General features: G+C 67.1%; 110 protein-coding genes and 1 other RNA gene (2 of these 111 only partly in view). 69 read left to right on the forward strand and 42 right to left on the reverse strand.

Annotated elements, in window-relative coordinates:
• From B9A95_RS20110 to B9A95_RS20125, 4 genes are all read left to right on the forward strand, one after another.
• Positions 1 to 103, forward strand: the 3' portion of a protein-coding gene (locus B9A95_RS20110) for a DUF4259 domain-containing protein (RefSeq protein ID WP_084048904.1). The gene continues 296 nt to the left of window position 1, outside the view; only the last 103 of its 399 coding nucleotides appear in the window; its start codon lies beyond the left edge, outside the window; the stop codon is at positions 101 to 103.
• A gap of 27 nt (positions 104 to 130) precedes the next feature.
• On the forward strand, positions 131 to 550 hold the full coding sequence (locus tag B9A95_RS32550) for a hypothetical protein (protein WP_139806906.1): 420 nt from the start codon (positions 131 to 133) through the stop codon (positions 548 to 550).
• 220 nt (positions 551 to 770) lie between these two features.
• Complete coding sequence (locus B9A95_RS20120) at positions 771 to 1,418, forward strand: hypothetical protein (protein ID WP_084048906.1); 648 nt, start codon at positions 771 to 773, stop codon at positions 1,416 to 1,418.
• A 64-nt stretch (positions 1,419 to 1,482) separates the two neighbouring features.
• Entirely contained in the window at positions 1,483 to 2,838 is a 1,356-nt protein-coding gene (locus tag B9A95_RS20125; protein ID WP_139806908.1) for a flotillin family protein, read from the forward strand.
• A 21-nt stretch (positions 2,839 to 2,859) separates the two neighbouring features.
• Here B9A95_RS20125 and B9A95_RS20130 read toward each other — a convergent pair whose 3' ends face one another.
• Positions 2,860 to 3,711, reverse strand: a complete 852-nt coding sequence (locus B9A95_RS20130; protein ID WP_084048908.1) for a M55 family metallopeptidase — start codon at positions 3,709 to 3,711, stop codon at positions 2,860 to 2,862.
• A gap of 199 nt (positions 3,712 to 3,910) precedes the next feature.
• Here B9A95_RS20130 and map point away from each other — a divergent pair, with 199 nt between their 5' ends.
• The 8 genes from map to B9A95_RS32560 all read left to right on the forward strand — a co-directional run bounded on the left by map (position 3,911) and on the right by B9A95_RS32560 (position 10,424).
• Complete coding sequence (gene map / locus B9A95_RS20135) at positions 3,911 to 4,672, forward strand: type I methionyl aminopeptidase (protein WP_084048909.1); 762 nt, start codon at positions 3,911 to 3,913, stop codon at positions 4,670 to 4,672.
• On the forward strand, positions 4,669 to 5,319 hold the full coding sequence (locus tag B9A95_RS34010; protein ID WP_170928725.1) for a pentapeptide repeat-containing protein: 651 nt from the start codon (positions 4,669 to 4,671) through the stop codon (positions 5,317 to 5,319). The genes map and B9A95_RS34010 overlap by 4 nt, the downstream gene beginning before the upstream one ends.
• Positions 5,320 to 5,324: 5 nt before the next feature.
• On the forward strand, positions 5,325 to 5,984 hold the full coding sequence (locus tag B9A95_RS20145; RefSeq protein WP_170928726.1) for a metallophosphoesterase: 660 nt from the start codon (positions 5,325 to 5,327) through the stop codon (positions 5,982 to 5,984).
• Positions 5,985 to 6,171: 187 nt separating this feature from the next.
• On the forward strand, positions 6,172 to 7,197 hold the full coding sequence (locus B9A95_RS20150; RefSeq protein ID WP_212648356.1) for an ABC transporter ATP-binding protein: 1,026 nt from the start codon (positions 6,172 to 6,174) through the stop codon (positions 7,195 to 7,197).
• 121 nt (positions 7,198 to 7,318) lie between these two features.
• Positions 7,319 to 8,143: an ABC transporter permease gene (locus B9A95_RS20155; RefSeq protein WP_084048912.1), complete on the forward strand. Its 825-nt coding sequence runs from the start codon at positions 7,319 to 7,321 to the stop codon at positions 8,141 to 8,143.
• A gap of 103 nt (positions 8,144 to 8,246) precedes the next feature.
• The gene (locus tag B9A95_RS20160) at positions 8,247 to 9,071 is read left to right on the forward strand and encodes an ABC transporter permease (RefSeq protein ID WP_084050859.1); all 825 of its coding nucleotides are present in this window, start codon (positions 8,247 to 8,249) and stop codon (positions 9,069 to 9,071) included.
• Positions 9,068 to 10,174, forward strand: coding sequence for a polyamine ABC transporter substrate-binding protein (locus B9A95_RS20165; RefSeq protein ID WP_084048913.1), 1,107 nt, complete (start codon positions 9,068 to 9,070; stop codon positions 10,172 to 10,174). Before B9A95_RS20160 ends, B9A95_RS20165 begins: the two co-directional genes overlap by 4 nt.
• 46 nt (positions 10,175 to 10,220) lie before the next feature.
• Positions 10,221 to 10,424, forward strand: a complete 204-nt coding sequence (locus B9A95_RS32560; RefSeq protein WP_139806910.1) for a hypothetical protein — start codon at positions 10,221 to 10,223, stop codon at positions 10,422 to 10,424.
• Positions 10,425 to 10,526: 102 nt separating this feature from the next.
• On the opposite strand, the gene B9A95_RS20170 is transcribed toward B9A95_RS32560, so the two are convergent.
• The 3 genes from B9A95_RS20170 to B9A95_RS20180 all read right to left on the reverse strand — a co-directional run bounded on the left by B9A95_RS20170 (position 10,527) and on the right by B9A95_RS20180 (position 13,048).
• Positions 10,527 to 10,853 carry a hypothetical protein gene (locus B9A95_RS20170; protein ID WP_084050860.1) on the reverse strand — a complete coding sequence of 109 codons (327 nt, stop codon included), beginning with the start codon at positions 10,851 to 10,853 and terminating at the stop codon, positions 10,527 to 10,529.
• A complete protein-coding gene (locus B9A95_RS20175) occupies positions 10,850 to 12,544 on the reverse strand; it encodes a PhoX family protein (RefSeq protein WP_084050861.1) in 1,695 nt (564 codons plus the stop codon). Before B9A95_RS20175 ends, B9A95_RS20170 begins: the two co-directional genes overlap by 4 nt.
• Before the next feature lie 99 nt (positions 12,545 to 12,643).
• Positions 12,644 to 13,048: an ACT domain-containing protein gene (locus tag B9A95_RS20180; RefSeq protein ID WP_084050862.1), complete on the reverse strand. Its 405-nt coding sequence runs from the start codon at positions 13,046 to 13,048 to the stop codon at positions 12,644 to 12,646.
• A 79-nt stretch (positions 13,049 to 13,127) separates the two neighbouring features.
• Here B9A95_RS20180 and B9A95_RS20185 point away from each other — a divergent pair, with 79 nt between their 5' ends.
• Both B9A95_RS20185 and B9A95_RS20190 read left to right on the forward strand, forming a co-directional pair.
• Positions 13,128 to 13,415, forward strand: coding sequence for a stage V sporulation protein S (locus B9A95_RS20185; protein ID WP_084048914.1), 288 nt, complete (start codon positions 13,128 to 13,130; stop codon positions 13,413 to 13,415).
• An 82-nt stretch (positions 13,416 to 13,497) separates the two neighbouring features.
• A complete protein-coding gene (locus B9A95_RS20190) occupies positions 13,498 to 14,178 on the forward strand; it encodes a zinc metallopeptidase (protein ID WP_084048915.1) in 681 nt (226 codons plus the stop codon).
• A gap of 72 nt (positions 14,179 to 14,250) precedes the next feature.
• Here the strand turns inward: B9A95_RS20190 and B9A95_RS20195 are convergent, their stop codons facing one another.
• Both B9A95_RS20195 and B9A95_RS20200 read right to left on the reverse strand, forming a co-directional pair.
• Positions 14,251 to 14,613: a metal-sulfur cluster assembly factor gene (locus tag B9A95_RS20195; protein WP_170928727.1), complete on the reverse strand. Its 363-nt coding sequence runs from the start codon at positions 14,611 to 14,613 to the stop codon at positions 14,251 to 14,253.
• Entirely contained in the window at positions 14,613 to 14,942 is a 330-nt protein-coding gene (locus B9A95_RS20200; protein WP_084050863.1) for a rhodanese-like domain-containing protein, read from the reverse strand. The genes B9A95_RS20195 and B9A95_RS20200 overlap by 1 nt, the downstream gene beginning before the upstream one ends.
• A gap of 76 nt (positions 14,943 to 15,018) precedes the next feature.
• Here B9A95_RS20200 and B9A95_RS20205 point away from each other — a divergent pair, with 76 nt between their 5' ends.
• The 5 genes from B9A95_RS20205 (at position 15,019) to B9A95_RS20220 (ending at position 19,274) form a co-directional block, all read left to right on the forward strand.
• A complete protein-coding gene (locus tag B9A95_RS20205) occupies positions 15,019 to 15,300 on the forward strand; it encodes a rhodanese-like domain-containing protein (protein WP_084048917.1) in 282 nt (93 codons plus the stop codon).
• A gap of 58 nt (positions 15,301 to 15,358) precedes the next feature.
• Positions 15,359 to 17,932, forward strand: a complete 2,574-nt coding sequence (locus tag B9A95_RS20210) for a U32 family peptidase (RefSeq protein WP_425429963.1) — start codon at positions 15,359 to 15,361, stop codon at positions 17,930 to 17,932.
• A gap of 71 nt (positions 17,933 to 18,003) precedes the next feature.
• A complete protein-coding gene (locus tag B9A95_RS20215) occupies positions 18,004 to 18,525 on the forward strand; it encodes a DUF402 domain-containing protein (RefSeq protein WP_084048919.1) in 522 nt (173 codons plus the stop codon).
• Positions 18,526 to 18,582: 57 nt separating this feature from the next.
• Entirely contained in the window at positions 18,583 to 18,738 is a 156-nt protein-coding gene (locus B9A95_RS34015; protein ID WP_170928728.1) for a hypothetical protein, read from the forward strand.
• A 29-nt stretch (positions 18,739 to 18,767) separates the two neighbouring features.
• Positions 18,768 to 19,274: a hypothetical protein gene (locus tag B9A95_RS20220; protein WP_139806912.1), complete on the forward strand. Its 507-nt coding sequence runs from the start codon at positions 18,768 to 18,770 to the stop codon at positions 19,272 to 19,274.
• Positions 19,275 to 19,474: 200 nt separating this feature from the next.
• Here the strand turns inward: B9A95_RS20220 and B9A95_RS20225 are convergent, their stop codons facing one another.
• On the reverse strand, positions 19,475 to 20,374 hold the full coding sequence (locus B9A95_RS20225; protein ID WP_084048921.1) for an SMP-30/gluconolactonase/LRE family protein: 900 nt from the start codon (positions 20,372 to 20,374) through the stop codon (positions 19,475 to 19,477).
• Between the two features lie 144 nt (positions 20,375 to 20,518).
• On the opposite strand from B9A95_RS20225, the gene B9A95_RS20230 reads away from it, so the two are divergent.
• Genes B9A95_RS20230 through B9A95_RS20240 form a run of 3 tightly spaced genes read left to right on the forward strand, consistent with a single transcriptional unit; the run spans position 20,519 to position 23,954 of the window.
• Positions 20,519 to 21,433, forward strand: coding sequence for a LysR family transcriptional regulator (locus tag B9A95_RS20230; protein WP_084048922.1), 915 nt, complete (start codon positions 20,519 to 20,521; stop codon positions 21,431 to 21,433).
• A 38-nt stretch (positions 21,434 to 21,471) separates the two neighbouring features.
• A complete protein-coding gene (locus tag B9A95_RS20235; protein ID WP_084050864.1) occupies positions 21,472 to 22,248 on the forward strand; it encodes an ABC transporter ATP-binding protein in 777 nt (258 codons plus the stop codon).
• Positions 22,245 to 23,954, forward strand: a complete 1,710-nt coding sequence (locus tag B9A95_RS20240; RefSeq protein ID WP_245808407.1) for a putative ABC transporter permease subunit — start codon at positions 22,245 to 22,247, stop codon at positions 23,952 to 23,954. Before B9A95_RS20235 ends, B9A95_RS20240 begins: the two co-directional genes overlap by 4 nt.
• A gap of 42 nt (positions 23,955 to 23,996) precedes the next feature.
• Here B9A95_RS20240 and B9A95_RS20245 read toward each other — a convergent pair whose 3' ends face one another.
• The 3 genes from B9A95_RS20245 to B9A95_RS20255 form a co-directional block, all read right to left on the reverse strand.
• Positions 23,997 to 24,563: a hypothetical protein gene (locus B9A95_RS20245; protein ID WP_245808408.1), complete on the reverse strand. Its 567-nt coding sequence runs from the start codon at positions 24,561 to 24,563 to the stop codon at positions 23,997 to 23,999.
• 68 nt (positions 24,564 to 24,631) lie between these two features.
• The gene (gene bshC, locus B9A95_RS20250) at positions 24,632 to 26,188 is read right to left on the reverse strand and encodes a bacillithiol biosynthesis cysteine-adding enzyme BshC (protein WP_084048923.1); all 1,557 of its coding nucleotides are present in this window, start codon (positions 26,186 to 26,188) and stop codon (positions 24,632 to 24,634) included.
• 91 nt (positions 26,189 to 26,279) lie between these two features.
• A complete protein-coding gene (locus B9A95_RS20255) occupies positions 26,280 to 26,954 on the reverse strand; it encodes a Crp/Fnr family transcriptional regulator (protein ID WP_084048924.1) in 675 nt (224 codons plus the stop codon).
• Positions 26,955 to 27,068: 114 nt separating this feature from the next.
• On the opposite strand from B9A95_RS20255, the gene B9A95_RS20260 reads away from it, so the two are divergent.
• Positions 27,069 to 27,848, forward strand: coding sequence for a WecB/TagA/CpsF family glycosyltransferase (locus B9A95_RS20260; RefSeq protein ID WP_084048925.1), 780 nt, complete (start codon positions 27,069 to 27,071; stop codon positions 27,846 to 27,848).
• A 1,365-nt stretch (positions 27,849 to 29,213) separates the two neighbouring features.
• Here the strand turns inward: B9A95_RS20260 and pilC are convergent.
• Positions 29,214 to 30,434 carry a type IV pilus assembly protein PilC gene (pilC, locus tag B9A95_RS20270; RefSeq protein ID WP_084048926.1) on the reverse strand — a complete coding sequence of 407 codons (1,221 nt, stop codon included), beginning with the start codon at positions 30,432 to 30,434 and terminating at the stop codon, positions 29,214 to 29,216.
• A gap of 79 nt (positions 30,435 to 30,513) precedes the next feature.
• Here pilC and B9A95_RS20275 point away from each other — a divergent pair, with 79 nt between their 5' ends.
• The 3 genes from B9A95_RS20275 (at position 30,514) to gatA (ending at position 33,187) form a co-directional block, all read left to right on the forward strand.
• A complete protein-coding gene (locus tag B9A95_RS20275; RefSeq protein WP_245808409.1) occupies positions 30,514 to 31,137 on the forward strand; it encodes an L-threonylcarbamoyladenylate synthase in 624 nt (207 codons plus the stop codon).
• The gene (scpB, locus tag B9A95_RS20280) at positions 31,134 to 31,664 is read left to right on the forward strand and encodes an SMC-Scp complex subunit ScpB (protein WP_084048927.1); all 531 of its coding nucleotides are present in this window, start codon (positions 31,134 to 31,136) and stop codon (positions 31,662 to 31,664) included. Before B9A95_RS20275 ends, scpB begins: the two co-directional genes overlap by 4 nt.
• A 65-nt stretch (positions 31,665 to 31,729) precedes the next feature.
• On the forward strand, positions 31,730 to 33,187 hold the full coding sequence (gatA, locus tag B9A95_RS20285) for an Asp-tRNA(Asn)/Glu-tRNA(Gln) amidotransferase subunit GatA (RefSeq protein WP_084048928.1): 1,458 nt from the start codon (positions 31,730 to 31,732) through the stop codon (positions 33,185 to 33,187).
• Positions 33,188 to 33,200: 13 nt separating this feature from the next.
• On the opposite strand, the gene truB is transcribed toward gatA, so the two are convergent.
• Complete coding sequence (gene truB, locus B9A95_RS20290) at positions 33,201 to 34,133, reverse strand: tRNA pseudouridine(55) synthase TruB (protein WP_084048929.1); 933 nt, start codon at positions 34,131 to 34,133, stop codon at positions 33,201 to 33,203.
• A 92-nt stretch (positions 34,134 to 34,225) separates the two neighbouring features.
• Between truB and B9A95_RS20295 the strand changes: the two genes are divergently transcribed.
• The 3 genes from B9A95_RS20295 (at position 34,226) to rnpB (ending at position 35,885) form a co-directional block, all read left to right on the forward strand.
• Complete coding sequence (locus tag B9A95_RS20295; RefSeq protein WP_084048930.1) at positions 34,226 to 34,597, forward strand: hypothetical protein; 372 nt, start codon at positions 34,226 to 34,228, stop codon at positions 34,595 to 34,597.
• Positions 34,594 to 35,397, forward strand: coding sequence for a pseudouridine synthase (locus B9A95_RS20300; RefSeq protein WP_084048931.1), 804 nt, complete (start codon positions 34,594 to 34,596; stop codon positions 35,395 to 35,397). The genes B9A95_RS20295 and B9A95_RS20300 overlap by 4 nt, the downstream gene beginning before the upstream one ends.
• A 64-nt stretch (positions 35,398 to 35,461) precedes the next feature.
• Positions 35,462 to 35,885, forward strand: an RNA gene (rnpB, locus tag B9A95_RS20305) — RNase P RNA component class A.
• 74 nt (positions 35,886 to 35,959) lie between these two features.
• On the opposite strand, the gene B9A95_RS20310 is transcribed toward rnpB, so the two are convergent.
• On the reverse strand, positions 35,960 to 36,313 hold the full coding sequence (locus B9A95_RS20310) for a DUF423 domain-containing protein (RefSeq protein WP_084048932.1): 354 nt from the start codon (positions 36,311 to 36,313) through the stop codon (positions 35,960 to 35,962).
• Between the two features lie 371 nt (positions 36,314 to 36,684).
• On the opposite strand from B9A95_RS20310, the gene mraZ reads away from it, so the two are divergent.
• The 7 genes from mraZ (at position 36,685) to B9A95_RS20345 (ending at position 43,477) form a co-directional block, all read left to right on the forward strand.
• Positions 36,685 to 37,113: a division/cell wall cluster transcriptional repressor MraZ gene (mraZ, locus tag B9A95_RS20315; RefSeq protein WP_084048933.1), complete on the forward strand. Its 429-nt coding sequence runs from the start codon at positions 36,685 to 36,687 to the stop codon at positions 37,111 to 37,113.
• A gap of 4 nt (positions 37,114 to 37,117) precedes the next feature.
• The gene (rsmH, locus tag B9A95_RS20320) at positions 37,118 to 38,077 is read left to right on the forward strand and encodes a 16S rRNA (cytosine(1402)-N(4))-methyltransferase RsmH (protein ID WP_084048934.1); all 960 of its coding nucleotides are present in this window, start codon (positions 37,118 to 37,120) and stop codon (positions 38,075 to 38,077) included.
• Complete coding sequence (locus tag B9A95_RS20325) at positions 38,074 to 38,433, forward strand: hypothetical protein (RefSeq protein ID WP_084048935.1); 360 nt, start codon at positions 38,074 to 38,076, stop codon at positions 38,431 to 38,433. Before rsmH ends, B9A95_RS20325 begins: the two co-directional genes overlap by 4 nt.
• On the forward strand, positions 38,424 to 39,803 hold the full coding sequence (locus tag B9A95_RS20330; RefSeq protein WP_084048936.1) for a peptidoglycan D,D-transpeptidase FtsI family protein: 1,380 nt from the start codon (positions 38,424 to 38,426) through the stop codon (positions 39,801 to 39,803). Before B9A95_RS20325 ends, B9A95_RS20330 begins: the two co-directional genes overlap by 10 nt.
• A 424-nt stretch (positions 39,804 to 40,227) precedes the next feature.
• A complete protein-coding gene (locus B9A95_RS34020) occupies positions 40,228 to 40,965 on the forward strand; it encodes an RlpA-like double-psi beta-barrel domain-containing protein (protein WP_170928729.1) in 738 nt (245 codons plus the stop codon).
• Positions 40,966 to 41,133: 168 nt separating this feature from the next.
• The gene (locus tag B9A95_RS20340; RefSeq protein ID WP_084050869.1) at positions 41,134 to 42,276 is read left to right on the forward strand and encodes an ABC transporter permease; all 1,143 of its coding nucleotides are present in this window, start codon (positions 41,134 to 41,136) and stop codon (positions 42,274 to 42,276) included.
• Between the two features lie 178 nt (positions 42,277 to 42,454).
• Complete coding sequence (locus tag B9A95_RS20345) at positions 42,455 to 43,477, forward strand: PEGA domain-containing protein (protein WP_084048937.1); 1,023 nt, start codon at positions 42,455 to 42,457, stop codon at positions 43,475 to 43,477.
• Positions 43,478 to 43,693: 216 nt separating this feature from the next.
• Here B9A95_RS20345 and B9A95_RS20350 read toward each other — a convergent pair whose 3' ends face one another.
• Entirely contained in the window at positions 43,694 to 44,269 is a 576-nt protein-coding gene (locus B9A95_RS20350) for an NUDIX hydrolase (protein WP_084048938.1), read from the reverse strand.
• Positions 44,266 to 44,913, reverse strand: a complete 648-nt coding sequence (locus B9A95_RS20355; RefSeq protein WP_084048939.1) for a MazG family protein — start codon at positions 44,911 to 44,913, stop codon at positions 44,266 to 44,268. The genes B9A95_RS20350 and B9A95_RS20355 overlap by 4 nt, the downstream gene beginning before the upstream one ends.
• 117 nt (positions 44,914 to 45,030) lie before the next feature.
• Between B9A95_RS20355 and B9A95_RS20360 the strand changes: the two genes are divergently transcribed.
• Both B9A95_RS20360 and B9A95_RS20365 read left to right on the forward strand, forming a co-directional pair.
• Complete coding sequence (locus tag B9A95_RS20360; RefSeq protein ID WP_084048940.1) at positions 45,031 to 45,537, forward strand: hypothetical protein; 507 nt, start codon at positions 45,031 to 45,033, stop codon at positions 45,535 to 45,537.
• A 70-nt stretch (positions 45,538 to 45,607) separates the two neighbouring features.
• The gene (locus B9A95_RS20365) at positions 45,608 to 46,327 is read left to right on the forward strand and encodes an SDR family oxidoreductase (protein WP_084048941.1); all 720 of its coding nucleotides are present in this window, start codon (positions 45,608 to 45,610) and stop codon (positions 46,325 to 46,327) included.
• 727 nt (positions 46,328 to 47,054) lie between these two features.
• Here the strand turns inward: B9A95_RS20365 and B9A95_RS20370 are convergent.
• The gene (locus B9A95_RS20370; RefSeq protein WP_084048942.1) at positions 47,055 to 48,398 is read right to left on the reverse strand and encodes an alginate O-acetyltransferase AlgX-related protein; all 1,344 of its coding nucleotides are present in this window, start codon (positions 48,396 to 48,398) and stop codon (positions 47,055 to 47,057) included.
• A 441-nt stretch (positions 48,399 to 48,839) separates the two neighbouring features.
• Between B9A95_RS20370 and B9A95_RS20375 the strand changes: the two genes are divergently transcribed.
• Entirely contained in the window at positions 48,840 to 49,469 is a 630-nt protein-coding gene (locus B9A95_RS20375) for a TMEM175 family protein (RefSeq protein WP_170928730.1), read from the forward strand.
• Positions 49,470 to 49,516: 47 nt separating this feature from the next.
• Here the strand turns inward: B9A95_RS20375 and B9A95_RS20380 are convergent, their stop codons facing one another.
• The gene (locus B9A95_RS20380) at positions 49,517 to 49,834 is read right to left on the reverse strand and encodes a hypothetical protein (RefSeq protein ID WP_084048944.1); all 318 of its coding nucleotides are present in this window, start codon (positions 49,832 to 49,834) and stop codon (positions 49,517 to 49,519) included.
• A gap of 190 nt (positions 49,835 to 50,024) precedes the next feature.
• Between B9A95_RS20380 and smpB the strand changes: the two genes are divergently transcribed.
• The 4 genes from smpB to B9A95_RS20400 all read left to right on the forward strand — a co-directional run bounded on the left by smpB (position 50,025) and on the right by B9A95_RS20400 (position 55,776).
• Positions 50,025 to 50,456 (forward strand): SsrA-binding protein SmpB, encoded by a 432-nt coding sequence (gene smpB / locus B9A95_RS20385; RefSeq protein WP_084048945.1) that lies wholly within the window; start codon positions 50,025 to 50,027, stop codon positions 50,454 to 50,456.
• 11 nt (positions 50,457 to 50,467) lie between these two features.
• Positions 50,468 to 51,838: an N-acetylmuramoyl-L-alanine amidase gene (locus B9A95_RS20390; RefSeq protein WP_245808410.1), complete on the forward strand. Its 1,371-nt coding sequence runs from the start codon at positions 50,468 to 50,470 to the stop codon at positions 51,836 to 51,838.
• Positions 51,835 to 52,377, forward strand: coding sequence for a GerMN domain-containing protein (locus tag B9A95_RS20395; protein WP_084048947.1), 543 nt, complete (start codon positions 51,835 to 51,837; stop codon positions 52,375 to 52,377). Before B9A95_RS20390 ends, B9A95_RS20395 begins: the two co-directional genes overlap by 4 nt.
• A 99-nt stretch (positions 52,378 to 52,476) precedes the next feature.
• Positions 52,477 to 55,776 carry an AAA family ATPase gene (locus B9A95_RS20400; RefSeq protein WP_084048948.1) on the forward strand — a complete coding sequence of 1,100 codons (3,300 nt, stop codon included), beginning with the start codon at positions 52,477 to 52,479 and terminating at the stop codon, positions 55,774 to 55,776.
• 1,940 nt (positions 55,777 to 57,716) lie between these two features.
• Here B9A95_RS20400 and B9A95_RS20415 read toward each other — a convergent pair.
• Together B9A95_RS20415 and B9A95_RS20420 are read right to left on the reverse strand one after the other, a co-directional pair.
• Positions 57,717 to 60,449 (reverse strand): AAA family ATPase, encoded by a 2,733-nt coding sequence (locus tag B9A95_RS20415; protein ID WP_084048951.1) that lies wholly within the window; start codon positions 60,447 to 60,449, stop codon positions 57,717 to 57,719.
• A 115-nt stretch (positions 60,450 to 60,564) separates the two neighbouring features.
• Positions 60,565 to 61,740: a metallophosphoesterase family protein gene (locus B9A95_RS20420; protein ID WP_084048952.1), complete on the reverse strand. Its 1,176-nt coding sequence runs from the start codon at positions 61,738 to 61,740 to the stop codon at positions 60,565 to 60,567.
• Between the two features lie 50 nt (positions 61,741 to 61,790).
• On the opposite strand from B9A95_RS20420, the gene B9A95_RS34025 reads away from it, so the two are divergent.
• From B9A95_RS34025 to B9A95_RS20430, 3 genes are all read left to right on the forward strand, one after another.
• Positions 61,791 to 61,964, forward strand: a complete 174-nt coding sequence (locus B9A95_RS34025; RefSeq protein WP_170928731.1) for a hypothetical protein — start codon at positions 61,791 to 61,793, stop codon at positions 61,962 to 61,964.
• A 483-nt stretch (positions 61,965 to 62,447) separates the two neighbouring features.
• Positions 62,448 to 64,559 carry an SF1B family DNA helicase RecD2 gene (gene recD2 / locus B9A95_RS20425; protein WP_084048953.1) on the forward strand — a complete coding sequence of 704 codons (2,112 nt, stop codon included), beginning with the start codon at positions 62,448 to 62,450 and terminating at the stop codon, positions 64,557 to 64,559.
• A 478-nt stretch (positions 64,560 to 65,037) separates the two neighbouring features.
• Positions 65,038 to 65,826: an MFS transporter gene (locus tag B9A95_RS20430; RefSeq protein WP_245808411.1), complete on the forward strand. Its 789-nt coding sequence runs from the start codon at positions 65,038 to 65,040 to the stop codon at positions 65,824 to 65,826.
• Here the strand turns inward: B9A95_RS20430 and B9A95_RS20435 are convergent.
• From B9A95_RS20435 to gyrA, 4 genes are all read right to left on the reverse strand, one after another.
• Entirely contained in the window at positions 65,799 to 66,800 is a 1,002-nt protein-coding gene (locus B9A95_RS20435; RefSeq protein WP_084048954.1) for an NAD(P)/FAD-dependent oxidoreductase, read from the reverse strand. The two genes, B9A95_RS20430 and B9A95_RS20435, sit on opposite strands and share 28 nt — an antisense overlap.
• 62 nt (positions 66,801 to 66,862) lie before the next feature.
• Positions 66,863 to 68,245, reverse strand: coding sequence for an FAD-dependent oxidoreductase (locus B9A95_RS20440; RefSeq protein WP_084048955.1), 1,383 nt, complete (start codon positions 68,243 to 68,245; stop codon positions 66,863 to 66,865).
• A gap of 159 nt (positions 68,246 to 68,404) precedes the next feature.
• Entirely contained in the window at positions 68,405 to 69,019 is a 615-nt protein-coding gene (locus B9A95_RS20445; RefSeq protein ID WP_084048956.1) for a helix-turn-helix domain-containing protein, read from the reverse strand.
• A 463-nt stretch (positions 69,020 to 69,482) separates the two neighbouring features.
• Complete coding sequence (gene gyrA, locus B9A95_RS20450) at positions 69,483 to 71,912, reverse strand: DNA gyrase subunit A (RefSeq protein WP_084048957.1); 2,430 nt, start codon at positions 71,910 to 71,912, stop codon at positions 69,483 to 69,485.
• Positions 71,913 to 72,151: 239 nt separating this feature from the next.
• Here gyrA and B9A95_RS20455 point away from each other — a divergent pair, with 239 nt between their 5' ends.
• From B9A95_RS20455 to B9A95_RS20470, 4 genes are all read left to right on the forward strand, one after another.
• Positions 72,152 to 72,829, forward strand: coding sequence for a tyrosine-protein phosphatase (locus B9A95_RS20455; RefSeq protein WP_084048958.1), 678 nt, complete (start codon positions 72,152 to 72,154; stop codon positions 72,827 to 72,829).
• Positions 72,830 to 72,895: 66 nt separating this feature from the next.
• Complete coding sequence (locus tag B9A95_RS20460) at positions 72,896 to 73,246, forward strand: roadblock/LC7 domain-containing protein (protein ID WP_084048959.1); 351 nt, start codon at positions 72,896 to 72,898, stop codon at positions 73,244 to 73,246.
• A complete protein-coding gene (locus tag B9A95_RS20465) occupies positions 73,243 to 73,584 on the forward strand; it encodes a roadblock/LC7 domain-containing protein (protein WP_084048960.1) in 342 nt (113 codons plus the stop codon). The genes B9A95_RS20460 and B9A95_RS20465 overlap by 4 nt, the downstream gene beginning before the upstream one ends.
• Entirely contained in the window at positions 73,581 to 73,880 is a 300-nt protein-coding gene (locus B9A95_RS20470) for a roadblock/LC7 domain-containing protein (RefSeq protein ID WP_084048961.1), read from the forward strand. The genes B9A95_RS20465 and B9A95_RS20470 overlap by 4 nt, the downstream gene beginning before the upstream one ends.
• Before the next feature lie 1,144 nt (positions 73,881 to 75,024).
• On the opposite strand, the gene B9A95_RS20475 is transcribed toward B9A95_RS20470, so the two are convergent.
• Both B9A95_RS20475 and B9A95_RS20480 read right to left on the reverse strand, forming a co-directional pair.
• Positions 75,025 to 75,870 carry a PIG-L deacetylase family protein gene (locus tag B9A95_RS20475; protein WP_084048962.1) on the reverse strand — a complete coding sequence of 282 codons (846 nt, stop codon included), beginning with the start codon at positions 75,868 to 75,870 and terminating at the stop codon, positions 75,025 to 75,027.
• A gap of 182 nt (positions 75,871 to 76,052) precedes the next feature.
• Complete coding sequence (locus tag B9A95_RS20480; protein WP_084048963.1) at positions 76,053 to 76,280, reverse strand: hypothetical protein; 228 nt, start codon at positions 76,278 to 76,280, stop codon at positions 76,053 to 76,055.
• 102 nt (positions 76,281 to 76,382) lie between these two features.
• Here B9A95_RS20480 and gluQRS point away from each other — a divergent pair, with 102 nt between their 5' ends.
• From gluQRS to B9A95_RS20500, 4 genes are all read left to right on the forward strand, one after another.
• A complete protein-coding gene (gluQRS, locus tag B9A95_RS20485) occupies positions 76,383 to 77,303 on the forward strand; it encodes a tRNA glutamyl-Q(34) synthetase GluQRS (protein WP_084048964.1) in 921 nt (306 codons plus the stop codon).
• Positions 77,304 to 77,405: 102 nt separating this feature from the next.
• Positions 77,406 to 78,659, forward strand: coding sequence for a tryptophan synthase subunit beta (gene trpB, locus B9A95_RS20490; RefSeq protein ID WP_084048965.1), 1,254 nt, complete (start codon positions 77,406 to 77,408; stop codon positions 78,657 to 78,659).
• Positions 78,656 to 79,492: a tryptophan synthase subunit alpha gene (trpA, locus tag B9A95_RS20495; protein ID WP_084048966.1), complete on the forward strand. Its 837-nt coding sequence runs from the start codon at positions 78,656 to 78,658 to the stop codon at positions 79,490 to 79,492. The genes trpB and trpA overlap by 4 nt, the downstream gene beginning before the upstream one ends.
• 215 nt (positions 79,493 to 79,707) lie before the next feature.
• On the forward strand, positions 79,708 to 80,334 hold the full coding sequence (locus B9A95_RS20500; protein WP_139806914.1) for an aldo/keto reductase: 627 nt from the start codon (positions 79,708 to 79,710) through the stop codon (positions 80,332 to 80,334).
• Positions 80,335 to 80,803: 469 nt separating this feature from the next.
• Here the strand turns inward: B9A95_RS20500 and B9A95_RS20505 are convergent, their stop codons facing one another.
• The 4 genes from B9A95_RS20505 to B9A95_RS20520 form a co-directional block, all read right to left on the reverse strand.
• Positions 80,804 to 83,287, reverse strand: coding sequence for a phosphoenolpyruvate carboxylase (locus tag B9A95_RS20505; protein WP_084048967.1), 2,484 nt, complete (start codon positions 83,285 to 83,287; stop codon positions 80,804 to 80,806).
• 33 nt (positions 83,288 to 83,320) lie between these two features.
• Positions 83,321 to 84,124, reverse strand: a complete 804-nt coding sequence (locus B9A95_RS20510) for a TIGR00282 family metallophosphoesterase (protein WP_084050870.1) — start codon at positions 84,122 to 84,124, stop codon at positions 83,321 to 83,323.
• A gap of 205 nt (positions 84,125 to 84,329) precedes the next feature.
• Positions 84,330 to 85,250, reverse strand: coding sequence for a prohibitin family protein (locus B9A95_RS20515; protein WP_084048968.1), 921 nt, complete (start codon positions 85,248 to 85,250; stop codon positions 84,330 to 84,332).
• Between the two features lie 73 nt (positions 85,251 to 85,323).
• On the reverse strand, positions 85,324 to 85,947 hold the full coding sequence (locus tag B9A95_RS20520; RefSeq protein WP_084048969.1) for a hypothetical protein: 624 nt from the start codon (positions 85,945 to 85,947) through the stop codon (positions 85,324 to 85,326).
• 104 nt (positions 85,948 to 86,051) lie between these two features.
• On the opposite strand from B9A95_RS20520, the gene B9A95_RS20525 reads away from it, so the two are divergent.
• On the forward strand, positions 86,052 to 87,167 hold the full coding sequence (locus B9A95_RS20525; protein WP_245808412.1) for an N-acetylmuramoyl-L-alanine amidase family protein: 1,116 nt from the start codon (positions 86,052 to 86,054) through the stop codon (positions 87,165 to 87,167).
• A gap of 295 nt (positions 87,168 to 87,462) precedes the next feature.
• On the opposite strand, the gene B9A95_RS20530 is transcribed toward B9A95_RS20525, so the two are convergent.
• The 9 genes from B9A95_RS20530 to B9A95_RS20570 form a co-directional block, all read right to left on the reverse strand.
• Complete coding sequence (locus tag B9A95_RS20530; protein ID WP_084048970.1) at positions 87,463 to 88,026, reverse strand: cob(I)yrinic acid a,c-diamide adenosyltransferase; 564 nt, start codon at positions 88,024 to 88,026, stop codon at positions 87,463 to 87,465.
• Positions 88,027 to 88,086: 60 nt separating this feature from the next.
• Complete coding sequence (malQ, locus tag B9A95_RS20535; RefSeq protein ID WP_084048971.1) at positions 88,087 to 89,589, reverse strand: 4-alpha-glucanotransferase; 1,503 nt, start codon at positions 89,587 to 89,589, stop codon at positions 88,087 to 88,089.
• A 217-nt stretch (positions 89,590 to 89,806) separates the two neighbouring features.
• Positions 89,807 to 90,280, reverse strand: coding sequence for a transcription elongation factor GreA (locus B9A95_RS20540; RefSeq protein WP_084048972.1), 474 nt, complete (start codon positions 90,278 to 90,280; stop codon positions 89,807 to 89,809).
• 199 nt (positions 90,281 to 90,479) lie between these two features.
• Complete coding sequence (locus B9A95_RS20545; RefSeq protein WP_084048973.1) at positions 90,480 to 91,550, reverse strand: type IV pilus twitching motility protein PilT; 1,071 nt, start codon at positions 91,548 to 91,550, stop codon at positions 90,480 to 90,482.
• On the reverse strand, positions 91,547 to 92,425 hold the full coding sequence (gene panC, locus B9A95_RS20550) for a pantoate--beta-alanine ligase (protein WP_084048974.1): 879 nt from the start codon (positions 92,423 to 92,425) through the stop codon (positions 91,547 to 91,549). The genes B9A95_RS20545 and panC overlap by 4 nt, the downstream gene beginning before the upstream one ends.
• A complete protein-coding gene (locus tag B9A95_RS20555; RefSeq protein ID WP_084048975.1) occupies positions 92,422 to 92,790 on the reverse strand; it encodes a phage holin family protein in 369 nt (122 codons plus the stop codon). The genes panC and B9A95_RS20555 overlap by 4 nt, the downstream gene beginning before the upstream one ends.
• 25 nt (positions 92,791 to 92,815) lie before the next feature.
• Complete coding sequence (locus B9A95_RS20560; RefSeq protein WP_084048976.1) at positions 92,816 to 94,423, reverse strand: alpha-amylase family glycosyl hydrolase; 1,608 nt, start codon at positions 94,421 to 94,423, stop codon at positions 92,816 to 92,818.
• Positions 94,424 to 94,495: 72 nt separating this feature from the next.
• Positions 94,496 to 94,855: a hypothetical protein gene (locus B9A95_RS20565; protein WP_084048977.1), complete on the reverse strand. Its 360-nt coding sequence runs from the start codon at positions 94,853 to 94,855 to the stop codon at positions 94,496 to 94,498.
• A 41-nt stretch (positions 94,856 to 94,896) separates the two neighbouring features.
• On the reverse strand, positions 94,897 to 95,502 hold the full coding sequence (locus tag B9A95_RS20570; protein WP_084048978.1) for a septum site-determining protein MinC: 606 nt from the start codon (positions 95,500 to 95,502) through the stop codon (positions 94,897 to 94,899).
• A 124-nt stretch (positions 95,503 to 95,626) separates the two neighbouring features.
• On the opposite strand from B9A95_RS20570, the gene B9A95_RS20575 reads away from it, so the two are divergent.
• The 3 genes from B9A95_RS20575 to B9A95_RS20585 all read left to right on the forward strand — a co-directional run bounded on the left by B9A95_RS20575 (position 95,627) and on the right by B9A95_RS20585 (position 99,113).
• Positions 95,627 to 96,016, forward strand: coding sequence for a S1 RNA-binding domain-containing protein (locus B9A95_RS20575; protein WP_084048979.1), 390 nt, complete (start codon positions 95,627 to 95,629; stop codon positions 96,014 to 96,016).
• 84 nt (positions 96,017 to 96,100) lie between these two features.
• Positions 96,101 to 97,750, forward strand: coding sequence for an FAD-binding dehydrogenase (locus B9A95_RS20580; RefSeq protein WP_084048980.1), 1,650 nt, complete (start codon positions 96,101 to 96,103; stop codon positions 97,748 to 97,750).
• A gap of 82 nt (positions 97,751 to 97,832) precedes the next feature.
• Positions 97,833 to 99,113 (forward strand): S1C family serine protease, encoded by a 1,281-nt coding sequence (locus B9A95_RS20585; RefSeq protein ID WP_084048981.1) that lies wholly within the window; start codon positions 97,833 to 97,835, stop codon positions 99,111 to 99,113.
• A 118-nt stretch (positions 99,114 to 99,231) separates the two neighbouring features.
• Here B9A95_RS20585 and B9A95_RS20590 read toward each other — a convergent pair whose 3' ends face one another.
• From B9A95_RS20590 to B9A95_RS20605, 4 genes are read right to left on the reverse strand one after another with little or no spacing between them, the layout of a single operon-like run.
• Positions 99,232 to 99,615 (reverse strand): cupin domain-containing protein, encoded by a 384-nt coding sequence (locus tag B9A95_RS20590; protein ID WP_212648358.1) that lies wholly within the window; start codon positions 99,613 to 99,615, stop codon positions 99,232 to 99,234.
• A 15-nt stretch (positions 99,616 to 99,630) separates the two neighbouring features.
• Complete coding sequence (gene nadA / locus B9A95_RS20595) at positions 99,631 to 100,626, reverse strand: quinolinate synthase NadA (RefSeq protein ID WP_084048982.1); 996 nt, start codon at positions 100,624 to 100,626, stop codon at positions 99,631 to 99,633.
• Positions 100,623 to 101,465 carry a carboxylating nicotinate-nucleotide diphosphorylase gene (gene nadC / locus B9A95_RS20600; protein ID WP_084048983.1) on the reverse strand — a complete coding sequence of 281 codons (843 nt, stop codon included), beginning with the start codon at positions 101,463 to 101,465 and terminating at the stop codon, positions 100,623 to 100,625. The genes nadA and nadC overlap by 4 nt, the downstream gene beginning before the upstream one ends.
• A gap of 30 nt (positions 101,466 to 101,495) precedes the next feature.
• Complete coding sequence (locus tag B9A95_RS20605) at positions 101,496 to 103,040, reverse strand: L-aspartate oxidase (RefSeq protein ID WP_084048984.1); 1,545 nt, start codon at positions 103,038 to 103,040, stop codon at positions 101,496 to 101,498.
• 71 nt (positions 103,041 to 103,111) lie between these two features.
• Here B9A95_RS20605 and B9A95_RS20610 point away from each other — a divergent pair, with 71 nt between their 5' ends.
• From B9A95_RS20610 to B9A95_RS20660, 11 genes are all read left to right on the forward strand, one after another.
• Positions 103,112 to 103,339, forward strand: coding sequence for a hypothetical protein (locus B9A95_RS20610; protein WP_084048985.1), 228 nt, complete (start codon positions 103,112 to 103,114; stop codon positions 103,337 to 103,339).
• Between the two features lie 86 nt (positions 103,340 to 103,425).
• Positions 103,426 to 104,097, forward strand: a complete 672-nt coding sequence (locus tag B9A95_RS20615; protein ID WP_245808413.1) for a class I SAM-dependent methyltransferase — start codon at positions 103,426 to 103,428, stop codon at positions 104,095 to 104,097.
• A 126-nt stretch (positions 104,098 to 104,223) separates the two neighbouring features.
• Positions 104,224 to 105,756 (forward strand): B12-binding domain-containing radical SAM protein, encoded by a 1,533-nt coding sequence (locus B9A95_RS20620; RefSeq protein WP_084048987.1) that lies wholly within the window; start codon positions 104,224 to 104,226, stop codon positions 105,754 to 105,756.
• Between the two features lie 284 nt (positions 105,757 to 106,040).
• Positions 106,041 to 107,309, forward strand: a complete 1,269-nt coding sequence (locus tag B9A95_RS20625) for a homoaconitate hydratase family protein (RefSeq protein ID WP_084048988.1) — start codon at positions 106,041 to 106,043, stop codon at positions 107,307 to 107,309.
• Complete coding sequence (locus B9A95_RS20630; protein ID WP_084048989.1) at positions 107,306 to 107,602, forward strand: hypothetical protein; 297 nt, start codon at positions 107,306 to 107,308, stop codon at positions 107,600 to 107,602. The genes B9A95_RS20625 and B9A95_RS20630 overlap by 4 nt, the downstream gene beginning before the upstream one ends.
• A gap of 18 nt (positions 107,603 to 107,620) precedes the next feature.
• On the forward strand, positions 107,621 to 108,145 hold the full coding sequence (locus B9A95_RS20635) for a LeuD/DmdB family oxidoreductase small subunit (RefSeq protein ID WP_084048990.1): 525 nt from the start codon (positions 107,621 to 107,623) through the stop codon (positions 108,143 to 108,145).
• 9 nt (positions 108,146 to 108,154) lie between these two features.
• Positions 108,155 to 108,487, forward strand: coding sequence for a hypothetical protein (locus B9A95_RS20640; protein ID WP_084048991.1), 333 nt, complete (start codon positions 108,155 to 108,157; stop codon positions 108,485 to 108,487).
• 62 nt (positions 108,488 to 108,549) lie between these two features.
• A complete protein-coding gene (gene lysW / locus B9A95_RS20645; RefSeq protein ID WP_084048992.1) occupies positions 108,550 to 108,723 on the forward strand; it encodes a lysine biosynthesis protein LysW in 174 nt (57 codons plus the stop codon).
• 78 nt (positions 108,724 to 108,801) lie between these two features.
• Positions 108,802 to 109,653 carry a lysine biosynthesis protein LysX gene (gene lysX / locus B9A95_RS20650; protein WP_084048993.1) on the forward strand — a complete coding sequence of 284 codons (852 nt, stop codon included), beginning with the start codon at positions 108,802 to 108,804 and terminating at the stop codon, positions 109,651 to 109,653.
• Positions 109,654 to 109,924: 271 nt separating this feature from the next.
• Positions 109,925 to 110,428 carry a MarR family winged helix-turn-helix transcriptional regulator gene (locus tag B9A95_RS20655; protein WP_084048994.1) on the forward strand — a complete coding sequence of 168 codons (504 nt, stop codon included), beginning with the start codon at positions 109,925 to 109,927 and terminating at the stop codon, positions 110,426 to 110,428.
• Positions 110,425 to 112,026 carry the 5' portion of an MDR family MFS transporter gene (locus B9A95_RS20660; protein ID WP_084048995.1) on the forward strand. Its footprint extends 492 nt past the window's final position, so only the first 1,602 of its 2,094 coding nucleotides appear in the window; the start codon lies at positions 110,425 to 110,427; its stop codon lies off the right edge, out of view. Before B9A95_RS20655 ends, B9A95_RS20660 begins: the two co-directional genes overlap by 4 nt.

Genomic DNA, 112,026 nt, shown 5'->3' on the forward strand with positions numbered 1-112,026 from the left:
GCGGGCGCTCGGCCCGGAGAGCGAACTGCCCGAGTTGTGGGAGGGCGAGGACGCCGAAGCCTGGCGCGCGGATGTGGAGCGCCTGCGCGCCGAGCTGAAATAGGGGAGGGCGCGCGCGCGCGCGTCCTCCGTGGCGGCGGTGTGGCTGGCCGGAGCCTTGGCGCGGCTGACCGGCGATCCCTCTCCCTGGCTCCGGGCGGACCTCCGCCGCTGCCTGCGCGAGACGGGGTGGCATCTGGACGCTTTCGCCTTTTCTATGCCGGACGGCCCGACGCAGCCCTTTCACCCTGCGGCCTCCCACCGGTGGGGCCGGGTGGAGATGCGCGTTCACCGCCGGGTGCCTGTGATCGGCGTCATGGACGCCGGGGTGCCCTGCACCGACCTTGCCGCTACGGTCACATGCTGGAGTGCGAGGGGCCCACCCGCCACCGGTCCTCCCGCTCTGGCGAAGCGGTGGTGGGCGGGCTGGTGCCCGGTGTGGGCCGGCTGGGTGAGGTGTACTCGGCGCGTGAACTGGAAGGGTTGGCTCCGGAGGACGCCCGGGAGCTGAGGCGCTGGCACAACCTTTTGCGGGGGCGGCGCACTGTTTTTCGAGTGGTGAGCGCAACCCACTGGAGCTGGTGGCCGCTGCACCGTGGTGGCTGTTTGACCGTTTGACGCTGGACGGTTACACCAGGGCTGCAAGCGCGAAACTGTTCTCGCCAGGGTAACGGAACTTCGTTTTACATGCGCCGAAATCTGGCGCAGGGCCGGCGCATACTCGTGGGGTGATGAGCCTCGCGGTGGACGCGGTGATCCTCGGCCTCGCCGGATTGATCGGCATGGCAGCGCTGGGACACGGCCACAGTCACGCCCACTCTTCTGGACATGGACACGACCTGGGCCACGGGCACGGCGGGCACACCCCTGGCCACGATCCGGGGAGCCACCTGTCTCCCGAGCACGGTCTTCCCGGACATGGGCACGCCGCGCCCCACGCACCGCCCGGTTCTCCAGCCCTGGACCTGCTCGCCCTGGCCTCGCCGCGCGTGCTGTTCAGCGTGATCCTCGGCTTCGGCATGACCGGGCTGGTGGTTCCGCCCCACGGCCTCCTCGGCCTTCTGATCGCGCTGGTGGGCGGCGTGCTGTTCGAACTGCTGCTGATCCGGCCCTACTGGAGCTTTCTGCTGCGCTTCGCCTCGCGCCCCGCGCACACCCTCGACAGCGCCGTGATGACGCGCGGCGAGGCGGTGACCACCTTCAACGCGGCGGGCCAGGGCCTGATCACGCTGGAACTCGACGGGCAGGTGCGGCAGGTCCTCGCCACGCTCACGGTGGGCGAGCGCGATCAGGGTGTGCGGGTGCGCCGCGGAGACCGCGTGCTTGTGCGGGAAGTGCAGCCTGGCAGCGGCGCGTGCGTGGTGTCCAAAGTCAAGTGAGCTGGTGGGCAAACTGGCCTTTCCTTTCTCCCCGGCTTCAAACCGGAAAGCGGGGCTCTACAATATGGAACTGAACGGACTCGTCGGCATCGTGGTGATCCTCCTCGTGGTGCTCATCGTCATTCCGCTGCTCGTCAGCACCTTCTTGCGTAACGTGCAGGCGGGCACCATCCGCCTCGTGAGCTGGTTGCAGGGCGGCACCCGCATCTACCGTGGTCCCGGCAAATCGTTCGAGGTGCCGCTGCTCACCACTGGCACCACGCTCAGCAGCAAGGCGATCAACGTGGACCTCGATATCACGGACCAGACGGCGGACATCGACACCGCCGGAATTCCGCGGCCCATCAAGGTGCGCGTGCTGGCGAGCGCCATCGTGAGCGTGGGCGACACAGACGCCCTGATCAAGACGGCGGCCAACCGCTTTTTCAGCAAGCCGCAAGAGGAGCAGATGGCGATCTTGAACGACCTGCTCTCCTCGGCGGGGCGGCGCGCCATCAACCTGCTGACGCACGATCAATTGTTCTCGGCCAAGTCGGCGGCCGTGCTCCCAAAAGACGCCGTGGCGACGACGGCCATCGTCCACGCCGAGGAACCGGGCGTGCAGGCGGGGCGTCCGGTGCCTTCCTCGGTGGTGGAGGACGACGACGATCCCCTCGCCATCATCATCCGCAAGGCGTGTTCCAAGGAGCTGACGGACCTGGGCCTGATCTTCAACTCGCTGAACATCAAGGTGGTGCAGAGCGAGGTGGCCGAAGCCCGGCGGCGGCAGTCGGCGGCGGAAGCGAGCGCCAACGCCGAGATCGTCGCCACCCAGCAGGGCCGCCGTGCCCGGGAAGCACAGATCGAGGCCGAGCGCGCCATCAGCGACAAGAGCCGTGAGCTCTCGCAGACCCAGGCGTCCAACGCGGCCCTGGTTGCCGAGGCCGAGGCGCTGAAGCAAGACGCCCTCGCCACCCAGCGCGGGGCCGAGCTGCGCGCCACCCAGCTCGCCCAGGCCGAGGCAGACGCCCAGCGCGTCCGGATTCAGGCCCAGGCCGCTGCCGAGGCCGAGGCCATCCGCATCCTGCGCCTCGCGGAGGCCAACGCCGAGAGCATCCGGCAGGTCAACCGCGCCATCGTGGAGGGCGGCGAGGCGTACCTGCGCTACCGCCAGATCGAGATGCTGCCGGACCTCGTGCCCGAGATTGCCAGGGCGCTGGCGCAGGCCAAGCTCGTCACCATCAGTGGTGGGGCGGAGGGCGGGGCGGCGGGGCAGACCACCGGTCAGATCAGCGACGTGGTGCAGATGATCCTCGCGCTTCAGGCGGTGGGTCCGGCGGCCGCGGGCGCGGCCGCTCAGGGACTCCCCGCGCTGGGGAATAACCCGCCTGAAACGCTGGACAACCTGACCGTGCCCCTGGGGGAGAAGGTCCGGCGGTAAAGGGGGGGCGGTGCCGCGTCCTCAGGCGTTCACGTTGATATCGGCCGCCCGCGCCAGGGTGCGGAACGTGCCGAACAGGTGCAGGGCGTCGGGACTGTTCCAGGCCACCGTTACGCCGTCCACCCGCTCCACACCCGGCATCCGCTCACACTGGTCCGCCCGCGCCTGTCGGTCGAACGACAGCTCTGTGCGGGCGGGCCAGCGGGTTGTGTAGGGCCTGGCCTGATCCGCGGTCCTGACCGCCTGCTCGGCCCCCTCACGGATGCGGCGTTGAGCCTCTCGGGGGTGAAGGTGAACCGCGGCGTAGGTGCTCAGCCCTTCTTTCACCGGCACGCACACCACCCCTTCCCCCAGCTCGTCCCGAATCTCGGCCATCGCCACGTCGTCTCCGGCCGCGAAGACCACAGGCACGCCGTAGTGTCCCGCGATCAGGGCATTGAGGCCGTACTCGCCTGTGTCACGGCCACCGATACGGACGTTGCGAATAAAGCCGTTCCAGGTGTGGGCGAGGGGCCCGCGCACGCTTCCCGCCCGCGCGTGGTAGCCGAGGAACAGCAGCGCGCCCACGCCTGGTTCCTGCACGCCCTGCACCATGCTGAGGGGTTTGTCGTTGCCGGTGGTAAAGCGCACCTGTTCGGGCAGCAGCTCGGGCAGCAGGTTGCGCATGGTGTCGTGCGAATCGTTGACGAGCACGGCGCTGGCCCCACCCGCCAGCGCGCCCTCGGCAGCCGCCGCGGCCTCCAGCGTCATCCGTTCGCGTGCGGCCTGGTACTCGGTGCCGTTTACAAGACCGCCGAATTCGGGAGGGCTGACCTGCACCCAGCTCGAAACGCCGCACACGCCTTCCATATCCACACTGATGACGACTTTCATACCCGGTAGCCTACCGTGAGGCGCGCGGGCCACGGGCCAGGAGGGGCGTGCTAGCCTGTTCCGCTATGTCACGGCTTCCGCTCCGTTCCAGATCCCCCAGAAAAGCGCTGGAGGGTTCTCCATTTCGCAGAACCCCTCTCTGCTCCTGCGGTGTTGCGCCGCTCTGCGGGCCCTGCCGGGCGGGTCAACCGGAGGTCAAATGAGCCGTATCGCCCTGAAATCTGTCCGTGAGATCGAAGCCATGCGCCGCGCAGGAGCGCTCGTGGCCGAGACCTTCCGGGTGCTCGAGCCCTACGTCAAACCCGGCGTGACCCTCAAGGAACTCGACCGCCTCGCGGAAGAACATATCCGGGGCAAGGGGGCCATCCCCGCTTACGTCGGCTACGGCCCCAAGAACAACCCCTTTCCCGCCACGCTGTGCATCTCGGTCAACGAGGTGATCTGCCACGGCATCCCTACCGACCGCGCCCTCCTCGAGGGCGACATCGTGGGCGTGGACATCGGGGTGCTGATGGAGGGCGTGTACGGCGACGCGTGCTACACCTACACGGTCGGGAAGGTGACGGACGACGTGCAGAAGTTGGTGGACACCACCCACGAGTGTCTGACGGCAGGCCTCGAAACCGTTCGTCCCGGCGGCCGCACGGGAGACATCGGTCACGCCATCCAGACCCTCGCCGAGTCGCGGGGGCTGTCGGTGGTCCGCGAGTACACTGGCCACGGCATCGGCAAGCGGCTGCACGAGGAACCCACCATCTACCACTGGGGAGCGCGTTACACGGGCCTCAAATTGCAACCCGGCATGGTCTTTACCATCGAGCCGATGATCAACCTCGGGCGGCCCGAGACGCGCCTGATGCCCGACGGCTGGACGGTGGTGACTGCCGACAAGTCGCCCAGCGCCCAGTTCGAGCACACGGTGGTGGTCACGCCGAAGGGGCACGAGATTTTGACGCTGTGACGGTCGCCGCTTCCAGGCCTCCCCAGGTCCCCAAGTTCCCGCGCGGTGGCCTGCGGCCCCTGTTTCCCGAACATCTCGAAGACGAGGGTGTGTACCGGAGCGCGGTGCTGGAGGGGCAGGACCTGTCGGGCCGGGCGCTGCACGCCGTGACCTTCGAGGCCTGCGTGTTCCGGGAGGTCAACCTCCGTGAGGCCGCGTGGTCCCACGTTCGCTTGCGGGACGTGCGCTTCGAGGGCAGTGACCTGTCTGGGGCAAAGTGGACGGAGACGGGCGTGCAGCGGGCGCAGTTTACCGACTGCCGCCTTCTGGGCTTTCAAGCGCCAGAGGCCGTACTGGGGCACGTCCGCCTGACGCGCGTGCAGGCCGGGCTGGCCCTTTTCCTGAAGGTGGACGCCAAGGCCCTCTGGCTGGAGGACTGCGACCTCTCCGAGGCCACCTTTATGGACGCCAGGCTGCCCGGCGCGGTCTTTCAGCGCTGCACCCTGCGCCGGACCGACTTTCGAGGAGCGAAGATGCCGGCCGCAGACCTGAGAGGCTCCAACCTGTCCGGCCTCAGAATCGGCCTGCCCGAACTGGAGCAGGTCGTGGTGGAGGCCGCGCAGCTTGCGGACCTCGCCTTCCTGCTGGGCGTGCGCCTGTCGGAATGATTGCCGTGAGGTCCGTCGTCATCCCCGATCTTCACGGCTGTCCCCAGTTTCTGGAGTGGGTGCAGGAGCGCTTTCCGGGCCGCCACCTCATCTTGCTGGGCGACCTGATCCACCGCGGACCGGATTCGCGGCGAACTTTGCGCCTCGCGTTGCGGCTGGCCGAAGAGGGCCGCGCCAGGTTGCTGTGGGGCAACCACGAACACTGGGTCTGGCAGGAGACGGCGCGGCTCTCGCCTTCCGGACGGGAGAAGTGGTTCCGGCGCGAGGGGCACGAGCTGTTCGCGGCGTACGGTGGAAACGGCCGCGCTGTCGGGGATGTAATGCACGATCTGGGCCGCTTCGCCCGCCTGGCCCGCCCCTACCACGTGGAGGGTAAGATGCTGTGCGCCCACGCCGCCCGCCCCAGCCTGGGCCGCACGCCAGATGAGCTGCTGGACCGCGGGTACCTGTGGGACCGTCCCAAGACGGGTCTGCACCCGCTCCCCACCCACGTCTTCCCCGAGTTGAGGTATTCCGTCCACGGTCACACGCCCCAGCCGCGCCCGCTGGTGGACCTGGAAGGGCAGGGCGTGGTCTACCTGGACCTTGGCAGCGCCCGCACGGGCCGCTTCTGCGTGTGGGACGCGCAGCTCCAACGGGTGGTGCTGTACCGGGAGGGCGACTGAACTTGCGCCGCCTGCATCTGCTCTGGCGTCCCCTACAATTAGGCAGTTGTAGTTCTATGCGGAGGGTACGGGCATAAATCAAGTCGTTTTTAAAGGCAAACGCACGCGTGAACTCTCTCCTGATGCTGCCGTCAGCGTCGTGGACGTATTCAAGAGCTTCCGGACTCCCACAGGCGGCGAAACAAGGGTGCTGGATGACATCGACCTCGACATTCGCCGGGGCGAGTTCTTCAGCCTCCTCGGTCCCTCGGGCTGCGGCAAGACCACCCTGCTCCGCATCCTGGCCGGCTTCGAGGCCGCCGACGCGGGTACCGTGCTGATCGGTGGCCACGACATGACGGGCATTCCGCCCCACCGCCGTCCCGTCAATACGGTGTTTCAGAGCTACGCCCTCTTTCCGCACATGACCGTGTTTGACAACGTGGCCTTTGGGCTGCGGCAAAAGCGTGTTCCCACCGGACAACTTCGCGGGCGTGTGGGCCGGGCACTGGAAACCGTCCGAATCGGGGAACTCGCCCGCCGCCGTCCCGATCAGCTCTCTGGTGGGCAGCGGCAACGGGTGGCCCTCGCGCGCGCCATCGTCAACGAGCCGGAAGTGCTGCTGCTCGACGAGCCCCTGTCGGCGCTGGACCTGAAGCTCCGCAAGGAGCTTCAGGTGGAGCTGTCGGCCCTGCAAGAATCCCTGGGCATGACCTTCGTGTTCGTCACCCACGATCAGGAGGAAGCCCTCGTCATGAGTGACCGCATCGCCGTCATGAACCGGGGCCGCATTGAGCAACTGGGCCGTGCTGAGGACCTCTACGAGCGCCCCCGCACCGCCTTCGTCGCGGGCTTCCTGGGCCAGAGCAACCTCATTCCCGGCACGGTGCGGGAGTCGAGCCGTGAAGGCGCGACGGTGCAGACCGCCCACGGCCTCCTGCACACCCGTTACGGCTCGGGCCTCCCGGCCGGGCGCGACGTGCTGCTGTCCATCCGTCCGGAAAAGCTGCGGATGGAACGCGACGAGGAAACCCAGGGCAACGAGGTTCGCGCCCGCGTGGACGACATCGTGTACACCGGGGCCGAGAACCAGTACCTGCTGGAGGCGAGCGGCGGGCAACTGGTGGCCTTTCAGCTCAACGCCGACATCGGGGCCGACGAGGACTTCGACTACGACGAGGAAGTCGCCCTGTACCTGCCGCCGGAGAACCTGGTGATTCTGGAGGAGGGATGAGGCGGGGAGCGCGGTCCGCGGCGCAGAGGACCAAGTGGGGAGAGCAGAGAGTCAAAAATCCCTTTGCGCGCTGCCCTCCGCTCGCTGCGGGGCGGCCACATCGCGCGGAGCGGGGCCGTCCATGACCTTCCGCCGTTTCCTCACCACCCTCGGTCCAGGCACGCTGTGGCTCGGTACGTTCCTCGTCGTGCCGCTGCTGATCATGCTCGGGTACTCGCTGCTCACGCGCACCGACCTGGCGCAGGTGGGGCAGCCGATGACGCCCGAGAACTGGGCCCGGGTGTTCGGGTACGACACGCTGTTTCAGGAGTGGGTCACGGACAACCTGCGGGTGCTGTGGCGCAGCGTGTGGCTGGCGGGCGTCAGCACCCTCCTCTGCACGTTGATGGGTTACCCGCTCGCCTTTTATATCGCCGGGCAGGCGGCCCGAAAGAAAAACCTCCTGCTGCTCCTGCTGATCATCCCTTTCTGGACCAACTTCCTCATTCGCGTGTATGCCTGGATTCTCATTTTGCGCCCCTTCGATCTGGTGCCAAGCCTGACGGCCACCTTCCTGGGGATGGTCTACGCCTTCCTGCCGTTTTTCGTGCTGCCCGTGTATTCCAGCGTGGAAAAGGTGGACTGGCGGCTCCTGGAAGCCGCGCAGGACCTCGGCGCCTCTCCGGTCCGTGCCTTTTTCGCGGGTGTGTTTCCACAGACGTTGCCGGGGCTGGTGGCGGGCATTCTCCTCACCTTCATTCCCGCCTTGGGCACCTTTGTGGTCAGCGACATTCTTGGCGGTGCGAAAACAGCCCTCATCGGCAACCTGGTGCAGAACCAGTTCGGGCAGGCGGGCGACTGGCCCTACGGCTCGGCGCTGTCTTTCCTCCTGATGGGCGCCGTGCTGCTCGGCCTGTGGGTGTATGCGCGTGCGGCGGGACAAAAGGGGCTGGAGGAGTTGCTGTGAGGCCCGATGCGCAGCGTGGGCCGCAGAGGGCAAAGGGCAGCGTGCAGAGGCCTTTTTGGCTTTCCGCACGCTGCGCGCTGCACGCTGCGCGGCGGTGGCGCCCATGACCCGCCGCTCCCACCCCCTCCTCTCGGCCTGGGCGTGGCTCGTGTACGCCTTTCTGTATCTGCCTATCCTGGTGCTGATCGTGTTTTCGTTCAACGACAGCCGATTTGGGGCCAACTGGCAAGGTTTCACGTTGAAGTGGTATTCGGTATTGGCCGGGCGGGCGGACGTGCGGGCCGCACTCGGAAACACGCTGCTCGTCGCGTTGGGCAGCACCCTGATCAGTACGGTGCTGGGCACCCTCGTCGGTCTGGGGCTGTGGCGGTATTCGTTCCGCTTTCGCGCGCCGCTGACCTTTCTGCTGGTGCTGCCCATCGTCTTGCCGGACGTGGTGATGGGCGTGGGCCTGCTGATGTTCTACGCCCTGTTGCGGGGGCTGCTGGAACACGCCGGGTGGACCTTCGAGAACGGGTTCTGGACGGTCATGCTCGCGCACGTCACCTTTCAGATCAGCTACGTGGCCCTCACCGTACGCTCGCGGTTGGCGGGCTACGGCCCTGAGCTGGAGGAAGCGGCGCGTGACCTGGGCGCGACGGGGCTGGGCTCCTTCCTGCAGGTCGTGTTGCCCCTCGCGTGGCCGGGCGTGCTGGCAGGGGCGCTGCTCGCCTTTACCCTCAGCCTGGACGACTTCGTTGTCACGTACTTCACGAGCGGCTCTGGCTTTCGCACGCTGCCCGTGTTGATCTACACGTCGGTCAAGCGTGGGGTCACGCCGGACATCAACGCCCTCAGCACCCTGCTCGTGCTGTTTACCGTCGTGGCGCTGCTCGTCGGAAACGTCCTGCTGCGCACGCGCCCCTCCATGCGGCAGGAAGAGCCGTGAAGCGCGCCGTTCTGCTGTTGGCCGTTCTCCTGATGGCCTGCCACCGCATCGAGAAAAAGGACACCGCCGCCGAGGGCAACGGCACCACCACGCCCGCGCCCACGGTACGCAACGACGGGCGGACCCTGCGAATCTTTATGTGGTCCGACTACATCGATCCGGAGACCGTGAAGGCGTTCGAGAAGCGCGAGGGCGTGCGCGTCATCATCGACACCTTTGAGAGCAATGAGGCCATGCTCGCCAAGTTACAGGGCGGCGGGGCAAGCTACGACCTGGTAACGCCCAGCAATTACGTGGTGCAGACGATGGTTCGCGCGCGACTCCTCCAGCCCATGCGGGGGCGCGAGACGCTGAAGAACTTCGGCAACATTGCCGCCGGATTCCTGAACCCCAACTTCGATCCGGGCAACACCTACACCGTTCCCTATCAGTACGCCGCGACGGGCCTGGCCTACAACGCTGGGCGCTATGCGCCGACCGAGGAAAGCTGGAAACTCATTTTCGGCCCCGAGGACAAGGTGCGCTTCGCCCTCCTCGACGATCCACGCGAAGTCATTGGCGCGGCCCTCAAGTACCTGGGGTACAGCGTGAACAGCACCCGGGTGGAGGAACTGCGCGCCGCCCGGGATCTGCTGCGCAGAGCCGTCGCCAAGAAGGGGTTCGAGTCCTTCAGCGGAGGCCCTGAGATTCGCAACAAGCTGCTTGCCCGGCGTCTGGATCTGGGACAGATTTATGTGGGAGACCTGCTTCAGGGCGCCTCAGAGGATCCGGACCTCAAGGTCTTCCTGCCCCGTGAGGGCACCACCATCAGTACGGACACGCTGGTGCTCCTGCGCGGCAGCCCCAACCCGGCGCTCGCCCGCCGCTTCGTGGACCATGTGCTTGATCCGCAGGTCAGCGCCGCCATCAGCAACTACACCTTCTATGGCAACCCCAACCGCGCCGCCGCGCCTCTGCTCGATCCCTTCCTCAGGGGGCAAAAAGCGTTCAACCCCAGTCAGGAGGAACTCAAGTCGGGCCGGGTGGAGTTCATCAACGAGCTGCCGAGGGGCCGCACGCCGCGCCTGTATGACCGCATTTGGACCGAGCTGAAAAGCCGCTGAAGGCCCGGGCTGGAACCGGAGTGCGTTGAGCTGCGTACTGCCCTGCATGCCCACCCTGCTTCCCCACCGCCGCACGCCGCTTCCGCTTATCGCCGGGCTTCTGACCGTGGTGCTGGCCGTCTCGGCGTATGGGTTGTTGCTGGCCGCTCAGCCACATCGGGCGGCCGGCAAGACTTTTCCCGGTCCCTGCCCACGCGCGGGCACGGCGCCCATGCCCGTAGCGTGCGTGCCGGAGCCGCCGAACAAATGAAAAGCCCCTCTCCGCTGTGGAAGAGGGCGCGGCCCAAGATGGGGGTGACGGGTACAGCCCGCGCAGGGGGACCCGCGCCAGCCCCACGCTTCCAAGCCGCTCTCAGTCCGGCAAATTGACAGGTCGCGCGCAGTCCAGCCAGCCCCAGTCCCGCAGGTAGGCGCGAAATTCGGTCAGCAACTCGGCGGCGTCTTCGTGCTCCGCCCCCTCCAGCGAGCGCCTCCACTGCTCGCCGGTCAGTTGGGTATAGGCGAGCAGTGGGGCTGAAGCGCCCAGGTAAGCATCCAGCGATTCCAACAGCGTCTCCCAGCGGGCACGTTTCCAGGGCTTTTGCCGGGTGACCTCGTTCAGAAAATCGTCGGCCGCGTATTCCAGCAGCACCGGGCGGCCAACGATGGGCGGAGCCTTGCGTCCGGGCAGTGTGCTCACGCCCGCTCCCAACCGGGGAAGCCCTCAATGGCGACCAGGGTGGGGCGCGGAATGTTCGTGCCGGGCTTGGCGGCGAAGTTCGAGCGCAGCTTGTCCAGCCCCTCGCTGTCCTCACCGGGGTGCTGCACCGACACGAACAACGTCTTGCCGTCGGGGGACCACACCGGGCCCGTCAGTTCGGCGTCTACCGGGCCGACGGCAAAGCGGTAGGCGCGGCCCGCGTTCGGCCCTTCAGTGGGAAAGAAGAACATCGCGTTGTTGCCGTGGTACGCCTTGATGGGGTTGGTACTCAGATCCGAGTTGTCGGTCACCATCCACAGGTTGCCGTGCGGGTCGAACACGAGGTTATCGGGGCTGGCAAAACCGCTCTGCGGCCCGCCCACCGCGAACACCTCCCACAGGAACGTGCCGGCCCCCGCGTCGCCGCCGTCCTCGCGGAACTTGATGATCTGGCCAAAGTAGTTGCCGTGCTTGGCGTTGTTCGTCAGCGAGATGTAGACCTCGCCCGTCTTGGGGTGAATTTCGATGTCCTCGGGGCGGTCCACCGGCGTGCCGCCCACCGCGAGGGCCGAGGCGCGGGCGTCGGCGAGCACGTCGGCTTGGTTGGCGAACAGCGGCTTGCCGTCGGTGCCCTTGGCTTCCTTCAGCTTGGCGTTCTTGTCAAAATCCAGCAAGGTCCAGCTGCCGTTGCCGAAGTTCGCCACGTACAGGTCGCCCTCGGTCAGCAGGTCGCGGTTGGCGTTGCGGTCGGCGGGATCGTACTTGCCCCGGCTGACGAACTTGTACACGCACGAGTCCTGCATATCGTCGCCCATGTAGCCCACAACGCGGCCGTCTTTGGTAAGCGTTACGGCCACATTCTCGTGGCGGAAGCGGCCCATCGCGGTGCGTTTTTTGGGCGTCCAGGTTGGGTCAAAGGGGTCGATCTCGGTCACCCAGCCCTGGTGCATCGGCTCGTAGCCGCTGCCCGCCCAGCTCTTGGTATAGCCGTCCACGTTCTCCTCGCAGGTCAGCAGGGTGCCCCACGGTGTCTGGCCGCCCGAGCAGTTGCCAACGGTGCCCTTCACCATCGTCGCGCCCTTCACGGCGGCGGTACCGCGCACGGGGCCGGTCAGTTCGATGTCCGTCAGGGCGTCGATGCGGCGGTTGCGCGGATCGACCACCACTTTCCAGGTCCCGCCTTCCTTGCGGACACGCACCACACTGACGCCCATGGCGCGCATTTCGGCTTCGATCTGCGCGGGCGTGCGGTCCTTGGTGTTGCCACCCACGAACAGCGGGTTTACGTACTCGTGGTTGATGGTGAGCAGTGCGTCGGTGCTGCTGCGCCCACCCGTCAGCATATCGGTGGGAAAGAAGCCGACGTAGTCGTGGTTGAAGCCGAGTTCTCGACCATCCGCCGTGAACACTTCGCCCCACGGGGCCACCACCTGAAAGCGGTAGCGCTCGGGCAGCGTCATGGTATCGGCGTTGCCAGGGTCGATGGGCCGGAAGGGCGGCGTGGTGCGGGGATCGCTGCTCGCCGCATTGACCGGTCCGCCGTTGTTGGCGGCCGCCTGCGCGCCGCTGAAGGTAAAGGGGAGTGCTGTCGCGGCGGCCGCCGCCGTGCCCACTGCGCCCCGCCGCGTAATCTGCCGGTCCAGCAGCCTGTGCCAGAAGCTCTGTTGCGCTCGGTCCTGCGTTTGCGTCATGCGGGTCATGGTGCGTGCGGTACGTCACCCGCCTTTCAGCGGGAGGTGAGCGGAACGTCAAGCCTTCAACGTCTCTTTAGTGCGTCCGCACAGCTTCCGTCATCTCTCCGTCACGGTATGTCCAGCGCTGCGCAAGGCCTGCAGCGCTTCTGCCAGCCGTTGCGCCTTGACGAGCACGTAGTCCGTATCAAAGGTGGACAGCGCGAAGATGCCCACGCCTGCACCGCGCAGCGGAACCAGCACGGCCGACAAAACTCCGGTCAGGTGAAAGGGAAAGGGCCCGTGCAGCTGGAGGGCCGCCCACCCGTTTTCGGCCTGCACGTCCGCCGGAATGCGGGCGCTCTCGGTCACCACGCTGATCTCGCCCGGCGCACCGACGATGGCCCACAGCTTGCCGGAGGCCGCCCACACGGGGAGGGGAGCGGAGGGTGGCAACTGCGCGACGCTGTACTCGCCAGGCAAGACGGAAAGGGTCAGGGAGGAAACGGAAGTCACGCTATTCATGAAAGCAGATTCAGGGGTCGCCCTCACCCGGCCCATTGCCCTGCCTTCTCTCAGCGCGTAGATTAGAAGCATTAACCTCATGGACATTTCTCCTCCGGTCGAGACGCTCCGCGTGTCCGGCAAGTCGCGGCCCAACGCGGTGGCCGGCGCGATCGCCGGCCTGATCCGTTCGCAGGGCCGGGCCGAGGTGCACGCCATCGGCCCCGCTGCCGTCAACCAGGCAGTCAAGGCGCTCGCCATCGCCCGGGGCTACCTGGAGGGCGACGGCCTGGACCTCACCGTACAGCCTGCTTTTTTCAAGCTGGAGGTGGCCGACGAGGAACGCACCGCCATGACATTCAGCGTGCGCCGCGCTCCGCCCCTTTGAGGGACTGTGCCTGAAGCCCCTTAGAACATCACCTCATCAGACTTGAGTGTAGGACACTAAACTTTGGACAGGAGGAACCCCCGTGTTTTTCGGTCCATACACCCCCCTGATCCTGATTCTCTTCGTGGCCTCGCTGCTGGTGCAGGGCTACCTCAGCCGCACCTATGGGCGCTGGAGCCAGGTGCGCAACTCCCGGAACCTTACCGGAGCGGAACTCGCACGGCAGATGCTGGACGAGAACGGCCTCACGAACGTGCCGGTGCAGATGGTCCCCGGCGCCCTGAATGACCACTACGATCCCATCCGCAAGGCGGTCAACCTCTCCGAGAGCAACTTCAGTGCGCCGAGTGTGGGTGCCCTGGCCGTCGCCGCGCACGAGGTGGGGCACGCCCTGCAGGACAAGGTGCGTATGCCTGCCCTCGCCCTGCGCGGACGCCTGGCCCTGCCGCTGAGTCTGGGAATGAACTTCGCGCCGTGGCTGCTCCTGATCGGCGTCATGGTGCACCTCAGCAGTCTGGTCTGGCTGGGCGTGGTGTTGTTTGCCGCCGCCCTGCTGTTTCACCTCGTCACCCTGCCCGTCGAATTCGATGCCAGCCGCCGCGCGCTGGTCTACCTCAATGGGCGCGGCTATGTGGCCGGCCAGGAAGCCCAGGGCGCCCGCGCTGTGCTGACTGCCGCTGCCCTGACCTACGTCGTGGGCTTTGCAATGGCCCTCGCGCAGCTGCTGAACGTGCTGGGGATCGCGCGGAGTCAGGACGATTGAGGAAGCGGTCAGCAAAAACAGGAAGGCCCCAGCGTTGCGCCGGGGCTTTTTCGTGCTGGCGACTGGCCGCTCCTATACGTTGAAGCCGAACATCCGCATCTGCCGCTTGCCGTCTTCAGTCATCTTGTCTGGACCCCATGGCGGCGTCCATACGAACTCCACGTTGACCTCGTTCACCCCGTCCAGGCGGCCCACAGCCATCTCGGCGTCGGCGCGGATGAGGTCCTGCACCGGGCAACCCACGCTCGTCAGCGTCATGGTGATGTCCACCAGGCCGCTTTCGGCCACGTCCACGCCGTAGATCAGGCCGAGGTCCACCACGTTGACCGGAATCTCGGGGTCCTTGACCACCTTCAGTGCTTCGAGGATCTGCTCCTGGGTGGGGAGGCCGCCCGCCTGCTCCACGGCAGCCGCGTTCACATTCGTGTCGTCCATCAGGCGTTTCCTTCCCCGGTGGGCAGTCCGGCGTCGATCCAGCCCAGGGTGCCGCCCTGGAGGTTCACCACGTCGCTGTAGCCCTGGGCGAGCAGGTGTCCTCCGGCGCGGGCGCTGCGGGCCCCACTGCGGCAGATCATGACGAGGGGGCGGTCTTTCGGGAGTTCGGCAAAGCGCGTCTCAAATTCACTGAGGGGAATCAGCTGCGCGCCCTCGGCGTGAACCTCAGCGTACTCGTGCGGCTCGCGCACGTCCACGAGCAGGGCACCTTCCTGCACCATCTTCTGCCCTTCCTGGGGCGATACGTCTCGCGGGATCTGACCGGTCATGCCGCCCAGCATACAGGCGCGTGTGCGGGACGATGGTGCCCCATGGGCGGAACCGTAAACTGGGGGCGTGGACGAAATGGAAGGCGCTGCCCTGCTGATCGACTTGCGCCCCGAGGACTTGCGGGCGCGCGAGCCCCTGGAAGGCCTGACCCCGCTGCCCAGCCGCGCCGTTACGCTGGACCAGATTGAAGAGGGGGCCCACGGCCTGGGCGCAGACCTCGGCCCCCTGCTCGTGCTCTGCGAGCGGGGCGTGCGTTCGGGGCTGGCGGCGCAGTACTTGCGGGCAGACGGACTGGAGGCGCGGGCATATCCGGGGGGCGTTCCGGCGCTGCGGCAGGCCGTGATGGGAGAGGCGTAGGGCTGGGCGTTGCCCCGCTCACTCTCCCTCCCATTCCCTTCCCGTAGACTGGCGCGTTATGCCCGTTTCCCCCCGTACCCCCACCCCCCGAACGCGTATCAAACCCGAAGTGATGAGTCCCGTTGGCGGCCTGCCGCAGTTGCGTGCGGCGGTGGAGGCGGGGGCGGACGCGGTGTTCTTCGGCGTGGAGGCGTTTCACGCGCGGGCGAAGGTGGGCTTTACCAATGAGCAGTTGCCCGAACTGATGCGCGGGTTGCACGAACGGGGTGTGCAGGGTTTCGTGACCTTCAATGTGCTGGTCTTTGACCGCGAGTTGCGTGAGGCCGAGCGCCAGCTGATCCATCTCGCCGAGTCGGGCGTGGACGCCATCATCGTGCAGGATCTGGGCGTGGCGCGGCTGGCGCGCGAGATCTGCCCGGACCTGCCCATCCACGGCTCGACCCAGATGAGCATCACTTCCGCCGAGGGAGCCGAACTCGCCCGCCGCTTCGGCGCGAACCGCGTGGTGCTGGGCCGCGAACTCTCGCTGCGGGACATCGGGCGCGTCGCCGCCGCGACAGACGTGGAACTCGAAACTTTCGTTCACGGAGCGCTGTGTGTCAGTTACAGTGGGCAGTGCTTTTCCAGTGAAGCGTGGGGCGGAAGAAGTGCCAACCGGGGCCAGTGCGCCCAGGCCTGCCGCCTGCCGTATAACCTGCTCGTCGACGGGGATGAGCGTGACCTGGGCGACGCCCGCTACCTGCTCTCGCCCGGAGACCTGTACGCGCTGCACCAGGTGCCGGACCTCGTGAACATGGGTGTCGACTGCCTCAAGATCGAGGGCCGCTACAAGGACGCTGAATTCGTGGCCCTCACCACCGCCGCCTACCGCAAGGCTGTGGACGAGGCGTGGGCGGAGCGTCCCCTGTCGGTGACGCCGCAGGAAGAGCGCGATCTGGAACAGGTCTACTCGCGTGGGCTGGGGCCGCACTTTATTGGCGGCACCAACCACCAGACCGTCGTGCGCGGTCGTGCGCCCCGGCACCGGGGAGTGCGCGTGGGCACCGTGCGCGGCACCACCGAACGCGGCGTGCTGGTGGAGCTTTCCGAGGAAGTGAAGCCCGGTGACGGCCTGGTCTTTGACCCCGCCAACTGGCGCACGCCCGAGGGCCGCGAGGAAGGGGGCTTCGTCTATCAGGTCAACCCGGTGGCGCAGCGGCAGAGGGACGGTCAGCGCTCCGCCGCCAGCGCTCCGCCCTCCACCCTCCACGAACTCCGCTTTGGGCGCGGTGCGGTGGACTCCGCGCGCGTGCGGCCCGGGGATCCCGTATGGCGCACCCAGGACCCCACCCTTGCGGTCCGCGTCAAGCCGCTGGTGGAGGCCGCCGATCCCCTCTACACCCGCCCGGTCGCTGCCCACTTCCGGGGGCACGTGGGCGAGGTGCCTGCCCTGACCCTCACCGACGAGGCGGGGCGCAGCGTGACCGTCACCCTCCCCGAGCCTCTGTCTCCGGCCCGCAACCGGGCGCTGGACGAGGCCGGACTGCGCGAGCAACTGGGCAAGCTGGGCGGCACGGGGTATCACCTGGCGGACCTGACGGTAGACCTGTCGGGTCCCGGCTTCCTCCCCGTCTCGGGGCTGAACGCCCTGCGCCGCGAGGCCGCTGAACAGTTGACGGCCCTGCGCGGACAGACCCCCGAACGCCGTATTCGGCCCCGGCTGGACGAGGTGCTGAGCGCCGCGCCACGCCCACAATCCACGGACGACGACCCGCAGCCTCGCCTTCATGTCCTCGTCCGTACGCCCGATCAACTGGACGCCGCGATTGCCGAGCGCCCCGACTCCATCACGCTCGATTATCTGGAGTTGTACGGCCTGAAACCCAGCGTGGAGCGGGTGCGGGAGGCTGGAATCCGGGTGCGCGTCGCCAGCCCCCGCATCCTCAAGCCCACCGAGCACAACCTCCAGAAGTTCCTGCTGTCGCTGAACGCCGAGCTGCTTGTGCGTTCGGGTGGACTGCTGGAGGGCTTGCAGGACGTACCGGAGCGCCCCACGCTCACCGGCGACTTCAGCCTCAACGCCGCCAACCTGCTCACCACCCGCGCCCTGCTGGAACTGGGCCTGACGCGCGTCACGCCCACCCATGACCTCAACGCCCGGCAGATCACCGAACTCGCCTCGCTGGTGGGACCGGAGGGGCTGGAGGTCATCGCCTACCAGCACCTGCCGGTGTTCCACACCGAGCACTGCGTGTTCTGCCGTTTCTTGTCCGAAGGCACCGATTACACCTCGTGCGGCCACCCCTGCGAGTCGCACCGCGTGGCCCTGCGCGACGAGCGCGGCGTCGCCCACCCTGTCATGGCGGATGTGGGTTGCCGCAACACGGTCTTCGAGGGCCGTCCGCAGGTGGCGGGCGCGCACCTGAGCGGTTGGCTCGCGGCGGGCTTGCGCGACTTCCGCCTCGAATTCGTCCACGAGACGCCGGAGCAGGTGCGCGAGGTGATCGGTCTCCACCGCGCTTTCCTGGCGCTCGAACTGGGCGCGGCGGAGCTGGAAGCGCGCCTGAATGCCCTCTCCGATCAGGGCACGACGGAGGGCAGCCTCTTCGTGCCTGGAGGCTTTGACCGCCTGCCCGCGCTGCCCGTGGTCTGAACCGGGTTCATGAAGCTGGGCTTGGGCCGCGGCTCACGCTGGGCCCGGGCACAAGCCGGGTACGATGCCGTATGGACGCCGAGCCGGTCAAGATCGAGCGACACGACGTACCCGCGCGCCTGCACCACACGAACACGGGGGTGCGGGGGGTGCAGGCGTACCGGGAACACGAACACGGCCTGTTCGTCTCGCGTCCCTTCATTGCCCATCCCCGGGTCCGCCACTGGCAGGCGCACCTGCTGCCCGCGCTCGGCCTGGTGGTTTGCCGCTACGATTTCCACGGCCCGCGTGAGCACGACTACCACATAGACCTCGCCCGCATCGCCCGAATGGGCGAGGTCTGGACGGTGCGTGACCAGTACCTCGACGTACTGGTTCACGCCGGTCTCGCCGCCGAGATCGTGGACACGGAAGAATTGCTCTCCTCCCACAAGGCCGGATTTATAGACACCCCCGAGCTGTACGAGGTGGTGGAGCGGGCGCACCGGGTCTTGTCCGAACTGTCCCGCACCCGTTATCGGCTTGGCCCCTGGCTGGAGGGGTACGGGCTGCGTCTGGACTGGCTGCCCGTTCCGGAACCGACGGCCGTGTAGGGGAGAGGTAGGCCAACACGCCGACGGCAGGCCCTCTCCCCTCCGCTACCCTAGTCCATGCCCGGTCCCGCCGCGCAGGCCCGCCCCGAAGTCGTCCTCCCGAACACGCTGGCACGGGTGACCTCCACGCCGGGCGGTCTACGCTGTGGTGCGGCGGCGCCGCCCGGGGCGAGGCCGACGCGCACAACGATCTGGATTTTCACGCGCTGGTGACCGGGGCAAAACCTCGGCGAAGCGGCTTCGTGGCGGGGGTGCCCGTGGAGGTCTTTTCCAAGCCGCCGCAGAAGGTCCGCGCCATGCTGACGGAGCCGGACCATGCCACCGCCATGTTCGCGCAGGGTCAGGCGCCCGTTCCGCATCCCGATCTGGGTGCGCCCGTGCAAAAAGCCCGCGACGTCTGGACCGGCGGTCCCGTTCCCCGAGTCCCCACGCCCGCCGCGCCGCACCTGCTCGTGGACGAGGTGGCGGAGGCGCGGGCGATGCAGGGGCTGCATCCGTATCAGGTGGCGCTGGCCGTGGGCCGGCTTGTGCGCACCCTGTACACCACGCGGGGCTGGTGGGAGGTCAAACCCTGGCACTGGCTGCGCGATTTGGCGGCGCGGGAACTGCAGGTCGCCCGCCACCTGGAAACGGCGTTCAGGGCGGGCGACGCCGGGCAACGTCAAGCCGCCCTCAAAGCCCTCGCCCGAACGCTTCTGGACGTGCTGAAGTGCGGCGAGAACGCCAGCCTGCCCGGGGCCACGCTCTGAGCCGCTCCCCATCTGGAGCGTGAAGTACGCGGCCGAGCACGCCACGATGGGAAGGGGTGTTCGGCCGCTAAGCAGCATGGGGGGCGGGAGGGGATGATCCGGACTCCTACCGTTTATGAAGTGGTTCAATCCAGGCGGACCGGGCAGGAGAGAAACGGGTTCCGGGGGCGCAGTTGCCAGCAAAACGCGCGGAACCCGTATTACTTCAGCGGCTGAAAGACCAGCCGGTTCTCGTTGATAATGGGCACAAGCAGCCGGTCCCGCTTCGTGTCGAGGCCGATGTCGGCGGGCGAGGGCAGGTGATCGGCCAGGACGCTCACCCTATGCCCGTCATCCACGGCGTAGATGCTCGACGTTTCCCAGCTCGATACCAACAGGCGGCCGTCCTTCGCGGCAACTACGCCGTCGAGCGCGCCGCCGGGCAACTTCACCACGTCGCCGCGCCGTCCCCTGGCGTCCAGCGTGTAGACCTCGTTCGAGGCGAAGGGCACCACCTCGATCTTGCCGTTGGGCAGGGCCAGCAGGCCGTTGGGCTGCTTTAGGAACGTTCCCTTCGCCAGTACGTCCACGTGGTCTGCGGGGCTGATCCGGTACACCGCGTCGGTCCCGGTGGGTGCAAAACCCTGCGCTCCGGCCTTGACGCCCATGTCGGACACGTAGACCGCGCCCGCCCGGTCAACCGTAAGGTCGTTCAGGAAGCTCGTTCCCGCGATGGTGACCGCTCCCCGGGGCCGCCCGGTCTTGAGGTCAAACTTGCGGACGGTGTGCACGTCGGAGACGTAGAGCGTGTTGCCCACCGCTGTCATGCCCTTGGGCGAGTCGAGGATCACGCCGCCCTTGCCTCCGGCGATCCACTTCAGGTCCAGCAGCTTGCCGTTCCCCGAGAACCGGGAGATAAAGCCGTTGCCGTCGAGCGCAAAGGGATCGCCATTCACGTTGGAGACGAGGTACACGTCGTTCCCGGCGTCGTAGAAGACGGACTCGGGGGCAGCGAGACCGAGGTTGCGCACCCCAACCGGGGGGGGAAGGGCAGCGCTCGTGAGGGTCAGTGAGCCGATCAGACTTGCAGCGAGCAGCGGGCTGGGGCGTGTGATGCGCATGGTGTCCTCCTTGGGTTAGGCGGTAAGACGGTCTGGAACGCAGCGTGCGCTGCGTTTCGCCTCCCGCCTGCCTGGAGGGAACATTACGCGGGCCAGAGAGATAACTCAAATTGATTTCGAATATGCCGGGTATTACCATCGCTTATGGCCGATCTCAATCAGCTTCGCAACTTCGTCGCCATCTACCGGGCGGGCTCGGTGTCCCTGGCGGCGCGCACCCGCAACCTCACCCAGCCCGCCGTCAGCCAGCAGCTCGCGGCGTTGGAGGCCAGCGTTGGCCAGCCCCTGTTCGTGCGGACGCCGCGCGGCATGGTGCCCACCGAGCGCGGCAAGGCCTTTTACGCGCAGATCGTGGAGTCCATGGACCGGCTGGAGCGGGTGATGCGCGGGCTGAAACGCGGCGCGGCGCACACGCCCCTGCTGCGGCTGGGGCTGGCCCCGGACTACGCCTGCAGCTTCGCCCTGCCGCGCCTCAGAGGCCTCGGGAGCCGGGTGCAGATCGACCTGCGCGACCACCGCAAGCAGTTTGTGCTGCTGGAGACGGGCGCGCTCGACGCCGTGGTCAACACTGCCCGGGCCAGCGGGCGCGGTATTTCGCACCGGGTGCTGGGCGAAAAGCGGTTCCGGCTGATCGCGCCCGCCGACCTGCCTGTGCCCCCACAGCCCGATGAGGCCTGGCTGTTGGAGCAGGCCTGGATCAGCGTCGGGGCCGAGCTGACCCTGCACCGCCGGGTGTGGCAGGACTGGTTCGGCCGGAACTTCACGGGAGAGGTCGCCCTGATCGTGCCCGAACTCCGGGCCATGCTGCGGGCGGTAGAGCTCGGCTTTGGTCTGGCCTTCCTGCCGGAATTCGTGTGCCAGGAGGGGGTGACGCAGGGCCGCGTGAAGGCCGTGTGGCCCGAACACCCCATTGGGCCCGTCGATGCGTTTGTCCTGTCGTACCGCGAGGTGGACGGCGACCGCGACGAGATTCAGCTTCTGGGTGACCTCCTCACCGAGCGTCCCGGCCCGCGTGAGGCGGACCCGGCGGTGGCGTGGGCGGCACCTGCGCCGATGTGACCTTTTCGTCAGACGGGCAAGTCTACGCTGGCGGTAACGTGATCGAAGTCTTGCACTACACCAAACGCTACGGCACGCACGCAGCCGTGTCTGACCTGAGTTTCTCGGTCCGTCCCGGCGAGCTGTTCGGTCTGCTTGGCAGCAACGGAGCGGGCAAGACCACCACCATCCGCGCGCTGGTGGGCCTGACCCGCCCCACGGGCGGTACCGTGCGCGTGGCGGGCTTCGACGTATGGGCCGATCCCGTGCGGGCCAAGCGTTCGTTCGGGTACATCCCCGACCGGCCCTACCTGTACGGCAAGTTGACGGCGCGGGAACTGCTGCGTTTTGTGGGGCAGCTCTACGCGGTGCCGGGCGCGGACCGCGAGATCGACCGGTGGCTGGAGCTGTTTCGCCTCACCGACTTCGGCAACGAACTCGTGGAGACGTATTCGCACGGGATGCGGCAGAAAGTCGCCATCATCGCCGCAATGCTCCCGGACCCACCCGTCCTCATCGTGGATGAGCCTATGGTGGGCCTTGACCCCCACGCGGCACGGCAGGTGCGCGAGCTGTTCCGGGCGCACGCAGACCGGGGCCGGAGCGTGCTGCTGACCACCCATAGCCTGCCCCTGGCCGAGGCGGTGTGCGACCGCCTGGTTGTGCTGGACCGGGGCCGCGTGCTCGCCTCGGGCACCATGGGCGACCTGCGCGCCCAGACGGCAACCGAGGCGGGCGGCGTGATGGGCGAGAGCCTGGAGCGCATCTTCTTCCGGCTGCTGGAGGAGGAGCAGGAAGAGGAGCGGCGCAGGCGCGAACTGGCGGAGACGGCGTGACTGCCCAGCCCCCCACGGCGCGGCCCCCGGCGGTGCCGGCTGCCCCCCTGCGTGTTCCCAGCCTGCTTGCCCTGAAGTGGCAGGCCTTCCGCAACACCTTTACCCGGGGGCCGAAGTGGGGCTATCTGTTCGTGGCCCTGCTCGCCGCGCTGCTCGTCACCGCCGAGACCTGGGGCGCGTGGCGGGCGCTGAACTTTCTCTCCGGCTTCGGTGACATTGGCCTCGGCGTCTTTTCCCGCGTGCTGGAAACGGGCCTGATTGTGCTGTCGAGCGGCGTGACCTTTTCCGCTACCACCGCGGCCATCTCTACCCTGTACCTCAGCGACGACCTCAACTTCCTGCTCGCGCAGCCGCTGTCCACCCGCCGGGTGTTCGGCCTGAAGGTCTTCGAAACGTTTCTGAATACGGCCCTGGTACCGTTGGCGCTGACCGTGCCGCTGCTTCTCACCGTGGCGGTGTTCTTTCGCGCGCCTCTATGGACGTATCCTGTGATGCTGCTCGCCGCCATCCTGACCTTCGCCGCGCCGGTGGGCCTGGGCGCCCTGCTCGCCGTCGGACTGATGCGCGTCGCTCCAGTGGGCCGCGTGCGTGAGGTGTCGACGGCCCTGGGCGTCCTTATCAGCGCTGTCCTCGTCTACGCCATCCGCGCCCTGCGCCCAGAGGTGTTGCTCTCCAAGGTGCAGAATCCCGAGCAGTTCCACGCCCTGATGCAGAGCTTCTCCGGCCCTGGCAGTCCGCTTCTTCCGCCGAGCTGGGCCGCACAGGGCATCTGGAGCGCGGCGCACGGGCACCTCGCCGTGCCGCTGCTGCCGCTGACCGTGCTCGCCGTGGGCCTGCTCCTGGGGGCCACGTGGCTTGCCACCCGCGCGTATCAAGAGGGCTGGGCGCGAGCTCTGGATTCCAGCCGGCCCAAACTCGATCCCTCGCCCCGCCGCGCTGGACCGCTGGAACACCTGTATGACCGTCTGGGGCCAGCGGGCAGCCTCGCGTACAAGGACCTGCGCCTGACCCTGCGCGATCCCACCCAGTGGAGCCAACTCCTCGTCGTGGTGGCGTTGGCAGGCGTGTACCTCATCTCCGTCAAGGCCGTGCCCATTCCCGTACCGCAGTTCCGGGGCATCTTGGGTTACGTGCAGCTTGCCTTTCAGGGTTTTATCGTCGCGGGCGTGGCGGTGCGCTTGGCCTTTCCCGCGGTCAGCGCCGAGGGTCAGGGCTACTGGCTGCTGCGCACCGCGCCCATGTCGCCGCGTCAGATCGTGCTCAGCAAATTTCTGGGCGTGCTGCCCGTCACCCTGATCCTGGGCCTGGTGATGGGTCTCGCCAGCGCCCGTTCGATGGACCTCGGCCCCACGCTGCTGCTGCTCAGCGGGCTGGTGAGCGTGAGCAACGCCTTTGTGATCACGGCACTGGGCATTGGCCTGGGCGCAGCGGGACCGCGCTTCACCGCCGACAACCCCGCCGAAATCGGCGTCAGTCCTGCGGGCCTGGCGTTTATGGGTCTGAGCCTCGCGTACAGCGTCGCGCTGCTGCTCCTCCTTGCCAGGCCCGCCGTAGGCAGCGTGCTGCGCCCAGACCTCTTTCCCGGCCTCAGTGCTTTGGGCACCTGGCAGGGTGTGCTGGGGCTGACCGGTCTGCTGACCGCCACCGTCTTGGGCACCTGGGGGGCGCTGCGGTACGGGTGGACGCGGCTGGACCGCCTGGAGTAGGGGAGGATCAGGAGCCCTCACCCCGGGGTGTTGGCCAACGGCTCAAGGCGCTCTGGTCAGCCTCCGGTACGTCGCTGCCGCTGCCAGCCCTCCCGCCAGATACCACGCGGTGGTGAGCAGGGGCGTGCGTGGATTTCGTGCGCCTGGCTGCCTCCCCAGCCCCATCGGTTCGGGAAGCACCACGGCGCCCACGCCTGCGGCCAGACCGAGCCCTGCGCCCCGGGCCAGCGCGGCCTCGCGGCTTCCCAGGCCCACCAGTCCGTAGTACAGGGCGTTGGAAACGATATCGGCGGCCATCGTCCAGCCGTACAGCGCCTGGCCTCGGGGCGGTTTCACACCCACGGCGTCCAGCGTTCCGGCCAGCGCGCGCTCGCCGATCACGTCCATACGGGGCGCGTGGAGCAGGGCGCGGCGCGCGCCCTCGTTCAGCAGGGTCACGGTGACCGCTCCGGCCAGACCGCTGATTGCCAGGGCCGCCCAGCGGGGGCGGCGGTCAAGACGGTGGTGCTCGGGGTAAAGCTCTTGGCCATCGCCGCTCCCCTCCATTCCGGCATCCAGCGGGCGGTTTGTTTCAGGCGTGGAAGGATCGGGATGGGGAAGGTTCGTCATTCCTCCTTGGTACCTCATCTGCCGCTCCCCGTGGCGTTGTCTCTGGATTCTCTCAGGACGGGATTGCTCTAGGGAATGGGCAGTTCCACCTGCGTGCCCGGCTTGAGCGTCAGCAACTGCCGCAGCGGCTCATCGCCGTGCTTGAGCACAAAGGTCAGGAAGTTCATCTCGCGCTCCTGGGGCGTGCCGTGGGGAAGCAGGTGGCGTTTGAGCCGCGTCAGCTGCCGGGTGCGGTCATCCTCCTGCCGGGCCAGAGCGCGCACGGCAAGGATCTGGAGGTGCGCCACGCGGGCAGTGGTGCGGCGGCGGGTGCGTTCGGCGGCCCCTTCCAGCGTGGGATCGAGGGCAGCGAGCTCTTCCGTCAGGGCGCGCAGTTCAGCGTCAAGGGCCGAGAGCCGTTCCGCCGCCGCGGCCCCCGCTCCCCGTTCCCGCGCGAGTGAGCGGCCCAGCACCTCCTCGGGACTGGCCTGCACCTGCGCCGCCGTCGCCCCCAGCCGTGCGAGCAGCCGGACCACGTTCGGCTCCAGCCACGTCGCGCTCAGGCGCGGCCACAGCAGGGGCTGGCGCAGGCCGTGGAGTTCGTACACCTTTGCCAACTGCGCTCCATACGCGATCTCGCCCGGTCCCACCACAAAGGCCAGGGTGGGCAGCAACGCGTCCTGCACCACGGGGCGCAGGCCCGCCGCCGGCGTGAGGCGCGAGGGGTCGGCCTCCAGCACTGCCCGCACTTCTTCTCGCGTGTATGTGCGCGTTTCGGTCCCAAACGCCCGCCCGTCAAAGCGCAGCAGCCTCCGCCTACCGTCCTCCTCCTCCAGAAAAAGGTTTGTCGCGCCCGGGGGACGGCGAAGCTGTGGCGCGAAGCCCGCCGCTTCCAGCCGCTGCGCGGCTTCCTCGATCCGGGCCGGACCGTCCAGCGGACACTCCAGTTCGCGGGTCAGGGTGGGAGACATGAGCGTGGCGAGGGCTGGGTGCAGCGGGTCCAGAACCAGCAGGCCCGCCGAGCCGAGCAGGCCGTGGATCAGCCGGGCAAACACGTCCGCGTAGCTGCCCCCACCCTGCACCGCCGCCTCCACCCGTGCCCGCACCGCCGCCCGGTGTTCCGGGGACGTCCCGAAGCGGGAGAGCAGGGCCCAGACCTCCTCCGTCCATTCCTCCCGCCACGCAACACGGCCCACGGGCACACCCTCCGGTACGTCCAGGGTCAGGCGGTGCAGCGTTTCTTCCGCGTCCAGCAGGGTGGTCGATGCCACCTCGGCCGCGTCGTGGTCCTGGCTGGCCACCCAGTAGACGGCCACCACGGGCGCTTCCTCGCGGTCCAGCGCACGGGCGAGCAGCGCGGCGTCAGCTCCCTTGTGGACGCTGTAGGCAGGGCCCGTCAGCAGCCCGGCCTGCTGCCCCGTCACCACCACGCGCGAGGCGGGATGGGCCAGGCGGGTGAGGTGTGCCTCCACGTCCCGGTCCAGCGTGCCCAGGTCGCGGTGGTAGGCGCGCAGGGCGTCCGCCAGCGCAGCACGGTCGACGTCCGGGCGCGCCTCCCGGGCCGCCACGTCCAGGTCACCCGGCGTGAGGCGAAAGAAAGCGGGCAGTTCGCCCGCCCGGTATGCCGCTGCAATGCTTCTCGTCAAGGTGCCACCCTTCCCACTGGCCCAGCGCGTCGCCGGTCCTTCCCACTTTAACTTCTACACTATCAGAAGCCCAGGCTGCCTGGCCCACCCCTCAGCGCAGCGGTTCTCGCGACGCCGAGACCAGACCGGCGCGGTCGGTCAGGATGATGCGGCGGTAGCCCAGGTCCAGCAGGCCGCGCGTTCGGAAGTCGCCCAGCAGCTTGGTGATCGTCTCGCGGGTACTGCCAACCACGTGGGCCAGATCCTGGTGCGAGACGCGTTCGCGCAGGGCCAGGCTGCCGCCTTCGGGCCAGGGACCTTCCCGTTCGGCCAGGGCGAGCAGGGCCAGGGCGAGGCGCTGCGAGACCTCCATGAACACCAGCCCCGAGAGCCGTTCCTGCACGCCCCGGGTCTGCCGGGTGATCTGTTCGGTCAGGGCGACGCCCACCGCAGGGTTGGTCTGCATCAGGCGGGTGAGCGTCTCGCGGCCCAGCAGCAGTGCCTCGGTGTCGTCCATCGCCTCGGCGTACATGCCGTAGGTCGCGCCCGGCAGCAGTGCCGATGCGCCCAGCAGTTGCCCCGGGCCATGCACGTCCAGGGTGACCTCCCGCGCGCCTGCGCCGAGACGGTACAGGCGAACGCTGCCGCGCGTGAGGACAAACAGCGTCTCGGCAGGGTCCTCAGGGTAAAACAACAGCCCACCGCGCGCCCAGCGCCCCGCGCGGGCGGCGGCCCCCACCTGCGCCTGCGCTTCTTTCGGCAGTGTTCCGAACGGCCCAGACATCATGGGGCACAGTCTGCCACATCAGCCCTGTCTGAGAGCGGGCAGCGCGCGTCTGGCCGTCAGGGGCCGGGAGGCAGAAGGAAGAGGCTTTTTCCCGTGTTATAGTCCCCGCGACCCATGACGCCCGCCGATTCGCGTTCCACTCCCGTCTCTCCTGTGCCCGGAGCCGAGGACCGCCTGACGCTGTTTGATCTGCCCCTGGACCCCGTGACCCTCGACCACGCCCTCACCCGGCTGGGCGAGTGGATGTTCCGCGCGCACCGCACCCCGCACACCGTCGTGACCCTCAACCCCGAATTCATCGTGCAGTCCCGCACGCAGCCTGACTTTGTCCGGGCCATGCAGGAGGCAGACCTCGTCACCGCCGATGGCGTGGGCATCGTCTGGGCCGCACGACAATTGCGGGGACGCGAGGTGCCCCGCGCGCCGGGGTACGACCTCGTGAAGGGCCTGATGGAGCGTCACGGCGCGGAGCTGCGCGTCTTTTTTCTGGGAGCGAAGCCGGGTGTGGCAGAGCAGGCAGCGCAACACGCTGTCCGTGACTACGGCGTCCAGGTAGCGGGAATCCACCACGGATACTTCGATCAGGCCGAAGACCAACGGGTGGCCGAGTTCGTCGGCGCCAGCGGCGCGCACCTCGTCCTGACAGCGATGGGGGCCGGGCGGCAGGAGATCTTCAACCACTACTGGCGGCAGGTGCTGGGTGCGCCGGTGCTGATCGGTTGTGGAGGCGTGATCGACGTCCTCGCCGGGACGGCTGAGCTCGCTCCCACCTGGACCCGCCGACTCGGTGTGGAGTTTCTCTGGCGCGTGGGGCTGGACCGCAAGCGCTGGAACCGCGCGCCCCGCCTCGCCCAGTTCGTGCGGATGGTCCTGGCCGAGAAACGCCGAACTTGAAGGCGTCTCTGACCACCCCAACAAACCAGGATGGTGCTGGAGGCAACGGGGTGAGAGGTCCCAGACGATGGCGGACCGGACAACGTCAAACCCCGGCACCTCCGCAAGGATGCCGGGGATTTGCCGTAGGCCTGATGACAGACTAAAGTGCGTCTGAAAAACGTGCTGGAGCGGGTTTTACCTGCGTAGAGGATGGAGGGATGATGGGGCGGAGGTGGTGCGCGCGTGACGCGGGCGTGACCTCCCAAACGACCTCACCGATGCCGGGTGGAACGTCCTCCAGCCGCTGACCCCACCTGAATTGCTTGTGGGTCGACCGCGCAAGTGGTCTTTGCAAGAAATTCTGGAGAGCATCTTCTCCGTCCTCCGCGGAGGTCGTGGCCTGGCGGGCGACGGCCTCACGATCTTTCCCCCTGGCAAACAACCGACCACGCGCACAGGATGTAGAGGCGGCAAGGCGTGTGGGAAACGTTGCAGACCAAATTGCGTGAAGGTCGTCCGGGTGCGAGAAGGACGCCTTGAGACACCAAGTGCTGGAATGATTGACAGCCAATCGGTCATAACCACCGAGGCGGGGGGGCCACGTGGTGACGACGGCGGTCAGAAGGTCAATGGACGGAAGCGTGATCTGCTCGTGGATACGCCCTGACTCGTCATGGCGATCAAAGTGCATAAAGCGGACGTCCTTCCTCCGCGCGGCCGCGGTCCTCCTCCTGCGAGGGGGCGCCGAATGTTTTTCCCCGAATGAAGCACCTGTGGGCGGATGCGGGATACACCGGAAAACTGGCAGGAGAACAGGGAACGTTTCTCGGCTGGACGCTGGAATCCCTGGTCAGGCCGGCAGACCACCTGGGCACCGAAAGGCGCACCTCCACGACGTGTGGAGGTGCCCGCGGGATTTGTGGTGTTGAAACGGCGCCGGGTCGTGGAGCGGACCTCTGCCTGGCCCTGGAAATCCAGGCGCATGGCCAGGGACGATGAAGCGCTGCCGGAGACGGCTGAAAACCTTGTCTACGAGGTGAGGATCCGCTTGATGGTCCGCCGTTTGGCCAAGGGTCCACCCTGACCTTTTTCAGACGCACTTTATTGATCCCGGCTCAAGTTCGGGACGCTGGGTGTGCTTATCCCTCTGAGAAGCATTGCCCAGATGGAGCATTTTCTTGATAGCGCGTCTCAAATCAAGCCCGGTATCACAATGGGCCGTCAACTTTGGTATGTCAGCTGTGGCAGGGGGAGCAGAGGGGCGCATGCGCCCGAAATCGTTGACTTTGTCATAGTCAATGTAAAAAGGCCCTTCGCAACAAAGGGCCTTTTTATACTGACACTCTGACCTATTTTCAGACATTCCCGCTTGAAATTGACAACTTATTTGCTGAGGGCGCCGATGATCGAGAACATGGGCAGAAACATGCCGGCAACGATGGTTCCCACGATGAGTCCCAGGAAGACGATCATGATGGGCTCAATGGCAGCTGTGAGGCTCTCCACGGCCTCGTCGACCTCGCGGTCGTAGAAGTCACCCACCTTGCCCAGCATGTTGTCGAGCGCGCCGGTCTCCTCACCGATAGCCACCATGCTCACCACCATAGGTGGGAAAACCTTGCTCGTGGCGAGGCTGGCACTCATGGGGTCACCCACCATCACCACATTCTTCGCGTTTTCCAGCGTCTCCTCGACGATGGCATTGTTGGCCGTCCCCTTCGTAATGTCCAGACTCTCGATGATGTTCACGCCGCTGCTAATAAGCAGACCCAGCGTTCGAGCAAAGGAGCTGATCGCACTCTTGCTGACCAGAGGACCGAAAACGGGAAGACGCAGCTTGATGTCATCAATGATGTGCCGACCTTGTTTGGTGGAGTAGTACCAACGGTAAACGAAGACAATGATAGCAATGAAGATGAGGATCAAAAAACTGGAATGCAGTAGAAAATCTGAGACCGCCATCAGCATCTTCGTGATGAAGGGGAGTGGCGCGTTCAGTTGCGCCAGAATGCCCGCAAATTGAGGCACGATGGTGGTCAACAGAAAGTACGTGATCCCAAGCGCAAAGACCAGTACGATGACAGGATAGGTGAGCGCGCTTTTGATCTTGCCCCGCAGCGCGAGTTCCTTTTCCTGAAACGCGGCAATACGTTCGAGAATGCTGTCGAGGGTACCGCTGGTCTCGCCGGCACGCACGAGGTTGAGGTACAGGCGGTTAAAAACCTTGGGATGTTTGGAGATCGCCTCGCTCAGGGGTGTACCTGCTTCGACGTCGCTGCGAACATTTTTGATGATGGTTTGAAGCGTCTTGCTCTCCATTTGACGCTGCAGGATCGAGAGAGACTGGACCAGCGGTACACCGGCATTGATCAGGGTGGCAAGCTGCTTGCTGAACACAGCCACCTGCTTCAGGCCAGGCGGCCGGTTGCTCAGGCCCGGAATCTGAACGTCGGCACTCAGACCGGTCTTGGGGGCCTTGATCTCGACGATCATGAGATTCTTGGCCCGCAGGACGTCGCGCACCTGGCCGAGGGTCTCGGCCTCCATCTGCGACTTCAGAACCTTTCCGGAACGGTCCCGCACGCGATATTCATAGACCGGCATACAGACGAGTATAGTACGTGGCCACTTGCAGGAGCCTTACAGCTTGGGCGAGTCGGGGGCAGGAGCGGGTGAGTCACAGGTGAAAGAACGGGAAGACAACCTTATGGACGTGTTGCGCGAAGCGGTACAGCGATTGGAGGCGGGTGAGGCCATCGGCTACCCCACCGAGACGGTGTGGGGCCTGGCCGTCCTACCTGACGCCCTGCCGGCCCTGTACGAACTGAAGGGGCGCGCCTCAGACAAGCCGGTTCAAGTTTCCTGCCAGGACACAGCCGCCGCCCAGCGGTTGACCCGCGGCGGTCGGGCGTTCGACACGCTGGCCGCCCAGTGGCCCGGTCCATTGACTCTGGTGGTGCCCCCGAACGCCGACTGTCCGGCAGAACTCGCGCCGGGTGGCTGGGTGGGGTTGCGGGTGCCAGACCATCCCATCGCCCTGGCCCTGCTGCGTGCCAGTGGCGGCCTCCTCGCCACCACCAGCCTCAACCCCAGTGGCCGGCCCGCTGCCCGAACGCTGGAGGAAGCGCGGGCCTACGGTCTCGTTCCGTTTCTGCTGCCCGATGGCGGTGTGCCCGCGCAGGGCCTCGCCAGCACTGTGGTGCGGGTGGACGGGGAAACGCTCGAGGTTCTGCGTGAGGGCGCTCTCCCCGTTCGGGCGCTCTGGGAACGGCTGCGGGCGGCGGGGCTGGGTGGAGACGCCGGATGAGGCCACCGGTTCAGGCGCTGATCGGCGCGGCGCTGCTCGCGGCCGGGCGGCCCGTGACCCGGCAGGAGATGGCGGGCGTGCTGGGGCTACGCGAGGAGGCGGCGGCGCGGGCTCTGGAAACCTTCGCGCAAACGCTGCGGGCCGCCGAGCTGGGTTTTGAGGTGGAAGCGGTGGCGGGAGGGTACCGGTTGGTGGTGCCCCCGACCCTCACGGCGCACCTCGCACCCCTGCTGGCCCCGCCGCCCCTGCCCGCCCTGAGCGCGGCGGCCCTGGAGGTGCTGGCCGTGATCGCCTACCGCCAGCCGGTAACGCGCGCCGAGATCGAGGCGATGCGCGGCGGCAGCGCGAGCACGGTGGTGACCCTGCAGGAGCGCGAACTCGTGAAGGTGGTCGGCCGCAGCCCCGCCGTCGGCCAGCCGCTGCTGTACGGCACCACCGAGCGCTTCTTGCTGGAGTTCGGCCTGGTCAGCCTCCAGGACCTGCCGCCGCTGGAGGGCGCGGACTTTTCCCATTTGTTGCGTGGCTGACGGGTCCCGGAGGTTGAAAAGACGGCCCAGAGGTCATGGGAGTCTGCGCCGCTACACTGCCTGCTATGCCGGAAGTGCCTTCAGCCACCGAACTCGCCCGCGCCGTGCGGGAACGCGCCACAACTTCGCAAGCCCTCGTGCAGGCCGCGCTGAACCGGGCCGGGGCTGCGCGCGCGCTCAATGCCCTCGTGACCCTGAACGACCGGGCGGGGGAGCAGGCTGCCGAGGTGGACGCCCGGCTCTCGGCGGGCGAGGCCTTGCCCCTGGCCGGAGTGCCCGTCGTGGTGAAAGACAACTTGAATGTGGCGGGAACGCGCACCACCTGCGGCAGCCGCATCCTGAGCAACTACGTCTCGCCCTATAGCGCCACCGTGGTCGAGCGGCTGACCCAGGCCGGGGCCGTGATCGTCGGCAAGGCCAACATGGACGAGTTCGCCATGGGGTCCAGTACCGAGAGCAGTGCCTGGGGTCCCACACTTAATCCCTGGGACCCCGAGCGCGTGCCTGGCGGCAGTTCGGGCGGCAGCGCGGTGGCCGTCGCCGCGAACATCACGCCCATCAGCCTGGGCAGCGATACGGGCGGCTCGGTGCGCCAGCCTGCCGCCCTGACCGGCGTGTACGGCCTCAAACCCACGTATGGGCGCGTCAGCCGGTACGGCCTGGTGGCCTACGCGAGCAGTCTCGATCAGGTGGGCCCCTTCGCCCGCACGGCGGCGGACCTCGCCCTCGTGATGAACGTCCTGGCTGGGCACGATCCGCGTGACGCGACCAGCCTGGAGGCCCCGCCGGCCTTCCGCACCGGCACTCCGCAAGAGCTGCGCGGCCTGCGCGTGGGCGTGATCCGCGAGAGTCTGGGCGGCAACACGCCAGGGGTGGAGGCGGCCTTACAGGGCGTGCTGAGCGCGTTGAGGGACGCGGGGGCTGTGGTCAGTGAAGTCGGCGTGCCCAGCGTTCAACACGCCATCGCGGCCTATTACCTGATTGCAACGCCCGAAGCGAGCAGCAACCTCGCGCGCTACGACGGCATGGTGTACGGCGCGCGCGTGCCTGCTGGAGACGTGATGGGCAGCATGACCCTGACCCGCGAGCAGGGCTTTGGGCGCGAGGTGCAGCGCCGCATCCTGCTGGGCACCTACGCGCTGTCGAGCGGCTATTACGACGCCTATTACAGCAAGGCCATGCGGGTGCGCCGATTGATCGCCGACGACTTCGCCCGCGCTTTTGCGGGTGTGGACCTGCTGATCACGCCCACGAGTCCCTTTCCCGCCTTTCGCCGGGGCGAGAAGACCGCAGATCCCCTCGCCATGTACGCCGCCGACGTCGACACCGTGGCGATCAACCTCGCTGGGCTCCCCGCGCTAAGCGTGCCTGCGGGGTTCGAGGAGGTGGACGGCCGGAGGCTGCCCGTGGGCGTGCAGTTCATCGCCCCCGCGCTCGGCGACGAGCGGCTCGTGGCCCTCGCCGGAAGCTTGGAGGGCATTGGGGCGGTGCGGCTGGAGACGCCCCCGGGATACGGCGCCTGAGTCTGTCCAGGCCTCACGCCCAGGCCCGCACCACCCGCAATTCCTGGCCGTCGCCGTCCACCACAGCCACGAGCTCGCCTCCCAGGGTGACCGCGTGCCGCCCCAGCGCCTCGGATTTCGGGCGCTTGCCCTGGCGCAGCATCTCCGCCAGGCGCTCGCCGACCTCCAGGTGAGGAAAGTCGAGGGCCTGAAGGTCACTCTGGCCCCCGGCCTCTGCCAGATCCTCCAGCGCCACCGCCTCTGAGAGACCGAAGTGGCCCACCCGCGTTCGCACCAATCCGGTCAGGTGGGCGGGTACGCCGAGCGCCGCCCCCACGTCCCGGGCCAGGGAGCGCAGGTAGGTGCCGCTGCCCACCCGTGCCCGCACGAGCAGGGCGGGAAAGTCGCCCAGCGGGGTGGGTAGGCGAAAGGTCCGGCCTTCCGGGGCGGGGGTCCAGCCCTCGGATGTCGGTGAAAAGGTCCGGGGCGCGTCCACCACGTGTCCGTAAACGCCAAGCAGGTCCAGGGCGTGAATCACCACGTTCCGGGCCGGCAGGTCCAGCGAGCCGCCCGCCCGCGCCACCGCGTAGGCCCGCTGCCCGCCCACCTGAATGGCGCTGTACTGCGGCGGAACTTGCGCCTGCGGTCCGGTGAAGCCCGCCAGGACGGCGCGCACTTCCGACGCATCTGGCAGCCGGACTTCCACCGTTTCGGTCAGTGGTCCCTCAGCGTCCAGAGTGGGCGAGGCCCCACCCAGCGCAATCCAGGCGAGGTAATCCTTGGTGTCGGCCTCCATGAACTGCACCACCTTGGTGCTTTCCTCCACGCACAGCACGAGGACGCCCGTTGCCAGGGGATCGAGGGTACCGGTGTGGCCCACGCGCTTGGTGCCCCGCGCCCGGCGGGCCCGGTTCACCACGTCGTGAGAGGTCAGGCCCAGGGGTTTGTCGACGGCGATGACGGGCATAGGGACGCAGTGTAGGGCAGAGGGCCAGGAAAGCTTGAGCCGGAGCTGGGCTTGGCCCTCTGCCCTACACGCTCTGCCCTACACTGCAGGGCGTGTTGCGTGCCGCTTTTCGCCTGACCGCCCTGGTATTCGTGCCTGCCGGGCTGTACCTGTATTTTCTGCCGCCGGAGGTCGCTCACCTGCTGGGCGTGTCGCCGCTGTGGCTCGCCCGGCTGGCGGGGGGGGTGCTGCTCGCCTGGGGCGCGTTTCTCGTTGCAGCCGGGCAGCAGCCCGATGGCCGCAGCACCTTCGCGTTCGCGGCAGGCAACCTGCTGGTGGTGGCCGCGCTTGTGCCGCCCGCCCTGCGGCTGGGAGCCTCGCTCCCCGGCACGGTGCGCAACCTGATGCTGGCCGTGTCGCTGCTGCTTGGGTTGCTCGCCGTGATCGGTATCTTGCAGGCTCCGGATCGCCGGGGGACAGCGTGACTGCCGGACCAGGGGTTGGGGAGGCAGGGCCCGAGGGAGGCGGCGGTGAACGGCTGCAAAAGCGTCTGGCCCGGGCGGGCGTCGCCTCCCGCCGCGCCGCTGAGGAGTTGATTCAGGCCGGGCGCGTCACGGTCAACGGCGAGGTCGCCTCACTGGGGCGCGTCGTGTCGCCTACCGACGAGGTGCGGGTGGACGGCACCCTGATCGAGGCGGCGGGGCTGGAAAAAGTCACCTTCCTGCTGCACAAGCCCGCCGGCTACGTCACCACCGCCCGCGACGAGTACGGGCGGCGCAACGTCCTTTCGGCGATGCCTGCAGTGCCGGGCCTGCATCCGGTCGGTCGGCTGGACAAGGATTCGGAGGGGCTCTTGCTGCTGACCACCGACGGCCAGCTGACCCTGACCCTGACCCACCCGCGCTACGGTCACGAGAAGGCGTACCGGGCCTGGACGGCGGGCGAGGGGGACCCCAGCGTGGCCGAACTCCAGGCATTGGTGCAAGGCGTCGAGCTGGAAGACGGCCCGGCGCGCGCCCTCAGTGCCCAGCACGCACGCGGCGGAGCCTTCGTCACCCTGGGCGAGGGCCGCAACCGGCAGGTCAGGCGCATGCTCGAGGCGGTCGGCCACCCCGTCGCCCGGTTACTGCGCTACCGCGTGGGTGGCTTATGGCTCGGTGACCTCGGTCCCGGCGAGTACCGAGAACTGAACGGGCGTGACCTGCACGACCTGCTGCATCCCGCGCAAGTGCCCCGCCACGCCTGGGCGCGCTCGGAACGGGAGACGCTGGAGCGCTGGGGGTAGGAGGTGGGGCCCGCGGAGACAGCTTTTCGCTCCAGCCCTTCGGCCCCTCTGCTACACTCCATTCGCGGGGAGGTCCACGGTCGCGCCCCTCTCAAGAGGGGTGAGGAAAGTCCGGGCACCGCAGGGCAGGATGCCAGCTAACGGCTGGTCGGCGAGTCAAGCGCCTGCACGCGCGCCGAGGGCGTGTGGGTGGCGGCGAAGCCGAAGGACAGTGCCACAGAAACCAGACCGCCCACCTCAAACAGTCTTCGGCGCAGACGAGGTGGGTCAGGGTGAAACGGTGCGGTAAGAGCGCACCAGGCCCCCCGGAGACGGAGGGCGTCTGGTAAACCCCATCCGGTGCAAGACCCGACAGTGCGGTAGGAGCGGCCCGCTCCCGTGACCGCCAGGATGGTCGCACGAGGCGTGCGGCGACGCGCGTCCCAGAGAGATGACCGTGACCCCACCCCGGTGGGCCACAGAACCCGGCTTATCGCCTCCCCGCACCAACAGGGTCCGCTTCCCCAACTGGGAGAGGCGGACTTCTGCGCTGTGGTGGGAATGGGTGGGGAAGGGGGCGGCGTTAAGCCTTCCGCGCGTCGAGCGCCGCCACCGCGAAGCCCACGATCATCAGCAGGCCGCCCAGAGGCGTGACCGCGCCCAGCAGGCGCAGGCCCGTCAGGGTCAGCAGGTAAAGCGAACCGCTGAAGATGACCGTGCCCAGCAGCAGCAGTCCCGGTGCACGGCGCTGCGCTGGCTGTGTTCCCAAGGCAAGCAGGGCGAGGGCGACGTACATCTGGTACCGCACGCCCGTTTCGAAGGTGGCGAGCAGGTCCGCACCGAGACGCGCCCGGAGGGCGTGGGCCCCGAACGCCCCAAGGGCCACGCCGAGCGCCGCAAGCAGGCTGCCGACCAAGGTGGAATTGAGGTTGCGCATCCCCCCACGCTAGGGAAGCTGAAGTGGGGGGATGTCCCGCGTCCGGCACGCGGTGAAAAGAGAGGGGAATTTTATTTCTGACGCGGTGTGGCCCCTTCTCCACTGGGGCCGTACCTGAAAGTCAATTCCCATTTTCGGGAAGCCCAGCGGGGGCTTGCTGGGCCCATATGGAGCGGCGGTGGGGAAAAATTCAGCGCCCGTCAGGAGAAGGGGGAACAACGTGGGAAGCGGTGGTAATCGGTGGGGGAGACTGTTACACTCGCTGCACCAGCCCGCAGCAGCGCCCACGGCGTCTGTCTGGGCTGTTCTCTGCATGTCGGGCACGGCTCTGGGCCAAGTCCGGCAGGCGAAAACGCGGAAGAAGGAGAACGTTGCCATTCGGAGAACACCTGTACACCATCGACGAGAAGGGTCGCCTGGTTATGCCACCGGCTTTTCGGGAGTTTGTCGAAGACGGGATGATTCTCACGCGCGGCATGGAAGGGTGCCTGTATGTGTTTCCACTTGCGAGCTGGCGGCGGGTGGAAGAGCAGCTGGAACACCTGCCCCTCACAGACGCCGGGTCGCGGGCGTTCGTGAGGTTTTTCTATTCTGGTGCCGGCAAGGCGCGGCTGGATGCCCAGAGCCGCATCTCGGTTCCGCACACGCTGCGGACCTTTGCGGATCTCGGGAGCGACGTGATCGTGGCGGGTGCGCCCGGACGGCTCGAACTCTGGAACCCTGGCCGCTGGGAAGCGGCCATCCAGGCCGTGCAGGACGACCCGCCCAACCCCGAACTGCTCGCCAACTTCGTGGCGTGAACACATGAATACTGTCCCCCCTGACCCTGAACGGCCCACCTCCAAGCCCCGCCCCTCTGAACTGGCCTCCCCCGGTCCGCTCTCGCATACCCCTGTCCTCTCCGCCGAAGTCCTGGAAGCCCTCGCGCCCGCGCCCGGCCGCGTCATCGTCGACGGTACCCTGGGCGGGGCCGGTCATACCCGGCTGCTGCTGGAGGCGGGGGCCCACGTCATCGGCATCGATCAGGACCCCTACGCTCTAAACCGGGCCCGAGCCCTGAACCTGCCCGGCCTGAGGGTGCTGGAGGGCAACTACCGCCAGATGCGCGAACTCCTCGCCTCTGCGGGCATCACGCGGGTCGACGGCATTTTGTTGGACATCGGCGTGAGTAGCTTTCAACTCGACGACGCCGCACGCGGCTTTTCCTACCACGCCGACGCCCCACTCGACATGCGCATGTCTCAGGCCGGCGAGAGCGCGGCCGACGTGGTCAACACCTACCCGGCGGAAGACCTCGCCGCCATCATCTACGAGTACGGCGAGGACCGGCATTCGCGCCGCATCGCCCGCGCCATCGTGCAGGCCCGCGAGGCGGCCCCCATCGAGCGCACCGTGCAGCTCGCCGATCTCATCAAGCGGGCCTATCCAGGCTTTTCCAAGGGCATTCACCCCGCGCGGCGCACTTTTCAGGCCCTGCGGGTGCACGTTAACGACGAACTCGGTGCGCTGCGGGACGGCCTCGAAGCCGCCGAGGCCCTGCTCGCGCCGGGGGGCCGCCTCGCGGCCATCTCCTTCCACTCGCTGGAAGACCGAGTGGTGAAGCGCTTCCTGCGCGGTAGCGCGACGCTGCGGCCCCTGACCAAGCGGCCCGTGGAGGCCACCGAGGCCGAGCAGGCGGCCAATCCGCGTGCCCGCAGCGCCAAACTTCGCGCCGCTGAGAAGCTGGCCGTGGCCCAGGACGGGGAAGGGGAGGAAGAAGCGTGACGGTCTCGCGTTTCGACTTCAGCCTCGCGACCTGGCAGTCCCGGGCCATTCGCTACATGGTGATCTACCTGCTGCTCGCCCTCGCGCTGGTTGCGTCCCGGTATTTGACTCAGGACATACGCCCCAGCCTGCGCGCCGCCCAGGACCGTGAAGCCAAGCTGATCACGGCCCGCGATGAGCTGGAGGTGGAGGTGCAGCGCCTCAGCAGTCCCCAGCGCGTACGGGACTGGGCTTCGCAAAACGGCCTGCGGTCCTTTGCTGAAGCTCCCAAAACCAAGCAGTCCATCACGGGTGTGACCCCGCCCCCTCCCGCTCCGGTGCGGACCACCCTGGAGGTGAACACCGAATGGAAGTGAAGATCCGCTCCCGTTCCCGCCTGATGCAGTTTATCGCGCTGTTTCTTTTCCTGACGCTGGTGTGGTCGTATGCCCAGCTCGAATGGAACGTGCCGCAGGCAGTCAGACACACCGTCATGCAGGCCCGGGGCAGCATCCTCGCCGCCGACGGCACTGTGCTGGCCCGCAGCGTAAACGGCAAACGCGTGTATCCCCAGGGTCAACTGGCCGGACAGCTCGTCGGCATGATGGGGGCCGACAGCGGCCTGGAGGGTCTGGAGCACGCCTACAACCGCGTACTCGAAGGTGGGCAGGACGTGCGGCTGACCATCGATCCAGGCGTGCAGGCCGCGGCCGAGGCGGCGCTGGGCAAGACGGTGCCCGAACACCAGGGCGAATACGGTTCGGTGATCGTTATGGAGACGCGCACCGGCCGCCTGCTGGCCGCCGCGAGCTACCCGCCCTTCAATCCCGAGCGCTGGACGGAGTACAGCGCCCATGACCGCCGCAACCGCCCCTTTCTCGACGTGTACGAGCCTGGATCGACGATCAAGGCGCTCGTGGTTGCCGCCGCGTTCAACGAGGGCCTGACGTCTCCGGAGACGGTGTACGACACTCCCATGTCCCGCTATATCGGCAAACGCTGGGGCAGCACCATTCACGACGCGGTGCAGCATCCGGGGCGCCTCACCACCCGGCAGGTGCTGCGTTACAGCAGCAATGTGGGCATGAGCCACATCGTGGAGCACTTTGCGCCCGAGCGGATGCGCGGTTACCTGGGGGCCTACGGCTTCGGCAGCGACGTGACGCTGCCCCGCCTGCCCACCGAGACGGGCAGCCTGCAGCCGCTGCGCAAGTGGGACGACCTCGTTCGCGTCACCAACGCCTTCGGTCAGGGCATGAGCAGCACCACGCTGCAGCTTGCCGCCGCCTACAACACGCTGGGCAACGACGGCATGTACGTGCCGCCCCGGCTCGTGGAGGGCGAGGGAAGCGGGGACGCCGGCGAACGTCACGAGGTGTTGCGGCCCACGACCGCGCGCACCACCCGCGCGATCTTGCAAGACGTCATCGAGGAGGGCATCTTCTCTCAAGCTGGAATTGAGGGCTACGCGCTGGGCGGCAAAACGGGAACGGCCCAGGTGGTTGGCCCTCGGGGCTACTCCAGCAGCCTCTACGACAGCGTGTTCTCGGGCTTTTTCCCGGTGGACGCCCCACGCGTGACCATCACGGTCATGGTCCACGGGGCCAAGGTGGAATACCACGGCTCGCAACTCGCCGCGCCCATCTACCGTCAGATCGCCTCTGCTGTCATCTCGCGCTGGGCCGCTGTCCCCACCGAGCAGGGGCAGAAAGAGAAGCACGCCAAGGCGCAGCAGACGCACAACTGAGAAGAGTATGAGGAGCGGTCCTGCTTTTTCGTCCGAACAGGCGCGGGTGAGAGGTCTTCTTCCAGTTGCCCTCCTCCTTGAGGGCAAAAAGCGGGGTCGGTTGGTATGTGTGGCGTAGAAATGCGCCAGAACACAACCAAATCTTGGAATCACCCCATGGTATTCATGAGTATTCACATGAGAGGGTTAGAGCTTCTCACATCTTGAAAATATGTTGCTGGAGGCGGTAAATCGAGATCAGACTCTCTGTTACCGCCCAGTGACTTGAGAACAAATGAGAAGTAAAAGTTGTATTACACAGAAATCTCCCACGAAGGGCCTTTAGGCTTCAGGACAAGGAGGGGGCAGCTGGGTCTGTCTCCTGTCGCTGCCTTTCTCATCCCCTCAATGCGGCTGCGCCCCTCGGTGCGGTCTGGGAGATTTCATGTCTAATACTTTCGGCCGCTGGATGCGGACCCTTCTGCTCGGTACCCTCGGCACAGCCAGCGCCGCTCCTTTTCTGCCCTCTTCCCAGCTCGCGGCTCAGGCGGTGCGCGAGGCGCTGGGAACGCCGGCGGCCCGGCCCACTGCGGCTCCCGCCGTACGGACCCCGGTTGCCCGCGCTGCCGCTTCCGCAGCGGCTGCACCAGCTGCAGGGAGGTCGGCTGTTCAGGCCGCGCCCAAGGCCGCTGTGCCCAAGGTAGCGGCGAAGTCGCCGGCAGCCGCCCCCAGGCCAGTCGCGGCCAGGCCCACGCCGCAGGCGGGCCGTCAGGCACCCGCGCCTGCTTCCCCCGCAGCTCAGGCCCGCGCCCGCGGTGTGGCGCTCGCCCAGAGTCAGGCCGCCCGCCCCCAGACGGGCCGCAGCATTGTCGCGCGCGCCACGGCCTACAACAGCATGCCGGGGCAGACCGACAGCTCGCCCTTCGTGACCGCGACGGGCACCCGCACCCGCCCCGGCGTGGTGGCCCTCAGCCGCGACCTGCTGCGGACATTTCCCTATGGCAGCAAGGTGATGATCGAGGACCTCAGCGGTCGCTCGGGGGCGCTGCTCAACGGCCGGGTCTTCTACGTCGAGGACACCATGGCGGCCTACAAAACCCGCAGCGTGGATATCTGGATGTCGTCTTACAGCCAGGCCATCCACTTTGGTGGGCGGCAGGTCCGCATCACGGCCGTACGCTGATCCCGCGCCGTAGCCGCATTTCTATGGGAGGAGCCCAGACAGGCCCTCCCGCTGCTGCCTTTTCCTGCCGCTTTTCCTATTTTTCCGCCCTCCGTGCGCCGGTGAGGAAGCGTGCCCACCTCTGTTATCCTCCGCAAGGTGCCCCGTTCCGCTCCTGACCTCGCTTGGATGCTCGCCCGCGCGCACCTCTCGCGCCGCCGAACCCAAAACCTGCTGACCGTGCTGGGCATCGCCGTGGGCGTCATGGTGCTGATCGCCGCGCTGAGTCTGACAAACGGCTTTACTGCCGCGCTTGTGGACGCCACCCTGCGCGCCAGTCCCCACCTCAGCCTGACGGCTTTCGCTCCGTCGCAGCGCGACGCTGGGCTGGAGCGGCAGATGCGCGCAGACCCGCGCGTGGTCGCCTTTACGCCCTTCGTGGGCGACAAGGGCCTGCTGACGCGCCCGGCCAGTGCGGGGCGGGCAGCAGGGGTGGACTTCGCCACCCTCTTCGGCGTGACCCCCGACGAGGCCCGCGTGCTGCAGCTCGCTCCCACCGAGAGCGAGCTGCTGCGGAGCCTGGGCAGGGACGAGGTGCTGCTCGGGGCGGCCCTGGCCCGCAGCGTGGGGGCCTTTACGGGAGACGAGGTGCGCCTGCTCAACTCTACCCAGCGGCGCGCCAGCCTGCGGGTCAAGGGCGTATTCAGCACCGGCAACTACCTGATCGACTCGGCGTACGCCTTTACCAGCCTGGAGACCCTGCAGCGCCTGCAGGGCACGCGCAACGTGACCGGTTACCAGTTGCGGCTGCGTGATCCGGCCGCTGCTCCCGCTGTGGGCGACGCCCTGACCCGCACCCGGCCCTACTCGGCGCTGCCCTGGCAGGGGCTGTACGGCACGCTACTCGATCAGCTGGCGCTGCAAAAGAAGGTCATCGGCTTCGTGGTCTTTCTGATCGTGATTGTGGCGGCCTTTGGAATCGCCAACGTGCTTACCCTGGCCGTGTTCGAGAAGACCCAGGAAATCGCCATTCTGCGTGCCATCGGGGCGACGCGCAGCGTGATCACCCGTACCTTTCTGCTTGAGGGCGCCCTGCTGGGGCTGGCCGGCCTGCTGCTGGGCAATCTGCTGGGCCTCGGCATCAGCGCGTATTTCACGGTCCGGCCCTTTCACATTCCGGGAGACCTCTACTTCATCACGTCGCTGCCCGTGGAGGTACGCGCCGCCGATCTGCTGTGGGTCAATGCCGTTGGCCTGGGGACCACGCTGCTCGCCGCCCTGATCCCGGCGCGGCGCGCGGCGAACGTGGAGCCAGCCCGCATTATCCGCTGAGCCGGCACAGTTGCTCCTGGAGATGGGGGCACCGGACCAGGTACAAAAGATGACGAAAACATTGTGTCAGCCGCAGATCACATTCCTGACGGTGGGCTGAACCACCATTAAGCTTCCGGGCTGACCCGCTCATGGCGCGTCAAGTTGTCCCCCTTAGGCTACGTCTCGGAGGTACAACATGAAAAAGCTTCTGATGATTCCCGCCGCGATGCTGCTCAGCACCGCCAGCGCGGCCACCAAGATCAGCGCCCAGAGCATTATCGTGAACCCCACCCAGCCCGACCTGTCGGTCAGCGTTCGCGTGGACAAGGACCAGAGCGGCAGCAGCAACCCGAATTACCGCGTGGGTGAGAACATTCGCATCAGCGCCACCGTCAACCGTGACGCCTACGTCTACCTGTTCAATGTTGATGCCAACGGTGAAGTCAACCAGATTCTTCCCAACCAGCTGGGGGGCAACAACTTCGTCAAGGCGAATACCACCGTTACCTTTCCCCGCCCAGATGCCAAGTTCACCTTTACGGTCGGCGAGGACGTGGGTCTGAACAAGGTTCTCGCGCTGGCCAGCCTGACCGAGCTCGATCTCGATCAGCTCAGCACGTTCAAAACCCAGCAAGACCAATTCGCCACCGTGACGGCGCGTGGCCAGCAGCAACTCGCTCAGGCCCTGAGCATCGTGGTCAACCCCCTGCCTCAGAACAGCTGGGTCAGCGACACCGCCTTCTTCACGGTGGTCGCGCAAAACCCCGTGCAGACCGGCAGCCTGTTTGTGGGCACCAACGTCGCCAACGCCACCGTGATCCTGAACGGCCAGCGTCTGGGCAGTGCGAACTCCACCTTCAGTAACGTCCGTCCCGGCTCTTATCCCGTGCGCGTGCAGGCTCCCGGCTTCCGTGACTTCACCACGACCGTGACCATTCGCGCCAATGCGACCACCAACCTGAACGTTGACTTCGCGCAGGCCACCACGCCCGCGCCCGTCGTGAGCAGCGACGTGACGCTCTCGATCCGCAGCAACCTCAACGGTGCCCGTGTGTTTGTGGACGGCCGCGAGGTCGGCGCTGTGCGCAACGGTGCCCTGAACGTCGATGTCGATCCCGGTGCCCACGAGGTCGTGCTGATCGCCCCCGGTTACCGCACCTTCGTCAACACCTACAACGTGCAGCGCGACGCCCAGATCACTATTACCCCCAGCCGCTGAGCGCAGTTCCCGAGGAACCCAGACCCCCGCCCCTGTGGTGGGGGTTTTTGCCGACGGTGGGCGGAGCGCAGAGGGAGGCCCCCTGCGGCCCGCTGTGCGGGATTATCCGTTCCCTTCCCTCCACTTCGGCGATTCCACGCCTTTGTGTCACCGCTTTTCCTGCTCGCTGCGCTTGGGTCAACCCCTTCTTGCATCACGGATAAGCCGGAGTCCTTTTTACGGGCCCCCCGCCAGCAGATCGTGCAGCACACGCGCCGTCATCCCCCAGATATCGTGGCCCTGCCAGGGGTAGCGGTAAAGGGAAACCACGCGCCCGTCCGGCAGGCTGCGCTCCTCGCGTTGCAGGGGCAGGGCGCGCAACTCGCCCAGGGTGGGGGTGATGATCTGGGCCACCTCGGCGCTCAGGACCAGGTGTGGCCCGTCTGGAATGCGGGCCAGCACGGGGGTGACGTGAAATCCCACCGGGGTAAAGACGTCGTCGAGTTCTCCCAGCACCGTGACAGCACCCGGGTCCAGGCCCACCTCCTCGTGCGCCTCGCGCAGGGCCGCCTCCACGGGCGTCTCGCCGGGTTCCAGGCTGCCGCCGGGAAAGCTGATCTGACCCCGGTGGGTGGGCAGTTCCTCGGAGCGCACGGTGAGCAGCACCCGCGGATCGTGTTCGCGGGTCAGGGCCACGAGCACGGCGGCGCGGCGGTAGCCGGGCAACTCCAGCGGAACACGGGTGCGGCCCGAGAGCCACACCGCCCAGGGATCGCGCAGCGCCACGTCGAGGGGGTCCAGTTCTCCGCTCACGCGTCCGCTTCAGCACTTGGCTGCGCTGGCTCTGGCAGGGATTGCAGCAGGTGCCCGGTGCGTTCACGCAAGGCCACCTCGGGATTCACGCCCGCGCTCCTCGCCCAGGCGACGACGGCGGCGAGCACGTCGGCCACACCTTCGGCGGTGGCCGGGGCCCCGCGGAGCACCCCGGCCACCGCTTCCCGCCCAGTCTTCTCGCGGCCTGACAGCTTCTGCGCCCCTACCTCCCGGGCGAGTGCTCCGAGGGCAGATGGAACGCGCTCTGCAGCGCTGCGGGGCTTCCCCCCCCGTTCCGCCGCCTTGATGACTTCCCAGTTGGCCTCCACCTCAAGGCTGCCCGACACCTCCACGTCGCTGAAGACGTGGGGGTGTCGCCGCACCAGCTTCTGGACGATCCCGCGCTCCACGTCCCCGTAGGTGAAGGTGCCCGCCTCCTCCGCGATCACCGAGTGAAAGGCCACCTGCAGCAGCACGTCGCCCAGTTCTCCGGCCAGCGCCTCTGGTCCCTCGGTCACGGCGTCTACCGCCTCCGCCGCTTCTTCCAGGAGGTAGGGGCGCAGGGACTCGTGGGTCTGTTCGCGGTCCCAGGGGCAACCGTCCGGAGCACGCAGGCGGCGCAGGATCTGGAGGAGGTCTTGCATCCCGCCATGCTACGCCGTTGGGCCCGCGCGAGGATTGTGAACGGCAGGTGGCAGGGGCCTGGGCCGGCTCACGCCCGCTTCACGCTTCGTCAGGCGAGGCGTGATGAACTCGGCTCCATGAACCGACGTTCCCACCCCTATTGCAGCGCCGCCCTCCTCGTCACGTTGCTCGTGTCTCCTGCTGCCGCGCAGACCGCGCCTGCTCAGCCCACGCCTACTCAGACCGCTCCGGTCGACCTCGCGAAGTTCGCCACCGGTAAGTACGTAATTCTGGAGCCGCAGGTGCAGGGCAACGTTACAATCCTGAACGAGCAGGAGCGCGGCGAGGTGCTCGGAGCCATGAAGCGTGACTCGGCGGGAGCGCTGAAGCGCCGGTACCCGGGCGCCACCATCGTGACCGATTCCGCCCAGGCCGCTCAGCCGGACGTCATTCGCGTTACTCCCATGATCGTCGCGCCGCCCAACCTGCTGCCCTGGTCCAAGCTCTCGGCGGGCCTGAGTTTCGACCTGGCTGGCGGTCAGCGGGTGGTGCTCAGCGATCAGTACAGCATCATGGCCGTCTGGGCGCACCGCTTCGACGCCGCCAATTTCGTGTATGACGGCCTCCTGAAGAAGCTGCCCTGAACGCCTCTCCCCACTTCAGTTCCCCTTCACGCGCCCCGGCACAGAGTCCGGGGCGTGTTACGTTCGCCTCATGACAGATCAGACATCCACGCAGGGCGGCAAGAGTGCGTTCGTGACCGGCGCGAGCAAGGGAATCGGCCTGGAGGTGGCGCGGGCCCTCGCGGGTGCTGGGTACAGCGTGACCCTCACCAGCCGCCACAGTGACGAGGTGGAGGCTGCGGCGCAGGAGATCGGCCACGGCGCGCGGGGGGTGGTGTGCGACGTGCGTGACCCGCAGGCCCTGCAAGCGGAGGTGGACGCCCACGTCGGGGCGTTCGGCGGTCTGGACGTGCTGTTCGTGAATGCGGGCGTGGGCAAATTTGGCAACGTCGAGGAGCTGACGGTGGAGCAGTGGCGGGACGTGATCGACACCAATCTTAGCGGCGCGTTCTACACGGTCAAGGCGGCGCTTCCCGCCCTCAAGCGTCGGGGCGGATACATCTTTACCCTCTCCAGCCTGGCTGGCAAAAACCCCTTTGCGGGTGGAGCCGCCTACAACGCCAGCAAGTTTGGCCTCAACGGCCTGTCCGAGGTGCTGACGCTGGACCTGCGCCAGCACGACATTAAAGTCACCCAGATCATGCCCGGCAGCGTCGCCACCTTCTTCGGCGGGCACACGCCGAGCGAGGCCGACGCCTGGAAAATTCAGCCGGAAGACGTCGCGCAGTTGACGCTGGACCTGCTGAAGATGCCCGCGCGTACCCTGCCCAGCCGGGTGGAGGTCCGGCCCAGCAAGCCGCCGAGGAAGTGAGGCGGCGCTGGAGGGCCAACGGTCACTGGTTTGGTAAGACTTCAGGCAAATCGCTTATGGAAGCCCGGACCAACCCGGCTGAAACGCCTAACACGGCCCGCCAATTAGATCATTTACGAAGTAGTTTATTGATCCCGGCGTAAGTTGGCACCGGTTCTACCCGACTTGAGCGATGAGGAACGTGGCCAGCACACATGACGCCCCACCGTGATCCATACCAATTTATGCCGAGATCAATAGAGCATTTATTCGAATGCCGCCGCGGGTGGAAGGGCGCCCCTCACGGCTCGATTCTCCCCTATGTTCATTCAAGTTCGCTCGCTGGGCTCAGTCAAAAAGAAATCCCCCTTTTGACAAATGCGCTAAAGTGTGTCTGAACGCCCTGTCAGTAAGAAAGGTAGGCTACTCTCCAGCCAAAACAACGCGACAGCAGAGCGCTGCCTGGCGTGTGTAGAGCTGAGCAGGGCTGGCAATGGTCGGTACGTTCTCGGGTGGAGCAGAAACCCTATGGTCGAGATCGAAAACAAGAAGGTACTGTTCTACGGTAGATTCCCCACTGATCTGCCTCGCCGGCTGGCAGAGCTTTCAGGCGCACTCCAATTCGGTAGGAAGCGACTCCTGGAGCTGTGAAGCAGGAAAGAGGAGAAGCAGGTTGTAGATGCAGAGTTTACAAAACAACACTTTCCTGTTTTGTAAACGAAGCGGAGCTAATTTTAGGCCATTTACTTTATTTCAATTCCTCAATCATCTTTGGTATCTCGGAGTTCGCGCCCTCCGGGGACCACATCATAGGTATCTCCCAAATAATAGCCATGGGTCCATTATCTTTTAAAGTTTTAATATAATCGAACATAGGGTTGTAGATTCCGCCAGATACTTGGGTAAAGTTGAGCACGTCAGAGTCAATCATTCCTTTAAGTAGCTCACTCACCTGCATATAGTTTGAGTAGCTGGTTCCGATTAATGTAACTGGAGGTGTGTAATCATCGAGGAGGCCAGGCGAAGTAGATTTCGTTGACCTCTCCTTATCATCTATCCCGATACTCGAAAAGCTTACGCTAAGCTTTCTGGTGTCTTTTTCGGCAAATGTACTTGCTAAATCTTTATGATTCCACTTACTAAATTTAAAGGTCATCTTATTCATGCCGACGACGAGGTTTAATGGGATCTTTGCGCTTATAAAATCTGCCGCCTTAAGCCTCCCTGAATTATATACCTCTTTGCCATTAAGCGATAAGGAAACAAGCTGATCACGTATGAAATTACTGAACTCTATGCTAAGATCCCGCCTAACTTCTGAAGAAGAGACATATGCCATAGAAACAGATTCTCCAGCCGACCACTTCCACGAATTCTTTCCATCGCTCTCTTCTTCTTCAAAATTAAGGAGTGCTAGGGTGTCATCATTCATAACAACAAATGATGCATAAGCCATTTCTTGTGGATTTTTGCACAAATCGTTCAGCTTTTTGATAGGAGTAAGAGGTTGTAGATATTTTTGACCTGTTGATACAATAGAATAGTGCTTCTCCGTAATACCTGGGAGGGCTTTAGTAATTCTTTCAGAAATTTCTGCCGAAGCTATCAGTGCTCCCGCCTGTGTCCAGTGAAAATCCTTAGAAAAGAAGGCGGGCGGTCTCATATTGTTTTTGCCTCCGGTCCTTAGTGGGCCCAGAAGGTTGATCACGGAAACCCTGTTTTTCTGAAGACTATCTATGAATCGCTTGAAGCGTACGTTGGGTTGCTGAGAGGCGTAATTCTTCTGCTTCAAATTTTTTGTGTCGAGAAGCTGAGGATTGACCATGACACGTGTGGGTACAGGTACGATAATAAGCTGAATACCTTTGGTTTTGAACGCCTCAGAAAGTAGGGTGGCCTGCTTCGCGAAATTCTCCCATTCCAGCCAGTTGGTTTCTATTTCGCTGTCGAAAAGAATGGTATTCTGCCTGCCGGAACTCAGTTCCTGGAATTCTGTTGCGCGTGTTTGCAGACAGTCAGGGCTGACTTCAGGTTTTGCAACGACTCCACTGTGAATTGAAAACAGAAAGGTGAGCATCAAATACCGCTTCATCTCTTCTCCTTAAGCTTTAGCTGAGGGAAATGTTCGGCAATTCTCCAGGTTACTGCCTCAGGGGACTGACCTTACAGTCCCGTGTCAACCCCCTGAGAAACAGCTTCCTGTTCTGCGCAGTTGTCCTTTTCCCGGGTCGAGCGGGGGTGCTGAGCGTGAGGCCCCGTGATCTGTCAGGGTCAAGAGGCCTCCCTGCAATTGCCGTGTGCCCTGAGTATGGTGGCGTTTTGGCATCCGATTACTGGACTGCACGTATCAGCCAGCCTTTCGGTCCTTTTTGGACGGCAGCTCCACGCCTTGAGGCCGGAGAACTCCCAAGTCAGTTGGGCTGGCGGCCTTTGCATTTCGCTCCGCCGCCGTTGCGAATGTCCCTACTCTACCTGCTCCCCCAGGTTCAGGCTTCCTGATGTGGGGTTATCTTTCTCACATAAAATTGGAGTTATGGCTGAACCACTCCCCACTCCGCAGGATGTGCCTGCCCACCGCATTCACGGGCTGAGCGACGGCATCTTTGCCATCGTGATGACGCTGCTGGTGCTGGAGTTGCGGGTGCCGGAACAGGCGGGGGAGCTGGCGCAAGCAGCGCGGGAAGCCCATTTCGCGGCGGACCTGGCCGCCCTGCTGCCCCGCTTGATCGTGTACGCCTTTACCTTCCTGATCGCGGGCGTGAGCTGGCTGAGTCACACCCACTTCCAGAGCAGCGTGCTGCGCACGGACCGCCGCCTGGCCTTCCTGAACATCCTGTACCTGATGCTGGTGTCGCTGCTGCCCTTTACCTCGGCGCTGATCGGCGAACATGGCGACACGGCCCTGGGCGTCGCGGTCTACGCTGTGAACCAGGTGCTGATCGCTGCCGCGTTTTTGTGGATGCTGGCCCACGCCGTTTCCGGGGGACTGATGCGCCCTGGCTGGGCGAACGAACGGTTGGGACAGCGCGCCCTGGTGAATGCCCTGGTGTTTACCGTGATGGCGCTGCTGGCCTTTGCCGCCAAGCCGCTCGCCTGGTACACGCCGTTTGCCCTGATCCTGCTGCATCCGCTGCTGGGCCGCGTGATGCGGCGGCCCTGGTAGGGGAGAGGGAAGCGGGCTTCAGCTCGGTTGCTCACCCCGTGCAGCGCTCAGGGCCTGCCCAAATGTGCCAGGTGGCGTTGACGCCGCTCGGTTCCGCTCCAGGCGAGGGTGAGGGCAGGCAACTTCCAGTTCCGCCACCCCACTGCCTCCTGCCAGGGCTGCCTCGCGGGGGTGCGGAGCGTTTTGAGGTCAGGCTGGGAAAGAGGGCCGCTGCACTGGGCCACGGCTGCCGGCGCCTGTGGTTCGGGAGCGGTGGCGGGTGTGTGGGGCACCCGCACGGTCACGTTGTTGATGCCCGGAGTATCCTCTCCCGCCCGGACCTTCAGCGTTTTCCCGCCCACCCGCAGCCGCACCTCGCGTCCCACGGATGCGTTTTAGAGACGTTCTGCACGCCGGGAACGCGCCGCAGCACTTCCGCCCGGGACAGGGGAGAGGGCGGCGCACCCCTGCTTCCGGTCAGGGCGGTGCATGCCGGGCCGAGGGCAAGGGCAGCGGCCGGGCGAAAGGGGGACATCCACCTACCGTAGGGTTCCCGATTCGGCGGCCCCTGCTAGAATGCGCCGCGTGTACACGAACCGCCGCGCACACCACGAATATGAACTGCTGGAGCGCTTCGAGGCGGGCATCGCCCTGACGGGCAGTGAGGTCAAGAGCGTCCGCGCGGGCGGTGTGGATTTCCGGGACGCCTTCGCGCGACTCACGAACGGCAACATCGAGCTGGAGGGCCTCTACATTCCGACCTACACCGAAGCCACCTACAACAACCACGAGCCCCGCCGCACCCGCCGTCTGCTACTGCACCGCGAGGAGATCGGCAAGCTGAAACGTTCCCTGGAGCAAAAGGGCCTGACGCTGGTGCCCACCCGGCTGTACCAGAAGGGCCGCGTCTTCAAGGTAGAACTCGCGCTCGCCCGCGGCAAGAAGCTGCACGACAAGCGCCGTGCGGAAGCCGAGAAGACCATGCGCCGGGAGCTGCGCGAGCTATGAACTGGCGTTCTTTGAAACACCCCTCGCGTTCGCTCCTGCTCTCCGCCGCGCTGCTGGGAGCCGGGATCGCCGGCGCGCAGATCGCGGTCTCGCGCCTGAATCTCGCCGGGCAGGAGGTGCAGTCCATCACGCTGTACGGGGCCGAATACGCCAGCGAGGCTGTACTGGGCCGTTTCGTGCGCCTCACCCGCGAAGGCCAGATCGTGCGGGTACAGGGCTACGGGCACACGCTGCTGCTGCCCATCGACGAGGATTCGCAGCGGGCCACCACCGCCTACAACATCGTGCAGATCGACACCGCCCGGGTCAATGCCCGCGCCGCCACGCTGGTGAACGGCAACCTGTACCTCCCGCTGGATACGCTGGCGCGCGGCCTGGGAGCCAGCTACGAGACGGGGAGCCTCAAGGTGGTGGACCCCCGATTGCAGGGCGTGAGCAGCCGTGCGGGCAAGGACAGCGACCGCCTGGTGCTGGACCTGACGCGCGACGTGGCCTTCAGCGACGAGCTGCGCGGCACCACGGTGACCATCACCCTGCGCGACGTGAAGGGCGACGCCCGGCGCTACACCACGCGCGGGGCCTTTGCGCCTGCGGCTGAGGTCACGCGCGACGAAAACAACCTCAAGCTGACCTTCGCCCTGCCGCCGGGCAGCGGTTACCGGGTCTACCGGGTGGTGCGGCTGGGCGGCGCGCGGCTGGTGGTGGACGTGGGGCCGGGCGTGCCCTACACCAAACCCGCCCTGCTGGAACGCATCTCACGGCCGCTGATCGTGCTGGACCCCGCGCGGGTGGAGGGTCTGGGCCGGGACGTGACGCTGGACGTCGCCCGGCGCAGCGCGGAACTGCTGAACAAAGCGGGCTGGCAGGTCAAGCTGACGCGCGACGCGCAAAGTGCTCTGGGACTGAACCAGAAGCTGGACCTGGCGCGGCGCAGCGACGTGTATCTGGCGCTTGACCTTGGCCGCTTTCCCGGCAGCAACCGGGGCGGCGTGACCGTGTACGAGCCGTCAGGCCGCTCCACCGCCCAGATCGTAAATGCGGTGCGGGGTGGGGCCGAGGCCCCCTACATCGACCTCGCGGTGGGCAACGGGGGCGGAACGCACCGCCTCTCGGAACTGCTGCGCGGGGAGCTGAAGGGCGGCGGCGTCAGTGCCAAGGCCGAGAACGTGACCCGGGTTCTGCCCCTGGGAGAGGCTCCCGAGGCGGCCCTGCTCCTGGAACTGGGCTGGGTGGGGAACGCCGACGACCGGGCAAAGCTGGGGGTAGACGACCGGCTGCAGGCCATGTCGGTGGCGGTGGCGCGTTCCGTCGCCACCTACCTCACCGCGCGGGTCACCAACGCCGGCCGCACGACGGGTACCGAGACCGGAGCCAACCCGTGAAGCGGCTGTTTTCGCTGTTCAACGTGGTGAGCGCTGCGCTGTTCGCCGCTGCCGCCTACGCCTACGGCGAGGTGCAGCGCCCGGCCGTGACGCCCAAGCCGCCCAAGCTGACACTGGAAGAGAAGCGGGACGTGAAGGTCAAGGTGTACTTCACCGGCCTGCAGGTCCAGACCCTCAAGCCCGAGACGCGCACCGTGCAGGTGACCGAGGAGACGCCCACCAGTGTCGCCCAAGCCGCCGTGAACACCTGGGCCGCCGGTCCCCAGACCGCTGGCCTGCTGCCCGCCGTTCCCAAGGGAACCCCAGCCCCCAAGGTCTGGCTGCGCGGCCAGCACGCCTACATCAACCTGCCGGAGGGCTACCGCAACCTGCGCTACGGCACCAGCGGTGAGCGGATGCTGCTGTGCACCCTCGTGCGGACCCTGCTCGAAGCGCGCGGTCAGGACGTGACCTTTCTGCTCGGTGGCAAGAACACCGACGTGCTCGTCCGCATGGACCTTGGCGAGCCGTATACGCGGCAGGACTGCACGGATCAGTAGGGCGGCTTCGCGCGCCCATCAAACCGTTTCGGGTCCAACCGCTTAGGCCGAGTTTCTCGGGCGGTTGGACCGTTGGCCCTTCAGACTGGTAGACCCATCATGCTTCAGAGCCTCACCCTCCACGGTTTCAAATCTTTCGCAGACCGCACCCGTCTGGAGTTCGGGGCGGGCGTCACCGCGGTTATTGGCCCCAACGGCAGCGGCAAGAGTAACGTGGTGGAGGCGCTGCGGTGGGCCACCCACCAGGCGCGGGCGCGGGAATTGCGGGCGGGGCGCGGCACCGAGCTGATCTTCCACGGCAGCGGGGGCAAGGCGCCGCTGGGGCTGGCCGAGGTGCAGGTGGAGCTCCAGACCGCTGGGGCCCGGGTGAACCTGGCCCGGCGTATCTACCGTGACGGCAGCGCCGAGCAGGACTTGGCGGGCCGGCCGGTGCGGGCGCGGGACGTGCAGGCGGCCCTGCTGGGCACCGGGCTGGGCGTGGGCGGCCTCGCCGTGATCGGGCAGGGTGAGGTGAGCAGCGTCGTGCAGGCTGAGGGGCGCACCCTGCTGGGCCACTTGCAGGAGGCTGCCGGCCTTTCGCGCGCCGTCGCGGCCCGGCAGGAGACGGAGGCGCGGCTGCGCGAGGCCGATGGGCACCTGGGGCAGCTGCGGCTGGTGGGGGGCGAGCGGGCGTCGGCGTTGGAGCGGCTGGCGCGGGCAGCGGGGGACGCGCGGCGGCACCAGGACCTCGTGATGCGGAGCCTGACGCGGGAAGACGCCGTGAAGCGTGAGCGGCAGGCCGGATTGCTCCGCGAGATTGTGACGGCGCGGACCGAGGCCGGAGGGCTCGAAGCCCGTAGCGCCGCCCTCTCGGCGGAGGTTCAGGGGGCGGCGGCACGGGTGGAGGCGGCCCGCGAGGCGGTGAGCGAAGCCCGCGCGCGCGCCGAGGCTTTTACGGGCGCGCTCGATGCCCTGCGCGCTGCCCGCGATGCCCACGCGCAGGCCCTGCGTTACCGCGATCACCTCCAGGCCGAGGCCGAGCGCCTGCGCGGCGAACTCGCAGGCTTGTTGTCGCGCCCCCCCGCCTCTCCGGCCCCCGATCTTCCCGCGCTGGAGACGGCGGCGGCCACTGCCCGGCAGGCCGCTTCCGCTGCCGAACGCCGCGCCCAGGCTTATGACGCTGAACTGGCCCGCGCCCGCACCGCCGCTGCCCGCGCTGCCGAAGTCGCCGCCCGCGCCTCGGCCAGCCACGAGACCTTGACCGGAGAACTCAAACGTGCGGAGGGCAACTTGGAAACGGCGCAGGAAGCCCTGGACGCAGCCCGCGAACGCCTCGTCGCCGCCACCCACGTCCGCCAGAAGGCCGAGGCTGGTTACGCGGCACTTGCGGGTCGACGCTCGGATGCCCAGGCCCACGAGCGCCACCTTCAGAATGAACTCGCCCGTTTGAATGCCAGCGTTGCGCCGTTGCGCCGCGAGCGCGAGCGGCTGGAGGCGCAGCTCAACTCCTACTCGCGCTACGGCGAGGGCGCGCGCAACGCCCTTCGGCTGGATCACCCCGGCATCGTGGGTTCGGTGGCGGACCTGCTCACCGTGCCCACTGAATACGAGACGGCCGTGACCGCCGCCCTGGGCCGCCGCCTGGAACAGATTGTGGTTCACAGTGGCGAAGACGCCCGGATGATCATCGAGGAACTCAAGCGCGCGGGTGGGCGGGCCACTTTCCTGCCGCTGGACCTCCTCCGCGCCCGGCCCCGCCGCGACGGCCCGCTGCTGCGCGAGGCGGGGGTGCGCGGCAACCTCGCGGACCTGTGTCCCACCGATCCCGCGGTCGTGGGCGAGGCGATCCTGGCCGACACGCTGGTGGTGGAGGACCTGCGCACCGCCAACCGCCTCGCCCGCTCGCACGCGGGCCGCCCCCGCCTCGTCACGCTCGACGGCGAACTGTTGGAGGCGGGCGGGGCGATCACGGGCGGACGCCTGCGCGACGCGGGCTTCTCGGTGCTGGCCGATCAACGCCGCTTTCAGGAACTCGGCGCCGAGCTGGAAGACGTGGACCGTCAGACCGCGCGTCTCAAGGCCGAGCTGGGCCGGGTTCAGGCGACCCTCTCCGGCGACAGTACGGGGCACGACGCCCTTTTGGCCGCCCGCGAAGGGGCGGCCCGTGAGGAACGCAGCGCCGAGAAGCGCGTGACCGAGCTGGAGGCCCAAACCCGCAGCCTGTCGGCGCACCGGGACCGATTGCTCGCGCGGGTGGGTGCGGAGGCCGCCCCTTCGCGGGCGTCTGTCCCCACGGTTGAACCCGCTGAACTGGAAGCCCGGCTTCTCACCGCCCGGCAGGAGGCCGAGGAGCACCGCGGGGCGGAGCGTTCGGCGCTGGAGGCCCTCGCGCTCGCCCGCGAGACGGACGCTGCGTGGCGGGCGTTTCGCGCCGCCCGCACCCGCGCCGCTGACCTGCGCGAACGCCTGACCGCCAACACCGAAGCCGCCGCCGTGCAGGAAACGCACCTCTTTGCTGCGGCCGCCGAAGTCGCACGCCGGGAAACCGCCCTGGGCACCCTCGACGAGCACGAGCTCTACCGGGCCGAGAAGGAGCGCGGGGAGGCCACCCAGAGCTACACCTCCGTCATCGGCGAGCTGAACAAGGCCCGCGCCCGCCTGGAAGACCTGCGCCTGCTGATGGCCCGGCGCGAGGGCAGCCTGGAACCCATCCCTGACGGCTGTAGCCCCCCGGGGACGCCCCGCGAATGGACGGCAGAGCTCAACCGCCTCCGCGCCGAACTCGAGGCGCTCGGCCCCGTGAATGCCCGCGCTGAGGCCGATCACGCTGCCGAACGCGCGGCCCTTGAAGCGCTGGAAGCCGAGCTGAACGACGCCGAGGCCGCCACCACCGAACTGCGCGCCCACCTCACCGAGCTGGAAACGGCCGAAGGGCTCGCCACCCGCGCTGCCTTCGAGCGGGTGAACGCCGCCTTCCGCGAGTACGCCGCCGAGCTGCTCGGCGGTCAGGGCGAACTCGAACCCGAGGCGGATGAGACGGGCCGGGTCACGGGCCTGCGCCTCGCCGTGCAGCCGAAGGGCAAGCGTACCCGCTCCATGACCCTGCTCTCGGCGGGTGAGCGCACGATGGCGGGGCTGGGCTTCCTGTTTGCGCTCAACCACGCGGGCGGCGAGGGCAGCGCGGGTGGGTTGCCGCTCGCCGTGCTCGACGAGGTGGACGCGCCGCTCGACGAGGCGAACATCCGCCGTTTTACCGCCTTCCTTACGCGCTTCTCCGCACGGGGCGCGCAGTTTATCCTCGTGACCCACCAAAAGGCCACGATGGAAGTGGCCCACGCCCTCTGGGGCGTGACCACCGACGCCACGGGCGCGAGCCGAGTACTGAGCATCCGGCAGCCGGGCGAGGTGCTGGGGCGCTGAGGGCGCTGGACCCCGACTTCCTCTCCTGCAGGTTGCGCGGAGCACGCCGCCGGACGTTGGAATGGGCAGCGCGGGGGGAGCTTCCCCTTCGTGACGGCTGTTGCGCTTTGCCTTTCCGGGAAACCGGGCCGGGGTTGAACGTGCTGCTGCGCCGCCTCTTTGGCCGCGCCTCTTCCGGCCTGACTGTCTGGGTCATCTGCGAAACCGAAGAGGATGCGGCGAGGGGAGCGGCGGCTTTTTTCTCTCCGGGTGGAAGCGCAACTGCTCGCTGGCCTGGGGGCTGTGGAAGTGCCGCGGCGCTGGCACAGCAACGTCCTTTTCTTTTTCGATTTGCAGGAGAATCTGGACCGGAACCGCGGCGGAAGCGCGTTCTCCTTTTCCGGTCGCGGTGTAGGGCCAGCGTGGCCCACGGGATCAGCCGGGCGGTAGATGGGGAAGGTGAACGCGCCGGCTTTGAGGTCTGCCTTGCCCACGCCCCACTTCACCACGCTGTTCCACTTCTCGACCACCTGGGGCCCGGCGGTGAGGCTTGAGAAGCTGAATTCGTTGGTGTTCTTGCCCAGAACGTACGTGACGGTGGCGACGTTCTTTCCCGGCTTCAGAAATGGGGTCAGGTCCGTGTTGCCCTTGCTGTTCACCGTGGCGACAGCCTCACCATCGAGAATCACCTCGAAGTCCGCGGGCTGAGAGGGACGGAAGTCGCCGAAGGCGATCACCCTGATGCGTTGGTGGGGACCGAAAGGCGAAGGTGGCTTTTCCCAGTGCGTTGCCCTGGTCCACCTCCCGCTTATTAAGCGTGTGTCAAAAAAAGGCCTTCTATCTGACCGGGCCCAGCGAGCGAACTTGGATGGGCATGGAGGAGAACGGCGCCGTAAGGGGTGCCCTTCCGCGCGGCGCCATGCGGACAAATAGAGGGTTCGCCCCGTGTTGCCGCTACCTGTCCCCAGCGTCACGACGCTCTCGCTGAATTCGTTGGTGTTCTTGCTTGTCGAGATGAGCGCCGTGATTTCCAGACCCCCGTCAACATTGTGATGCAGGGCCACAGGGCGACCGTTGAGAGCAATTCGGAACGAGGTTGGCTGATCCACGTGAAAGTCGCTGGCCAGCACGGAGCGCTCCGCATGCGCCCGGGTTCCCATGGCCAGGACGCTGGAGACCACCGGGAGGAAACGCAACAGAATGGGCGCATGCGGAGGGTCAGGGCCGTGACAGTAAGGAAAAGGCACTCGGCCGTGCGGCGTTCTTTATGAGGAAGCTGCAGGGTTCCGAATGGATTGCGGGGAGGAACGAGAACGTGGGTGTCGTTCGCGCCGCTGGGCTGTCCGGGTATTCGTCGCTTCGGCAAGAGGATGAACCCCCCGGTTCCACCCTGTCCAGCGTCCGGGTCTGGGAGCCCTTCCGCAGAGGTGCACCGCGTGCATTAAGCCGGTGTCAATGTGTTCACGCACCTGTTCCTGCTCCCCCTCCTTCTCCCGCTTGGTCCGCTCGCCCAGGCCACGCGGCGCGGAGGTGAGGGCCGGCACCTCGGCGCACGCCACGTCGAAGTGCGGAAGGTGCAGGACAGGCGGTGTGGCCCCACGGAAAAATGCATTGCCACGGTCACTGCCCAGGAGCGTGTGAAACAAGGCCGATAAAGTTTCCTGCTGGTCTTGCCACTCTCGCCACATTGCCCGTCCCCCTGGAGCGGTGTCGGCGTGGTCCGGATCACGGGGAGGCTGCGCCGCGCGAGACCTTTACTGGCAGGCAGCCCAGCCGTCCAGAAGGGCACCAGATCACGCTCAGGCGTTGAGAAAGCGGCCAGGCTGCTGGACCTGAAAACGAGGCGTTGCCCATCCCACTGACCTGCGTGACCGTTTCTCTCGGTCGAGGCCAGTGGCGGGGAAGCCAGGTCCTCACGGGGGGTTGCCCTTCCGAGGTGTCGTGTTCCCTCACTTCCGACCTCACCCGTCCAGGCGCTGCACGCTGCTGCCCGCCACGCTCTTGGTGACGATCAGGCGGCTGGGCAGGCGTTCAGAAAGGCTTTCCACGTGCGTGACCACGCCCACCATGCGGCCCTGGGTCCGCAGGTTTTCCAGGGCGTTGGCGACGGCTTCCAGCGCCTGCGGGTCCAGGGTGCCAAAGCCCTCGTCCAGAAAGAGCGCGCCCAGCATCTTGTTGCCCGCCAGGTAATCGCTCAAGGCGATGGCGAGCGACAGGCTGGCGAGGAAGGTCTCGCCACCCGACAGGGTCTTGACCGCCCGCGTCTCGCCCGCGTTCCACAGGTCCTGCACGACGTACTCACCGCCCTCCAGCGCGAGGCGGTAGCGCCCGTCGCTGATGTCATAGAGCAGGGCGCCCGCGCCGGTCAGCAGCCGCGCCTCGACTTCCGAAAGCAGGAACTGCTGGAATTCATTGGCCTTGAGGCTGTTCGTCAGGGTCTGCCAGGTGTCCAGCTGGGCGGCCAGGTCTTTCGCCTGCGCCTCGAGCTCGGCCTTGCGGGTCAGGCGTTGGCGGGCCACGCGCTCCTGCTCGGCCAGCGTTCCGGCCCGTTCGCGCGCTGTGCCCAGCGCCGCGTCGGTGGCGATCAGGTCCCGCTCAGCTTGGCGGAGTTGCGCGGGATCGAAGGGTTCCACGCCCAGTTGCCGCTCCAGCTCCCCGAGTTGCGCCCGCAGTTGCTCCACCTGCGCGCCGTGCGTGCGTGCCGCTCCCTCCAGTGCGGCGATCTCAGATTCGGGGAGGGCGGCGGCGCGCGCCTGGGCCGCGTTGAGTTCCAGTTCGTCCAGCACCTGCGAGAGACGGGCCTGCGCCTCCTGCGCCTCGCGCATGCGTTCCTGTGCGGCCTTGCGGGCGGAGGCAAGGGTGGCCTGGGTGGCGGAATGGGCACTCTGGGTGCGGGCGAGGCCCGCCTGCGCTTCGCTCAGGCGGGCGCGAACCACCTTGACCTCTGCCAACATCCTGGCGCGCTCGCGTGCCGGATCTGCGCCCGCTCCGCGCACCCGCGCTGCCAGCCCCGCCACCAGCCGCAGGGTCAGATCATGGGGATCGCCGGAGATGTGGCCCTCGAGCTGCCGCAGGTCTGCCTCGCGCTGGGTAAGCCCTGCTTCCCAGTCGCGCAGTTCCCCCGCGCGGGCCACGGTGGATTTCTTGAGGCTGACGAGTTCCAGGCCGATTTCCTTGTAGCGCAGCCGGCGGCCTTCCAGCGCGGCTTGCAGAGCGGCAGCGCGCGTTTCCAGGGCCGTCACATCCACCGGAGGCGCTTCGGGCAGCATCTGCACCACGCCCTCGCAAAGCGGGCAGGGTTCCCCCACGTGCAGGTGGGCGCGGTAGGCCGCGAGACCCGCTTCCAGCCGGGCCGCCTGAACCTCGGCCTGGGCCTGGTCCAGCGCTGCTTTTGCCGCCTTGCCCTCGCGTTCCACGCGGCCCTGTTCCTCCTTGAGGGCCTCCAAACCCTCGAGTTCGGCTTGCTGGCGCAGGCGGTCCGCTTCGAGGGCAGCCTTCTGCGTTTCCAGCAACACCCGCTCCTGCCGCAGTTTGTCGAGTTTCTGGACGTTTTCCCGGGCGGTAAAGAAGGTGTCCTCGTCCCAGGGCAGGGGCTGGGCGTGCGTGCTTTGCGGTGTACCCCCCGCCCGGCGCAGGCGGCCCAGATCGGCCTCTGCCTCCCTCAGCGTCTCGGCGCGGGCTTCGAGGGCGGGGATCTGCTGCTCGGCCTGCGTTGCCGCCTCCAGGGTGGCGAGGGCCGCCTCTACCCCCTTGCGGGCCTGGAGTTCTGCCCCGGCGGCTCCCCCGGCGGCGCGTTCCTCGCGTTCGGCGGCTATGCGGGCGCGTTCCGCCGCGTCGAGCAGGGGCAGCACCCTGGCCACCCGGCGGGCCCGCTCGGCCCGCGCGGCACCCTCGCGCACGGAGGTGGCCCGGGCCTCCAGAGCCGTCAGCCGCCGCGCGGTGTCTTCGCGCCGGTTCCACACGCCTTCCAGCAGGCGCAGACGGTTGACCAGTCCTTGCAAGTGCTCGCGCGCGTCGGTCAGGCGCTCGGCCTCGGCGTCCACCGCCTCTCGTTCGGCGCGCAGGGCCTTTACCGCTTCCGGCGTCACCGCTGCGTATTCGCCTTCCAGTAGCGCGTGCAGGCTGCCCAGCTGGTGCTTGAAGCCCTTGGCCCGGTCCCCGGCGAACGCGTGCATGGCCTTCACGTGGTCCAGGCCCATGAGTTCGCCCAACAGCGCCTGCCGCTCCTTGCCCGTGCCGTGCAGCAGCCGGGAGAACTCGCCCTGCGGCAGCAGCACGCTCCGCACGAAGGTCTTGAAATCCAGCCCCACCGCCTTCGTGATGCGCTCGCCCACAGCCCGCGCGCCACCGTCGCTGAGGTTGATCCACCGCTCGCCGTCAAGCCGTTCCAGCCGCACCTCGTTCTCGGCCTGCTTGCGGCCCTTCGAGCGCGCCACCCGGAACGTCTCGCCGTTCACCTCGAAGGTGAGGCCGACCGACAGCCCCCGCTCGCCCTGGGAGATGAGCGCGTCCAGTCCAGTGGCCCCCAGCCGGGGCGTGGTGCCGTACAGCGCGAAGGTCATGGCGTCCAGCAGGCTCGACTTGCCGCTGCCCGTCGGCCCGACGAGCGCGAACAGTTCCAGGTCGCTGAAGTCCAGCACCGTATGCTGCCGGAACGCGGTAAAGCCATGAAGTTCGAGGGAAAGGGGCTTCATGGGCGGGTCCCCCGCCCGCAGGAGAGGGCAGAGGGCAAGAGGCAGGGGGTGATTTCCGCCCTCGCTCCAGCCTGTGCTTTTTCTGCCCTCTGCCCTTTACGCGCTGCTCTTCGCCTCACACTGCTTCCTCCCCCGCCCCCATGTCCGCTTCCCGGAAGGCCGCGCGCAGGTCCTCCGGAAGCTCGCCCCGGCGTTCGCGCCAGAACTGCTCGTACAGTTCCGGGAGGCTCAGCCCCTCGCGCCGCAATTCGGGCTGGGCGAGGTCCTCTTGTAAGGCTTCGAGCTCGACGGCCAGCGTGTTGGGGACCAGGCGCAACACGCGGTCCTTGAGGCCAGGCATGGCGGTTCCGGAGGGCGCGCGCACGACGACTTTGACCAGGCCGGTAAAGCCCGCCAGGCCCGCCAGGCGCGGTTCCAGCTGGTCCAGATTCACCTTCACCGTCCGCAACTCGCGCCCACTGGCGAGGGGAACGGCGGTCACGCGGGCGGGACGTCCGGCCTCCACCTCAACGAGGTTGACCTGCTTCTTCTCGCCCGCTTCCCCAAAGTCGAGCTGAATGACCGAGCCCGGGTAATGGGCCAGGGGCATGTCGCTGGACTGCTGCGGTTTGTGGACGTGCCCGAGCGCCACATACTGCGCGCCCGAGGGAAGTTGCAGCGGCGAGAGCGTGTAGGCGTTGAGCAGGTCGAACTGCATGGTGCGCTCGCTGCCGCTGGGCACCGCGCCGTCCATCGTCGCGTGGGCCATCAGCATATTCACGCTGCCGCCCCGGAAGCCTTCGGCCAGCTTGCGCAGAAAAAAGCCCATGCCCTCGCGGTACTTCTGCCGCCAGCTGCCCACATCGCCGCCCATCACGTCCGCCGCCTTCACCAGCCGCCGCTCGGACAGAAAAGGCAGCGCCCCCACCGTCAGCGTCTCGCCGCCGCGCGTCTCCACGGTGCGGATCAGGTCCAGCGGATTGGTCGTCGGCTGCGCCACGAGCTGTACGCCCACCCAGCCCAGCAGTCCGGCAAACCCCTGAAGCCGCGCCGCACTGTCGTGGTTTCCGGCAATCACAACGGCGGGAATGGAGGCGTCGCGCAGGCGCAGGAAGAAATCGAACACCGCGCCCTCGGCCTCTGCTGACGGGTTGACCGTATCGAACAGGTCCCCGGAGACGAGCACGGCGTCCGCACGTTCGCTGCGGGCCAGCGCGGCAATTTCGGTCAGGGCTTCGTGCACCTCAGGCGTGCGGTCAAAGCCCCTCAGATTCCGCCCAGCGTGAAAATCGGCGGTGTGGAGTACGCGCATGACGGAAAAAATAGCATGCGGCGGGCGCAAAAGGGCGCAGCATCGGCGTTATGAGCGGCCCGGCGTTCCGGCGCATGAGCGCCGAGGAATACTTTCCGCGCCGGGTCTGGTCGCCCGGTCAGGCAGGCAGCAGCAAGGCGCACGCCAACACCATTCTGAACGTGCTGTTTCGCTCGCGTCCCGAGGCACAGCGGCGCGGCTGCCGGGCCTTTGCAGCGAGATGAAGCTGAAAATTGAGGGACGCAACAGGGATGACTCCCCGACGTGATGGTGGCGTGCGGTCCAGAGACGGACGACGGGTATTCCGAGATCTCGCCCTCCCTTAGGCCTACCTGATCGCCAAGCAGGCCGAGCGGCAGGTCTACGGCCGGCAGGGGAAGGCGTGGGTGCTGACGGAGTGCGAGAGAAAGGTTACGCTGCCATGCCTGGGCATGGGGCGCTCGCTGGGTGAGGTGGAACGGAGGGTGCTGGAACACCAAGGCGGATTGCTGCTGAGATTGACCTTGTGTGGCGCGCAACCTCGCTCCGGTGATCCCCACATGCTGTCCGGCCGGGCATGGGGGAGCAGCGCTGCGTCCAACAGCCTTCTTCGGAGTTGCTTTCCGCATGGGAACCACGCTCCTCATGGCGCCGCGAGAGTCCTGCCCCGTTCCCCCGCCCCATTCTGCTCATGACATAACTGCCCGCACCGCGCTATCCTTTCCCCGATGACCGCCGCCCCTCCCACCGAGCCTTTTCGCGTGACCGGGGGCGTGAACCGGGTCCGTTACCGCGCCGAGAGCGGTTTTACCGTCATGACCGCGCGCCTGCGCAACAGCGAGGGCGAGGACCCCGACGCCACCGTGATCGGCGTGATGCCGCCCCTGGAGGCCGGGGACACCTTCAGCGCTGACGTGCTGATGGAAGAACACCGCGAGTACGGCTACCAGTACCGCGTGCTAAACATGGTCCTTGAGGCCCAGCCTGCAGACCTGACCGAAGAGGGAGTCGCCGCCTACCTTGAAGCCCGCGTGGGTGGCGTGGGCAAGGTGCTCGCCGGACGCATCGCCAAAGCCTTCGGCCCCGCCACCTTCGACGTGCTGGAACAGGACCCCGAGAAGCTCTTGCGGGTCCCTGGCGTCACGCAAAGCACCCTGCACAAAATGGTGTCGAGCTGGTCCCAGCAGGGCCTCGAGCGGAGGCTGCTCGCGGGTTTGCAGGGCCTGGGCCTCTCCATCTCCCAGGCGCAGCGGGCGGTAAAGCACTTCGGGGAGGCGGCGCTGGAGCGGCTGACCGCGGATCTCTTCGCGCTGACCGAGGTGGAAGGCATCGGCTTTCTTACCGCTGACAAGCTGTGGCAGGCGGGGGGCGGAGCGAACGACGATCCCCGCCGCCTGACGGCCGCCGCCGTGTACGCCCTTCAGCAGGCGGGACAGCAGGCCGGGCACTCCTACCTGCCGCGGGACCGGGCCGAACGCGGCGTGCTGCACTACACCCGCGTGTCTTTGGAACAGGCCCGCCTCGCCGTGGACACGGCCGTCGAACTCGGCCGCCTGTGCGACGATCCCACCGCCGAGAACGTGAGCCGCATCTACCTGCCCCACGTCCTGAAGGCCGAGAAGAAACTGGCGAAGCTGGTCCGTACCCTCCTCGCCACGCCGCCCGCCGGGGACGAGTGGATGGTGCCAGCCGGAGCCGCAAAAGGGCTGTCGGACGAACAGGCCACCGTGCTGGACCTGCTTGACGAACACCGCCTCGTGGTGCTGACGGGCGGCCCCGGCACCGGCAAAAGCACGACAACGCGCGCGGTGGCGGACCTGGCGGAAAAGCTCGGGCTGGAAGTTGGCCTCTGCGCACCTACCGGCAAGGCGGCGCGCCGTCTGGGCGAGCTCACCGGCCGCACCGCCTCCACCATCCACCGCCTGCTGGGGTACGGCCCCGTAGGCTTCCGGCACAACCACCTCGAACCCGCACCCTATGACCTGTTGATCGTGGACGAGGTGAGCATGTGCGGCGACGGGCTGATGCTCTCGCTGCTCAGCGCCGTTGCGCCGGGGGCGCGGGTGCTGCTTGTGGGCGACACCGATCAGTTGCCTCCGGTGGACGCGGGCCTGCCCCTCCTCGCCATCACCCAGGCTGCGCCCACCGTGCGCCTGACCACGGTGTACCGCCAGGCCGCCGAGAATCCCATTATTCGCGCCGCCCACGGCCTGCTGAACGGCCAGGCCCCGGCATGGGGCGATCCCCGCCTCGGGCTCACCGAAACGGAGCCGGATGTGGGCGCGCGCCGGGTTGCCCTGATGGTCCGCGAACTCGGCGGCCCCGGCCAGGTTCAGGTCCTGACCCCCATGCGAAAGGGGCCGTTGGGCGTGGAAACGCTCAACACCCACCTCCAGTCGCTCTTCAATCCCGGCCAGGGGGGTGTCCGCATCGGCGACGGCGAGGTCCGGCCCGGTGACGTGGTGGTGCAGACCAAAAACGACTACACCAACGAGGTCTTCAACGGCACGCTGGGCCTGGCGCTGAAGATTGACGGGAGCCGCCTGACCGTGGACTTCGACGGCAACGTGGTGGAGCTGGCCGGGGCAGAACTGTTTAACCTGCAACTGGGCTACGCGCTGACGGTACACCGCGCCCAGGGGAGCGAGTGGGGCACCGTGCTCGGCGTGCTGCACGAGGCCCACATGCCCATGCTCTCGCGCAACCTCGCTTACACCGCCCTCACCCGCGCCCGCGAGCGTTTCTACGCGGTGGGGTCGGCCTCAGCGTGGCAGAAGGCAGCGGGCCGCCAGCGCGAGGAGCGGAATACAGCGCTGCTGGAGCGGATTCGGGAGCGTTAGGGAGCGCGTCGGGCCACCTCGGGACGCAGGGCTGACAGGACCGGCGCTCTTCCAATTCGGGAACGGGTTGGACGAACACGACGCCCGCTGGCAGCGCGAGTGCCCTGCTGTTCCTCCGCCGGACCGGCACTGGCCCGACGCCTCCCCTCCGCGGTGCCCATGCTGCGGGCGTGACCTCGCTGCCCGTCCCTACCGCCCCGCCGCGCCTCTTGGCCTTCGCGGGAGTGGGGATTTTCCTGCTGCTCGGCATGATCTATCCCATTTTGGGTCCGGCGCTGCCTGGCCTGAGTGGACAGTTTGGACTGAGCGCCAAGGGAGCTTCCCTGCTGCTGAGCTTCAATTCGGCCGGGGCTTTTGCCAGCGTGCTGCTGGCGGGGGCCTGCCTGGGGCTCACCTGTGCGCCTTCCTTTGCCCTCGCGCTTGCAGCCGCCCTGCTGCTGGAGCTGGGCTTCGGGATTTTGGACGTGACGATCAACGTGTGGGTGTCCACGGGTTACGGCGAACGCAGCGCCTCGGTCCTGAACCTGCTCAGCGCGAGCACCGCGCCGACGCGGTGCTCGCGCCTCTGGCCGTGGGGCTGGCGGACGGGGACTTCCACCAACCGCTGCTGGGGTGCGCCGTCCTGGCTGCCCTGCTGCTTCCCGTGGTTCTGGTCTTGCGCGCCGTGCCCACCATGCCGGTGCCTGTGGAGGAGACGGCCCCGGGTGGACGCGCCCGATTGCTGCTGTTCGGGTTCGTGGCCCTGTTCTTCACCTACGTGGGCCTGGAGGGGGGCGTGGGGTCCTGGGAGGTGACCCACCTGAAAGACGCGCTGGACATTTCGACGGCCAGCGCGGCGCGGCTCACCGCCCTGTTCTGGGTCAGCTTCACCGTGGGGCGGCTGGTTTCGGCGGCGCTGGCCCTGCAGATGCCCCCCGCCCGCCTGGTAACCGGCGCGCTGGTTCTGGCCGCCGTCAGCCTGGCCCTCGCCACTGTGCCCGGCGCTGCGCCTCTGGCCTACACCCTCGCCGGGCTGTTTCTCGCGCCCGTGTTTACCACCGGGCTGGTGTGGCTGACCCGGACGGTCCCCGGTCGCGGGGCCACCACGCTGGTCTTTGCCAGTGCATTTCTCGGCCCGGTGCTGTTTTCGCCTGTGGTGGGGGCGTTCAAGGACGCTTACGGCTCGCCTGCCATTCCCGTCACGCTGCTGGGGATCACGCTGCTGTGCTTGGCCGTGGCGGCAGGGCCAGGGCGAGCAGTTCACACCTCTCGAGAACGGGCCGGATAACCCCCGCGCTCACTGCTGTGGCCGGGCCGCACCTTCAATTCCGGGCGGACATGGTGGGCCGCGTGGTTGGCGGTGATGGCCGCCTGGGCGAATGCCACCGAGAGCAGCTTGAAGTCGTCCCCGGAGCGGGCCAGGTCCCCCACCACGTACACGCCGGGGAGGGTTGTCGCGCCCGCCGCGTCTCCCGGCACGTACTCGCCGTCCCAGCCCAGCGGCCACATCAGCAGGGGCGAGAGGTCCGGCAGGTAGCCGTTGAGGACGAATACGGTACCGGCGTCAACGGTCTGTAGCTGACCGTTGACCGTAAGTTCGGCGCTCTTTGATGTCAGGCGTTCCAGAACGGCAGGGGCCAGGACGCGAAGTTGCCCTGAGCGCCGCGCCTCCTCCAGTCGGGCGAGGCCCGCTCGATCCCCCCGGAACCCTGCTCTGCGGTGGGTGAGCGTCACTTCAGCTCCCGCCTCCGCGAGTTCCAAAGCCGCGCGGGTGGCCTGTGGAACGCCGCCCACCACCAGCACGCGCTTTCCGCTGAACGTCCCGGGATTCGGCAGATCGGTCCGCACATCGGGATGTGTTTCCGCACCCGGGATTCGCGCCTCGCGTGGCAAGAGGGCCCCCATTCCCGCCGCCAGAATCACCGCTCCCGCCGCATACTGCGTCCGGTCCGTTCCGACGAGCCACCCGCCCGCTCCACTCTCCCTTAAGCTGCGGGCCACTTCACCCGTCCGGATGTCAATGCCGAGTGGACCGAGTTGCGCCAGCAGCGCCGCCACGAGGTCTGCGGCCCTGGTTCGGGGTGAGCCGGGCACGTCGTACACCGTCTTGTCGGGGTACAGCGCCGTCAGTTGCCCGCCCACCTCACCGCGCGCTTCGAGCACCCGCACGCTCAGCCCCCGCCATCCGGCGTAAAAGGCCGCGTGCAGCCCGGCCGGACCGCCGCCGATGACCAGAATGTCGCTGTGGGGGAGAGGGGTCATGCGGGGAGTATGGCAAAGGGCCGGGGGTCCCTTTGCCATACTCCCCTGCGCTCAGCCCTCGGCTACTTCCGGCGGTGCGTCAGCATCTCGTGCTTGTGGACCACCTTGGCGCGTGGGCGGCCCACAGCCTGCCCCTGGGCAAGTTCGTGGGCGTCCAGCACCTGCCAGTCGTGGAAGGTGTACACGTTCACGCCTTTGCCGCGCAGCAGGGCGTCCACCGTTTCCCGGCCCGCCTGGGATGCGGGCAGGAAGGCCCCAGCCTGGGCGTCGCTCAGCAGGTGGGCCACCGTGTCCACCGCGTCCTTGCGGTTGGTGCCCACCACGCCGCTGGGGCCGCGCTTGATCCAGCCCGCTGTGTACTCGCCGGGGCGGCCCGTCACGCGGCCTTCCTCGTTGGGAATCACGCCCTTTCTCTCGTCGAAGGGCACGCCGGGCAGGGGCACGCCCTTGTAACCGATGGAGCGCAGCACCATCTGCACGGGCAGCGTCTCGTACTCGCCCGTGCCCACCGCGTTGCCCTGGTCGTCCAGGCGGTTGCGCTCGATTTTCAGGCCGCCCACGTTCCCCTCGCCGTCGTCCAGAATCTCGACGGGCGATACCAGAAAGCGCAGGTGGATGCGCCGTTCTTTGCCCTCGGGCTCGCGTCCGGCAAAGTCGCGCAGCACTTCCAGGTTCTTCTTGCGGGTGTTGTCCGTGATGGCGGCCTCAGTGGACGGGTCCACTGCAATTTCCACCGGCTTCACGATGGGGTCTGCGCTTTCCAGTTCCCCAAACTCGCGCAGTTCCTTGGTGGTAAAGGCGGCCTGAACCGGACCGCGCCGTCCCAGCACCCACACGTCTTTGACGTGGCTGTGTTTCAACGCGTCCAGCGCGTGCGCCGCAATGTCCGAGGAATGCAGTTCCCCCACCGTCTTGACCAGAATGCGGCTCACGTCCAGCGCCACGTTGCCCACGCCCACCACCGCCACGCCCGACGCGTGCAGCAGCATGTCGCGCGCCGCCGCGTCGGGGTGGCCGTTGTACCAGGCCACAAATTCGGTGGCGCTCATGCTGCCTTTCAGGTCCTCGCCGGGAATACCCAGGCGGCGGTCCGAGGAGGCCCCCACGGTGTAGACCAGCGCGTCGTAGTGGACGCGGGCCTCCTCGTAGGTGAGGTCGGTGCCGAATTCCACATTGCCCAGAAACCGCACGCGGGGATCCGAAAGCACCCTCTCGAAGCCCTTGGTCACGCTCTTGATGGTGAGGTGATCGGGCGCGACGCCGTAACGCACCAGGCCGTAGGGGGTGGGCAGGCGGTCAAACACGTCCACCTCCACGGGCAGGGTGGCCTGTTTGGTCAGCGCCTCGGCGGCGTAGATACCGCTCGGACCACTGCCGATCACCGCGACGCGCAGGGGCCGTTCGGGGGAGAAGGTGGTCTCGGGCGTCGTCTCGGGCTGTGTCATCAAGAGGAAGTGTATAGGGGACACCAAGTCTGCAACAGGCCAACCCGTGGAGGGGGTGTCACGGAGAGGGGCACCTGTCCAGGCAGCGAGAACGCCGCACGCTCAGAACAAACGAGAAGCCGCCCGGCGAGAACCGGGCGGCCTGCGGAAGACGGGGCTTTACGCGGCGGCGATGTCGGCGAGGGTCTTCTCGTTCTTGAGGGTGATCTTGCCGTAGCCGGCGCTGATCACGCCCTCGCGGCTGAGCTCGCCCACCACCTTGGTCACCGTCTCGCGCACCGAACCGACCGCGGCGGCCAGCTCGTCGTGGGTGGCGTAGATCATCGTCTCGCCCGTACCGAGCTGCGTGGCGAGGGCGGTGTCCTTGAGCTCCAGCAGCTCGCCCGCAATGCGCGCACGCAGCCGCTTACCGACGAGACGGTAGATGCTCTCGTAGGCGCGTTCCAAGGTCTTGACCAGATGGGTGGTCACGACGAGGTTGTCCTCGGCGGTCATCAGGGCAGGGTTGATCACGTCCACCGTGGAATCGGTCACGGCCTCGGCAAAGTAGGCGCGGTTCACGCCCGCCAGGGCTTCCTCGCCGAAGTATTCGCCGGGCTTGACGTAGCGCAGGGTCAGCCCATTGCCGTCGTCGTCCATGGTATGGATGCGGACCAGGCCCGAGGACACGCGGTAGAGCATGTCGCTCTTGCCGGGGTACAGGATGACCGCGCCGGGGCGGTAGGTCACGGTGTCCACGAATGTCTTGGTCAGAGAGGAGTTGGGGTGCGTCATTTGGCTCGCCTCCTGGGCGTTGGAATCGGGTTTGCCAGGACTATCCCGGCTTGAATCACAGTGTAACCTATACCCTGAGTTTTGTAAACACTTTTGTTTCTTTAAACCATCTTTAGCTTACGAAGTCCTGTTTCAAAGTGGAGGACGTCAACTCGCTCCACATCGAAGAAAATCCTGGTGGCCCGGGTTGGCAAAACCTCAGCGGCCCCTCATGGTCATGTCCGTCTTCGGAAGCCGCTCTAAGAAGGTGTATGCGCGCGGTACCTTTCCGGATCATCCGTTCCCTGGGCTCCGCTCCGGCGCTTCCACGCCTCTCCATCACCATTTTCCCGCTCGCTCCGCTTGGGTTGGCCCGCGGCTGCATCACGGATCAACCGGAATGCTGATGAAGGGCCAGGCAGGGGTAAAAGCGAGATAAAAAAGCCCAGCCATCTGGGCTGGGCCTTTCGCGGGGGTGGCCGGCTTACAGCTCGTCCTCCCGCCGGATGGGGAAGGCGCTGATCACGCGGTCTTTGTCGCCGATGTTGATCACCTTGACGCCCTGCGCGTTGCGGCCCGTCACGCGGACTTCCTCCACGCGGGTGCGGATCACGGTGCCCTTCTCGGTCAGGACCATCAGTTCCTCGTTGCCCGCCACATGGGTCAGGGTCACGAGGCGGCCGGTCTTGTCGGTGACGTCCAGCGTGATCACGCCCAGCCCGCCGCGGCCCTTGCTGGGGTAATCGCCCACGGGGGTGCGCTTGCCCAGGCCGTACTCGCTGACCGCGAGCAGTTCGCTGCCCTCGTCGCTGCCCGGGACCAGGGCCATGGAGACCACCTCGTCGTCCTCACGCAGCCGGATGCCGATCACGCCCTGGGTCGCGCGGCCCGTGTCGCGGACCTCGGTGGCGGCGAAGCGCATGGCTTGGCCGCAGGCGGTGGCGAGCACCACGTCGTCGCCGTCAAGCTGGATGCCGACGCCGATCAGCTCGTCGCCCTGCTGGAGGTTGATGGCAATCAGTCCCGCCGAGGTGATGTTGCCGTACTCGGTGATCAGCGTCTTTTTCACCATCCCACGTTTGGTGGCGAACACGAAGCTGCCGGGTTCGTCAAAGCCCTTCACGCTCAGCACAGAAGCGATGTTCTCATCCTCACGCAGGGAAGGCAGCAGGTTGCGGATGTGCGTGCCCTTGGCGTCGCGGCCCGCTTCCGGCAGGTCGTAGATCTTCTCGTGGAAGACGCGGCCCTGGTCGGTGAAGAACAGCAGGTAGTCGTGGGTGGAGCCCACAAAGACGCGGGTGTTGATGTCCTCGTCGCGCAGCTTGCCGCCACTGCTGCCGCGCCCACCCCGGCCCTGCGCCCGGTAGGCGTCGAGCTTGGTGCGCTTGAGGTACCCGGCGCGCGTCATGGTGATCACCATGTCCTCGACGGCGATCAGGTCCTCTTTGGAGATGTCGTCTTCGAGGTCCGTAATGGTCGAGCGCCGCTCGTCGCCGTAGCGGTCACGCACGTCGCGGATTTCCTTCTTGATTTCGCGCCACAAGAGCTTCTCGTCGCCCAAGATCGAGCGCAGGCGGCTGATCACCTTCTGCAACTCGTCGTACTCGCCCATCAGCTTCTCGCGCTCCAGTCCGACGAGGCGTTGCAGGCGCATGTCCAGAATTGCCTGGGCCTGAATCTCGGTGAGCGTAAAGCGCTGCATCAGGGCGTCGCGCGCCTCGGCTCCCGTATTGCTCGCGCGGATGCGGGCGATGACCTCGTCGATGTGGTCCAGCGCCTTGAGGAGACCCTCGAGCACGTGGGCGCGTTCCTCGGCCTTCTTCAATTCGTAGGCGGTCCGGCGCGTCACCACGTCACGGCGGTGGCTTAGGAAGGCGCGCATGGTGTCGATCAGCGGCAGGACGCGCGGCTCGCCGTTCACGATAGAGAGGTTGATCACCGTGAAGGTGCTTTGCAGCTGGGTGTACTTGTACAGCTGGTTGAGCACCAGCGTGGGAATCGCGCCGCGCTTGAGTTCGATGACGATGCGCACCGGGTCCTTGCGGTCTGATTCGTCGCGCAGGGCCGAGATGTCGGGAATCTTCCCGGCCTTGTACATCGCCGAGATCGTCTGAATCAGGTTGGTCTTGTTCACCTGATACGGAATCTCAGAAATGATGATCTGGGTGCGCCCGTTCTTCTCGTCGATGCGCGCCTTGCCGCGCACCTTGAGGCCCGAATGCCCGGTCGCGTAGGCCTCGCGGATGCCCTGACGGCTGATGCGCCCGCCGGTGGGGAAGTCCGGCCCCAGCACGTGCGTCATCATCTCGTCGAGCGCGATGTCGGGTTTGTCAATCAGCGCGAGCAGGCCGTTGCTGATCTCCGTGAGGTTGTGCGGGGGGATGTTCGTCGCCATGCCCACGGCGATGCCGGCAGCCCCGTTGATCAGCAGGTTGGGCACTGCCGAGGGCAGCACCGAGGGTTCTTCGGTGGTCTCGTCGTAGTTGGGCTTGAGGTCCACCGTTTCTTTTTCGAGGTCTGCCAGCACTTCCTCGGCCACCTTCGTCATGCGCGCTTCCGTGTAGCGCATGGCGGCGGGCGGGTCACCGTCAATGGAGCCGAAGTTGCCCTGGGGGTCCACCAGCGGGTAGCGCATGTTCCACCACTGCCCGAGCCGCACCATTGCGTCGTAGATTGACGAGTCGCCGTGCGGGTGGTACTTCTTCATGACCTCACCGACAACGGACGCGCTCTTGGCGTGCTTGTGGTTGGCCGCCAGCCCTTCGAGCAGCATGGCGTACATGATGCGGCGCTGCACGGGTTTGAGGCCGTCGCGCACGTCAGGCAGCGCGCGGTCCACGATCACGTTCATCGCGTAGTTGATGAAGTTGGTCTTGACTTCTGCGGTGATGTCAACGGGATGAATTCCAGTCATGGGGCTCCAGTCATGTCCGCGCCCGTGGCGACAAAAACCACCGGCGGAGAAAGGGGAAAGAGAGGCCCGGTTACCATCAGCCTGTGTGGCCCACCGGGTATAGAACGAGTATATCACATTATGCTCAGAGCATAACGAATCCCGCTCCCTCAACTGCAAGCATTCTACCGCACCGGGACGCGAAAAACAGTCGCGTCGGGGGGTGTTCTTCCCCCACTGCGGACAGGCAGGATACGCCGATGGTTTCTGTTCCCGACGGCGCCCTCAACTTCCGCCACCCGCTGCCCGGCCTGTACCGCAGCGGCAACCTCAGCCGTCTCACGGAACGGGGCCAGGCCGAACTGCTGGCGCTGGGACTGGGCCGCATCGTGGACCTGCGCAACCGTGCCGAGCGGGAAGTGGACGCGCCGCCCTTTCTGGGCCGGACGGAATACCTCAACCTGCCCCTGCTGCCCTACCGAAACCAGGCGCTGAATGCGGCGAGCGCCGTGGCAGCGGGCAACGCCGACTTCTACCGCACGTATCTGGAGCACGCTGCCAATCACGTAACGGTCGTCCTGGGGGCCCTCCTCGACGCTCCTCCCGGTCCGGTCCTGATCCACTGCCACGCTGGCAAGGACCGCACAGGGCTGATCGCGGCCCTGTGCCTGGAACTGTGCGGCACGCCGCGCGGGCAGATCGCCGGGGACTACGCGGCGAGCGGTCTTGCCCTGGTGGACTTCTACGCGGAGTGGCGCCGGCGGAAGGTGCCCGGCGCCTGGGCCCGGGAAGCGCCCTTTGCGGTTTCCCGACCGGTGGACATTCTCGCCGCACTGCAGTATCTGGACACGCAGTGGAACGGCCTTTGCGCCTACCTCTCCGCCTTCGGGTTCAGTTCGCGCGAGCAGGGCCGGTTGCGTGCGCGGCTCCTTATGTGAAAGCTGACAACTTCCCCCTCCCTTTGTGGGTGTTCTGTGTGATTTTTGCGCCTATGATGAATCCTGATGCTGCCTCATCTGACGCAACTCGTGACCGACGTGGACGGAGCCTGGGCCGCCGCCATCGGAGGGCTGGACGGCCTGCTCGTCGAAGGCCACGCCACGACCTCCACGGACCTCAATCTTCTCGTGGCCGAGCACGCCGGCCTGATGCGCGCGGCCACCGGAGCGTATGGAGACACGCTGGGTGGCGGCGCAGTGCGGGAGCTGTACCTGCGCGGTGAACGCCTGAGCGTGTACGTCCATCCCATTACCCGTGACTTTTTCCTGCTGCTGGCCCTGGACGGCCGCAGCAACCTGGGGCAGGCGCGGCTGTACGGCCGGGACGCGGCCCGCAAACTGGAGGCGTACCTGTGAGGCTCGATCTGCTGCGCACCATTCCGGGAGTCGTCGCCAGCACCCTGGTGGGTCCTGACGGGCTGCCCATTGAAGTCACCGGCGAGGCGGGCGAGGCGCTGGCCGCCGAACTGGCATCGTTCCGCACTGGGCTGGAGCGGATGGGCCGCCGCCTGGGCACGGGCGACGTGACCCGCGTCGCCTTTACCAGCGAGCGGGTGGAGGTCGTCGCCGTCACCCTCGGCGACTTCACGCTCGGAGCGGCCCTGGTGCGCGGACACGATACCCGCGCCGCCCAGCAGGCCCTGGCCCGACTGGCCGTCGAAATTCACGATCTGCCGCAACTGGAGAGCGCATGATTCAGCAACTTCTCGATGTGCGCGGCATCCGCCACGTGGCCCTGGTCAACGCCCAGGGCGAGATCGTTTCCAGCGCCGGCCGCGGGGCCGATATCACGGTCGTGCAGGCGGGCCGGGCCGTGATCAGCAGCCTGCAGACGGCGTTGGGTCAGAACAGCTGGCAGGACCTGCTGCTCGACGTGAACGACGGACCCATCCTCCTGACCCCCCACGGCAACCAGGTGCTGCTGACCGCCTTCGACGATGTGGCGAGCCTGGGCCGAATTCGCTTCGCGGTCAGGCGGCTTCTGAGCTAAGGGCACCGCAGCTGATCTTTAGATCCAGCCGTCGGCGCGAGAAGCGGAACAGTGCGGCGCACCGGGAGTGGAAACTTTTCGGTGACCCTCTCAGAAGTTGGAGCGTGAGGTGCGCCGCACCTGGTGCCTCTCCGGAAGATGCTGTTCTCCTGAAGGCCAGTGGGGCCGTCGCAAGGGCATCAAGATCGGGTCGTGGGAGGTACCGGACAGGCTCCGGCGACGTCTGACCCCTGTGCTGGTGATCAACACACCCAGGAAAAAGAGCGGGCGTCCCAGGCGGGATGCCCGCTCGGCCTTCAGCGGCCTCATTCGGCTGGCCCGAACCCGGCAGCCCGTGGAGTCAACTCCCCCGGCGATACGGCCCGAAATCCGCGGTCCACGGGCGGTTGTGCGCCTGGGAAGAAGGTTCCGCACGGCGTGGGCCATCGTCCTCTTCGAGGACGACCAGAAGTTGGGCACCGATTGGAAATGGGGCAAGCCGCCGACGGGCGTATGGTCAGAGCTCCATTGGGGAAAAGGGGGGCGCTGGCGCGTCCGAAGCCACAGGCAGCCACCCTGCAGACCGGGAAAAAGCCGGGTCTAAATGCACCCTGCTCACCGGCGCCAAAGGTATTCGGCGCTCGGCCGCGCTGTATGGCGCCCATCGCCCTGACGGCAAGATGCTTGCGGAGGCCCTCGGGGCAGTCGTTGCTGAGGTGGCGTAGGAACAGCGCCATCTGCTGCTCGGCCGTGGGAACGACGCGCCTGCGCGTCGTTCCTTGGCCATGGATGAGGGTTTGGCCGCGCATATCACGGAGAAAGGGACGGCCGCCCAGCGCATTCCTGACCCTGGCGATCCGGAACGGCGCTGAGCGCCGCAGTGGGTGGGGGCAGGCGTGCGCAGGCGCGTGCGCTTTGCCCGAGAAGGTCGAAGTGGACCGGGCCGCAGCCAGTTCCATCGCTTCCGCCCGCATCCACACGCGCTGAAAGAAGCGCCAAGACCTGTATCTGGGGGCCGCCGATTGACCGCTTGCCTCATCCTCTAACGCAAACTCGCCCCCGTTGCTCCTCTCGAAATGTCTTCCGGAGGGGCTCTTAGGAGCGTGGGCCAACGGAGGTGGACCGGAGAAGACAGCTCTTCTCCGGTCCACCTCCGTTGGTAGGTTCAGTCGTCCAGCGCTTCCAGCCCCGGCACACCGCTAAACAGCCCGCGCAGGGGAAAGGGGCTCAGGCCAGTGCGGGTGCCGCCGATGCTGAAGCTCTCGGTCCCCAGCATTCGCCGTTCCAGCAACTCGCGTTCCTCAGGACTCATCTTGCCGATGAGGCTCTGCTCGCCCGTCTGGGTCCCGTGGGCCATCAGGGCCGCCTTCTTGTTTTCCGCGTAGGCCGAGACGTTCATGCGGACGGCCACCGTCTGGTCGCTGACGCCGTACACCAACGGATCGAGGTCCTGCCCCATGCGCGACAGGCCCTCGGCGGCGGCGTGGGGCAGCGCCGTGTAGTAGAGCCGCTGTGGGCCGCCGCCCGGCAGGTGACCCGTGCTGAAAAACGCCGCTGAGGTGGCCCGGTGAATCTGCAGGTGGTCGATGTGCCCGTACGCGCCGTGCGGATCAAAAGTGAGAAGCACCTGCGGCTGCAGTTCCTCGATCAGCGCGCGGATCTTGACCTCCACCTTCAGCGGATCGACGTTCATCAGGGCCAGGGGATCGTCGTACCGGGTGCGCTCGTACCGGCCCGAGTCGTGGTAGTCCAGAAACACTGGCGCTCCGATTTCCAGGGCACGGCAGGCCTCGCGCAGCTCTTTTTCCCGCTGTTCACCGAGGTCGTCCACCGTCATGCCCGGCACCGTGATCTTGCCCGCCTCCCCACGTGTGGCGCAGGCGAGCACCACCCGCACGCCCCGGCGCGCGTAGTGCGTCAGCGTGCCGCCCACGCTGAAGGCTTCGTCATCGGGATGGGCAAACACAGCCAGGAGGGTGGCCTGGGGCTGAGAACCGGATGGAGCAGTCATGGCGGGCAGTCTACGCCGGTGCCGCAAGCCGGGAGCGGTGGGGAACACCGCAGGGCCAGACGTAAACTGCGGGCTGCGCTCCGCCCTAAAAGCCCTGCTGACGCAGCTGCCCCGCGCGCTGGTCGGCCGCCGACCACCTGTGCCGGGCCCCTCCACCGCGAAGCTTCCTGTGCCCTGCTCGCTCAGCCCTCACCGCCCTCTCGCTCCGCGGCCTCGAGGCGCAGGCCGCGCTCGTAGAAGTCCCAGACCTCGTTGGTCCACGCCTCGTAGATACGCCGTTTGTTTGTCGCGTCGGCGGCGTCGAGCGCTTCGCCCAGCGCGCGGAAAAAGCGGCTGCCCTGCTCGCGCATGGCCCGGGCGGTCCAGTAGCCCTGCGAGCGCAGCAGGACGTGCAGGCGGTCTTCAGGCATGGGGCCATGATGCCGCCTGCCGCAAGACGGGAAAAGCGCTGGCGTTCCCGGTACGCGACGCTGGGCGAGGCGACTTCCGGGACCTGCGCTAGCCTGCGCAGGATGAACCCCCCCGTCCCCACCCCGGTGGGCCGCTTCGCCCCCAGCCCCACTGGGCCGATGCATCTGGGCAATGCCCGTACGGCCCTGCTCGCGTGGCTGCACTCGCGTGCGCTGGGCGGGCGGCACCTGCTGCGCTTCGAGGACCTGGACACCGGGCGGGTGCGGCCGGCGGCCTTCGGCACCACCCGGCATGACCTGGAATGGCTGGGTCTGGATTGGGACGCCGAGTTCGTCCAATCGCAGAGGCTGGAGGTGTATGGGGCCACCCTCGCGCGGCTCTCGGGGATGGGCCAGACCTACCCCTGCACCTGCACGCGGCGGGAGGTTATGCAAGCGGTAGAGGAAAGCGCCGGAGCGCCACACGGCGCGGAACCCGTCTACCCGGGCACATGCCGCCTCCGCCCCTCGCACCCGGGGCGCCCTGCGGCGATCCGCTGGCGGGTGCCCGATCAAACCGTGTGCGTGACTGACGCGCTGACGCGGGAAACCCTCTGCCAGCAGCTGCCCACCGAGGTGGGCGACTTCGCGTTGCAGCGCAACGACGGCGTGTTTGCCTATCACCTCGCCGTGGTGGTGGACGACGCGGCGATGGGCGTGACCGATGTCGTGCGCGGCGCGGACCTCTGGACGGCCACGCCCAGGCAGGCCGCATTGCAGGAAGTTCTGGGCTTCCCCACGCCCCGTTACCTGCACGTGCCGCTGATGACGGATTACCGCGGCGAGCGCCTCGCCAAGCGCGGAGGTGCGCCGTCCCTCCAGGCCCTGCGTGAGGGCGGGGAGAGTTCGGGGCGGGTGCTCTCGGCCCTTGTCCGCTCACTGGGCTGGGAGGTGCCAGCGGAGGTCAAGGCGACGGACCTCCTCTCCCTGTGGCGGGAGCTGCTCAGCCTCTCTACGCCGGTCCCCGCGGCTCCAGAGCACTGAACTGTCCGTGAGGGCCGCTTCCATCCTTACCAGGATTTAATTTAGACCACCTGTCTACATTTCCCTAACGGCTGTTAGGGGCGGCCCATTACCCTGTTGGAAATGACAACCCCGCTTCCCACCTATCCGCAGCCGGACGCGCGCGGGCGCTACGGCCGCTTCGGTGGCCGTTATGTCCCCGAAACGCTGATTCCCGCCCTTGACGAACTCGAACGCGCCTATGGCGAAGCGAAGCACGACTCCGACTTTCTGAACGAGTTGCAGCGCCTGCTGCGCGAGTTCGTGGGCCGGCCCAGCCCCCTCTACCTGGCCCGGCGGTTGACCGAGCACGCGGGCGGCGCGAAGATTTACCTCAAGCGCGAGGACTTCAACTACACCGGCGCGCACAAGATCAACAACTGTGTGGCCCAGGCCCTGCTCGCCGTGCGCATGGGCAAGAAGCGCGTGATCGCGGAGACGGGCGCCGGTCAGCACGGCGTTGCCTCGGCCACTGCCGCCGCGATGCTCGGACTGGAGTGCATCGTGTACATGGGCGCGGAGGACATCCGCCGCCAGGCCATGAACGTCTTCCGGATGAAGCTCCTGGGGGCCGAGGTCCGCGAGGTAACGAGCGGCACCGCCACCCTCAAGGACGCCACCAATGAGGCGATCCGCGACTGGGTAACGAACGTGCGCGACACCTTCTACATTCTGGGCAGCGTCGTGGGGCCGCACCCCTACCCGGCGATGGTCCGCGACTTTCAGAGTGTGATCGGCGAGGAGCTCAAGGTGCAGTTACAGGCTGTGGAGGGCCGTATGGCCCCCGACGCCATCGTGGCCTGTGTGGGAGGAGGCTCCAATGCCATCGGCATCTTCGCTCCCTACGCCTACCTGCCTGCTGGAGAGCGTCCCCGGTTGATCGGCACCGAGGCTGCCGGGGAGGGCGTGGACAGCGGCAGGCACGCGGCCAGCGTGGCGGGCGGACGCATCGGTGTGCTGCACGGCGCGATGATGTACCTGCTTAACGATACCGAGGGCCAGATCGTGCCGCCGCACTCCATCAGCGCGGGGCTGGATTACCCCGGCATTGGCCCAGAACACTGTCACTACGCCGAGACTGGTGTAGCCGAGTACGTGCCCGTCACCGACGCGCAGGCGCTCGAAGCCCTGCAACTGCTCACGCGGTTGGAGGGCATCATTCCGGCGCTCGAGAGTGCGCATGCCGTCTACCACGCCGTTCAGCTGGCGCGCGAACTCGGCCCCGAGAAGGTCATCGTCGTGAACCTTTCCGGGCGCGGCGACAAGGACGTGGCCGAGGTGATGCGGCTTTTGGATCTGGAAACAGGCCAGGAAAAGAAAGGGGAGGTGCGGGCATGACCGCGACCATGACGAGACAGACGGAAGCCACAACGCTGCACAACCGGGGAGCCTGCCGCATTCACGCCGCATTCGGGCGGGCACGGGAGCAGGGCCGGGCGGCCTTCATCCCCTTCATGACCGCCGGGTATCCCACCGCCGAGGCGTTTCCCGCCGTGGCAGACGCGCTGCTCACCCACGCGGACCTGATGGAAGTCGGCATTCCCTACTCCGATCCGTTGGGCGACGGCCCCACCATCCAGCGGGCCAGTGAGCAGGCCCTCGCGGCGGGTACCAGCACCCGTCGGACGCTGGCGCTGGTCAAAGAACTCCGTGCCCGCCACACCACGCCCATCGTCATCATGACCTACGTGAACCCCATCTACGCTGTCGGCCCACGCGAGTTCATGCGCCTCGCGCAGGATGCGGGCGTGGACGGCCTGATCCTGCCGGACCTGCCGCCCGATCAGGACCTCGAGATCGCGGACCTCGCCGCCGAGCACGGCCTGGCCGTGACCTTCCTGATCGCGCCCACGAGCACGCCCGAGCGCGTTGCGCTGGTAGCAGAGGCCTGCACCGGCTTCCTGTACGCGGTGAGCGTCACGGGCGTGACTGGAACCCGCGAAGGCAGCGCCCTAGGCGAAGTTCCCGCCATGCTCGCCCTCGCCCGTCAACATGCCCGTGTGCCCATCGCCGTCGGCTTTGGCGTCAAGGACGCGGCCACGGCCCATCAAGTCGCCCAGGTGGCAGACGGTGTGGTGGTTGGCAGCGCCTTTATCAATGCCGTGCGGGCTGGGCAGGATGTGGGAGCGGTGGCGGCGGAGATTGCCGCGGGGTGTAAGCGGGCGGAGTGAGGTTGGAGAAAGAGGGGAGGGGCCACGGGTGAGAATGCCCGTGGCCCCCTTTGATCGCGGGGTCAGGGCGCAATCTCGAGCAGGAGGGCCGCATAGACGGCGCGGAGCAGGGCTGGACTGGACATTTCTCGAATCTCTGCCTCGGTTATCCAGGCTTATAAGACGAGAACCGCATTCACCCATGGGGACTTGACGAAGGGCGCGGCCGCCCAGTGATGCACAAAGCCCTCGAGGTCGGAATCAACTTCTTCGGGACGGCCAATGTCTATTCGCTGGGGGCGAGTGAGGCGGTTCTGGGGACGGGCCCTCCGGACTTTGTCCGCCGGGAGGAGGACGTCATCGTCACCAAGGTGCAGGGCCGGATGCGCGCGGGCCCGAACGGCGGGGGTTCTCGCGCAGGGCGGTCATGGGCGAGATCGGCAAGAGCCTCAGGCGGTTGGGCACAGACCATATGGACCTGGACCAGATTCAACGGTGGGACCCGCAGCACACCTACCGAAGAAACGATGGAAGCGCTGCACGACGTGGTCCGATCCGGGAAGGCGCGGTATATCGGTGCCTTCGCCTTGTGGGCGTGGCAACTCCAGCGGGCCCTGCACGGGGCCGAGACGCACGGGTGGACCCGCTTCGCCTTGGTGCAGAACCGCCTGGACCTCAGCCACCGCGGGGAAGTACGGGAAATGCTGCCGCTGTGCCGCTTGGAGAAGATCGGAGTGATTTCGTATGGTCTTCCCGCCTCCGGAAGACTGACGCGCAGCGGGTCACCGAAACGGACCCTCCTCGCTGAGACAGACCAGATCGCAACTCGCAGGTACGGTGCAAACCGACCGGCGGGTGACTGAGCGTGTGGCAGAAACTGGCGCAGAAGCGCGCCGTTCCACGCTCATGGCGCGTGTGTCCAAATGGTGCGGCGCGCGGAAGGGCACCCCTCACGGCGCCATTCTCCCTGGGCGCATCGAGGTTCGCTCGCCGGGCCCGGTCAAAAAGAACGCCGCACTTTGACACACGCGCATATACCGCGTTGGCCTGGCTGTTGCAGAAGGCGCCGGTGACGGAACCGGTTGTTGGGGCGACGAAAAGCCCATACCTAAATGACGCTGTGGATGCCCTGGCCGTGGAGCTTATTTCGGAAGAGGTGGCCTACCGGATACGGTTTGCGGATCCTCCGTTCCGCCCGCTCCGCTCCCGTTTTTCCTGCTCGCTCCACCCGGGTCAACCCGTTATTTCACAACGGATAAACCCCAATCCGTACCAGGCCGTCGGCAGGCGGCCAGAGGGGGCGGTATGGCTCTTTTGCCGGGATCCTGATCCTTACCCGGTATTCCGCACCCCCGCCGCAATGCCCTGCAAGCTCAGCAGCAGCGGGCGCTCATACTCGTCCAGGCCGCCCTCCACACTGCGGGAACGGTGCAGCAACTCCACCTGAATGCGGTGGATGGGGTCGATGTAGGGGTTACGCAGCTTGATGCTCTCGCGCAGCCTCGGCTCGTTCGCCATCAGCTCGGCCCCCACGGCTTCCTGCACCAGCTGCACGGTTTCGTCGTAGGCTTCCTGCAACTGCGAGGCCAGCCGCCCTTCGCCGCCCAGGCGCAGGTACTCGGCGAAAATCAGGAAGTCACTCTTGGCGAGGCTCATCTGCGCGTTGTCGAGCACGGTACGGAAAAAGGGCCAGTTGGCGTACATCTCGCGGGCGAGGTCCGGCCCGATTTCGCGCAGGCCGTCAGCCAGGCCGTACCAGCCGGGCAGGTTGGCCCTGTTCTGCGTCCAGCTCATCACCCAGGGAATGGCGCGCAGGTTGCCCAGGGTGGGCGCCCCGGGCCGCCGCACGGGCCGCGAGGCGATGTTCAGCCGGGCAATCTCGTGGATGGGCGTCACGGCCTCGAAGAAGGGCAGGAACTCGGGATCGTCCACCAGGGCGCGGTAGGCTTCTCCACTTGCGCGGGCGGCGCGGGTCATCGCCTCCGTCCACGCGGCGGGCGGATTCTCGGCGGGGCGGGCGGCGGCCAGCAATAGGCCGTACAGCGCCTGTTCGAGGTTGCGCCGCGCGAGAACCGGGTGGCTGTACTTGTCGGCCAGCGCCTCGCCCTGCTCGGTGATCCGCAGGCCGGCGTCGATCGTCCCGGCGGGCTGGCCCAGAATTGCGCGGGAGGCCGGACCACCGCCGCGCCCGATGGATGTGCCGCGCCCGTGGAAGAACCGCCACGGTACCCCTGCCCGGCGGCACACCTCGCTCACGCGGCGCTGGGCCTCGTGCAGCGCCCAGTTGGCGGACAGAAAGCCGGTGTCCTTGTTGGAGTCGCTGTAGCCCAGCATAATCTCCTGCACGTCACTGCCCAGCACGGCGCGGTACTCGGGAATGCTGAGCAGTTCCCACACGACTTGCGGCGCGCGTTCCAGGTCGTCCAGCGTCTCAAACAGCGGCACGGGCAGGACCCGGAAGCCCACCTCGCGGGCGAGGAGCAGCGGTTCGAGCACGTCGCTGACGCTCTCGCTCATGGAGATGATGTAGCGGCCGAAAGCACGGGGGCCGACGCGCCGCGTCGCCGCCTGCACCTCACGGATGGGGCCGATCACCGTCTCCAACTCGTCGGGAAGCGCTGTTCCCGCAGGCCACAGCGGACGGCGCGAGCGCAGTTCCGCCGTCAGGACCTCCTGCTTGGCGTGTTCGGGAAGGGCCAGGTAATCGCCTTCCACCCCGGCTTCCTTCAGGAGGCGGGCAATCGCCGCGCCCGTCTGGGCGCTGTGCTCGCGCACGTCGAGGCTGACGAGGTGCTGGCCGAACACACGCGCCACCGTCAGCAGCGGCGTGAGCAGGAGCTCGGCGCTGCGGCGTTGGCCCTCCGTCTCCAGCCGCTCACGCAGGGCTTCCAGGCGGGGCAGCAAATCCACCTGTTCCCCCGCCTCTACAGCCGCGTGCAAGGCGCGCAGTTCCACCCGGTACGAGTCCTCCTCGTCGCCCTCCAGCTCCTCCTGACTGAGGTCCGTGAACGCTTGGCTGATGGCCTCCATCAGCAGGCGGCGGGCCAGGTCGCGGTGCAGCGCCAGCGTTTCCCGCGTGGCCTGCGGCGTGACAAAGGGGTTGCCGTCGCGGTCCCCACCCATCCACGAGTTGAAGGAGAGGGGCAGCCTCGCCTCCGTGGGCCGCCCATACACCCCTGCGAAGGCCCGCCCGAGGTCCCGCTGCAGCTCGGGCAGCGCCCCCGCGATGGAGGTGATGTAGTTCAGCCCGCCCTTGACCTCATCCTGCACGGTGGGCTTGAGGCGGCGCAGCTCGGGCGTGCCCCACAGCGCCTCCACATGGGCGGCGACGCGCTCCAGCGCCAGTGGGCTTTCCAGCCCGGGAATATCCTGCGCGATTTCGACCAGGTGGGCGCGCACGGTGCGGCGGCGCATCTCGGTGGGGTGGGCGGTGAAGGTCAGTCCCAGGTCCAGGCGGGCGAGCAGGGCTTCGACTTCCTCTGCGCTCAGCCCCTGGGACTTCAGCTCGGTCAGCGCCTGCTCCAGGCTTTGCGGGCGCACGCCCTGAACGTTTGACAGCACCCGCACCCGCTCGTATTCCTCGGCCAGATTCACAAGCTGGAAATACCAGGTAAAGGCCCGCGTGAGGTTCCCCGCCGTCTCGCCGTCCAGGTCCGAGAGCAATTCGCGCAGCTCTGCGTCGTCACCCCCGGCCCGCACCTCGCGCACGAGCGAGCGGGTCCGCTCCACCAGATCGAAAAAAGCCTCGCCCTCCTGCTCCTTCAGCACCTGTCCCAGCGTGCGCCCCAGCGTGTTCACGTCACTGCTTAGCCCCATGTCCGCCTTGCCTCCCCGGTAAGTTCTTCAAATTCAGGTTGTGCCGGGGGCAGGACGCTCCTCCCCCTCTTCCGCGTAACGGTAGCGCTCCGCGGTCAGGGCCCGGCCCCCCTCCATCTGGACAATCACCCCATTGAGCTCTGCCGGTCCCCCCGCCGCCGAGAACCGGTGGGGACGCTCGGTCAGAAAGCGCTCGATGGGTCCGGCCGGGTCTGCGCCGATCACGCTGTTGCTCGGTCCGGTAAAGCCTGCGTCGGTCTGAAAGGCGGTGCCCCCGGGCAGAATGCGCGTGTCAGCGGTGGCGACGTGCGTATGCGTGCCGATCACGGCGGCCACCCGCCCGTCGAGATGCCACGCCAGCGCTGCCTTCTCGCTCGTGGCCTCAGCGTGAAAGTCCACGAAAACGTGGCCGAGGTCCGGCCTGTCCAGCAGTTCGTCCATCGCCCGAAAGGGATTCGTCACCGCTTCCATAAAGACCCGCCCGAGCAGGTTGACCACCGTCAGCCGCTCCCCTTTTACCTCAAAGGTCCGCCAGCCCACGCCCGGCGTGCCTGGATCGGCGTAGTTAAGGGGCCGGACAATGGGATACCTCGCCTCGTCCAGCAACAGGCTGTAGATGTCTTTGTGGTGCCAGGCGTGGTTGCCCAGGGTGATGCACCCCGCTCCCGCGCGCAGAATGCCGTCGGCAGCCTCACGGTGCAGGCCCAGGCCTCCGGCGGCGTTCTCGCCGTTGACGATGATGAAATCAAACCCCGAACGGACGGTGGGCAGGTGCGCTCCCAGCACCCGGCGGCCGGGCGGCCCGTACACGTCTCCCACGAACAGCACGCGCAGCATGGTGCCCACCTTATCCGAGTTGGGGGCAACTCATCAGACTTCCGCCTCAGCAGGGATGAGAAAACCGCGGGCCCGACTGGGAGGATTCGGAGAGCCTGGGAGGCGAGAAGGAAAAACGGTGGCAGAAAGGTGTGGAGCCGCACAACTGAGAAGAGCAGAGGTGCCTTCGCTGGGCGGACTCGCAAAGCGCTGCGGATGTCGAGCATCAGGGCTTGGCGTTCGTCACCGTCCCGCCCTTGTTTCCCAGCGATTGCAGGTCCAGCAGGAAGTTCCCGCCCGAGGGCAGCATCACGGTCTGGATGGTCGGGGCGAGCTTTTCGGCCACCGTAAGCTGCACGAGCTGGGGGTTGTTTCTCAGGGCCTGGCCGCGCAGGGCGAGCGACTGCGCCTCCCCCTTCGCGCGGGCGACGGCCGCCTTGGCCTCGCCCTCGGCCACCACCACCTGACGCTGGGCCGAGATGTCGGCCTGCTGCAGACGGTTGCGCTCGATCTGGACCTGCTGCTCGGCGGTCTGCTTTTCCTCGATGGCCTTGGCCACGGAGTCGGGAATCTTTAACTCGCGCAGCAGCACGGCGTCGAGCTGGAGGTGGTTTTTGGTAAACACCTCCGTCAGTTGCCGCGCGACTTCCGCTTCCACCGCCTGCCGCTGAGACGAGATCAGGTCTGCGGCCCCGAATTGCCCCACCACGTCGCGGACTTTGGAGCGGACCTGGGGCCGCACCACCGTTTCCAGGTAGTTCGGGCCGAGTTCGCGGTGCAGGGCGGGCAGTTCGGTCGGGTTGACGCGGAACTGCACCGTCACGTCCGCTGTGATGTCCAGGCCCTCTTTGCTGCGGCCCCGGATGGCCCCCTCACCCGCCGCGTCCTGCTGGCCGTGCGCGAGGGTGACCTCCTGCAGCCGGGTGTCGTACAGCACCGCGTGCTCGATCAGGGGAGCCGTGAAGGTCAGCCCGCTGGGCCGCACGCCCGGTTTCACGCCGCCCAGCGCGCTGAACACCACCCCTGCCCGCCCCGCCGGAATCACGGTGACGCTGCTCCACAGCACGTAAATCACCCCCAGCGCCAGCGCTGTCAGCGGCAGGGTCCGGGGGTGAAAGCGGGCAGGGGAGGGCATGTTGGGCGTCATGCCCCGATTGTGGAGGCGTGGGCGGGAGGTGTCCAGATGGGGCCGGGGGCGGCTTGGCCCTCAGCGCCTGGCCTCACTTCAGGTAGGGCGAGAAGCGGCCCAGCGCTGCCGCGTCGGGCACGGTGCTGCGCAGCAGGCGGTTGCCACCGAAGGTCAGCAGGAGACTCGGGGAGTCCACGGCCTTGCCGCCCACCCGGGGACTTCCGCTGAGCAGCGCCTGGGCCGAGTGTACGTCGAAAACGAGGGTGGTGGCCTGCAGCGCGGGGGTGTCCGCCTTCACCCCGCCCCGTGCCGCCACGAAGTCGCTCTTGGCGTACAGCACGACTTCCGCTGCCGTGAGGTTCCTGACCTTTGCGTCCGAGAAGGTGACGCCGCCCGTCGCGGTCACCACGCCGCTTTTCAGGTCATAGACGATCGTGGAGGCCTTCAGGGTGGCACCCTCGGGCGTCGTGACGGTGGCGCCCTGGGCGGTCAGACGTTCGCCCGGCCTAAGCTGCATGCGGTCGGCCACCAGGCGTACGCCGTTCTTGGCGTCCGTCGCCGTGCCGCCCTGAGGAAAGTCGGTCGCGCCCGTCTCCAGATTGAGGTTTTGTGCTCCGCGCGGCGAGACGTTCAGGCCGCCGAAGGTCACGGCTTGGCCGGATCCCAGGGTCACCGAGGCGAGCAGGGGCAGCAGGGTCAGGAGGGAACGCTTCATGGACCCCACCCTAGCGCCCCCGCTTTAAGCGGCGTGAGCGGAGGCGTCAGGCGGGCATCAGGGGCCTCGTTTTTTCCCGGAAGCCCCGCGCTACACTCGGGGCAGTGAAGCGCTTCCCCCTGCTGCTCCTGCTCGCGGCTTCCTCCGCGCTGTCCGGCCCGGCGCTCGCCGCGCCCCGCGTCGGTACCCACGACGGCTACACCCGGGTGGTGTTCGACTTGCCCCACGCCACCACCGCGAGCGCCCGCGTGTCTGCAGGCAGCGTGACCGTGAAGCTCGGCCTGAGCCTGCCCGCTGCGAACGGTCCGCTGGGGGCTCCCGGCGTCACGGCCTATGCCGTTGCGGGCAGTACGGTGACCGTCACCCTGGCGAAAGGACACGCCCAGGCCCAGGCGAAAGTCCTTCCCGCAGCCGGTGGCCAGGCCGCGCGGCTGGTGATCGACGTGCCCACAAGCACCGCCGCCGCGAAGGTTTCCGCCACTCCGCCCGCCAGGAAAGCCCCCCCCGCCAGCACTTCCACCGCCAAGCCGCCGTCCCGCCCCCGCGTGGTGCTGGACCCCGGCCACGGCGGCATCGATCCCGGGATGCAGAGCCAGTGGGTGCAGGAGCATGAGGTCACGCTCTCGGTGGCCCTGCGCGTGCGGGACCTGCTGCGCGAGCACGGTGTGGACGTGGTGATGACCCGAGAGAAGAACGCGGATCTCAGCGACGACAAGACCACGGACCTGGACCTGCGTTCGAGAATGGCGAGCAACGCGAATACCAGCGCCTACGTCAGCATCCACGTTAACGCTTCTGCCAGCCCGAGCAGTCAGGGCATCGAGACCTACTATTTCGGCAAGCCCCTCGCCGGGCAAAAGCGCGGCGTCGCCATTCTGGAAAACGGTGGCGGCAGCCTCGGTCAGGAGTTGACCCGGCGTGCGGCGAACAGCGCCCAGGGCCTGCTCGGTGACCTGCTCGCCCAGGCCAAGCTCGCCTTCTCACGCCAGCTCGCGCAGAAGGTGCAGGCCAGTCTCATCTCCGCCACGGGGGCGGTCAACCGGGGCGTGCAGACCGAAACCTTCTACGTCATCCGCAACCCCACCACCGCCGCCATCCTGATCGAGGTGGGCTTCGGCAGCAGCCCGGTGGAAGGCCCCCGCCTCGCCCTGCCCGCCTACCGGGACAGGCTCGCGGGCGCAATAGCGCGGGCGATCCTGAACTTTTTGAATATGAAGTAGGACCGCGCAAGCAGCCCCGTGCAGCTGGGCGGCCTTTTTTGACGGCAGGACCCGGCAAAACGGCTGGACGCTGGAGTATTCGGGCGGGTCATGGTTCGTCTCCTGACTCGCCACCGTGAAGTGACTGAAGTGCAGCAAGGCGATGTGTGGCCTCGTCCGCCAGTAGGCTCGGCGCCATTTCAGCGCAGGAGGCGGAAAGCCACCGCCAGATCCCGCACTCCCTCCACTGACCGAATCGGCGCCGAGGCGAGAAAGCCCCGCGGCGTCTCCGCTGCGGTTTCCTCGTTTGACCGCCTTACCGCCGTCCCTTCACTGTCCAGCGTTCCTCACCCACGCCTGCCCTCGCGTTGGCCGCTCGGGCCATCACGAACAGCAGGTCCGAGACACGGTTGAGGTAGACCTGCACGTGTCCGTTGACCTCCTCCTCGTGCGTGAGGCGTATCACCTCGCGCTCTGCCCGGCGGGCCACGGCGCGGGCAACTTGCAGGGTGGCGGCGAGCGGCGTGCCGCCGGGGTGGACAAAGGCCGTCAAGGGCGGCACCGCCTCCTGGTAGCGGTCGATCACCGCTTCCAGAAAGGCGATGTCCTCGGCGTCCATCCGGCTGAGCTTTTGCCCATAGGGGCTCTCCAGCCGGGTGGCGAGGTCCGCGCCCACGTCAAAGAGTGCGTTTTGGAGGTACTCCAGGTCCGCGTCCATCCCGGCGTCGGGCTGCGCCGCATGCGCCCGCGCCAGCCCCAGCAGGCTGTTGAGTTCGTCCACGGTACCGTAGGCCTCGACGCGGACGTGCGCCTTGCTCACCCGGTCCGCGCCGTAGAGTCCCGTGGAGCCGCTGTCGCCCGTGCGTGTGTAGAGCTTCATGCAAGACAGGGTAGTGGGTTGTGGGAGGCGCGTCGTAGGAAGCTTCCACAGCCCACTGGCCTAGCGCCCCGTCCGCTGGGTGAGTTCCCGCACCTGCCCCGCCAATTCGGACGAGAAGCCGCTCGCGTCGGCGCGCCAGGTCCAGTTTTGTGGTCCCGTCGTGCCCGGCAGGTTCATGCGGTCCTCGCTGCCCAGGTTCAGGAGGTCTTGCAGGGGTACCACGGCCAAGTTCGCGCGGCTGCCGAAAGCGAGTTCGGTGAGCTGCCAGGCGAACGTCTCCTCGGAGGGGTTGCTGCTCGTGTAGACGCGGAAGTTGTGGCGCTCCTGCTCGTCGGCGTGAACCCACCATCCGCGCGAGGTGTCGTTGTCGTGGGTGCCGGTGTACACCACCTGGTTGACCTTGAGGTTGTGCGGCAGGAAGTCGTTCACGCTGAAGTCGCCGCCCCCGAAGGCAAATTGAAGCACCGCCATCCCCGGCAGCCCGAAGTCGTCGCGCAGCTTTTCCACGTCCGGGGTGATGACGCCCAGGTCTTCGGCGATGATGGGTACGCCGCCCAGGGCCTCCCGGACCGCCTCGAGCATCTCGTAGCCCCGGGCGGGAACCCACTGGCCACGTACCGCCGTCTCAGCGGGGTAGGGGATCTCCCAGTACCCGGCCAGGCCCCGGAAGTGGTCCAGGCGGATCAGGTCATACAGCTTCAGGCTGCCCTGAAACCGCTTGATCCACCACGCGAAGCCGTCTTCCGCCATCACGTCCCAGCGGTAGAGCGGATTGCCCCACAGCTGCCCCGTCTCGCTAAAGTAGTCCGGCGGCACGCCCGCCACCACCGTGGGCTGTCCCCGATCGTCGAAATAAAACTGCTCGCGGTTCGCCCAGGCGTCGCTGGAATCCAGCGCCACGAAGATGGGGATGTCTCCGATAATCTCCACGCCCCGCGCGCGGGCATAGCTGCGCAGAGCGCTCCACTGCCGGAAAAACAGGAACTGGGTAAATTGCACGCGCTCGATCTGAACGGCGAGTTCCGTCCGCGCCTTTTGCAAGGCCTCCGGCTCGCGGTCCCGCAGCGCCGGGGCCCAGCCGCTCCACGCTTCTCCGCCGTGGGCATCTTTGAGGGCCATAAACAGCGCGTAGTCGTCCAGCCACTCGGCCTCCGCTGCCCGGAACGCTTCGAAATCGGCCTTCAGATGAGGCGTGAGGCCCTCCTGGAAGGCGCCGTACGCTTGCCTCAGCACCCCGTTGCGCCACACGTACTGCAATCCGAAATCCACCCGTTCGGAGCTAAACCCGGGCAGGTCCGCCAGAATGGCGTCGCCCAGCAGGCCCTCGCTTCGCAGCGTGTCGAGGTCAATGAGATACGGGTTCCCGGCGAAAGCGCTGAACGCCTGATACGGACTGTCGCCAAAGCCGGTGGGTCCCAGGGGCATCACCTGCCAGTAGCGCTGTCCGGCTCCAGCAAGCCAGTCCACGAAGTGCCGGGCCTGCTCGCCCAGGGTACCGATGCCGTAGGGGCCGGGAAGGCTGGTGGGATGCAGCAGCACGCCGCTCGAACGTTGGATGGTCATACGGGGTCCTCCGGGATGGGAATGAACGGTGAAGCCTCTATCATGGAAGTGATTCCAAAGATCAGAAGAGTATATTACCCGTTCGAGTGTAGCCAGAGGCACAAGCGGGCCATGAGGAAAAGCCCAGACGCCTTTAGGACGTGGTATGGGGAAGGGTTCGAGAACGGGAAGAGGGCGGTAAGCCCGTTGGCCCCGCCCTCCCGAATGTTTTTGGCGTTTAGCCGTAGGCCACTTCGAGCACCTTGAACTTCTTCGGCCCCCGGGGCGAGGGCACCAGCACGAGGTCCCCCTCCCGCTTGCCCGCCAGCGCCTGCCCGATGGGGCTGGCATCGCTGACCTTGCCCTTCAGCACGTCCACCTCGTAGGTGCCCACAAGCTCGAAGGTACGCGGCTCGCCCCCGTCCACGGCCTGAATGACCACCCGCGCGCCCAGGCCGATGCCACCGGACGCGTCTTCAGGGATGATCTGCGCGCGTTCGAGCTGATCTTCAAGTTCCACGATGCGCGATTCGTTCTCGCTCTGCTGCATGCGGGCCTCGTCGTAGGCTGCACTTTCCCGCAGGTCACCGTCGGCGATGGCCGAGCCCATATAGTCGCTGATCTGTTCGCGGCGAACCGTCTTGAGGTACTCCAGCGTCTCCTTCAGCTTGTCGTAGCCGCGCTGGGTCATGGTGATGCGGGTTTTGGTCATAACGGCCAATTATAGGGCATGGGGGACGGAGGACAGGAGGCAAGAGGTGGATGGCCCTGGAAGCCTTTCTCTCCTCGGTGCGTTCCCGCAAAGGCAGGACTGCAGCCCTGAGACAGGCGGTCAGGGACAGCCACCTTCCTCCGGGTGGCCCAAATCTCGACGAGAGAACAGCAGGAAGGATCCCCGAAAGTCCTGCTGCTCAGAATTCGTCGCGCATCAGCATCAGCCGGACCTCGTGCGGGCTCGTGGCCGCCTCCAGCGCTTCTTCGAGCGAGATCAGTTTGCGCCGGTGCAGCATCACGAGGTGCTGGTCGAAGGTCTGCATCCCCCGGATGTTGTCTTCCATCATGGCGTCTTTGATGTAAGGCGTCTTCTCGGGGTCCTTGATGTAGTCCTTGACGAGGGCGGTGCCCAGCAGGATCTCGGCGGCCAGCACCCGGCCCTGCCCGTCGGCGCGCGGCAGCAGGCGCTGCGACACGATGCCCACCAGTGCCTGCGCGAGTTGCTGCCGGACCTGGTGGTGCTCGTTGAGGGGAAAGAAGTCGATGATGCGGTTGACCGTCTGTACCGTGTCCTGCGTATGCAGCGTGGAAAGCACGAGGTGGCCCGTCTGCGCGGCGGCCAGCGCCGTTTCCACCGTGTCCTTGTCGCGCATCTCGCCGATCATCAGAACGTCCGGGTCCTGGCGCAGGGCGTACTTGAGTGCAGTGCGGAAGTCGCGCGTGTCCATGCCGATCTCGCGCTGCACAACGAGGCTTTTGTCATTCTTGTGCAGAAATTCGATGGGGTCTTCGATGGTAATGATGTTGTACGCGGCGTTGTGGTTGATGTGCGAGATCATCGCTGCGAGCGTGGTGCTCTTGCCGCTGCCCGTCTGTCCGGTGATCAGCACCAGGCCCTGCGACGACTGCGTGAGCTGTTTCATCACGCCCGGTGGCAATCCCAGCAGGTCGAAGGTCGGCGCCGTCGCCATCACGCGCCGGATGACGATGCCCACCGCGCCCCGTTGCCGGAACACGTTGCAGCGGAATCGGCCCAGCTCCGGCACCGTGTAGGCCAGGTCGAGTTCGTTCATGGCCGCAAACTCCTGCCGCTGCTCGGGCGTCAGCAGGGTCTGGGCCAGCGCGATCATCGCGTCCGGGTTCAGGTACTGAATTCCCATCGGTTGCAGCCGCCCATCTACCCGGCCCATCGGCGGACTGCCCGCCTGCAGGTGCAGGTCCGAGGCGTGATGGACCACCATCTCCCGGAGCAGATCATGAAGATTCATCGTGTGCCCCCCATTGTAGCGCTGGGAGTGGACTCGGGCCACAGGGGCATGTTGTCGATGAGCCGGACCCCGAACATCCGGGCGGCGATCAGGACCCGGGTCAGGGCGTCCTCCGTGGCCTGCGGGTGCTCGGTCATGTTTCCGTCCACCACCGTCAGGTAGTCGAGCTGCACCCCGGGTTCGGTGGCCAGCACGTCCAGCCCGGACTGCCGCAGCCGCTTCACCTCGCGCTCACCCCTCAGGGCAGTGTCCTGCACGGCGCGCAGGGCCCGCGACAGCACCGCGGCCCGCTCCCGCTGCTCCGCGCTGAGGTAACTGTTGCGGCTGCTCAGGGCCAGCCCGGACGCCTCACGCACTGTCGGTACCCCCACGATCCCCACAGGCACATCGAGGTCCCGCACCATCTGCCGCACCACCGCCAGTTGTTGCCAGTCTTTCTCCCCGAAGTAGGCCCGGTGGGGCCTCACCACATTCAGCAGCTTCAAGACCACCGTCGCCACTCCGTCAAAGTGACCGGGGCGCGACGTTCCCTCGGGCGGCCCGGAGACGCGGCCCACCGACACCGTGGTGGCGTAGCCGTCCGGGTACATCGCCGCTACAGAGGGGTGAAACAGGAAGTCGGCTCCCGCCTCGCCCACCACCTCCAGGTCCCGGGCAAGGTCCCGGGGATAACGCGAGAGGTCCTCTCCAGTGCCGAACTGTCTCGGGTTCACGAAGACGCTGACCACCACCACGCCGCATTCCGCGTGTGCTCGGCGGATCAGGGTGGCGTGTCCCCCGTGCAGGTAGCCCATCGTGGGCACAAAGCCCACCCGTCCCGCTCCCTCCAGGGCGGCGCGGACCTCGTCCGGGGTGTGAAGCAGTCGGGCGCTCACTTGCGTTCCCCATCCAGGCCGAGCGCGTGGACGATCCGGTCCAAAATCCAGCTCACGACGCTCAGCACGAGCGCGCCGAGGATGGCCCCCGTCAGGCCCGAGACGTTCAGCGCCGTGACGCTCGCCGCGAGCCACAGCACCACGCCGTTGACCACCAGGGTAAAGAGGCCCAGCGTCAAGACGTTCACCGGCAGGCTCAGCAGCAGCAGCACCGGGCGGATCAGGGCGTTGACCAGCCCCAGGACGAGCGCGGAGATCAGGACGCTGCCCACGTCGGCACCAGGCGTGAAGCTCACGCCTGGGTACACCCGCGTCACGAGGTACAGCGCCAGCGCATTGACCAGCAGCCGGAGGAGGAAACCCATAGGAGGGCAGGATAGTACAGGTTGGTCAGGGGCCCGCCCGGACGATCCTCGCCTCGAAGGGCCGCAGGGGCGCGCCGACCGCCCCGGCGTCCCACAGGCTGCTCAGCAGGGTTTCTCCGTTTGCCAGGGCGCCCACTGCCCGCGTCTCGCCCCCGAAATTCAGCAGTACGGTCAGCCGCTCGCCGTCCAGCGTCCGCTCGAAGGCGAAGACGTCCCCGTAGCCCGCGTCGTGCGAGTGGTACTCACCGCCCACCAGCGCTGGGTGCTCGCGCCGCAGCCGGGTCAGGGCCCGGAAGTAATTCAGGTCGCTGCCTTCGTCCTTCTCCTGCGCCGCCACATTCACCTGGTCCGCGTCGGCGGCGAGGGGCAGCCAGGGCGTCACGCCCGCCGGAGCAAAGCCCGCGTTCTCGGTGCTGTCCCACTGCATCGGGGTGCGCTCGGGATCACGGCTGGCGGCGGGCACGTCGGGTTGCTGGAGTCCCGCCGGGTCCACCATCTTCTCGGGGGGAACAGGCACGTTCTCCATGCCGATCTCGTCGCCGTAATACACCGTCGGCGTGCCGCGCAGGGTCAGCAGCAGGGTCTGGGCCACCCGGTAGCCCTGCGTCCCCACCCGCGTCTTGAAGCGGTGCTGGTCGTGGTTGCCCAGCACCCAGTTGGGCCAGGCTCCGGCCAGTACGCAGGCCGCGTCGTACGTGTCGGCAAAGGCGCGTACCTGCGCCGCGTCCCACGGCATCCCAATCAGGTGGAAGTTGAAGGGCAGGTGGACCATCTCGGTGTCCTTTGTTCCCGCGTAGGGCAGCAGCCGGTCCACCGGCAGGTAGATCTCGCCCACCATCATGCGGTCCTCAAACTCGTCCAGCACCTGCCGCATCTCGCGGATGTACGCGTGCGTCTCCGGCTGGTCCTGGGTGTAGATGTGGTCCAGCGAGGCGTGCTCGATCATTCCAGGCTGCCAGTCGGGGTTCTCGGGCTCGTCCAGATAGCGGTCGTCTTCGGCCAGCAGCCAGATCACGTCCACGCGGAAGCCGTCCACACCCCGGCGCATCCAAAAGCGCAGCGCGCCGTACATCGCCGCGCGCACCTCCGGGTTGCGCCAGTTGAGGTCCGGCTGCGAGGGCAGAAACTGGTGAAGGTAATACTGCCCGCTTCGTTCGTCCAGCGTCCAAGCGGGGCCGCCGAAAAAAGACTTCCAGTTGTTGGGCACGCTGCCGTCGGGTGCGGGGTCGCGCCACACGTACCAATCGCGCTTGGGGCTGTCCTTGCCCTTCAGGGCTTCCTGAAACCACGCGTGGTCCGAGGAACTGTGGTTGGGCACGTAGTCCAGCATCACCTTCAGGCCCAGGCGGTGCGCGCCCTGCACCAGCGCGTCGAAATCTTCCAGGGTGCCGAAGAGTGGATCGACGCCGCAGTAGTCGGCCACGTCGTACCCGAAGTCGCGCATGGGGCTGGTGAAGATGGGGGAGAGCCACACCGCCTCCACGCCGAGGCTCGCCAGATAGGGCAGCCGCGCTGTGATGCCGCGCAAGTCGCCCACGCCGTCCCCGCTCGCGTCCTGAAAGGAACGGGGGTAGATCTGGTAGATGATGCCGCGCTGCCACCACTTCAGTTCGCCGGCGAGGGTCTGGGTCATGGGCCAGAGCGTAGCAGGAACGGGGCAGGAGCTGAATCGGTTCAGTGAGGCGCAGTGGAAGACGCCTCCCCATCAGGTCAGCGGTTGCAGCTGAACTTCCCGGCTTCCCCGTGCCATCCAGCCCTTCAGCGCTTGCAGGCCCTCGTCGCTGAGTTCGGTGGAAGCCGTTGCGTCTGACCGGACCGACCAGCCGCGCCGGTTGGCTTCCTCAGGCAGGTTTTGAAAGGTGTAGCGGCCTGCTGTCACGGTCCCCGACAGCCGCACCGTTGCCAAGTGCGCGTAATACTCGCGCTCGAAGCGCTTTTGCTGCCGCTCCTCACTGTGCTGGTCGATGCCGGATACACCGAAGAACATGAAAAAGGCCCCAAAGTCGGGCAGCGAGGCAAAGCGCCTGCGCCGGGCCCGAAGCTCGGTGAGCTGTACGGTCTTCATATGAAGAGGGTACTGGGCAAGTGGGGCGGCTTTGGTCCTGCTCAGCGGTGCGCTTCGATCACGATGGTGCCGCCCTGCAGCCGGGCCATTTCCGCGCCCTCATGGCCGTCGAGCTTGCGCATGGTGCTCAGGCTGCTGCCCTCAGGGGTACGGGCCACAGCGTCCCCGATTCGGATCTGGGCGCTGGAGATGGGCCGCGCCCAGACGATGGCGTCCGCGTGGCCGCCAAAGCCCGCGTGCACCACCCCCCGCAGCGCTCCCATCACGATGACGTCGCCGCCCGCCACGATCTCCGCGCCCGGGTTCACGTCGCCCAGAATGACCACGCTGCCCCGGTACTCGCCCCGGAATCCTGCGCGGACGCCGTGGGGCAAGATCACCGTGCGGGCGCTGCCCTCCTCCTGCTCCGCGCTGGGAGCGGCGACGGTCACGCGGGGCGCCCGGACCCGTCCCGGCGTCCCTCCAGCGGCGCGAACGGCCTCCAGCGCAACTTCCAGGGCGGCCGGATCGGTGTCGCCCCCCACCTCCAGCGTCACGTTGACGGCGAGCAACTCGGCGCGGAGCTCCAGCGCCTGCGCCACGCTGGCCGCCGTGTCGCCCGGTTCGAGAAGGAGGTTCATGCCGCCGAGCGTGCCGCGAAGCTTCATCCCATCCACTCTACCCCGGGTGGGCGCGTGGGCGCGGCCTTTTCCGCTTTCGGGGCGTTGGGTGCATACATCGGGCGGGCGACGTGGTATAAAATGTGACTTATGTTGATTCAGGAGGGCACCCTTGGTGCAGCTTGACCCCGGCGCGGTCGCCAGTGGCCGCGTCACGCGCGTAACGGATTTCGGCGCGTTTATCCAGTTCGAGAACGGTGAGACCGGCCTCGTGCACATCTCCCAGATTGCCCACTCCTTCGTGAGAAACATCCACGATCATGTCCGCGAGGGCGAGAATGTGGACGTGAAGGTGCTTGGCCGCGACGAGCGGGGCCGCCTCGACCTCTCCATCAAGGAGCTGCTCGAAGAACCCGAGGAGATCCCGCGTCCGCGCGCAATTGGCCGCCAGAGCCCCCAGTTCGAGGCCAAGCTGCGCTCATTCATGCGCGACGCCAAGGAGCGCACCACCGGTGGAGGCGGCGGCAAAAAAGGCCCAGCCACCTCCAAACGCAAGAAGTAGTTCCCTTTCGTCCTGCGCGGCACCCTCGATTCAGCTGGGGGTGCCGCCGCCCGTTGTGGGCGGCAGACTTTGCTAGCGTGGGCCATGCACACCCTGGACACGGACGTGATCGTCGTGGGAGCGGGCCTGGCGGGCTTGACCGCCGCCGCTGAGGTGGCCGACGCCGGACGCCGCGCCCTGCTGCTCGATCAGGAAGGCGAGCAGAATCTGGGCGGACAGGCCCACTGGTCCTTTGGCGGCCTCTTTCTGGTGGATTCCCCCGAGCAGCGCCGCCTGGGCATCCGCGACTCACCCGAGCTGGCGTGGAGCGACTGGGAGAACAACGCGGGTTTTGACCGCCCCGAGGACCACTGGCCCCGGCAGTGGGCCCGCGCCTACGTGGAGTTCGCAGCGGGCGAGAAGCGCGCGTGGCTGACGAACATGGGCCTGCGTTTCTTTCCCGCTGTGGGCTGGGCTGAGCGCGGCGGCCAGGGCGCAGGCGGACCGGGCAACAGCGTACCGCGCTTTCACATCACCTGGGGTACCGGGCCGGGGGTGGTGGAGCCGTTCGAGCGCCGGGTGCGCGAGCACGTGGCCGCCGGACGCATCACCTTCCATTTTCGCCACTGCGTGCGTGGCCTGAACATCACGAACGGTGCCGTTCACGGCGTATACGGCGCCGTGCTTGAACCCTCGGACGTCGGCAGGGGCGAGGCGAGTTCCCGGGTGGTGGTGGGGGACTTCAGCCTGAACGCAGGCGCGGTGATCATTACCTCGGGCGGCATTGGGGGAAACCTCGACCTGGTGCGGCGCAACTGGCCCACGGAGCGGCTTGGGCCTGCCCCGGCCTTCATGGTGGCGGGCGTGCCCAGACACGTGGACGGCGAGTTGCAGGGCGTGGTACGCGATGCAGGCGCAAGCCTCATTCACCCGGACCGCATGTGGCACTACACAGAAGGGCTGCGCAACTGGAGCCCGGTCTGGCCGGGCCACGGCATCCGGGTGCTGCCCGGGCCGAGCAGCCTGTGGCTGGATCCCACTGGGCGGCGGCTGCCTCACCCGCACTATCCCGGCTTCGATACGCTGGGAGCGCTGACGCACATCGGGCGGCAAGGCTATCCGTACACGTGGTTTGTCCTCAACCGGTCGATCATCAAGAAGGAATTCGCCCTCTCCGGCAGCGAACAGAACCCGGACCTCACCGGCCGTGACCTCCGCCTGACGCTGCGGCGAGCCTCTGGGCGGGTACAGGCCCCAGTTCAGGCGTTTATGGACTACGGCGAGGATTTCGTGGTGCGCGACACCCTACCCGAACTGGCGGACGGAATGAACGCCCTTGTCGGCAATGGCCTGCTGGACCCCGCCGTTCTCGAGCGCGAACTCCGCGAACGGGACTTCCAGACCCTGAACCCTGCGGGCAAGGACGCACAGCTGGCCCTTGTCCGCAGCGCCCGGGCCCTGATCACCGAGCGCCTGATCCGAGTGGCCAAACCCGCGCCCATCCTCGATCCCGCGGATGGCCCGCTGATCGCCGTCCGTATGAACGTCCTGACCCGCAAAACGCTGGGTGGCCTGGAAACGGACCTGTCGGGGCAGGTGCTGCGTCCCGGCGGTCGGCCTATCCCCGGCCTGTACGCGGCGGGTGAGGTGGCGGGCTTCGGCGGCGGTGGGATGCACGGCTACCGCTCGCTGGAAGGCACCTTCCTGGGCGGCTGCCTTTTCAGCGGGCGGGTGGCGGGACGGGCAGCGGTATGACGCGGAGGGCAGCATGCCGTGTGCTCTCCGCCCTCCGCTTGTCTTTAACCCCCATGTAACCGGCTGGCCGCACACTGCGGCCATGAAGAAGAACCTCTCTCTGCTCGCCCTGACGGGCACCCTCGCCCTCGGGGTCTTTGCGGGCGTCGAGCTGTCCGAGCATTCCAGCGCCCAGGTGGCCACCACCGCTCCCGCCGCGGCCACGTCCACCCCGGCTGCCGCGCCCGCCGTCAACGCTTTTGACTCGGGCCGCGCCCGTACCGAGTCCGAGGCGAACACCGTGCAGGTGGTCAAGGACCGGCAGAACGGTCTGGTATACGTCAGCGTGACGGAAAAGGCCGCGGCGAGCGGTGACCTGTCCGAGATGCAGAAGCGGCTGCAAGACCAGTTCGGCTTCAATATGCCCCTGCCCGAAGGCCAGGGCGACGGCGGAAGCGTTCAGCAGGGCACCGGCAGCGGCTTTTTCGTGGACGACAGGGGCGACATCATCACCAACAACCATGTGGTGGAGGGAGCCAGCGAGATCACCATCCGCCTGCACGGCAACAAGAAGACCTACAAGGCCAAGGTCATCGGCCGCGCCCCCGACTTTGACCTCGCCCTCATCCGCGCGGAGGGGCTGCCCAAAGGCGCCGTCCAGCCCATCCCTCTGGGGGACTCGTCGCAACTCGACGTGGGGCTCAAGGCCGTGGCGATGGGGGCCCCTTTTGGCCTGGACTTCAGCGTGTCCGAGGGCATCATCAGCAGCCTGGAGCGCACGGTGCCCATCGGCAACAGGGGCGTGTCTCAGAGCGCCATCCAGACCGACGCGGCGATCAACCCCGGCAACTCCGGCGGTCCGCTGCTCAACAGCGCTGGACAGGTCATTGGCGTGAACACCCAAATTCTGACGGGCGGCAGTGGCCAGAGCGCGGGCGTGGGCTTCGCCATCCCCGTGAACACCGTCAAGAGGCTGCTGCCCCAGCTTCGGGCGGGTGGCGAGGTCAAGGCGCCCACGCTGGGCATCCGTTTCCTCGATCTGGGCGGCCTGACCGGCGAGCAGCGCCAGAAGTACGGGCTCCCCGAGACCGGCGCGCTCGTGGAGCAGGTGGTGGCGGGGAGCCCGGCCGCGCAGGCGGGGCTTCAGGGCAGCGCCACCATCACGGATGAGCCGGGCAGCAATGGTCAGGACGCCCTCAAGGTGGGCGGTGACATCATCACCGCCGTGGACGGCCAGCCGCTCAGCGATGGCAGTGACCTGCCCCGGACCGTGATCGGCAAGCGTCTGGGTGACACGCTGCGCCTGACCGTGCTGCGAGACGGCAAGGCGCGTGAGGTGACGGTCAAGCTGCAGCCGTTCGCGTTTCCGAGTGGGCAGAACTGAGGGAGCCGTAGGCCTTTAGAAGTCAGCGAAAAGAGGGGCGTGGTTTGGGGCTTCCCGACACGCTCCTCTTTTCGGACAGGTCAACCGGTTTGACCCTCGACGCCCCCGCGCGTTCCCCTCATATCCAGGCCAACCCCTCCCGCGTCCGTTCGTTGCGTTCCGCTCCCGTGTTGAGCGTGGTTTTGGGCTCCAGCATCAGAATCCACGCTTCCTCTCCCACGGCAGCGGGCCGGTGCTCCACCCCCCGGGGCACGATCAGAATCTCGCCCTCGCCCACAATCACTTCCCGCTCGTCGGGATCGCGCAGGCCCATGCGCATCTGCCCGCGCACCACGAGGAAGAGCTCGTCCTCTTTCTCGTGGTGGTGCCACATGAACTCGCCCGCAAACTTGGCGAGCTTGACGTACTGATCGCCCAGCTCGCCCACGACGCGCGGGTTCCAGTGGTCTCCAATCAGGGCGAATTTCTGGGCGAGGGAAATGACGTTCAGGGGCTGGGTCACGCTCCACTCTACCGCTCAGCCAATCGCCAGCATCCGCTCGATGGGCACCAGCGCCCGCTCGCGGATGGCTCCCGGCACCGTCACGCGCGGCTGAAGGTTCTGGAGGCTGTCCCGGATGTTTTCCAGCGTGATCATCTTCATGTACTCGCAGCAGGCGGTGCGGCTGACAGGCACGAAGGTCTTGCCGGGAACGTCCTTTTCGAGGCGGGTGACCATCCCCGTCTCCGTCACAACGATAAAGGTCTGCGCGTCGCTCGCCTGGGCGCGGTGAATCATGCCTTCCGTCGAATAGAGCTGCAACCCGGGAATGGCCGACAGCACCCGGGTGGAGCAGCCGCATTCGGGGTGAATGAGCAGTTCGGCGCCGGGATACGCCGCCTGCTGGCCCTGGATGTCCTCGGGGCGGATGGCCTCGTGGACGTGGCAGGCTCCGTCCCACACGTCCATCTGCCGTCCGGTTTCGCGGATGACATGCGCGGCGAGGAAGCGGTCCGGCGCGAACAGGACCGGGGTGTCCTCCGGCAGGCTCTGAACCACCTGCACCGCGTTTCCGCTCGTGCAGCAGTAGTCCGACTCGGCCTTCACGTCGGCGGTGGTGTTCACGTAGGTGACCACCAGACCGCCAGGGTTGCGGGCCTTCCAGTCGCGGACGCCCTGGGCCGTTAACGTATCGGCCAGCGAGCAGCCCGCGCGGAGGTCCGGCAGCAGCACCACTTTCTGCGGATTGAGGATTGCCGCCGTCTCGGCCATGAAATGCACCCCGGCGAACACAATCACTTCGGCGTCCGTCTTGGCCGCCTGACGCGACAGCCCCAGCGAGTCGCCCACGAAATCGGCAATTCCCTGGACCTCAGGCCGTTGGTAGTTGTGGGCGAGGATGACGGCGTTTTTTTCCTTCCGCAACCGTTCAATATCGGCGCGGATTTGGTTCTCGTCGGGCAGAACTTGCAGTTGCAACAGGTCCCGGTGCGGAATCTGGGCGGGGGGGACGACGGGGCGAGTACCGGTCATGCTTCGTTCTCCAGGGTCAGGTTGAGGCTGATGTCAAGGGCGGGGGCCGAGTGTGTCAGCGCCCCGACGCTCACGAAGTCCACGCCCGTGGCGGCCACGCGGGGCAGGCGCGAGAGCGTCATGTTGCCGCTTGCCTCCAGCGTCACCTGTGGGGCCAGGCGGTCCCGGACCCGCACGGCTTCTGCCAGCAGGTCATCGGTCATGTTGTCCAGCAAGATGCGGTCCGCTCCGGCCCGCAGGGCTTCTTCCAGGCCAGCCAGGTCCTCCACCTCGCACAGCACCTTCAGCAGGTAGCTGTGGTTCCGGGCCCGTTTCAGCGCTGCCGTGATACCCCCCGCCGCCGCAATGTGGTTGTCCTTGATCAGAATGCCGTCGTCCAGCCCGAAGCGGTGGTTGATCCCTCCACCGTGGGCGACGGCGGACTTTTCCAGATCGCGCCACAGGGGCGTGGTCTTGCGGGTGTCCAGCACGCGCGCCTTGCTTCCGGCCACCGCCTCGACATGTCGGCGCGTGAAGGTGGCGACTCCCGAGAGGCGTTGCAGCAGGTTCAGCGCCACCCGCTCGCCTGTGAGGAGACTGCGGGCGGGGCCGGCCACGGTGCCGATGACGCCGCGCTCGCGTGGCTCGCCGTCCTGTGCCGCCCACTCCACGCGCACGGCTGGATCAAGGAGGGCAAAGACCCGCACCGCCACCTCCAGTCCGCTCAGCACCCCCGGCTCCTTCAGCAGGAACTCGGCCCGCGCCGTCTGCTCCGGCGCAATGGTGGCGAGGGTGGTGGCGTCTCCGCGCCCGATGTCCTCGGCCAGAGCGGTGCGCAGCCGCTCATCCAGGCTAAGCAAGGTCTTCTCCCGTCCAACCCGTGAGCAAAATCACGCGCTGAACCTTAGCACGCGTGCTCCCACGGGGACGTGATGGAGGGTGTCTCTGCCCGCGTCGCGGTCCAGTTGCTGAACGGTATGGACGCCCACCCCCTCCTGCGGAAAGTCGGTGCGGAAGTGCCCCCCGCGCGACTCCTCGCGCGCGAGGGCCGCCTTGAGGACGAGTTCGCCGATGAGGGCGAGGTTGGCGGCTTCCAGGTCAGCGCGCGTTTCTCCGGAAGTGGGCGAGGGGCCCCAGCCCCTCAGGGCCGCCCGTAACCCCGCTGCGTCTCGCCGCAGTCCGGCCCCCCGGCCTATTCGCGCCCTCAACGGCCCCCATCCAGTGGGTTCCGCTCCCGGTGCGGGCACCGCTTCACCCGCATTCAGCGGCAGGTGCCCTTCCGCCAGTGCCGCCCGCGCGGCCCGCGCCCCGAACACCAGCCCCTCGGACAGGCTGTTGCTCGCCAGGCGGTTTGCGCCGTGTAACCCACTGGACGCCACCTCGCCCGCCGCGTACAGACCGGGCAGGGTGGTCCGTCCGTGCGCGTCCGTCTGCACGCCGCCCATTGTGTAATGCACGGCGGGCTGGACGGGAATGAGGTCCCGCCCCAGGTCCAGGCCCAGCCGGCGCAGCGTGGCCGTGATGGTGGGAAAACGGGCGTGCACAAAGTCCGCTCCCAGGTGCCGCAGGTCCAGCCACACCTGCCCCGTCGAGTGGATTTCGGCGGCGATGGCGCGGGCCACCACGTCGCGCGGGGCGAGTTCGAGGGCCACGTCGTACCGCTCCATAAAGCGCTCGCCGTGGGCATTGAGCAGCGCGCCCCCCTCTCCACGCGCCGCTTCCGTCACCAGGTGCGCAGCCCCATCGGCCACCACCGCCGTTGGGTGGAACTGCACGAACTCCAGGTCGCGCAGGGCCGCGCCTGCCCGGTACGCCAGCGCGAGGCCGTCGCCCGTGCCCTCCGGCGGGGCGGTCGTCACCGGGAAGAGGCGGCCAAAGCCTCCGCTCGCCAGCAGGACAGCGCCCGCAACGACGCGTATGTGGCCGCCTGCCGTCAGCAACTCCGCTCCCACCACCGTTCCGCCCGACACCCGCAGCGTCCGTGCAAACGCTCCTTCCATCAGCCGCAGCCCCCGTCCCTCGCCCGCCCGCAGCGCTGTTCCCAGCGCCACACTGATGGCGTGCCCCGTCGCGTCCCCCGTGTGGCGGATACGGGGGCGGCTGTGCCCACCTTCCAGGGTGCCGTGGGGCGAAAACGCCACGCCCAGGTCGCGCAGCGTCTCCACATGGGCCCGCGCTTCGCCCACGAAGGCCGACACCGCCTCCGGTTCGCACAGGCCGCGTCCAGCCTTCTGGGTGTCCAGCGCGTGCGCCGCCTCGTCCCCGGCTTCCAGCGGTGCGGCGACGCCTCCCTGCGCCCAGCGGGTCGAACCGTCCGGCAGCGCCGTCTTGCACGCCAGCACCACATCCGCTCCGTAACTGCGCGCCGTGAGGGCCGCATACGCCCCGGCCACGCCGCCCCCGATGACGAGCAACTCCGCTTCCACCGTCTTCACGGGGAAAAGGGTAGTGCAGCCGGGAGAGGTGGATGGGGGAGAGGTCTACTGCCCCCTGCTACACTCCTCCCATGACGCGTGTGCTCCTCGCCCTGGCTGGCGTGGCCCTGCTGGCCCTCACGGCGCTGGCCTTCGTGTGGCTGGCGGGGCAGTTGCTGGTAGGCCTGGGGGCCTTTGTGGTGGGCACGGCGGGTGTGCTGACCCGGCTGCTGGGCTACCTGCTCGTGACCGGGCTGTTCGGCGGGCTGACCTACTTCATTGCCAGCGCGTGGCGTCCAGGGCGGGGCGGCCGGGCGTGAGCATGCGTGCGCCGGACCGTTTCCTGGGCCGCGCTGGAGTCTATGCGGCCGCCCGCCCGTCCTACCCGCCGGCCCTCGGAGAGTGGATGTCGGAACGTGGCCTTCTGCTCGGCCCGGTGGCCGACATTGGGGCGGGAACAGGTCTCTTTACCCGGTTGCTCCTGAGTCGGGGTGCGGGGGTACATGCCATCGAGCCGAATCCCGAAATGCGTGCCCGGCTGGAAGAAGCGCTGCGGCCGGAGTTGGAGTCGGGCCGCCTAAGCGTTGTGGACGGCACCAGTGAGGCCACCGGCCTGCCCAGCGCCAGCGTTGCCCTCATCACCGCCGCGCAGGCTGCCCACTGGTTCGCACCCGAGCCCACCCTGCGGGAGTTCGGCCGCATCCTCTGTCCTGGCGGCCTCGTCCTCCTCGTCTGGAACGACTGGCGCGGCGAGGACGTGCCCTTCAACCTCGCTTACGGTGAGGTGGTGCGCCGCTTTCAGTCTGGGATGCCGGAAGCCGTCTCCCGCGCGCCCAGTCCCGAACTGGCCCAGTTGCTGCCCGGTGGCTTCGAGCACGTCGCCTTCGGCAATCCCCTGACCCTGACCCGCGAGCGGCTCCACGCCCTCGCCGCCAGCGTGAGCTACCTGCCCTCGCCCACCTCGCCCGACTTTCCGGCGCTGGCGCGGGCGCTGGACGGAGTGTTCGGTCTCCATCAGGAGGACGGCACCGTCACGCTCCACTACCGCGCCCATGCCTACCTGGGACGGCCAAGCTGACGGTCCGGGCCCGTGACGCCCGCTTCAATTCAGGCAACACTTTGGGCTAAAATAACGGGCTGTGACGCGCGCTGAGCCTCGCCCCTGACATAAAGGAGCCTCCAGCGCCGCCCGCATGGAGGATTCTTGAGTTACTGGCGCACCGATATCAAGCCTCTGCTGGACGCGGAAACAGGCACCCTGTTCAAACAGGCCCCCATCCGCGTCACGCTGGGCTTTCCCAACCGCTACTCCGTGGGCATGGCGTCCCTGGGGTATCAGGTCATCTACCGCATGTTCAACCTCGAAGAGGGCGTCGCCTGCGAGCGGGCCTTCCTGCCCGACGATGTGGACGCCTTTGAACGTACCGGTCAGGCCCTCCCCACCGTCGAATCGGGCCGCGCAGCGGGCGACTGTGAACTGTTCGCCCTCAGCGTGTCTTTCGAGCTGGACCTCACCAACATCATCCGCATGCTGGACGTGGCCGGAATGCGGCCTCTGCGTGAGGAACGCAGCGACAGCGATCCCGTCGTGATGATCGGCGGGCCGTTCACGTCGTCGAACCCCTATCCGCTGACGCCCTTTGCCGACGTGATCGTGATCGGCGACGGCGAGCAGATCGTGCCCGTGGTGTCGGAGGCCCTGCGCGAGTCCAGCACCCGCGAGGAGTTCTACGACCTTGTGGACGGGATGCCCGGCATCTTTCTGCCTGCCCGCCACGTCCACGAGCCCACCTGGGCCACCGCGCCCAAGGAACTGCTGCCCGCGTACTCGCAGATCGTCACGCCCCACTCGGAACTGTCCAACATGTTCTTGGTGGAGGCCCAGCGCGGTTGCCCCCGCCCCTGCACCTTCTGCCTTGCGCGGACCATGTACGGCCCCAACCGCAACAACCAGGCGCAGGAACTGCTCGACGTGATTCCAGACTGGGTGGAAAAGGTGGGCCTGGTGGGCGCGGCCCTGTCCGACTTCCCGCACACCAAGTACGTGGGGCGCACCCTCACGGACCGGGGCATCAAGCTCGGTGTGAGCAGCATCCGTGCCGACACGGTGGACGCCGAGCTCGCCGAGATTCTCAAGGCGGGCGGCCTGCGAACCTTTACGGTGGCCTCGGACGCGCCGAGCGAGAGGTTGCGCCGCTGGTTGAAAAAGGGCATCACGACCGAAGACCTGCTCAAGACCGCGCACATCAGCCGTGACCTCGGCTTCAAGGGCATCAAGGTCTACATGATGATCGGCCTCGGGCCGGAGAACGACGACGACATCACCGAGCTGATCTCCTTTACCAAGGAACTGGCGCAGATCAACCGCGTCGCCCTGGGCATCAGCCCCTTCGTACCCAAGCGGCACACGCCGCATTTCGCGGACCCCTTTGCGGGGGTGCAGACCATCGAGCGCCGCCTCAAGCGCATCCAGAAGGAGCTGCGGACCACCGCCGAACTCCGCAACGTGTCTGCCAAGTGGGCCTGGGTGGAAAGCGTGGTGGCGCGCGGCGGCCCCGAAGTGGGCATGGCCGCCTACAAGATCTACCGCAACGAGAGCATCGGCGCTTGGAAAAAGGCGCTGGACGAGGTGGGCTGGCGTGACGAGTTCGAGATCAACACGCCCGCCATCAGCCTGCCGCCCGGGCAGTACGAGGCGCGGGAGGTCAGCGCCCACGCCGAGGGGCTGGCGGTCTAGAGCATGCGTCAAGGTGCGGACTTCTTTTTGACCGCGCAGGGCGAACTTGAGTGCGTATGGGGGAGAATGGCGCCGTGAGGGGTGCCCTTCCGCGCGCGGCGCCATTCGGACAAATGTTCTAGAAAGCAGAAGGTGGAGCGCAGCAGGCCGGGGGCACAAGAACTCCGGCCTCCGCTCTTTGTTCTGGACGCTGCGCTTCTTCACCTGGCAGATGCCAGCTCCGTTCCCACTTTGAGCATTCAACCTCATACCGCTGTCTCCGAATCGCGCGAGAATGCGGGGATATGATTTCTTCCCTCCCCCGCCCACAGACAATGGCGGAAAAGATTCTGACCCGGCGCGGCACAAAAGCCGTGTATGCCGGAGACCTCGCCGTTGTGGACGTGGATCAGGTGATGGTGGTGGACTCCATTGCCCAGAGCTTTATCGAGCGCATGGAACGCGACCTCGCCGCTGTACCCAGGTACCCTGAGCGCGTCTCCATCGTGATCGACCACGTGGCTCCCGCCTCTACCGTGAGCGTGGCGCAAGCGCAGAAGGAAGCGCGCGAGTACGCGGCGAACACGGGCGTGCGCCTCTTCGACGTGGGACGGGGCATCTGCCACCAGGTCCTGACGGAAGAGCGCCTTGCCCAGCCCGGTTGGATCGTGCTGGGGAGTGACAGCCACTCCACCACTTACGGCGCCGTGGCTGCGTTCGGCACCGGCATGGGAGCCACCGACATCGCCCTCGCCGCCGCGAGTGGCAAAACGTGGCTGAAGGTCCCCGAGAGCGTCAAGGTGACGTTCACGGGCGAACTCCAGCCCAGCGTCACGGCCAAGGACGCCGCTCTGGAAATGATTCGCGTTCTGGGAGCAGACGGGGCCACCTACCAGAGCATCGAGATGCACGCCGGCGACCGCTTTACCCGCGGCGAGCGCATGACGCTGGCGAACCTGTGCGTGGAGGCCGGCGCCAAGGCGGGCCTCGTGGTCCCCGGTGGAGAAATCCTGACTGCCTACGGCTACGACGTGCCCGAATGGGTCTACCCCGATCCCGGGGCAGCGTACGTGCGCGAGGTCGACATTGATCTCACGGCCCTGCGCCCCCGCATGAGTGCGCCCAGCGAAGTCGACAACGTTCACGACGTCGCAGCGCTGCGCGGCCTGAAGGTGGATCAGGTCTTTATCGGCACCTGCACCAATGGCCGCTTGGAGGACCTGCACGCCGCCGCCGCCGTCCTGAAGGGCCGCCGCGTGAATCCCGGCACCCGTCTCCTCGTTATTCCCGCCAGCAGCGAGGTGATGGAGGCCGCGATGGAAGACGGCACGCTGCTCACCCTCCAGCGGGCGGGCGCCGCGCTGGGCACGCCCGGCTGCGGCCCGTGTATGGGACGACACCAGGGTGTGCTCGCGCCGGGTGAGGTGTGCGTGTCCACCTCCAACCGCAATTTTATAGGCCGCATGGGCGACAAGGACGCGCAGGTGTATCTGGCCTCGCCTGCGGTAGCGGCAGCGACGGCAGTCATGGGGCGAATTGCGCTGCCGGAGGATGTGGCCGGGGTGGTGGCTTGAGCGAACATACAGGCCGGATCAGGCCGGAGAATCTCGCCGCCTGCCTTTCCCTGCTCGCCTCAGTGGGCGAGACGCAGCTGGACGCCGCCCTGCAGGGGGAGGTTGAGGGAGGGCTGGAGCACGCCGACTTCGGCTCGGGCCACCTCTATGAGTTTGCGCTGGGAAAGCTCGCCGCCGCTGTCGCCGAGGGTGACGCAGGGGAAATCTATTTCCGCGTGCAAGCCCCCCACGGGTTTGGCCGTGCCGTGCAAGTCGTCTTGTTGGCGGGTGCCCAATACCATCTGGCCCGCTGAGGAACCTGGAGAAGACCTATGCCCAGAATCTGGAAATTCGGCGACTCGGTGAATACCGACGACATCCTCCCAGGCAAATTTGCCCCCTTCATGGCAGGCGAGGACGCGTTCCAGACCTTTGCCTTCCACTACATCCGCCCCGAGTTCGCTGCCGAGGTGCAGCCCGGCGACGTGCTGGTGGGAGGCCGCAACTGGGGCCTGGGCTCCAGCCGCGAGTACGCGCCGCAGGCCCTCAAAAAGCTGAGAATCGGCGGCATCGTCGCGCCCTCTTTCGCCCGCATCCACTACCGCAACCTGCTGAACCTCGGCATCCCGGCCTTCGAGGCAGACCTGACGAACGTCCTGCAGGACGGCGATGAGGTAAGCCTGGACGTAGAGACGGGCGTGCTGACACGCGGTGCAAACACCTTCCAGCTGCCGCCCCCACCCGAGTTCCTGCGCGAGGCCCTGCGCGAGGGCAGCATCCTGGCCTTCTTCAAGAAGTATGGCCGCTTTCCGGGGGAGGCCGTTCCCGAATCCACGCAAATGCCAGAAGCCCGCTAAGATCAGCCCATGACCACCCTGGAAATCGAATGCCCCGTTTGCGCGGAGGTGCTGGAACTTACGGACGCCGACCGCGCAGAGCTGCACGTGGGCGACGTGATCGTGTGCGACTCCTGCAACGCCGAGATGGAAGTCACCCGCAGCGGCGAGGGCGAGGACTTTGAACTCGAACTGCTCGGCGTGCTGACCACCTGCCCCAACTGCGGCGAGGAATTCGACGTGACCGAGGACATGCTCGCCGCTGCCGGAACCGTGCAGAGCCACGACGGCGTGGAGGTCAGCGTCGTGACCTGCCCCCACTGCAGGGCACGCATTGAGTTGGAATTCGAGGAAGCAGAATAGGCTAGACAAGAACGAACGCTAAGCATAAGTTGAGTTAGCCTATCATTCGCAAGGAGATAAGCATGACTGTCATTCAATTTGAAAACCCTGACACCGGAGCCACCATCGAGCTGACCGATCCCGAACTCGGCGAACTGGTGATCGACGACGAGACCGGTGTGGAGTACGAAGTCGTGTCCGTCGATCCGCCCCGCCTGGAAGCCGCGCCGCAAGAAGCGGAGGACTGGGGGGAGTAAGGCGGCCTTCAGCGGTCAGCTTTCGGCTCCAAAAGCTGACGGCCGACCGCTGAAAGCTTGCCCGCTCTCCAACGCCTTATGGCCGACCTCGCCGTTCTCTACGACCGTATTCGCCCCGACGAGAAAATGCTGTTCGAGGCCCTTGATGGGCTTGGCGTGCCCTACGACAAGGTGTACACGCCGCAGCTTCGCGTGACCTTTGATGACGCGGGGCGCGCGGCCGTGCCCTGGAAGGTTGCCCTCGAACGCTGCGTCAGCCAGTCTCGCGGGCACGCCGTCACCCGCGCACTGGAGGGCCTCGGCGTGCGCGTGGTCAATCCCAGCCACGTGATTGAGCTGTGTGGCGACAAGCTCGCCACCAATGCCCGCCTCGCCGCCGCCGGGTTGCCCACGCCCCGCACGGGCGTTGCTTTCGATGGGGAAGCCGCACTGACCCTTATCGAGGAAATGGGCTACCCGGTGGTCCTCAAGCCCACGGTGGGCTCGTGGGGCCGGATGGTCAGCCGCCTGAACGACCGCCACGCGGCCGAGGCTGTCATCGAGCACAAGGAAGTGCTGGGTGGGCCGCAGCACGGCGTGTTCTACGTGCAGGAGCTCATCCGCAAGCCGGACCGCGATATCCGCGCCTTCGTGGTGGGGGGCGAGTGCATCGGTGCGATCTACCGCACCTCCGAGCACTGGATCACCAACACTGCGCGCGGAGCGAAGGCGAGCAACTGTCCGGTCACGCCCGAGACCGCAGCCCTCGCACAGCAGGCGGCGGCCGCCGTTCACGGCGAGATCGTTGCGATTGATCTGGTAGAGGACCCCGAGCGCGGTCTCCTCGTCATCGAGATCAACCACACGATGGAATTCAAGAACTCCGTGGCGACCACGGGCGTGAACATTCCCCGCCTGATGGGCGAGTACGCGCTGGGTCTGCTCGGTTAACCTCTTTCCCTTTGCGGAGGTCCTCAACTTGAGGACCTCCGCCCTTTCATTCCAAGCCCTTTGCCAGCGCCACGGTCTCCCCGAGCCGTCCTCGCCGCTCCGCCTTTCGGCACGGGCACACGGAGGAGGGCAGGGCACCCCGCCTCCTCGCCGTCCTGGCGTGGTGTTTCTTCCTCCGCCTTCTGGCTTACCGCGCCCGCGGGACTTGAAACGCTTCACTTTTTTGCCCACCATACCTTCTTATGGATGAGATGCTTTTAAGCCTGCAACTATGATGGACGCCGATGCTCAGGCCCGTGCTCCCCATTCAGAAGGAGGCGCCTCGCGCGAAGCCGCCGCGCAGCTCGGCCAGGAGATGCGCCGGCTGCACAAGCTGATCAGCAGCAGGGTCTTGCTGAATATGCAAGACGAGTTGCAGGACCACGACCTCTCGTTCACGCAGATGGCGGCGCTGCATCAGCTGCGCGCCCGGGCTCCGCTGACGGTGACGGCCCTGTCCGAATGCGCCCGCCTGAGCCTCCCCGCCGCGAGTCACCTCGTCGAGCGGCTGGTGCGCCGGGGGCTGGCAGAACGGCGCGAGAACCCCGACAACCGCCGCGAGAAGCTGGTGGTGCCCACCGCGCAGGGCCTCGATATCGTGACGCGCATGGACGGGCAGTTTACCGAAGCCTACGTCTCGGCGCTGTCCTCAGTGCCCGCCGAGAAGGTCCGCGCCGCCTCCACCGCCATTCACGACCTTCTGACCGATCTCGCCCCTTCCCAGGAGAACGCATGACCGCACCCACGCCTCCCGAGCGCATCAATTACGCGCAGACCCTGGATATGCAGACCAAACGGGTGATCCTGTTCGGCGTGCTGCTGGGCCTGTTTCTCAGCGCGCTCGACCAGACCATCGTCTCCACCGCCCTGCCGCGCATCACCCAGGAACTCAGCGGCCTGTCGCTGTACTCGTGGGTCACCACCGCCTACCTGCTCACGAACACCGCGCTCGTGCCGATCTACGGCAAACTCTCGGACCTGTACGGGCGCAAGCCCATCCTCATGATCGGGATCGTCATCTTCCTGCTGGGTTCGGCCCTGTGCGGCCTCTCGGGCGAGCCCTTTTTGGGCAACCTCTTCGGCGGCGGCATGATGCAGCTCGTGGTGTTCCGGGGCCTGCAGGGCGTTGGCGCGGCGGCGCTGGGCTCGGTGGCCTTCGCCATCATCGCGGACCTGTTCGAGCCGGTGGACCGGCCGCGCTACCAGGGTCTGTTCGGGGCCGTGTTCGGGCTGAGTAGCGTGATCGGGCCGCTGCTGGGCGGCTTCCTGACAGACCATGCCAGCTGGCGCTGGGTCTTCTACGTCAACCTGCCCATCGGCCTCATTGCCCTGGCCTTCATCGCCAGCAAGATGCCCCGCCTGGCCAGCGGCCTGCAGGCCAAGGTGGACTGGCTGGGCGCGTTCCTGATTCTGCTGTTCACGGTGCCGCTGCTGCTCGCCCTGACCTGGGGCGCGGACGGCAATTACGCTTGGACCAGCCCGACGCTGCTCTCGATGTTCGGCCTGAGCCTGGTCAGCCTGCTGGCCTTCCTGGTTGTGGAGGGCCGTCACGCCAGCCCCATCCTCCCCCTCAGCCTCTTTAAAAATCCGACGTTCGCCTGGGGTGCGGTGGCCCGCTTCCTGATCGGCGCGGGCTTTCTCGGCGCGATCTTGTTTCTGAGCCTGTATCTCGTGCGCGTGCAGGGCGTTTCCGCCACCAAGGCGGGCACGGCCACCATTCCGCTGACGGTGGGCATCATCGTCGGGGCCATCGGCTCGGGTCAGATCGCCAGCCGCATGGGCCGCTACAAGCCGCTGATGCTGATCGGCCTCATCACCGCGGCGCTGGGCTTTTACGCCCTGAGCACGCTGAATGCCGACAGCCCTTACAGCGGCGTGGTGCTGCGCATGGTGCTGCTGGGCCTGGGTCTGGGTCCCGCGCTGCCGCTGTACACCACCGCCCTGCAGCTGTCGGTCAAGCCCTGGGAAATCGGCGTGGCGACCAGTGCCGGGCAGTTTTTCCAGCAAATGGGCAGCACGCTGGGCACCGCCATCTTCGGCGCGGTGCTCACTGCTGGCCTGACCCAGAACCTCGCCGCCGAGTTCGCCGCGCAGGCCGCCGCCCACCAGGGCACGGTCGCCACCACCCTGCAAAAGATCAGCGAAGACATTCGCAGCGGGAGCGGCCCCAAGCAGGACCGCAACGCAGCGGTGAAAACGGCGGACGAGATCAAGGCCAGCTTCGCGGCCCTGCGGCAAAACGTCACCCGGGCAATCAAGACCGGGGACGCGGCAGCGGTCCAGGTCATTCGGAGCGACACCACGCTGCCCGCCGACGCCCGTAAGCGCCTGGCC

The organism is Deinococcus hopiensis KR-140 (assembly GCF_900176165.1).
In the GTDB taxonomy this organism is placed as follows: domain Bacteria; phylum Deinococcota; class Deinococci; order Deinococcales; family Deinococcaceae; genus Deinococcus; species Deinococcus hopiensis.

Coding starts and splice junctions, on each gene's coding strand:
- B9A95_RS20515 (WP_084048968.1), bottom strand. CDS start 85,250: ATGACGCCCAACATGCCCTCCCCTGCCCGCTTTCACCCCCGGACCCTG.
- B9A95_RS20415 (WP_084048951.1), bottom strand. CDS start 60,449: ATGAAGCCCCTTTCCCTCGAACTTCATGGCTTTACCGCGTTCCGGCAG.
- B9A95_RS20330 (WP_084048936.1), top strand. CDS start 38,424: ATGGAAGTGAAGATCCGCTCCCGTTCCCGCCTGATGCAGTTTATCGCG.
- B9A95_RS20640 (WP_084048991.1), top strand. CDS start 108,155: ATGACCACCCTGGAAATCGAATGCCCCGTTTGCGCGGAGGTGCTGGAA.
- B9A95_RS20195 (WP_170928727.1), bottom strand. CDS start 14,613: ATGGACGACACGAATGTGAACGCGGCTGCCGTGGAGCAGGCGGGCGGC.
- B9A95_RS20470 (WP_084048961.1), top strand. CDS start 73,581: ATGATTCAGCAACTTCTCGATGTGCGCGGCATCCGCCACGTGGCCCTG.
- B9A95_RS20340 (WP_084050869.1), top strand. CDS start 41,134: ATGCTCGCCCGCGCGCACCTCTCGCGCCGCCGAACCCAAAACCTGCTG.
- B9A95_RS20130 (WP_084048908.1), bottom strand. CDS start 3,711: ATGAAAGTCGTCATCAGTGTGGATATGGAAGGCGTGTGCGGCGTTTCG.
- B9A95_RS20455 (WP_084048958.1), top strand. CDS start 72,152: ATGGTTTCTGTTCCCGACGGCGCCCTCAACTTCCGCCACCCGCTGCCC.
- B9A95_RS20375 (WP_170928730.1), top strand. CDS start 48,840: ATGGCTGAACCACTCCCCACTCCGCAGGATGTGCCTGCCCACCGCATT.
- B9A95_RS20500 (WP_139806914.1), top strand. CDS start 79,708: ATGCACAAAGCCCTCGAGGTCGGAATCAACTTCTTCGGGACGGCCAAT.
- gluQRS (WP_084048964.1), top strand. CDS start 76,383: ATGAACCCCCCCGTCCCCACCCCGGTGGGCCGCTTCGCCCCCAGCCCC.
- B9A95_RS20580 (WP_084048980.1), top strand. CDS start 96,101: ATGCACACCCTGGACACGGACGTGATCGTCGTGGGAGCGGGCCTGGCG.
- B9A95_RS20510 (WP_084050870.1), bottom strand. CDS start 84,124: ATGCTGCGCGTGCTGTTCGTGGGAGACGTGTACGGGCCGCCCGGCCGC.
- B9A95_RS20370 (WP_084048942.1), bottom strand. CDS start 48,398: ATGAAGCGGTATTTGATGCTCACCTTTCTGTTTTCAATTCACAGTGGA.
- B9A95_RS20125 (WP_139806908.1), top strand. CDS start 1,483: ATGGAACTGAACGGACTCGTCGGCATCGTGGTGATCCTCCTCGTGGTG.
- gatA (WP_084048928.1), top strand. CDS start 31,730: ATGCCGGAAGTGCCTTCAGCCACCGAACTCGCCCGCGCCGTGCGGGAA.
- B9A95_RS20570 (WP_084048978.1), bottom strand. CDS start 95,502: ATGAAGCTTCGCGGCACGCTCGGCGGCATGAACCTCCTTCTCGAACCG.
- B9A95_RS20310 (WP_084048932.1), bottom strand. CDS start 36,313: ATGCGCAACCTCAATTCCACCTTGGTCGGCAGCCTGCTTGCGGCGCTC.
- lysW (WP_084048992.1), top strand. CDS start 108,550: ATGACTGTCATTCAATTTGAAAACCCTGACACCGGAGCCACCATCGAG.
- B9A95_RS20615 (WP_245808413.1), top strand. CDS start 103,426: ATGTCGGAACGTGGCCTTCTGCTCGGCCCGGTGGCCGACATTGGGGCG.
- recD2 (WP_084048953.1), top strand. CDS start 62,448: ATGACCGCCGCCCCTCCCACCGAGCCTTTTCGCGTGACCGGGGGCGTG.
- B9A95_RS20635 (WP_084048990.1), top strand. CDS start 107,621: ATGCCCAGAATCTGGAAATTCGGCGACTCGGTGAATACCGACGACATC.
- B9A95_RS20400 (WP_084048948.1), top strand. CDS start 52,477: ATGCTTCAGAGCCTCACCCTCCACGGTTTCAAATCTTTCGCAGACCGC.
- B9A95_RS20160 (WP_084050859.1), top strand. CDS start 8,247: ATGACCCGCCGCTCCCACCCCCTCCTCTCGGCCTGGGCGTGGCTCGTG.
- B9A95_RS20155 (WP_084048912.1), top strand. CDS start 7,319: ATGACCTTCCGCCGTTTCCTCACCACCCTCGGTCCAGGCACGCTGTGG.
- B9A95_RS20475 (WP_084048962.1), bottom strand. CDS start 75,870: ATGACTGCTCCATCCGGTTCTCAGCCCCAGGCCACCCTCCTGGCTGTG.
- B9A95_RS20505 (WP_084048967.1), bottom strand. CDS start 83,287: ATGGGGCTAAGCAGTGACGTGAACACGCTGGGGCGCACGCTGGGACAG.
- lysX (WP_084048993.1), top strand. CDS start 108,802: ATGGCCGACCTCGCCGTTCTCTACGACCGTATTCGCCCCGACGAGAAA.
- pilC (WP_084048926.1), bottom strand. CDS start 30,434: ATGCCGGTCTATGAATATCGCGTGCGGGACCGTTCCGGAAAGGTTCTG.
- B9A95_RS20585 (WP_084048981.1), top strand. CDS start 97,833: ATGAAGAAGAACCTCTCTCTGCTCGCCCTGACGGGCACCCTCGCCCTC.
- B9A95_RS34015 (WP_170928728.1), top strand. CDS start 18,583: ATGCCCGGTCCCGCCGCGCAGGCCCGCCCCGAAGTCGTCCTCCCGAAC.
- B9A95_RS20565 (WP_084048977.1), bottom strand. CDS start 94,855: ATGAAGACCGTACAGCTCACCGAGCTTCGGGCCCGGCGCAGGCGCTTT.
- B9A95_RS20175 (WP_084050861.1), bottom strand. CDS start 12,544: ATGACGCAAACGCAGGACCGAGCGCAACAGAGCTTCTGGCACAGGCTG.
- B9A95_RS34025 (WP_170928731.1), top strand. CDS start 61,791: ATGAGCGGCCCGGCGTTCCGGCGCATGAGCGCCGAGGAATACTTTCCG.
- B9A95_RS20120 (WP_084048906.1), top strand. CDS start 771: ATGAGCCTCGCGGTGGACGCGGTGATCCTCGGCCTCGCCGGATTGATC.
- B9A95_RS20225 (WP_084048921.1), bottom strand. CDS start 20,374: ATGCGCATCACACGCCCCAGCCCGCTGCTCGCTGCAAGTCTGATCGGC.
- B9A95_RS20460 (WP_084048959.1), top strand. CDS start 72,896: ATGCTGCCTCATCTGACGCAACTCGTGACCGACGTGGACGGAGCCTGG.
- B9A95_RS20625 (WP_084048988.1), top strand. CDS start 106,041: ATGATTTCTTCCCTCCCCCGCCCACAGACAATGGCGGAAAAGATTCTG.
- B9A95_RS32560 (WP_139806910.1), top strand. CDS start 10,221: ATGCCCACCCTGCTTCCCCACCGCCGCACGCCGCTTCCGCTTATCGCC.
- B9A95_RS20255 (WP_084048924.1), bottom strand. CDS start 26,954: ATGATGTCTGGGCCGTTCGGAACACTGCCGAAAGAAGCGCAGGCGCAG.
- B9A95_RS20260 (WP_084048925.1), top strand. CDS start 27,069: ATGACGCCCGCCGATTCGCGTTCCACTCCCGTCTCTCCTGTGCCCGGA.
- B9A95_RS20545 (WP_084048973.1), bottom strand. CDS start 91,550: ATGAATCTTCATGATCTGCTCCGGGAGATGGTGGTCCATCACGCCTCG.
- map (WP_084048909.1), top strand. CDS start 3,911: ATGAGCCGTATCGCCCTGAAATCTGTCCGTGAGATCGAAGCCATGCGC.
- B9A95_RS20540 (WP_084048972.1), bottom strand. CDS start 90,280: ATGACCAAAACCCGCATCACCATGACCCAGCGCGGCTACGACAAGCTG.
- B9A95_RS20530 (WP_084048970.1), bottom strand. CDS start 88,026: ATGAAGCTCTACACACGCACGGGCGACAGCGGCTCCACGGGACTCTAC.
- nadA (WP_084048982.1), bottom strand. CDS start 100,626: ATGACCGGTACTCGCCCCGTCGTCCCCCCCGCCCAGATTCCGCACCGG.
- B9A95_RS20215 (WP_084048919.1), top strand. CDS start 18,004: ATGGACGCCGAGCCGGTCAAGATCGAGCGACACGACGTACCCGCGCGC.
- B9A95_RS20445 (WP_084048956.1), bottom strand. CDS start 69,019: ATGACGCACCCCAACTCCTCTCTGACCAAGACATTCGTGGACACCGTG.
- B9A95_RS20480 (WP_084048963.1), bottom strand. CDS start 76,280: ATGCCTGAAGACCGCCTGCACGTCCTGCTGCGCTCGCAGGGCTACTGG.
- B9A95_RS20440 (WP_084048955.1), bottom strand. CDS start 68,245: ATGACACAGCCCGAGACGACGCCCGAGACCACCTTCTCCCCCGAACGG.
- B9A95_RS20560 (WP_084048976.1), bottom strand. CDS start 94,423: ATGACCCAGACCCTCGCCGGCGAACTGAAGTGGTGGCAGCGCGGCATC.
- B9A95_RS20420 (WP_084048952.1), bottom strand. CDS start 61,740: ATGCGCGTACTCCACACCGCCGATTTTCACGCTGGGCGGAATCTGAGG.
- trpA (WP_084048966.1), top strand. CDS start 78,656: ATGACCGCGACCATGACGAGACAGACGGAAGCCACAACGCTGCACAAC.
- B9A95_RS20555 (WP_084048975.1), bottom strand. CDS start 92,790: ATGGGTTTCCTCCTCCGGCTGCTGGTCAATGCGCTGGCGCTGTACCTC.
- B9A95_RS20435 (WP_084048954.1), bottom strand. CDS start 66,800: ATGACCCCTCTCCCCCACAGCGACATTCTGGTCATCGGCGGCGGTCCG.
- truB (WP_084048929.1), bottom strand. CDS start 34,133: ATGCCCGTCATCGCCGTCGACAAACCCCTGGGCCTGACCTCTCACGAC.
- B9A95_RS20355 (WP_084048939.1), bottom strand. CDS start 44,913: ATGCAAGACCTCCTCCAGATCCTGCGCCGCCTGCGTGCTCCGGACGGT.
- malQ (WP_084048971.1), bottom strand. CDS start 89,589: ATGACCATCCAACGTTCGAGCGGCGTGCTGCTGCATCCCACCAGCCTT.
- B9A95_RS20610 (WP_084048985.1), top strand. CDS start 103,112: ATGACGCGTGTGCTCCTCGCCCTGGCTGGCGTGGCCCTGCTGGCCCTC.
- B9A95_RS20180 (WP_084050862.1), bottom strand. CDS start 13,048: ATGAATAGCGTGACTTCCGTTTCCTCCCTGACCCTTTCCGTCTTGCCT.
- B9A95_RS20185 (WP_084048914.1), top strand. CDS start 13,128: ATGGACATTTCTCCTCCGGTCGAGACGCTCCGCGTGTCCGGCAAGTCG.
- B9A95_RS20200 (WP_084050863.1), bottom strand. CDS start 14,942: ATGACCGGTCAGATCCCGCGAGACGTATCGCCCCAGGAAGGGCAGAAG.
- scpB (WP_084048927.1), top strand. CDS start 31,134: ATGAGGCCACCGGTTCAGGCGCTGATCGGCGCGGCGCTGCTCGCGGCC.
- trpB (WP_084048965.1), top strand. CDS start 77,406: ATGACAACCCCGCTTCCCACCTATCCGCAGCCGGACGCGCGCGGGCGC.
- B9A95_RS20365 (WP_084048941.1), top strand. CDS start 45,608: ATGACAGATCAGACATCCACGCAGGGCGGCAAGAGTGCGTTCGTGACC.
- B9A95_RS20520 (WP_084048969.1), bottom strand. CDS start 85,947: ATGAAGCGTTCCCTCCTGACCCTGCTGCCCCTGCTCGCCTCGGTGACC.
- smpB (WP_084048945.1), top strand. CDS start 50,025: ATGCGCCGCGTGTACACGAACCGCCGCGCACACCACGAATATGAACTG.
- rsmH (WP_084048934.1), top strand. CDS start 37,118: ATGAATACTGTCCCCCCTGACCCTGAACGGCCCACCTCCAAGCCCCGC.
- gyrA (WP_084048957.1), bottom strand. CDS start 71,912: ATGACTGGAATTCATCCCGTTGACATCACCGCAGAAGTCAAGACCAAC.
- B9A95_RS20345 (WP_084048937.1), top strand. CDS start 42,455: ATGAAAAAGCTTCTGATGATTCCCGCCGCGATGCTGCTCAGCACCGCC.
- B9A95_RS20210 (WP_425429963.1), top strand. CDS start 15,359: ATGCCCGTTTCCCCCCGTACCCCCACCCCCCGAACGCGTATCAAACCC.
- B9A95_RS20655 (WP_084048994.1), top strand. CDS start 109,925: ATGATGGACGCCGATGCTCAGGCCCGTGCTCCCCATTCAGAAGGAGGC.
- B9A95_RS20205 (WP_084048917.1), top strand. CDS start 15,019: ATGGAAGGCGCTGCCCTGCTGATCGACTTGCGCCCCGAGGACTTGCGG.
- B9A95_RS20360 (WP_084048940.1), top strand. CDS start 45,031: ATGAACCGACGTTCCCACCCCTATTGCAGCGCCGCCCTCCTCGTCACG.
- B9A95_RS20230 (WP_084048922.1), top strand. CDS start 20,519: ATGGCCGATCTCAATCAGCTTCGCAACTTCGTCGCCATCTACCGGGCG.
- B9A95_RS20245 (WP_245808408.1), bottom strand. CDS start 24,563: ATGACGAACCTTCCCCATCCCGATCCTTCCACGCCTGAAACAAACCGC.
- B9A95_RS34020 (WP_170928729.1), top strand. CDS start 40,228: ATGTCTAATACTTTCGGCCGCTGGATGCGGACCCTTCTGCTCGGTACC.